The 114,243-nt window shown below is 54.8% G+C and carries 108 protein-coding genes, 4 tRNA genes, 3 rRNA genes, 2 pseudogenes and 1 riboswitch (2 of these 118 only partly in view); of the genes and pseudogenes, 79 read left to right on the top strand and 38 right to left on the bottom strand.

Annotation, left to right across the window (positions count from 1 at the left end; genetic code table 11):
- Positions 1 to 241: the 3' portion of a 6-hydroxyaminopurine reductase gene (gene yiiM, locus H7R56_RS24235; protein WP_106929337.1), read on the top strand. Its footprint begins 503 nt before the window's first position; 241 of the gene's 744 nt are visible here — the last part of the coding sequence; its start codon lies beyond the left edge, outside the window; its stop codon occupies positions 239 to 241.
- Between the two features lie 100 nt (positions 242 to 341).
- Here the strand turns inward: yiiM and cpxA are convergent, their stop codons facing one another.
- Together cpxA and cpxR are read right to left on the bottom strand one after the other, a co-directional pair.
- Positions 342 to 1,715 carry an envelope stress sensor histidine kinase CpxA gene (gene cpxA / locus H7R56_RS24230; RefSeq protein ID WP_106929339.1) on the bottom strand — a complete coding sequence of 458 codons (1,374 nt, stop codon included), beginning with the start codon at positions 1,713 to 1,715 and terminating at the stop codon, positions 342 to 344.
- Entirely contained in the window at positions 1,712 to 2,410 is a 699-nt protein-coding gene (gene cpxR, locus H7R56_RS24225; RefSeq protein ID WP_064540403.1) for an envelope stress response regulator transcription factor CpxR, read from the bottom strand. Before cpxR ends, cpxA begins: the two co-directional genes overlap by 4 nt.
- A 149-nt stretch (positions 2,411 to 2,559) precedes the next feature.
- Between cpxR and cpxP the strand changes: the two genes are divergently transcribed.
- Positions 2,560 to 3,060, top strand: a complete 501-nt coding sequence (gene cpxP, locus H7R56_RS24220; RefSeq protein ID WP_106929342.1) for a cell-envelope stress modulator CpxP — start codon at positions 2,560 to 2,562, stop codon at positions 3,058 to 3,060.
- Positions 3,061 to 3,238: 178 nt separating this feature from the next.
- Here cpxP and H7R56_RS24215 read toward each other — a convergent pair whose 3' ends face one another.
- A complete protein-coding gene (locus H7R56_RS24215; RefSeq protein WP_064106674.1) occupies positions 3,239 to 4,219 on the bottom strand; it encodes a phage integrase in 981 nt (326 codons plus the stop codon).
- 69 nt (positions 4,220 to 4,288) lie between these two features.
- Complete coding sequence (locus H7R56_RS24210; protein ID WP_000229411.1) at positions 4,289 to 4,609, bottom strand: helix-turn-helix domain-containing protein; 321 nt, start codon at positions 4,607 to 4,609, stop codon at positions 4,289 to 4,291.
- A gap of 100 nt (positions 4,610 to 4,709) precedes the next feature.
- Here H7R56_RS24210 and H7R56_RS24205 point away from each other — a divergent pair, with 100 nt between their 5' ends.
- The 10 genes from H7R56_RS24205 to H7R56_RS24160 all read left to right on the top strand — a co-directional run bounded on the left by H7R56_RS24205 (position 4,710) and on the right by H7R56_RS24160 (position 11,287).
- Positions 4,710 to 4,991 carry a Cox family DNA-binding protein gene (locus tag H7R56_RS24205; protein WP_021312625.1) on the top strand — a complete coding sequence of 94 codons (282 nt, stop codon included), beginning with the start codon at positions 4,710 to 4,712 and terminating at the stop codon, positions 4,989 to 4,991.
- A gap of 10 nt (positions 4,992 to 5,001) precedes the next feature.
- Positions 5,002 to 5,205 carry a hypothetical protein gene (locus H7R56_RS24200; protein WP_032259814.1) on the top strand — a complete coding sequence of 68 codons (204 nt, stop codon included), beginning with the start codon at positions 5,002 to 5,004 and terminating at the stop codon, positions 5,203 to 5,205.
- 10 nt (positions 5,206 to 5,215) lie between these two features.
- Positions 5,216 to 5,422: a DUF4761 family protein gene (locus H7R56_RS24195; RefSeq protein ID WP_032259815.1), complete on the top strand. Its 207-nt coding sequence runs from the start codon at positions 5,216 to 5,218 to the stop codon at positions 5,420 to 5,422.
- Positions 5,412 to 5,642 (top strand): phage filamentation protein Fil family protein, encoded by a 231-nt coding sequence (locus H7R56_RS24190; protein WP_032259816.1) that lies wholly within the window; start codon positions 5,412 to 5,414, stop codon positions 5,640 to 5,642. Before H7R56_RS24195 ends, H7R56_RS24190 begins: the two co-directional genes overlap by 11 nt.
- 85 nt (positions 5,643 to 5,727) lie before the next feature.
- Positions 5,728 to 5,940, top strand: coding sequence for a hypothetical protein (locus H7R56_RS24185; protein ID WP_044597450.1), 213 nt, complete (start codon positions 5,728 to 5,730; stop codon positions 5,938 to 5,940).
- A gap of 1 nt (position 5,941) precedes the next feature.
- Entirely contained in the window at positions 5,942 to 6,913 is a 972-nt protein-coding gene (locus H7R56_RS24180) for a DNA adenine methylase (protein WP_071010068.1), read from the top strand.
- The gene (locus H7R56_RS24175; RefSeq protein ID WP_071010070.1) at positions 6,913 to 7,092 is read left to right on the top strand and encodes a hypothetical protein; all 180 of its coding nucleotides are present in this window, start codon (positions 6,913 to 6,915) and stop codon (positions 7,090 to 7,092) included. The genes H7R56_RS24180 and H7R56_RS24175 overlap by 1 nt, the downstream gene beginning before the upstream one ends.
- Positions 7,089 to 9,494 carry a replication endonuclease gene (locus H7R56_RS24170; RefSeq protein WP_071010071.1) on the top strand — a complete coding sequence of 802 codons (2,406 nt, stop codon included), beginning with the start codon at positions 7,089 to 7,091 and terminating at the stop codon, positions 9,492 to 9,494. The genes H7R56_RS24175 and H7R56_RS24170 overlap by 4 nt, the downstream gene beginning before the upstream one ends.
- A gap of 63 nt (positions 9,495 to 9,557) precedes the next feature.
- Complete coding sequence (locus H7R56_RS24165; RefSeq protein ID WP_061357490.1) at positions 9,558 to 10,151, top strand: hypothetical protein; 594 nt, start codon at positions 9,558 to 9,560, stop codon at positions 10,149 to 10,151.
- A gap of 23 nt (positions 10,152 to 10,174) precedes the next feature.
- Positions 10,175 to 11,287, top strand: coding sequence for an XRE family transcriptional regulator (locus H7R56_RS24160; RefSeq protein ID WP_061357491.1), 1,113 nt, complete (start codon positions 10,175 to 10,177; stop codon positions 11,285 to 11,287).
- A 448-nt stretch (positions 11,288 to 11,735) separates the two neighbouring features.
- Here the strand turns inward: H7R56_RS24160 and H7R56_RS24155 are convergent, their stop codons facing one another.
- Entirely contained in the window at positions 11,736 to 12,794 is a 1,059-nt protein-coding gene (locus H7R56_RS24155; RefSeq protein WP_071010073.1) for a phage portal protein, read from the bottom strand.
- A complete protein-coding gene (locus H7R56_RS24150) occupies positions 12,794 to 14,524 on the bottom strand; it encodes a terminase large subunit domain-containing protein (RefSeq protein ID WP_087731401.1) in 1,731 nt (576 codons plus the stop codon). The genes H7R56_RS24155 and H7R56_RS24150 overlap by 1 nt, the downstream gene beginning before the upstream one ends.
- 159 nt (positions 14,525 to 14,683) lie before the next feature.
- On the opposite strand from H7R56_RS24150, the gene H7R56_RS24145 reads away from it, so the two are divergent.
- The 17 genes from H7R56_RS24145 to H7R56_RS24065 all read left to right on the top strand — a co-directional run bounded on the left by H7R56_RS24145 (position 14,684) and on the right by H7R56_RS24065 (position 24,952).
- A complete protein-coding gene (locus H7R56_RS24145; protein WP_071010077.1) occupies positions 14,684 to 15,520 on the top strand; it encodes a GPO family capsid scaffolding protein in 837 nt (278 codons plus the stop codon).
- A 23-nt stretch (positions 15,521 to 15,543) separates the two neighbouring features.
- Positions 15,544 to 16,593, top strand: a complete 1,050-nt coding sequence (locus tag H7R56_RS24140; RefSeq protein ID WP_058651655.1) for a phage major capsid protein, P2 family — start codon at positions 15,544 to 15,546, stop codon at positions 16,591 to 16,593.
- A gap of 45 nt (positions 16,594 to 16,638) precedes the next feature.
- Positions 16,639 to 17,496, top strand: coding sequence for a phage terminase small subunit (gene gpM, locus H7R56_RS24135; protein ID WP_071198711.1), 858 nt, complete (start codon positions 16,639 to 16,641; stop codon positions 17,494 to 17,496).
- Positions 17,497 to 17,594: 98 nt separating this feature from the next.
- Positions 17,595 to 18,119 carry a head completion/stabilization protein gene (locus tag H7R56_RS24130; protein WP_063857865.1) on the top strand — a complete coding sequence of 175 codons (525 nt, stop codon included), beginning with the start codon at positions 17,595 to 17,597 and terminating at the stop codon, positions 18,117 to 18,119.
- Positions 18,119 to 18,319, top strand: a complete 201-nt coding sequence (locus H7R56_RS24125) for a tail protein X (protein ID WP_071010084.1) — start codon at positions 18,119 to 18,121, stop codon at positions 18,317 to 18,319. The genes H7R56_RS24130 and H7R56_RS24125 overlap by 1 nt, the downstream gene beginning before the upstream one ends.
- Complete coding sequence (locus H7R56_RS24120; protein ID WP_045292875.1) at positions 18,310 to 18,612, top strand: hypothetical protein; 303 nt, start codon at positions 18,310 to 18,312, stop codon at positions 18,610 to 18,612. Before H7R56_RS24125 ends, H7R56_RS24120 begins: the two co-directional genes overlap by 10 nt.
- Positions 18,596 to 19,141 carry a lysozyme gene (locus H7R56_RS24115; RefSeq protein WP_071010086.1) on the top strand — a complete coding sequence of 182 codons (546 nt, stop codon included), beginning with the start codon at positions 18,596 to 18,598 and terminating at the stop codon, positions 19,139 to 19,141. Before H7R56_RS24120 ends, H7R56_RS24115 begins: the two co-directional genes overlap by 17 nt.
- Complete coding sequence (locus H7R56_RS24110) at positions 19,138 to 19,575, top strand: DUF2570 domain-containing protein (RefSeq protein ID WP_077271196.1); 438 nt, start codon at positions 19,138 to 19,140, stop codon at positions 19,573 to 19,575. The genes H7R56_RS24115 and H7R56_RS24110 overlap by 4 nt, the downstream gene beginning before the upstream one ends.
- Positions 19,472 to 19,684 (top strand): Rz1-like lysis system protein LysC, encoded by a 213-nt coding sequence (locus H7R56_RS24105; RefSeq protein ID WP_182928438.1) that lies wholly within the window; start codon positions 19,472 to 19,474, stop codon positions 19,682 to 19,684. The genes H7R56_RS24110 and H7R56_RS24105 overlap by 104 nt, the downstream gene beginning before the upstream one ends.
- Before the next feature lie 101 nt (positions 19,685 to 19,785).
- On the top strand, positions 19,786 to 20,256 hold the full coding sequence (locus H7R56_RS24100) for a phage tail protein (protein WP_048249702.1): 471 nt from the start codon (positions 19,786 to 19,788) through the stop codon (positions 20,254 to 20,256).
- Entirely contained in the window at positions 20,249 to 20,887 is a 639-nt protein-coding gene (locus H7R56_RS24095; protein ID WP_071010091.1) for a phage virion morphogenesis protein, read from the top strand. The genes H7R56_RS24100 and H7R56_RS24095 overlap by 8 nt, the downstream gene beginning before the upstream one ends.
- The gene (locus H7R56_RS24090; protein WP_182928437.1) at positions 20,884 to 21,459 is read left to right on the top strand and encodes a phage baseplate assembly protein V; all 576 of its coding nucleotides are present in this window, start codon (positions 20,884 to 20,886) and stop codon (positions 21,457 to 21,459) included. Before H7R56_RS24095 ends, H7R56_RS24090 begins: the two co-directional genes overlap by 4 nt.
- Positions 21,456 to 21,824 carry a GPW/gp25 family protein gene (locus H7R56_RS24085; RefSeq protein WP_021312601.1) on the top strand — a complete coding sequence of 123 codons (369 nt, stop codon included), beginning with the start codon at positions 21,456 to 21,458 and terminating at the stop codon, positions 21,822 to 21,824. Before H7R56_RS24090 ends, H7R56_RS24085 begins: the two co-directional genes overlap by 4 nt.
- Positions 21,811 to 22,707, top strand: a complete 897-nt coding sequence (locus H7R56_RS24080; protein ID WP_071010095.1) for a baseplate assembly protein — start codon at positions 21,811 to 21,813, stop codon at positions 22,705 to 22,707. The genes H7R56_RS24085 and H7R56_RS24080 overlap by 14 nt, the downstream gene beginning before the upstream one ends.
- Complete coding sequence (locus H7R56_RS24075) at positions 22,700 to 23,314, top strand: phage tail protein I (RefSeq protein WP_071010098.1); 615 nt, start codon at positions 22,700 to 22,702, stop codon at positions 23,312 to 23,314. Before H7R56_RS24080 ends, H7R56_RS24075 begins: the two co-directional genes overlap by 8 nt.
- Complete coding sequence (locus H7R56_RS24070; RefSeq protein ID WP_071010100.1) at positions 23,304 to 24,356, top strand: phage tail-collar fiber domain-containing protein; 1,053 nt, start codon at positions 23,304 to 23,306, stop codon at positions 24,354 to 24,356. The genes H7R56_RS24075 and H7R56_RS24070 overlap by 11 nt, the downstream gene beginning before the upstream one ends.
- Entirely contained in the window at positions 24,356 to 24,952 is a 597-nt protein-coding gene (locus tag H7R56_RS24065) for a tail fiber assembly protein (RefSeq protein ID WP_071010102.1), read from the top strand. The genes H7R56_RS24070 and H7R56_RS24065 overlap by 1 nt, the downstream gene beginning before the upstream one ends.
- A 154-nt stretch (positions 24,953 to 25,106) precedes the next feature.
- On the opposite strand, the gene H7R56_RS24060 is transcribed toward H7R56_RS24065, so the two are convergent.
- From H7R56_RS24060 to H7R56_RS24035, 6 genes are read right to left on the bottom strand one after another with little or no spacing between them, the layout of a single operon-like run.
- Positions 25,107 to 25,595, bottom strand: a complete 489-nt coding sequence (locus H7R56_RS24060; RefSeq protein ID WP_071010104.1) for a phage tail protein — start codon at positions 25,593 to 25,595, stop codon at positions 25,107 to 25,109.
- A gap of 14 nt (positions 25,596 to 25,609) precedes the next feature.
- Positions 25,610 to 28,576 (bottom strand): phage tail tape measure protein, encoded by a 2,967-nt coding sequence (locus H7R56_RS24055; protein ID WP_071010111.1) that lies wholly within the window; start codon positions 28,574 to 28,576, stop codon positions 25,610 to 25,612.
- Positions 28,563 to 28,718 carry a GpE family phage tail protein gene (locus H7R56_RS24050; RefSeq protein WP_032424037.1) on the bottom strand — a complete coding sequence of 52 codons (156 nt, stop codon included), beginning with the start codon at positions 28,716 to 28,718 and terminating at the stop codon, positions 28,563 to 28,565. The genes H7R56_RS24055 and H7R56_RS24050 overlap by 14 nt, the downstream gene beginning before the upstream one ends.
- A 5-nt stretch (positions 28,719 to 28,723) precedes the next feature.
- Complete coding sequence (locus H7R56_RS24045) at positions 28,724 to 29,041, bottom strand: phage tail assembly protein (protein ID WP_021312597.1); 318 nt, start codon at positions 29,039 to 29,041, stop codon at positions 28,724 to 28,726.
- 48 nt (positions 29,042 to 29,089) lie between these two features.
- Positions 29,090 to 29,605 (bottom strand): phage major tail tube protein, encoded by a 516-nt coding sequence (locus tag H7R56_RS24040; protein WP_021312596.1) that lies wholly within the window; start codon positions 29,603 to 29,605, stop codon positions 29,090 to 29,092.
- Positions 29,606 to 30,787, bottom strand: a complete 1,182-nt coding sequence (locus tag H7R56_RS24035; protein ID WP_071010106.1) for a phage tail sheath subtilisin-like domain-containing protein — start codon at positions 30,785 to 30,787, stop codon at positions 29,606 to 29,608. It lies immediately after the preceding gene.
- 252 nt (positions 30,788 to 31,039) lie between these two features.
- On the opposite strand from H7R56_RS24035, the gene H7R56_RS24030 reads away from it, so the two are divergent.
- Both H7R56_RS24030 and H7R56_RS24025 read left to right on the top strand, forming a co-directional pair.
- Positions 31,040 to 32,077, top strand: a complete 1,038-nt coding sequence (locus H7R56_RS24030; protein ID WP_369718623.1) for a contractile injection system protein, VgrG/Pvc8 family — start codon at positions 31,040 to 31,042, stop codon at positions 32,075 to 32,077.
- A gap of 39 nt (positions 32,078 to 32,116) precedes the next feature.
- On the top strand, positions 32,117 to 32,365 hold the full coding sequence (locus H7R56_RS24025) for an ogr/Delta-like zinc finger family protein (RefSeq protein WP_024264602.1): 249 nt from the start codon (positions 32,117 to 32,119) through the stop codon (positions 32,363 to 32,365).
- 112 nt (positions 32,366 to 32,477) lie between these two features.
- Here the strand turns inward: H7R56_RS24025 and H7R56_RS24020 are convergent, their stop codons facing one another.
- From H7R56_RS24020 to H7R56_RS24010, 3 genes are all read right to left on the bottom strand, one after another.
- Positions 32,478 to 32,762, bottom strand: a complete 285-nt coding sequence (locus H7R56_RS24020; protein WP_182928436.1) for a metallophosphoesterase family protein — start codon at positions 32,760 to 32,762, stop codon at positions 32,478 to 32,480.
- Positions 32,763 to 32,804: 42 nt separating this feature from the next.
- Positions 32,805 to 33,610, bottom strand: a protein-coding gene (locus H7R56_RS24015; protein ID WP_171763699.1) for an IS5 family transposase whose coding sequence is annotated in 2 segments (ribosomal slippage) — positions 32,805 to 33,257 and positions 33,260 to 33,610 — 804 coding nt in all. Because the reading frame shifts where the segments join, the coding sequence is not laid out codon by codon here.
- Between the two features lie 9 nt (positions 33,611 to 33,619).
- A complete protein-coding gene (locus H7R56_RS24010; protein WP_182928435.1) occupies positions 33,620 to 34,258 on the bottom strand; it encodes a metallophosphoesterase family protein in 639 nt (212 codons plus the stop codon).
- Positions 34,259 to 34,450: 192 nt separating this feature from the next.
- Here H7R56_RS24010 and fieF point away from each other — a divergent pair, with 192 nt between their 5' ends.
- The 5 genes from fieF (at position 34,451) to H7R56_RS23985 (ending at position 39,712) form a co-directional block, all read left to right on the top strand.
- On the top strand, positions 34,451 to 35,341 hold the full coding sequence (fieF, locus tag H7R56_RS24005; protein WP_106929344.1) for a CDF family cation-efflux transporter FieF: 891 nt from the start codon (positions 34,451 to 34,453) through the stop codon (positions 35,339 to 35,341).
- 198 nt (positions 35,342 to 35,539) lie between these two features.
- Complete coding sequence (pfkA, locus tag H7R56_RS24000) at positions 35,540 to 36,502, top strand: 6-phosphofructokinase (RefSeq protein ID WP_106929346.1); 963 nt, start codon at positions 35,540 to 35,542, stop codon at positions 36,500 to 36,502.
- A gap of 65 nt (positions 36,503 to 36,567) precedes the next feature.
- On the top strand, positions 36,568 to 37,425 hold the full coding sequence (locus H7R56_RS23995; protein ID WP_181358029.1) for an AraC family transcriptional regulator: 858 nt from the start codon (positions 36,568 to 36,570) through the stop codon (positions 37,423 to 37,425).
- Positions 37,426 to 37,548: 123 nt separating this feature from the next.
- On the top strand, positions 37,549 to 38,730 hold the full coding sequence (locus H7R56_RS23990; RefSeq protein WP_106929350.1) for an MFS transporter: 1,182 nt from the start codon (positions 37,549 to 37,551) through the stop codon (positions 38,728 to 38,730).
- Positions 38,723 to 39,712, top strand: a complete 990-nt coding sequence (locus H7R56_RS23985) for an alpha/beta hydrolase (protein WP_106929352.1) — start codon at positions 38,723 to 38,725, stop codon at positions 39,710 to 39,712. The genes H7R56_RS23990 and H7R56_RS23985 overlap by 8 nt, the downstream gene beginning before the upstream one ends.
- 45 nt (positions 39,713 to 39,757) lie before the next feature.
- Here H7R56_RS23985 and rraA read toward each other — a convergent pair whose 3' ends face one another.
- The 7 genes from rraA to priA all read right to left on the bottom strand — a co-directional run bounded on the left by rraA (position 39,758) and on the right by priA (position 47,736).
- Complete coding sequence (gene rraA, locus H7R56_RS23980) at positions 39,758 to 40,243, bottom strand: ribonuclease E activity regulator RraA (protein ID WP_035892355.1); 486 nt, start codon at positions 40,241 to 40,243, stop codon at positions 39,758 to 39,760.
- Between the two features lie 92 nt (positions 40,244 to 40,335).
- Entirely contained in the window at positions 40,336 to 41,262 is a 927-nt protein-coding gene (menA, locus tag H7R56_RS23975) for a 1,4-dihydroxy-2-naphthoate polyprenyltransferase (RefSeq protein ID WP_106929353.1), read from the bottom strand.
- A 69-nt stretch (positions 41,263 to 41,331) separates the two neighbouring features.
- On the bottom strand, positions 41,332 to 42,663 hold the full coding sequence (gene hslU, locus H7R56_RS23970; RefSeq protein WP_106929355.1) for an HslU--HslV peptidase ATPase subunit: 1,332 nt from the start codon (positions 42,661 to 42,663) through the stop codon (positions 41,332 to 41,334).
- Between the two features lie 9 nt (positions 42,664 to 42,672).
- Entirely contained in the window at positions 42,673 to 43,203 is a 531-nt protein-coding gene (gene hslV, locus H7R56_RS23965) for an ATP-dependent protease subunit HslV (RefSeq protein ID WP_103779960.1), read from the bottom strand.
- A 91-nt stretch (positions 43,204 to 43,294) separates the two neighbouring features.
- Positions 43,295 to 44,269, bottom strand: a complete 975-nt coding sequence (gene ftsN / locus H7R56_RS23960; RefSeq protein WP_106929357.1) for a cell division protein FtsN — start codon at positions 44,267 to 44,269, stop codon at positions 43,295 to 43,297.
- A gap of 98 nt (positions 44,270 to 44,367) precedes the next feature.
- Positions 44,368 to 45,390 (bottom strand): DNA-binding transcriptional regulator CytR, encoded by a 1,023-nt coding sequence (gene cytR / locus H7R56_RS23955; protein ID WP_106929359.1) that lies wholly within the window; start codon positions 45,388 to 45,390, stop codon positions 44,368 to 44,370.
- A gap of 150 nt (positions 45,391 to 45,540) precedes the next feature.
- On the bottom strand, positions 45,541 to 47,736 hold the full coding sequence (gene priA, locus H7R56_RS23950) for a primosomal protein N' (protein WP_106929360.1): 2,196 nt from the start codon (positions 47,734 to 47,736) through the stop codon (positions 45,541 to 45,543).
- 200 nt (positions 47,737 to 47,936) lie between these two features.
- Here priA and rpmE point away from each other — a divergent pair, with 200 nt between their 5' ends.
- Positions 47,937 to 48,149 carry a 50S ribosomal protein L31 gene (gene rpmE / locus H7R56_RS23945; protein WP_106929362.1) on the top strand — a complete coding sequence of 71 codons (213 nt, stop codon included), beginning with the start codon at positions 47,937 to 47,939 and terminating at the stop codon, positions 48,147 to 48,149.
- Between the two features lie 427 nt (positions 48,150 to 48,576).
- Positions 48,577 to 49,257: an oligogalacturonate-specific porin KdgM family protein gene (locus H7R56_RS23940; RefSeq protein WP_106929364.1), complete on the top strand. Its 681-nt coding sequence runs from the start codon at positions 48,577 to 48,579 to the stop codon at positions 49,255 to 49,257.
- Between the two features lie 266 nt (positions 49,258 to 49,523).
- On the opposite strand, the gene H7R56_RS23935 is transcribed toward H7R56_RS23940, so the two are convergent.
- Positions 49,524 to 50,519, bottom strand: coding sequence for a LacI family DNA-binding transcriptional regulator (locus H7R56_RS23935; protein WP_106929365.1), 996 nt, complete (start codon positions 50,517 to 50,519; stop codon positions 49,524 to 49,526).
- Between the two features lie 107 nt (positions 50,520 to 50,626).
- On the opposite strand from H7R56_RS23935, the pseudogene H7R56_RS27780 reads away from it, so the two are divergent.
- The 4 genes and pseudogenes from H7R56_RS27780 to H7R56_RS23920 form a co-directional block, all read left to right on the top strand.
- Positions 50,627 to 50,704: pseudogene (locus tag H7R56_RS27780) on the top strand (hypothetical protein); the annotation flags it as partial.
- A 60-nt stretch (positions 50,705 to 50,764) separates the two neighbouring features.
- Positions 50,765 to 52,003 (top strand): MFS transporter, encoded by a 1,239-nt coding sequence (locus H7R56_RS23930; RefSeq protein ID WP_106929418.1) that lies wholly within the window; start codon positions 50,765 to 50,767, stop codon positions 52,001 to 52,003.
- A 16-nt stretch (positions 52,004 to 52,019) separates the two neighbouring features.
- Positions 52,020 to 53,456 carry a glycoside hydrolase family 32 protein gene (locus tag H7R56_RS23925; protein WP_106929367.1) on the top strand — a complete coding sequence of 479 codons (1,437 nt, stop codon included), beginning with the start codon at positions 52,020 to 52,022 and terminating at the stop codon, positions 53,454 to 53,456.
- A 17-nt stretch (positions 53,457 to 53,473) separates the two neighbouring features.
- Positions 53,474 to 54,418, top strand: coding sequence for an aminoimidazole riboside kinase (locus H7R56_RS23920; protein WP_106929369.1), 945 nt, complete (start codon positions 53,474 to 53,476; stop codon positions 54,416 to 54,418).
- Positions 54,419 to 54,476: 58 nt separating this feature from the next.
- On the opposite strand, the gene metJ is transcribed toward H7R56_RS23920, so the two are convergent.
- Positions 54,477 to 54,794 (bottom strand): met regulon transcriptional regulator MetJ, encoded by a 318-nt coding sequence (gene metJ / locus H7R56_RS23915; protein WP_012907792.1) that lies wholly within the window; start codon positions 54,792 to 54,794, stop codon positions 54,477 to 54,479.
- Between the two features lie 259 nt (positions 54,795 to 55,053).
- On the opposite strand from metJ, the gene metB reads away from it, so the two are divergent.
- On the top strand, positions 55,054 to 56,214 hold the full coding sequence (gene metB / locus H7R56_RS23910) for a cystathionine gamma-synthase (protein WP_106929371.1): 1,161 nt from the start codon (positions 55,054 to 55,056) through the stop codon (positions 56,212 to 56,214).
- Between the two features lie 2 nt (positions 56,215 to 56,216).
- Complete coding sequence (locus H7R56_RS23905) at positions 56,217 to 58,649, top strand: bifunctional aspartate kinase/homoserine dehydrogenase II (protein ID WP_106929373.1); 2,433 nt, start codon at positions 56,217 to 56,219, stop codon at positions 58,647 to 58,649.
- On the opposite strand, the gene H7R56_RS23900 is transcribed toward H7R56_RS23905, so the two are convergent.
- Complete coding sequence (locus H7R56_RS23900; protein WP_223878957.1) at positions 58,624 to 59,808, bottom strand: cytoplasmic protein; 1,185 nt, start codon at positions 59,806 to 59,808, stop codon at positions 58,624 to 58,626. The two genes, H7R56_RS23905 and H7R56_RS23900, sit on opposite strands and share 26 nt — an antisense overlap.
- Positions 59,809 to 59,941: 133 nt before the next feature.
- Between H7R56_RS23900 and H7R56_RS23895 the strand changes: the two genes are divergently transcribed.
- Positions 59,942 to 61,498: a bifunctional metallophosphatase/5'-nucleotidase gene (locus H7R56_RS23895; RefSeq protein ID WP_106929375.1), complete on the top strand. Its 1,557-nt coding sequence runs from the start codon at positions 59,942 to 59,944 to the stop codon at positions 61,496 to 61,498.
- A gap of 165 nt (positions 61,499 to 61,663) precedes the next feature.
- Here the strand turns inward: H7R56_RS23895 and H7R56_RS23890 are convergent, their stop codons facing one another.
- Positions 61,664 to 62,044 carry a carboxymuconolactone decarboxylase family protein gene (locus H7R56_RS23890; protein ID WP_106929376.1) on the bottom strand — a complete coding sequence of 127 codons (381 nt, stop codon included), beginning with the start codon at positions 62,042 to 62,044 and terminating at the stop codon, positions 61,664 to 61,666.
- An 89-nt stretch (positions 62,045 to 62,133) separates the two neighbouring features.
- Between H7R56_RS23890 and H7R56_RS23885 the strand changes: the two genes are divergently transcribed.
- Positions 62,134 to 63,042, top strand: a complete 909-nt coding sequence (locus H7R56_RS23885) for a LysR family transcriptional regulator (protein ID WP_106929378.1) — start codon at positions 62,134 to 62,136, stop codon at positions 63,040 to 63,042.
- Here H7R56_RS23885 and malI read toward each other — a convergent pair.
- Positions 63,015 to 64,031, bottom strand: coding sequence for a Mal regulon transcriptional regulator MalI (gene malI / locus H7R56_RS23880; RefSeq protein ID WP_106929380.1), 1,017 nt, complete (start codon positions 64,029 to 64,031; stop codon positions 63,015 to 63,017). The genes H7R56_RS23885 and malI overlap by 28 nt on opposite strands.
- Positions 64,032 to 64,120: 89 nt before the next feature.
- The gene (locus H7R56_RS23875) at positions 64,121 to 65,620 is read right to left on the bottom strand and encodes a PTS transporter subunit EIIC (RefSeq protein ID WP_106929381.1); all 1,500 of its coding nucleotides are present in this window, start codon (positions 65,618 to 65,620) and stop codon (positions 64,121 to 64,123) included.
- A 450-nt stretch (positions 65,621 to 66,070) separates the two neighbouring features.
- Here H7R56_RS23875 and metF point away from each other — a divergent pair, with 450 nt between their 5' ends.
- Both metF and katG read left to right on the top strand, forming a co-directional pair.
- On the top strand, positions 66,071 to 66,958 hold the full coding sequence (gene metF / locus H7R56_RS23870) for a methylenetetrahydrofolate reductase (RefSeq protein WP_106929383.1): 888 nt from the start codon (positions 66,071 to 66,073) through the stop codon (positions 66,956 to 66,958).
- A gap of 333 nt (positions 66,959 to 67,291) precedes the next feature.
- Positions 67,292 to 69,466 (top strand): catalase/peroxidase HPI, encoded by a 2,175-nt coding sequence (gene katG, locus H7R56_RS23865; RefSeq protein WP_106929385.1) that lies wholly within the window; start codon positions 67,292 to 67,294, stop codon positions 69,464 to 69,466.
- Between the two features lie 66 nt (positions 69,467 to 69,532).
- Here katG and gldA read toward each other — a convergent pair whose 3' ends face one another.
- The 3 genes from gldA to ptsP are packed head-to-tail and all read right to left on the bottom strand — an operon-like array spanning position 69,533 to position 73,823.
- Positions 69,533 to 70,636 carry a bifunctional L-1,2-propanediol dehydrogenase/glycerol dehydrogenase gene (gene gldA, locus H7R56_RS23860; RefSeq protein ID WP_106929386.1) on the bottom strand — a complete coding sequence of 368 codons (1,104 nt, stop codon included), beginning with the start codon at positions 70,634 to 70,636 and terminating at the stop codon, positions 69,533 to 69,535.
- An 11-nt stretch (positions 70,637 to 70,647) separates the two neighbouring features.
- Positions 70,648 to 71,310 carry a fructose-6-phosphate aldolase gene (fsa, locus tag H7R56_RS23855; RefSeq protein WP_106929388.1) on the bottom strand — a complete coding sequence of 221 codons (663 nt, stop codon included), beginning with the start codon at positions 71,308 to 71,310 and terminating at the stop codon, positions 70,648 to 70,650.
- Between the two features lie 11 nt (positions 71,311 to 71,321).
- Positions 71,322 to 73,823, bottom strand: a complete 2,502-nt coding sequence (ptsP, locus tag H7R56_RS23850) for a phosphoenolpyruvate--protein phosphotransferase (protein WP_106929390.1) — start codon at positions 73,821 to 73,823, stop codon at positions 71,322 to 71,324.
- Between the two features lie 311 nt (positions 73,824 to 74,134).
- On the opposite strand from ptsP, the gene H7R56_RS23845 reads away from it, so the two are divergent.
- The 3 genes from H7R56_RS23845 to H7R56_RS23835 all read left to right on the top strand — a co-directional run bounded on the left by H7R56_RS23845 (position 74,135) and on the right by H7R56_RS23835 (position 75,999).
- Positions 74,135 to 75,214, top strand: a complete 1,080-nt coding sequence (locus tag H7R56_RS23845) for a PTS fructose transporter subunit EIIC (protein WP_106929391.1) — start codon at positions 74,135 to 74,137, stop codon at positions 75,212 to 75,214.
- Between the two features lie 17 nt (positions 75,215 to 75,231).
- Positions 75,232 to 75,552, top strand: coding sequence for a PTS fructose-like transporter subunit IIB (locus H7R56_RS23840; protein ID WP_106929393.1), 321 nt, complete (start codon positions 75,232 to 75,234; stop codon positions 75,550 to 75,552).
- Between the two features lie 90 nt (positions 75,553 to 75,642).
- Positions 75,643 to 75,999 carry a PTS fructose-like transporter subunit IIB gene (locus H7R56_RS23835; RefSeq protein WP_223878958.1) on the top strand — a complete coding sequence of 119 codons (357 nt, stop codon included), beginning with the start codon at positions 75,643 to 75,645 and terminating at the stop codon, positions 75,997 to 75,999.
- On the opposite strand, the gene H7R56_RS23830 is transcribed toward H7R56_RS23835, so the two are convergent.
- From H7R56_RS23830 to argE, 3 genes are all read right to left on the bottom strand, one after another.
- The gene (locus tag H7R56_RS23830) at positions 75,986 to 76,834 is read right to left on the bottom strand and encodes a helix-turn-helix transcriptional regulator (RefSeq protein ID WP_106929395.1); all 849 of its coding nucleotides are present in this window, start codon (positions 76,832 to 76,834) and stop codon (positions 75,986 to 75,988) included. The genes H7R56_RS23835 and H7R56_RS23830 overlap by 14 nt on opposite strands.
- Positions 76,835 to 77,039: 205 nt before the next feature.
- Positions 77,040 to 79,691, bottom strand: a complete 2,652-nt coding sequence (gene ppc, locus H7R56_RS23825) for a phosphoenolpyruvate carboxylase (protein ID WP_106929397.1) — start codon at positions 79,689 to 79,691, stop codon at positions 77,040 to 77,042.
- A 301-nt stretch (positions 79,692 to 79,992) separates the two neighbouring features.
- A complete protein-coding gene (gene argE, locus H7R56_RS23820) occupies positions 79,993 to 81,144 on the bottom strand; it encodes an acetylornithine deacetylase (protein ID WP_106929399.1) in 1,152 nt (383 codons plus the stop codon).
- Between the two features lie 153 nt (positions 81,145 to 81,297).
- Between argE and argC the strand changes: the two genes are divergently transcribed.
- From argC to oxyR, 4 genes are all read left to right on the top strand, one after another.
- The gene (gene argC / locus H7R56_RS23815; RefSeq protein ID WP_106929400.1) at positions 81,298 to 82,302 is read left to right on the top strand and encodes an N-acetyl-gamma-glutamyl-phosphate reductase; all 1,005 of its coding nucleotides are present in this window, start codon (positions 81,298 to 81,300) and stop codon (positions 82,300 to 82,302) included.
- A 9-nt stretch (positions 82,303 to 82,311) separates the two neighbouring features.
- A complete protein-coding gene (gene argB, locus H7R56_RS23810; RefSeq protein ID WP_106929402.1) occupies positions 82,312 to 83,088 on the top strand; it encodes an acetylglutamate kinase in 777 nt (258 codons plus the stop codon).
- Positions 83,089 to 83,207: 119 nt separating this feature from the next.
- Positions 83,208 to 84,581 (top strand): argininosuccinate lyase, encoded by a 1,374-nt coding sequence (gene argH / locus H7R56_RS23805; RefSeq protein WP_106929404.1) that lies wholly within the window; start codon positions 83,208 to 83,210, stop codon positions 84,579 to 84,581.
- A 305-nt stretch (positions 84,582 to 84,886) separates the two neighbouring features.
- Entirely contained in the window at positions 84,887 to 85,804 is a 918-nt protein-coding gene (gene oxyR / locus H7R56_RS23800) for a DNA-binding transcriptional regulator OxyR (RefSeq protein ID WP_106929406.1), read from the top strand.
- On the opposite strand, the gene sthA is transcribed toward oxyR, so the two are convergent.
- Entirely contained in the window at positions 85,787 to 87,187 is a 1,401-nt protein-coding gene (gene sthA, locus H7R56_RS23795) for a Si-specific NAD(P)(+) transhydrogenase (protein ID WP_106929407.1), read from the bottom strand. The two genes, oxyR and sthA, sit on opposite strands and share 18 nt — an antisense overlap.
- 197 nt (positions 87,188 to 87,384) lie before the next feature.
- Here sthA and fabR point away from each other — a divergent pair, with 197 nt between their 5' ends.
- Positions 87,385 to 88,020 carry an HTH-type transcriptional repressor FabR gene (gene fabR / locus H7R56_RS23790; protein WP_106929409.1) on the top strand — a complete coding sequence of 212 codons (636 nt, stop codon included), beginning with the start codon at positions 87,385 to 87,387 and terminating at the stop codon, positions 88,018 to 88,020.
- A gap of 15 nt (positions 88,021 to 88,035) precedes the next feature.
- Positions 88,036 to 88,389, top strand: a complete 354-nt coding sequence (locus H7R56_RS23785; RefSeq protein ID WP_106929411.1) for a YijD family membrane protein — start codon at positions 88,036 to 88,038, stop codon at positions 88,387 to 88,389.
- Positions 88,390 to 88,477: 88 nt separating this feature from the next.
- Here the strand turns inward: H7R56_RS23785 and trmA are convergent, their stop codons facing one another.
- On the bottom strand, positions 88,478 to 89,578 hold the full coding sequence (gene trmA, locus H7R56_RS23780; RefSeq protein ID WP_106929412.1) for a tRNA (uridine(54)-C5)-methyltransferase TrmA: 1,101 nt from the start codon (positions 89,576 to 89,578) through the stop codon (positions 88,478 to 88,480).
- A gap of 114 nt (positions 89,579 to 89,692) precedes the next feature.
- Positions 89,693 to 89,880: riboswitch (cobalamin riboswitch) on the top strand.
- A gap of 64 nt (positions 89,881 to 89,944) precedes the next feature.
- On the opposite strand from trmA, the gene btuB reads away from it, so the two are divergent.
- The 9 genes from btuB to H7R56_RS23735 all read left to right on the top strand — a co-directional run bounded on the left by btuB (position 89,945) and on the right by H7R56_RS23735 (position 98,357).
- A complete protein-coding gene (gene btuB, locus H7R56_RS23775; protein ID WP_106929414.1) occupies positions 89,945 to 91,801 on the top strand; it encodes a TonB-dependent vitamin B12 receptor BtuB in 1,857 nt (618 codons plus the stop codon).
- A complete protein-coding gene (gene murI / locus H7R56_RS23770) occupies positions 91,746 to 92,603 on the top strand; it encodes a glutamate racemase (protein ID WP_106929415.1) in 858 nt (285 codons plus the stop codon). The genes btuB and murI overlap by 56 nt, the downstream gene beginning before the upstream one ends.
- 369 nt (positions 92,604 to 92,972) lie before the next feature.
- Positions 92,973 to 94,512, top strand: a 16S ribosomal RNA gene (locus H7R56_RS23765).
- 70 nt (positions 94,513 to 94,582) lie between these two features.
- Positions 94,583 to 94,659, top strand: a tRNA-Ile gene (locus H7R56_RS23760).
- 38 nt (positions 94,660 to 94,697) lie between these two features.
- Positions 94,698 to 94,773: transfer RNA gene (locus H7R56_RS23755), tRNA-Ala, on the top strand.
- Positions 94,774 to 94,979: 206 nt separating this feature from the next.
- Positions 94,980 to 97,886, top strand: a 23S ribosomal RNA gene (locus tag H7R56_RS23750).
- Between the two features lie 95 nt (positions 97,887 to 97,981).
- Positions 97,982 to 98,097 (top strand): 5S ribosomal RNA (rrf, locus tag H7R56_RS23745).
- Together the 16S, 23S and 5S rRNA genes with 4 tRNA genes alongside form the textbook arrangement of a ribosomal RNA operon.
- Positions 98,098 to 98,152: 55 nt before the next feature.
- Positions 98,153 to 98,229: transfer RNA gene (locus H7R56_RS23740), tRNA-Asp, on the top strand.
- A 52-nt stretch (positions 98,230 to 98,281) separates the two neighbouring features.
- Positions 98,282 to 98,357: transfer RNA gene (locus H7R56_RS23735), tRNA-Trp, on the top strand.
- Positions 98,358 to 98,455: 98 nt separating this feature from the next.
- On the opposite strand, the gene hdfR is transcribed toward H7R56_RS23735, so the two are convergent.
- Positions 98,456 to 99,274, bottom strand: a complete 819-nt coding sequence (hdfR, locus tag H7R56_RS23730) for an HTH-type transcriptional regulator HdfR (RefSeq protein ID WP_106929765.1) — start codon at positions 99,272 to 99,274, stop codon at positions 98,456 to 98,458.
- 118 nt (positions 99,275 to 99,392) lie between these two features.
- Between hdfR and H7R56_RS23725 the strand changes: the two genes are divergently transcribed.
- Positions 99,393 to 99,731, top strand: coding sequence for a MaoP family protein (locus H7R56_RS23725; RefSeq protein WP_064549235.1), 339 nt, complete (start codon positions 99,393 to 99,395; stop codon positions 99,729 to 99,731).
- A gap of 25 nt (positions 99,732 to 99,756) precedes the next feature.
- Here the strand turns inward: H7R56_RS23725 and H7R56_RS23720 are convergent.
- Positions 99,757 to 101,277: pseudogene (locus H7R56_RS23720) on the bottom strand (YifB family Mg chelatase-like AAA ATPase).
- A gap of 354 nt (positions 101,278 to 101,631) precedes the next feature.
- Between H7R56_RS23720 and ilvL the strand changes: the two are divergent.
- The 12 genes from ilvL to H7R56_RS23660 form a co-directional block, all read left to right on the top strand.
- Entirely contained in the window at positions 101,632 to 101,730 is a 99-nt protein-coding gene (ilvL, locus tag H7R56_RS23715; protein WP_015966468.1) for an ilv operon leader peptide, read from the top strand.
- Positions 101,731 to 101,869: 139 nt separating this feature from the next.
- Entirely contained in the window at positions 101,870 to 103,516 is a 1,647-nt protein-coding gene (gene ilvG / locus H7R56_RS23710; protein ID WP_106929767.1) for an acetolactate synthase 2 catalytic subunit, read from the top strand.
- On the top strand, positions 103,513 to 103,779 hold the full coding sequence (gene ilvM / locus H7R56_RS23705) for an acetolactate synthase 2 small subunit (RefSeq protein ID WP_106929769.1): 267 nt from the start codon (positions 103,513 to 103,515) through the stop codon (positions 103,777 to 103,779). Before ilvG ends, ilvM begins: the two co-directional genes overlap by 4 nt.
- 17 nt (positions 103,780 to 103,796) lie before the next feature.
- Entirely contained in the window at positions 103,797 to 104,726 is a 930-nt protein-coding gene (locus H7R56_RS23700; RefSeq protein WP_106929772.1) for a branched-chain amino acid transaminase, read from the top strand.
- A 62-nt stretch (positions 104,727 to 104,788) separates the two neighbouring features.
- Entirely contained in the window at positions 104,789 to 106,639 is a 1,851-nt protein-coding gene (gene ilvD / locus H7R56_RS23695; protein WP_106929773.1) for a dihydroxy-acid dehydratase, read from the top strand.
- A gap of 5 nt (positions 106,640 to 106,644) precedes the next feature.
- Entirely contained in the window at positions 106,645 to 108,189 is a 1,545-nt protein-coding gene (ilvA, locus tag H7R56_RS23690; RefSeq protein WP_106929775.1) for a threonine ammonia-lyase, biosynthetic, read from the top strand.
- A gap of 247 nt (positions 108,190 to 108,436) precedes the next feature.
- Positions 108,437 to 108,952: a PTS sugar transporter subunit IIA gene (locus H7R56_RS23685; RefSeq protein ID WP_106929777.1), complete on the top strand. Its 516-nt coding sequence runs from the start codon at positions 108,437 to 108,439 to the stop codon at positions 108,950 to 108,952.
- Between the two features lies 1 nt (position 108,953).
- A complete protein-coding gene (locus H7R56_RS23680; protein WP_035896401.1) occupies positions 108,954 to 109,232 on the top strand; it encodes a PTS sugar transporter subunit IIB in 279 nt (92 codons plus the stop codon).
- A 170-nt stretch (positions 109,233 to 109,402) separates the two neighbouring features.
- Positions 109,403 to 110,740 carry a PTS galactitol transporter subunit IIC gene (locus H7R56_RS23675; RefSeq protein WP_106929781.1) on the top strand — a complete coding sequence of 446 codons (1,338 nt, stop codon included), beginning with the start codon at positions 109,403 to 109,405 and terminating at the stop codon, positions 110,738 to 110,740.
- Between the two features lie 134 nt (positions 110,741 to 110,874).
- On the top strand, positions 110,875 to 112,938 hold the full coding sequence (locus H7R56_RS23670; protein ID WP_106929783.1) for a BglG family transcription antiterminator: 2,064 nt from the start codon (positions 110,875 to 110,877) through the stop codon (positions 112,936 to 112,938).
- A gap of 103 nt (positions 112,939 to 113,041) precedes the next feature.
- Positions 113,042 to 113,704: a class II aldolase/adducin family protein gene (locus H7R56_RS23665; RefSeq protein WP_182928434.1), complete on the top strand. Its 663-nt coding sequence runs from the start codon at positions 113,042 to 113,044 to the stop codon at positions 113,702 to 113,704.
- Between the two features lie 45 nt (positions 113,705 to 113,749).
- Positions 113,750 to 114,243 carry the start of a dihydroxyacetone kinase subunit DhaK gene (locus tag H7R56_RS23660; RefSeq protein ID WP_106929787.1) on the top strand. It continues 520 nt past the right edge of the window, so only the first 494 of its 1,014 coding nucleotides appear in the window; it begins with the start codon at positions 113,750 to 113,752; the stop codon falls past the right edge of the window.

Genomic DNA, 114,243 nt, shown 5'->3' with positions numbered 1-114,243 from the left:
GGTCATCGCACCAGGCAAAGTCTCCAGCGATGCGCCGCTGGAGCTGGTATCGCGGTTAAGCGATATTTCGGTGTATGAAGCCGCCGCTATTGCCTGGCATATGCCGTTTGATGACGACCAGTATCACCGCCTGCTGAGCGCCGCCGGGCTGTCGGCAAGCTGGAGCAGAACGATGCAAAAACGTCGGCTGAGCGGCAAAATTGAAGATAACCGCAGAAGATTGTGGGGGAAGGCCGAATAAGCCTAGCGCCATCGGGCCGTCAGGTGCACATTGTCCGATGACGGCTTCGCCTCTTTCAGCTTACAAAAAAATCGGCCTGCATAAGCAGGCCGATTGTCTTTTACGTTCGCTTGTAGAGCGGGAGCCACAGCGTCAGGCGTAATCCGCCGAGCGGGCTGTCATCAGCCTTAACCCAGCCTCGGTGCTGCTGCATAGCGCTTTCCACAATCGCCAGCCCCAGTCCCGTGCCGCCGGATTCGCGGTCACGTGCTTCATCGGTACGGTAGAACGGGCGGAAAATCTGCTCACGGTCTTCCGGGCTAACGCCCGGGCCGTCATCGTCCACGTGAACGGTGACGCCGTCTTTATCAACCGAGAAGCTGACGGCAATTTTGGTGTGCGAGTAGCGCAGCGCGTTACGAACGATGTTCTCCAGCGCGCTCTCCAGCGCATTTGGGTTGCCGTACAGCGGCCACGGGCCCGGCGGGTAATCGACGCTAAATGATTTGCCCATTTGCTCGGCTTCAAATGCGGCGTTGTCCAGCACCTCGCCCCACAGCTGATTTGCCTTCAGCGTTTCGCTGACCAGCGCGCTTTTCTGCTGATTGCGCGACATAACTAACATGTCGTTAATCATGCTATCCAGACGCTGTGCTTCCGTTTCGATACGCTCCAGCTCCTTGCTTTCGCCGCTACGGCGACGCAGCAGCGCGGTGCCCAGCTGCAGGCGCGTTAACGGCGTACGCAACTCGTGGGATATATCGGAAAGCAAACGCTGCTGGGACGTCATCATCCGCTCCAGCGCCATTACCATCTGGTTAAAGCTGGCGCCCGCCGCCAGAAACTCTTGCGGCCCCGACTCCAGCTCAGGATGCTGTCGCAGGTTGCCCTGGGCGACTTCATCCGCAGCATTTTTTAGCTTACGCGCCGGTTTTGCCAGGCTCCACGCCAGCCACAGCAGCAGCGGCGCGCTGACCAGCATGGTGACGATAAGCAGCAGCAGCGGCCGGTCGAACAGCAGGTTGATAAAATCAGACTGCGAGCTGCTGGCCGGACGGATCAGGTATAACTGATAGTTATCCTCACCGTCACGAATCGAAAATGGCCCGACTAACTCAACGCGACCGTATTTTTTCTTCTGCGGATGGTCGGCGTTGTCCGACTGCCCGATGAAGTTACGGATAATCTGCATTTCGTTACGTTCTGCGCCAATCACGCGGCCTTCGCTGGTCACCAGCAGCAAACGCTGGCCCGGCGGTGCCCATTTATCAATTGCGCGGAACAGCCGACGCCACCACATCAAATCGTTGGGGGGATCGTTGGCCAGCTCTTCTTCAACGTGCTGCTCAATCATGATGCCCTGGCGCTGCTCGCTGTCGAGCAGCTCCGTCATCTGGCGCGAATCGAGCTTGGGTAACATCAAAACCAACATCAACACCAGCGCCAGGGTTAACCAGAAGATGGCGAAGATGCGGGCGGTTAAACTTCCTATCATGAAGCGGAGACCATCAGATAACCGCGACCACGCAGGGTTTTAAACCACGGATGACCGTCTTTACGCTCCGGCAGCTTCCGGCGCAGGTTGGAAATATGCATGTCGATCGCGCGATCGAACGGCGTTAAGCGTTTCCCCAGCACTTCCTGGCTTAAATGTTCGCGCGAGACAACCTGGCCGAGGTGCTGTGCCAGCAGATAAAGCAGGGTGAACTCAGTGCCGGTCAGCTCCAGGGTTTGGCCATCAAAACTGGCTTCCTGGCGACCCGGGTTGAGGCTCAGCGCATCGACTTCAACGGTCGGCGAACTGGCGTCGCTACTTTGCTGCTGTTCGCTCCAGTGTGAACGGCGCAAAATAGCGCGGATACGAGCGACCAGTTCACGATCGTTAAACGGCTTAGGTAAATAGTCATCTGCGCCCAGTTCGAGGCCCAGAACGCGATCCAGCTCGCTTCCGCGGGCGGTCAGCATAATGACGGGAGTCTGGTGTGTTTGTCGCAATTCTTTCAGCGTGTCGATACCGTTCTTTTTCGGCATCATCACGTCGAGTAAAAGTAGGTCGATGCTGTCATCAAGAAGCGCAAGCGCCTGCTCGCCATCATGGGCAACCAGTACGTTAAAACCTTCCATATCAAGCAGTTCCTTAAGTAAGGAAGTCAGCTCTCGGTCATCATCAACTAATAAAATTTTATTCATATTTTCATCCCTCCGAGGCAGAAATTACGTCATCAGAGCCAGCTAATCCATGACTTTACGTTGTTTTACACCCCCTGACGCATGTTTTCAGCCTGAATCGTAAACTGTCTCTCGTTGAATCGCGACACAAAAGTTTTTGGGAGCATGTGATGCGCAATGTTATCGCTGCCGTCATGGCCTCAACGCTGGCATTCAGTGCACTAAGCCAGGCCGATGAAGTCGTCACCAGCGTTAACTGGCACCCGGCGGAAAATAACCCGCTGAGAAACGGCCAGGGCCATATGTTCGACGGTATTAGTTTAACCGAACATCAACGTCAACAGATGCGCGATCTGATGCAACGGGCACGACACGATCGTCCACCTGTTAATGTTAGCGAAATGGAGACAATGCATCGCCTTGTCACCGCAGAAAAATTTGATGAAGCCGCTGTGCGCGCCCAGGCCGAGAAAATGGCCGAGGAGCAGGTGAATCGCCAGGTTGAAATGGCAAAGGTTCGCAATCAGATGTACCGCCTGCTTACGCCAGAGCAGCAAGCGGCTTTAAATGAGAATCACCAGCAGCGAATGGAGCAGCTGCGTGACGTTGCACGGATGCAACAAGATTCGAATGTGAATCTGTTTAGTAGCAATACCCGTAGCAACCAGTAACAAACCCTGTTTTTCCTTGCCATAGACACCATCCCTGTCTTCCCCCACATGATGTGGGGGTTTTTTTTATCAGGCACTTAGAAAAAATCCCTTATAAATCAATCCTCCTTGCAACAGCCATAAGCAGTTACAAGAAGGATAAAGCGCTAAGGGTGTAGACAAGATGTAGACAACATTGTCACACCATCAGCCCGCCGCCAAGAGGGTTTAAAGTTACTGCGTGTTGCAGGTAATCAGGTGCAAGGTGAGCATAAACCATCGTCTGTTGTATGCTGGCGTGCCCCAGAATTTGCTGTAACGCAATAATGTTCCCCCCGTTCATCATGAACCAGCTTGCAAATGTATGCCGAAGCACATGCGTGGCCTGCCCGCGTGGTAAATCGGGCTTAACCTGTCTGAGCCGTTCGCAGAAGTTTTCATAGTCAACTTTGAACAATGGCCCGGTGTCGCTGGTCTTGATCTCTTTCTCCAGTTCTTCCGATATGGGAACCGTGCGCTTTTTCCCGTTTTTGGTCTTAAGGAACGTCACGCGCCCGTGATTAACCTGCTCACCTCGCAGCGTGCTGCCTTCACCCCAGCGTGCGCCAGTGCTGAGGCATAGCAGTGCTACACGTCGATCGTCGCCGGTCAGAGTATCCAGCAATTTGCTGATCTCTGATTTGGCGAGATAAGTCATAGCTGGCGGCGCTTCTTTCAGTGGTTCCAGACCCTTACAGGGGTTTTCCTTTCTGAACTCTTCCAGCTTTATCAACGTGCTGAACATCCCGGACAAACGGTAAATATCCCGGTTGATCGTTGCTGCGCTGATACCGTCTTCCAGCCGTTGGCTTCGGTGCTGTGCAATCATTCGCTTGTTCAGTCGGTTAACGGCTGGATCACCAAGCGCCCTGATTGTTTTATTCAGGTGCCGCTTTTCAATCTCGCCATTTTCCTGAGTCTGTCCATATAGCAGCCACCAGGTATCTAACAACTCGCTTAAGGTACGGCGGTCAACGCTCGCGCCCAGCCATTCTTTTTTGTCGGCGTTGGCTAATACATAACGCTCAAAAAGAACTGCCTCTTGTTTCTTCTCAAATCGCCTGCGGATACGTTTTCCGTTACGTCCGCGCGGCCATACGTCCACTTCATATTGACCACCTTCGAGCTTCTTAATCGACATAAGAAAGCCCTCCGGCGTTTATTTCCCCATCCTGATAACAGATAGTGAAAATGTAATGTTTATAAACAGTTAACCAGTTTGTTTCTCGGAGCGGTCTGATCCAGTTGACTCTGGCCCAATGTGTGCGAGGGCCGGTGCGATTTGACCAGCTTGAGGGGCGGTCTTATCAGTCATGAGCCAGAGCGTGTATTTTGCGAAACGTGAATGCTGAGTGATCTTAAGCAAGATATCGCTACCAATACTCTCCACTCTTCCTGTCTCGTAATACTTCTGCGTGCCAGCAGGTATTCCAGTTAATTCAAAGAATTGCTGCCTTGTTAACCCCTCCGCATCCCTGATAGCTCTGATTTTTTCACCCACGCCGCTTGACGGGGTAGGGATCTCTACCATAACATTCTCCTTAAGGGTGGTAATCTCTACCATTAGCAACCGCTAATATAAGCAGTTACAAGCCGAAATAAGCGCCTAGCGCCGATGGGGATTATGACACATGACAGAGAAAGAGTTAGAGGGGTTCATTGAAGTGCGTCACGCCGTTGACGCGGTTCCATACCCTAAATTTGCCGAGTTAATCGGTAAGAAGCCCGCCACGGTTAAGAGCATGATTGAAGACGGTAAGTTGCCGATCATTCCGTGGAAGAACCCGGAAAGCCTGGGTGCCCGTGCTGAGAATTGGATCTATATTCCTGAGTTCAATCGTGCAATGCGTGACGCCTACTACAACCGTCCGAGAGAGCAGCGCGACGCTTGGTTGCTGTGGATCGGTCTTTGAGGTTATCGCGATGAGCCAGAAAACAGCCAACCACGAAAACCGGGTGCGTGAATGCAACGACATTCTGGACACCCATTTAAAAGATATGCAAACGGGATTCATGATTCGCACCAATAGCGGCGAGTTTATGATCAGGGATAAAAAGCTGATTAAGAAAATAACCAAAGACGTGGCCCGCCATGTTGATGGTAAATTGCTTAAATTGGGAATGTGAGGGGGCTTTTGTGGCTGTGCAATTAATACAGTTAAGTCGTCATTCATATTTATATCGTGGCTTCACTATTCAGAAATGCCCGCGTAATCCATTTACGTTTAAGCACTCTTATCGTATTTCCAGCAATGGTGATTATTACGGGCGTGACTTTGCTTTAGCGGAAGCCATGCGCACGGTTGACCAGATGTATAAGCAAGGGGGCAGTGATGCACGATGAATGCCCATCACTGGCAAGCCTGCTTAAGCACGGGTGCCAGGTCACACACTTCAAGAACTCACGCGGCTGGCTGGAAACGCCGGACGGAAGATTTTTTAAGCCCGAACCGGCGAAGGTTCAATTTATCAAAGGTAAAAATAAACCGTTTATTTATACCCAAAGAATAAATAAAGGATTCCTGCTTGCACTGGCTGAATTATTTAAAAAGCTAATTAAGTAATTCGGTTTTAAAAAATCAACTCTATTTTCTCCGCCTCTTTATTAAGTGGCGGCGGTTCAACTCATTCTTTTTTGAGGAAGAGATAATGACCAGACGTGATCAATATAGCTTCATTTTGCATGTTCTTTTACCTGCTATCGAAAATGAAGGTTTAACCATTAAAACCCGCCGTGATGGCGAGTTAACCCTTTCTGCCAGTGGGTCAGTAACCACCAATTTTATAAGCAATCTGCGCCAGCACTGCATTGAAGAGTTGCAGCGCCCTTCTATTCCAGCTTCCCATTACGGAGTCCTGTAAAATGATCCGCCCGTTCATCAAATGGGCAGGGGGTAAAACCCGTGTCCTTCCTGACCTGCTGCTGCACCTTCCTAAAGCCGACTGCCTGATCGAACCGTTCGTAGGCGGCGCATCGGTATTTCTGGCGACTGAATACCGCCGCTATGTGCTGGCTGATATCAACCCGGATCTTATTAACCTGTATCGGGAAGTCACCCGTTACCCGGACTTAGTGATCGATGCGGCCCGCGAACTGTTCAACAGTAAGAACAGCCCGCAGGGATACAACGAAGTCCGCGCCGCGTTCAATAAGCAGGTGGGTACGGTTAAAAGCGGTGGGGTGCGTTATGGCGCTGAAATGGCGTGCATCATGCGTGCTGCTCAATTCCTGTATCTGAACCGCCACGGTTATAACGGCTTATGCCGTTACAGCCGTAAGACCGGCTTTAACGTGCCGTTTGGCAAGTATAAGAGCGTCTACTTTCCTGAAAATGAAATCCGCCTGTTTGCCGAAAAGGCCAACGATACAAAGGCAATATTTCTTTGCGCGCCGTTCCAGCGTTCTTTACAGGTCGTCACGGGTGGCGATGTTCTCGTTTACTGCGATCCGCCTTATCTGCCTGAGAGCAAAACAGCGGACTTCACCCAATACCATACCGAACCATTCACGGAAGACAACCACCGCCAGTTAGTCCAGGCACTGCTGGAAGTTAACCGTAAGCATGGCGTGAAGGTCGTCATTTCAAACAGCGACACCGAAGCCACCCGCGCGATTTATCAGCCCTTCAAGATGCACGAAATCAGCGTGCAACGTTCCGTCAGCACCGACAAAGACAACCGCCAGAAGGCCAAAGAAGTGATCGGCGTGCTGCCTGTCTGCGACTGCTGCGGGCGTTACGGCGGCGGTTGCCCTGATTGTGGCGCCGTGATGGGTGATGCGACTTACAACGCGATGGTTGCGGCGGGCACGTTTGACGATCTGGAGGCTTTTTAATGAATCTTACAGACGCCTGGATCGTTGAAATCATAAGCGTGAGTCGTGGCGAGATTGCGCCGTATTGGTTGGTTGAGGCGAAAGTAACAGCTTATGGAAGGGAGTCAATAACCACAATTCTGAAGAAATCAGAAGAGGAAGCCAAAGCCGTTAAAGTAGGGGATGTAGTTCAAATATGACCACGGAAACCCGTGGCCGTCGCGCCCCTTCTCCACCTCCACCGTATCCGGGTAGCACTGACAATGCTATCCCTTACGCTTATGGGGGAAACAAACCATACCATCCTATTGGCGTTGATGTAGCGCCGGGGCTGGATGGTTTCGACTATCTCACGCCGGACGGCACGCGTAAGCATATTGCGTTCAGTGAACTGGTAGCGGAAGACGAAAAGCCGGAGCGCAGCAAGCTGCTGCGTCGCCGTCTGGCTTCACTTCCGCAGTATATCCGCCGCCACTTTGCCGCGAAGCTGGATGCACTGGACGCGAAAGACCGCAAAGCGGCAGATCACTGGCTGGTTAATACCTTTGAGCGCCACGTATTAACGCGAATTGATAGCGTGAACAGTGTTTACCAGCCTGACACTATGATGCCCGGCATTCTGCTGCCAATTCGCGATCAGCTGTTCCGTATGCTCTGGGCAGGGAAGAAAGAGTTAAAAAGACTGGCTTATACGCTTGCCGATATCTTTACGAGCGAGTTTATACGCGAGTCCGATCACCAATTGGCACGCACCGGAGATCCTGAGTTCGCGGCGCTTTCTGGCTATGGCCGTATTGCGTCGCTGGCGGTGCATCTGAAAACGCCGATCCCCGGCTGGACGGCGTATTGCAATGAAGAACTGGAAGCGGAGGACGCGTTACGCGCGGTTCTTCGCCTTGAGTCACCGCAGTGGTGGTTAAACCGCCTGCGCCGTATCCATGCCCGGTGGCGTGAGCATTTGATGATCGCAGCGGGATACGTCCAGAAAAAATCTTCCCCATACAGTAGCGCCCCGTGCCTTACGGAATGGCTGGCCCAGAAAAAGGCTAACCGTGAATACCTCAAGGCTATGGAACTGGAAGATCAGGACACGGGCGAGCGCATTTCACTGATCGATAAAGTCGCTGGCAGTGTTGCCAATCCGGCCAACCGTCGCCGCGAACTCATGACGAGAATGCGCGGCTTTGAAGATCTGGCGAAGCTGGAAGGGCTGGCCGGTGACTTCTACACGCTGACAGCACCTTCCCGTTACCACTCCATGCAGCATAACGGGCGCCGCAATAATAAATACTGTGGCGCGTCGCCGCGCGAGACGCAGCAATATCTTTGCAAAGTCTGGGCGAGAACCCGCGCAGCGTGGAAGAGAAAAGGGATCCGCGTCTTTGGTTTTCGCGTGGTCGAACCGCACCACGATGCAACGCCACACTGGCATTTACTTCTTTTTATGCGCCCGGAATGCGTCGAGCAGGCGCGCGAAATCTTCCGTAAATATGCCCTGAAAGAAGACGGCAACGAACCGGGAGCGCAGGAAAACCGCTTTCAGGTTGTGCCGATCGACGATGCCCACGGCAGCGCAACCGGCTACATAGCGAAATACATTTCGAAGAATATCGACGGCTTCGCGCTGGATGGTGAGAAAGACGACGAAACCGGGGAAGACCTGAAAGAAATGTCACTCCGCGTTAGCGCGTGGGCATCGCGCTGGGCTATTCGTCAGTTTCAGCAGATCGGCGGTGCGCCGGTCACGGTATATCGCGAACTTCGCCGCCTGGGCGATCGCGAACTGGTGTTACACCCTGAACTGGAAACCGCCCGGCAGGCCGCTAACGGTGGCGAATGGGATAACTACGTATTAGTCCAGGGTGGCCCATTGGTTGAGCGCGATAAGCTGCGCATCCGTCTGAATTATGAAACCACTGAAAACGGCAACGCCTACGGCGATAACGTCCAGCGAATCACAGGTATTTACTGCCCTATTACGGGCAATGACTCTTTGATCTTCACCCGCACCACTCAATACAAAATCGTGCCGAAGCGCCAGAGCGCTGACGGTGTGGCCGTTGACGTTGGTTTTTCAGGCGGCAGCGCCGCCCCTCGGAGTTCTGTCAATAACTGTACGCGGGATCCCGCGGCAGGTGCTGACGGTGTTGAACATGCCGCCAGCGAAGCTACAGGGCAGTCAGAAATGACTGTGCCAGCTGAGGGCGTGACGGTGAATTTTGATGCGCTTTCACGGCAGGAAAAGCGAGAACTGGCGCAGCGGCTCAGTGCCGATGTGCGAAGTAAGCGTAAAAAACGGCCACCGGATAGGGAAGACAGGGCCGGGCTGTCCGTGAAAGAGCAGCAGATCAGTGAACTGCTGGCGCTGCGTGGGATTGATGCCAGCGCCGGAATGGTCAGATCGATGATGGCCGGTGCGTCAGTGGCGTGCGGCGATCTTGTTATGACCGTGCAGGACGGGCGGCTGGTGTCGCGCAATCGCGCCGCGTCGGGGATAGGTAAATTAGCAACTGAAAAAATGGCAGTTAAGAAAAAATCTGATGAGCTTCTCAATCGCTGGAAAGTGGCTGTAAAAATTAACAGGGGTAAGTTGACAAATTGAAAAATCTGCACCATCATTCTGGTTGACAAAGTTTGATATTTGCACTCATGGAGATTTGGATTGATGTCTAAGCAGCCTTTACCTTGGGACTTTCACCCACAATTAACTGAAGAGCGTTTAACAATTATTGCTAAAGAATTGTTAAGGGTCTTAAATGACACATATGCTCAACTTTCGACCACCTTGGATAACAACTATACACGTTCTACTTGTACTTTTGGTCGTCAATGGCAGTTACTTATTGATTTATGTTTGAGTGGACAGTACGACTGGCTTCATCTCACCAACGCTGGTTTAGACATCACTTTTACGATCGATACAATTCCTGTTCGTTTCTTCACTGATGATCCGGCCAATCCTAAAAAGGATGGTTTTTATCGTCGAAATCCTGCTGATCAGCTTTTTGCTCCTGAGGTGGACATTCCCGTTTTACATCGCTTTGTTGTTGAGAAACCCGAATTTGAGGGTGAAGGCGCTAAAGTTCATTTCATTGGTTATAACGCTTTGGACGAAGAAGTATCTAAGTGGACGTACAACGATGAACCAACAACAGCATTGTTGCACTCTACGGATGATACACCGCCAGAGTCTGTTAGAATTGAACTTGATGACATTCGCCCTTCTCGTCCCGAAAAGGAAGAAAAAGAGAGCGATTGAGATTAATGAGTAGAAGGTGAAAAGTGTTTAACGGTTCTAATTTAAGATTGGCTCGTCTGTATCACGAGCTATCACTGGAGCAAGTAGCTGAGCGGGTCGATAAGACCCGCCAGTATATTCAGCGGCTGGAATCCGGCACGGCTGTTCCAACACCCGAGCTTGCGAATAAATTAGCTGCCGTCTTGCTGGTGATGCCTCATTTTTTTGAAGAGCAATGGCAGTCTCCTGTAAATGAAGAGATCGTTCACTTCCGCAAGCGTAGTTCTACGAGAGTCGCCACAAAAATGGCGACTCTCGCCAAAGCTGAGCTGTATCGACGACTTATTGAAATTTTTGAAGAGTATCTGGAGTTACCGCAAGTAAGATTTCCTGAACTGAAGGTGGATACTCAAGAGGATATCGAAAAAGCAGCGGAGAAGTGCCGGACTGATTGGGGGCTAGGTTTTGGGCCGATCGATAACATGACTCGTCTTGCTGAAAAGCTGGGAGCGTTTGTCACTTCTTTTGATTCTGTTTCTGACGATGTTGATGCTCTTTCTGTTCCTTTGAGCCGCCCATTTATCGTAAGGAATACAGCTAAAAAGTCACCCTGCCGTCAGCGGTTTGATATCGCTCACGAGGTTGCACATTTAATTTTACATGAGGGGGTCTCTACTGGAGACAGGGCTACTGAGTCGCAGGCTAACCGCTTCGCGTCTGCATTGCTTTTGCCAAGAACAGCTATGGCGAAATATTTTCCACGTCCGATTGGTGGTCGAATCGACTGGCAAGGTCTTAGCCAGTTTAAATTAACGTGGAAAGTGAGTAAGGCCGCGATCATTTATAGAGCACATCAACTTGGGCTTTTGACTGACGCTCAATACAAAACCGCCTTTTTTGGTCTCAAGCGAAAGGGTGAGGCTATTGATGAGAAAGAAGATTATTTGATCCCTTGTGAGAAGCCAGAACTATTCAGTAAAGCAATGAAATGCCTGTTAAATGATTTGTCCGTGGATATCGAAACATTAGCCCAGCGTTTGAGCATAACCCCTACGATGCTCGCAGAACTTGCTAATGATGACACTTTGGTTTCTGCGTCATGTGTGAACTCTGAGAATGTAATTTCAATGTTTGCGTATCGAATGAAAACTGCTTAAAAATCGCTGTGATGAAAAATCCCGCTTCGGCGGGATTTTTTTTAGAAAATGTCTGCACAATAGTGCACAAATTTGCACAATTTTTTTGATGCTGTTTATGCCCTGTCCGCCCTGTGGTGGCGCGGTCTGCCCCCGGATCGGCAAGTGCACAAAAAACGAAGCAAATGTCGCGCGTAGGTGACGGGGGAACAGCCCACGCGACGGAGGGTCGGGAGGTGATGCCTTTAATTGCCATTCTCCGGCCTTTTTCGCCTTCTCCGCGCGTTTTCTCACTTCTGGATATGTGCGGGGTAAAATGCAGATTGCGCCTGCCAGAATGGCGCTCATGCGCTCTGAGTGAGCGGGGGTTAAAGGTTGTGCAGAGTGGTGCTCAGGTGGTGGCCGGTCATACGTGAATTGAAAATAACTGAAGGAGAACCGCCGCAGGATGTGCGGCGGGTGGGTCGGGTCACTCGTCTTTGAGTAGAGCGTAGGGATTAAAGCGGATCACTTCCTGACCGAGCCAGTCATTGACGCCCTTCATTGCTTCCATCACGGGCAACATTTCGTTGATGGCGAAGACACGCGCGGCCTTCTCAACATCACCGAGCGATCCGTTGCCTTCCGGCATTGCGCCCATCAGTTGCGGCGGGATGCGGTGCGCGTCGCGCAAATCGTTGCGCGTTGCTGATTTGATGTTAAGAAACTCATCCTTTGCCGATATCTGGCTGAACGGCAACAGTTGCACGCCGTCTTTGCCGCCACCCGGCGCGTGGATCAGGACGTTTTTGAAGGAGCCTTTCCCTCTGGCCTGTGACAGCGTTTTTTGAACCACCTTTATGCTTTCCTGATCCACCTTCTCCGAACCGACATAGAGAATACATCCGGCATGGGAGCCGTTGTCGTAATAGAGTTTGCGGAATTTATCGGCGGAATGTGACAGGCTGGCGGACAGAAGCGCCCCCATGTATTCCGGCATACCGTAGATTTCCTGATGAATGTCCGGGTTCATAATGTGGCAGACCTCGCCCGCCTTGAACTCATATTCATCTTTCCACTGCCGGATAAACCAGTAGGTATCAAGATCGCTTCCCCGTCGCGTGTTCAGCGCCGGAACATGCTTAAGTTTGAGCGGCTCTCCCAGGCGATTAGAGCGACGCTCAAGATAGGCATTGCCGAAGACAAACCAGTCCAGCGCAAACGCAGAGAAGGCCTGCCGCGAGAGTAACGGATGAGGGATATAGCACCCGGTCAGCACATTGCGTTTGAAGTAAAGCGCCGACTGATGTAGCGGGGATTGCGCGAACGCACGGGTTAACCCCTTCCAGTCTATTGGCGTCTCGTAGTACCGGCCGTTATCGACGCAGCACATGCTGTCCAGCAGATCATAGCCGTCTGTTACCGAATATGGCCCGTCAAACGTGAAGGCGCTGAGCGCAGGATCGCTTCTGAGCGCGTCAGAAATATCAGGCTGTCCGGCACCGCCACTGCTGGCAGTGTGATTGTTTTTGTAGGTGCGCTTCTTCATCAGAACTCCATAGCAAACCCGCCGCTGCCACTCTCCTGGCCCAGCGGTTCGTTAATAATGGCGAGCATATTCGCCCAGGCTAAATCACCGTGGCTGACGCCGCGCGAGCGGTCAGTGTCATAGGTGATGAATCCGCCAGGCGTCTTTACCTTGCGAACAGAGTTAAAGGCGTTGATCAGGGCACGCTCACTGCGATCATATTCCCAGCGACCGGCGCGGATCAGCTGTAGCATTTTCAGCACAAGGGCGCGCTTTGACGTCATTGACATGGTGTAGGGCATTGCCATCGGGAAGAACTTCTTCACTATCTGGTAAACGGCCTCACCGTTACCGCCCGTCACGTCGATGCCGACATGCTGCACGTTGTATTTGAAGGTGAAGTTTTCGATAACTTTCGCCTGCTCTTCAAATTCAAGGCCGCGCACCTGTTCCGTTTCCACCGTGCGGAATTTACCGCCCGGCACCAGTGGCGGCACCACAACGCTAATCGCGCCGCTGTCACCGTTGCCGCTGCTGCCGTTGGCGTCATAGCCTATCCAGACCGGGCGGTTACCCATCGGCCTGGACGCAAAAGGTTTCCAGTCCGGCCATTCGTCGTAACCATCTACCCCGCAGCCAATCAGGGCGTTAAGGTTGAAGGCTGACTCGCCATCGCGCACGAACTCGCACATGTACAGGTTGCGGAATTCATCCTCACTGTTTTCATCCTGAATTTCTTCAAGGTCGGTATATTCCCAGCCGTGGTCTATCACGTCCTTCAAAGTGACAATCTGACGCCAGGTTTTATCCGGGCATAACAGCCCGCTGTTCAGCGTTTTCCAGCCCACATCAAACGCTTTGCGCTGTGCCTTCGGGCGTTTCTCATTCCAGCGATCGCCCGTCCAGAACGGGTAGGCCTCATGGGTCTCGCCTGACGGCGTGGAAAAGTAGGTACGCGTCAGCCCCTTCAGCGTTGCCATCGCGCCTGCAACCTTTCGCAGGTTGGTGAAGTTGCTGACCCAGAAGAATTCGTCAAACTTAAGGTTGCCCGTATATGACTGCGCTGTTGCAGCGGACGTGCCGAGGAAATGCAGCTCTGCGCCGTTACTCAGTACTATTTTGTCACCGCCCTTAAGCTCAACGTCCACCTCTTCCGCCATCTTCTGAATGAATCCCCTGAACTGGTGAGCCTGGCGGCGGGATGCAGACAGAAATATCTGGTTGCGCTGGTACGGGTATTTCACATCATCGCGCAGCGCATCCAACAACGCCTCGCGTGCAAAGTACCAGGTTGCGCCAATCTGGCGGGACTTCAGTATCATGCGGTTTCGGTGGTGGCGTTGCTCATACCACCCGCGTTGATGCCACGAAAGCGAATCAAGTATTTTCTCCCGCAGCGCGACTATCTGTTCTTCGGTGAAGTGATTTTTCAGCTTGCGCTTGCGCGTTTTTTTGCCCGTGCCGGCCCCTGCCGGTTGTCCGTCAGACAGCTTTTTCAGTTGCCGGGTCAGGAGATCAATCTCCTTGAAGTCTCCCCCGGTCTTGTCTTTCTTATCCGTAAGCTGGATGAGGCGCGCATCCATCGACTGGCTGACGCGCTGGACGGGCGGCGTTTCATCCCATTCATCGCGTTTCTTCCAGGCGTAAATTGTGTTCTGATTAATCCCCATCAGACGCGCGATCTCCGCTGGCGGGTAGCCCTGCCAGTAAAGTTGTTTTGCCCTCTGACGTACAAAAGCGTCCTGTATCATCTGCCCTCCACCGTTTATGGAGTGAAGATTACCCCGCGCGCGATCCCGCTATCGCCCCCTTTATGGTCTGGCCTTCCTCCGACAACAAAACCTCGTTGAGACAGCAAGTTACGCTCTGCCATCATGGCCGTACAGAAACCACTCAACAGGATTATCGACATGGCTAGCGCAGCTAAACCAGCCCGTAAGAAATTCCGCGTTGCCGTCTCCGGTGCCACCGTTGACGGGCGTGAAATTCGCCCTGAGCACCTTCGTGATGCAGCAGCAAACTACAGCCCGGACGTGTACGGCGCACGCGTCAACGTGGAGCACTATCTTTCGCCTTTCCCCGGCAGTGATTTCGGCGCGATGGGGGATGTGACGGCGCTGAGTGCTGAAGATATTAGCGAAGGTCCGCTCGCCGGACGCACCGCGCTTTACGCCGAGATTGAACCTTCTGAGCGCATGAAGAAGCTGACGGAGGAAGGTAAGAAAATTTACTCCAGCATAGAACTGCACCCGCAGTTTGCGCTTAACGGCAAGGCGTATGTGATGGGGCTGGCGATGACCGATACCCCGGCAAGCCTCGGCACCGAGCGTCTGAAGTTTGCCGCGCAGCAGCGTCAGCAGGTTATGTCCTTCAACAATCAGCAGGGTGAAGCCCCGCTGTTCACCGATGCCATTGAGGCAGAAATCATCGAACTGGCTGAGCAGCGCAGCGATGAGGGTAAACAGTGGTTCGCGCGCGTCATGGGGATTATCGGCAAAGGCCGTAAATCTGATGGTGAGCAATTCAGCCAGGTGCGTGACGCCGTGGAGAACGTCGCCCAGTCCCATGCCGATCTGCTGGACAGCTTCAACGACCTGAGCCGCGCCCGCGAGCAGGACAGCCAGGCCATTCAGAAGCTGACCTCCGACCTTGCCGCGCTGACCAGCAAGCTGGGCAGCACAGACGCCAATTTCAGCCAGCGGGAACCCGCGAGCGGTGGCGCTAACGCGCAACTGGCTGATTACTGATATTCACAAAGAGAGCAGAGAACATGGATAACAATACCCGCCAGCTATTTGATCAGTACATCGCCCGGCAGGCACAGCTCAACGGCGTATCAACCGCCGCTGTCGCTGCAAAATTTGCCGTAGATCCGACGCGTCAGCAGCGCCTTGAACAGGCCGCACAGCAGGATGATTCTTTCCTGAGCAAAATTAACGTGTTTGGCGTAAACCAGCAGATCGGTCAGAAAGTCCTGATCGGCAGCAAAGGCCCGATGGCTGGCGTAAACAACAGTGTTACCAGTCGTCGCAACCCTGGCTCAAATCATTCAATGGAGCCGTTCGACTACATGTGCCGCAAGGTCAACTATGACTACGGCATCAGTTATGAACAGCTTGATGCGTGGGCCCACATGCCGGAGTTCCAGCCGCTGATCAGTAAGGCTATGGCCCGCCAGATGTCGCTTGACCGCATCATGATTGGCTTTAACGGCGTGAAGTACAGCGACCCGTCTGACCGTGCCGCTAACCCGCTGTTGCAGGACTGTGGCATTGGCTGGCTGGAAAAAATCCGCCAGGAAGCGCCGCACCGCGTCATTTCCAATGTAACGATCACCTCGCGCGATGAAGATAACAAGATTGTCGCAAAAGGCACCTACGGCAACATTGGCGCTGCGGTGTACGACGCCAAAAACAGCCTGATGGATGAATGGCACAAACGTAACCCGGATAACGTGGTGATTCTGGCGGGCGACCTGCTGACGAGCAGCAATTTCTCGGCCATCAACGCCTTAAGCCAGACCAACCCGAATACCGAAATGCTGGCCGGTCAGCTTATTGTCGCGCAGGAGCGCGTAGGCAATATGCCGACCTTTATCGCGCCTTACTTCCCGGTAAATGGCGTGCTGATCACGCCGTTCAAAAACCTGTCGGTGTACTACCAGCGTGGCGGTCTGCGCCGGACGATCAAAGAAGAGCCGGAATACAACCGTGTCGCAACGTATCAGTCGTCAAACGATGACTTCGTCATTGAAGACTACGGCAATGTTGCGTTCATTGACGGCATTCAGTTCGCCCAGGCCGAACCGGCAGGCGAGTGACAGAAGCGGCGGGGCATTGCCCCGCCATGACGGGGAGAAGTGACGATGTTAACACCGGCACAACGACATTTTCAGAAGGTCATGGCAGAACGCCGGGGCCAGGCGGATGAAGAATCCGATATCCAGCGCACCGCGCATGAGCAAATTCTGCATCGCCTGCGTATGGACTTGTCCCGCCTCAGCGGCGTGCAGTCCGAAGAAACCAAAGCCGAAATGAAGAAATCCATGCTGCCTGAATACGAGGGATGGATTGAAGGCACGCTCGACGGCGACAGTGGGCGGCAGGATGAAGTCATTACCAGGCTGATGGTCTGGGCGATTGACTGTCGTGACTATGCGCTTGCGTTGAGGCTGGGGCGCTACGTGGTACGCCACGGGCTGACGCTGCCGGATAACTTCAACCGCACGGCAGCGACCTTCCTGACTGAAGAAATGAGCAAGCCACTGTTGACGCTCGCGGCTGCTGATGCCGACGCTGATTTGTCGTCCGGTATCGCAGTGCTTGACGAAGTGGCGGGAATTGTCGCCGACAGTGATATGCCGGATGTGGTGCGCGCCAAGTTGTGCAAGGCCCGTGGACTTGCCCGCCGTGGCGCGACTGATATCACGGCCAAAGCGGAAGCGCTGGCGCTGTTCCGTGAGGCGCTGACGCGCAACCCCAACGCCGGGGTGAAAAAAGAGATCGCAACGCTTGCCCGTGAAGTTAAGAAGCTGTCTGCGGATAGCGGCACGGGTGAAGGTGACTCGGCCAGCACCGACAAAACTGACGGTACTGCTGATCCCGTCCCTGAAAAAAGCGCCACCGCCAGCGCAGCAGGTAAAGCGACGACGCGTAAAACCACGACTAAGACGGCAACAGGCAAAGCGACAAAACGCAAGCCTGCCAGCCAGAAAAAGAATTAACGACTTCGGCCCCGTCCGACAGGCGGCGCGGGTGGATATCTGCCCGTATACGGTCTTTTAACCACCCGCCCACCGCCTGATTTATGGGAGATAAGCGCATGAGCAGCCTTGTGGCAAATAAGCGCGTTTTGCCTGCCGACAGCGATACGCCCGATGTTGATGATGGTGATACCACCGTCAGTGCCGGGGACTTCTGGCCGGTGATTAAACTGGCCGATCTCCGTCTGGCCGCGCGCATCACTGGCGGCATCACCACGTCCAGGCTGATGCACGTCACCACGGAAGCGGTAGCCCATGTCACCGCGCAGTTGCTTGACTGGCGTGCCGGTCAGGTCAAAGCAGGTTTTCACACGCTGGAAGATGTGCCTTCAGTCCTGCCGTCAGGTGATACGGAAAAGCTGGTTATCAACGGTGAAAACGTGAAGGTGTACCGCTTCCGCCGCGCAGTCTATTCGATTGCCAGGGCACTGGTACTTGAAGGCTATCGCGACGTTGATACCACGGCGAAAGGCGACAAAGACGCCGCCGCACTTGACCTGCAACGGGATGATCTCTGGCGGGATGCCCGCTGGAGTATCGCTGACATTCGCGACACCCCGCGACTCTATGCGGAGCTTTGCTGATGAAAGTGAAGGCATTGCAGGGGGATACGGTGGATTTGCTTTGCTGGCGTCACTACGGCAACACGCAGGGCGTGACCGAAAAAGTGTTATCTGCCAATCCCGGACTGAGCCAGCAGGTTTTTCTTGATGCCGGTCAGGAGATTGAACTGCCGGAAATCGCGCACAAAGCGACACAGGAGATGGTGCAGCTATGGGATTAAGTTTCTTTCAGCGCCTGAATGACTGGCTGACATTCACGATGTCAGCGATGGTCACGAGTATCGGCGTCATGACACTGAGCGAAAAGATTGCGCTGGCCGGTCTTCTTGTCGGGATGGTTTTTGGTGCACGTGGATGGCTCTATCGCGCCCGCATCGAACGTGGGCAGAAGCGTCGAAACGAATTGATTAACCAGATCCTTGAGCAGGCAGAACACAGGCAAATGAGTGAGTCAGAGCGCCGGGCGCTTGACCTTCTGCAACAGAATGAGCCGGAAGATGAAACAGCTTATTAAAAAATGCTCCATTGCGGCCATTGTTGCGCTGGGTATCACGCTGAGTACGGGCGCGTTGCGCACCACGCCTGAAGGCCAGCAGAAGATTGCTGGTTGGGAAGACTGCCGGAATACGCCCTACTACTGCACGGCTGGCGTGCTCACGGTCGGAATTGGTTCGACGGGGCGCGTTGAGAAGCGGGAGTACAGTGACAGCGAGATCGCCGGTCGATGGATTAACGATATGCGGCACGCTGAAAACTGTATTAACCAGAATTTTGAAGGCGGGCATATGCCACAGTCCGCCTTTGAGGCCATGACGGATGCCAGTCTTAATGTGGGGTGTACTGGCCTGATGTGGTTCACGGACAGCCAGAAGCGAAAGCAGCGCACGACCATCTGGAAGAAGGCGCAGGCGCATGAATGGCAGGCGATGTGTAACCGGCTGACGGACTTTGTGAACAGCGGCGGTAAACGCAGCCAGGGGCTGGTTAACCGGAGAACGGATTTTAAGGCGTGGTGCCTGCGTGACGTGGAGGCTGTTAAGTGAAGATTACAGCCATTTTATGTGCGCTACTGGTGCTGACCTCTGGTGGCCTGCTCTGGCAGACACATCAACGCGGTAAAGACTCCGTCCGCAATGAAGCACTTTCCCGCGAGGTGAAGAGTAATGGTGAGGTGCTGGATGAGCTGCGGGCGCTGACTGCTGACGCCCGCGAAGTCCTTGCACAGTTGCGGGCAACCGAACAGCAAAGAAACGCCGAGGGAGATAAGCGACGTGAAAACATGCGCGATGCCATCAAAGACGATACGTGTGCCAGTACTGTTGTGCCTGCTTCTGTCAGTAACAGCCTGCAACACCGTACCGCCGCAGCCGCAAATGAAAATCGTGCACGAACCGGTGCCGGAAAGCCTGACGGCAGCAACGCCAGCGCCGGAACTGACCGCCCTGGTAACGTGGGGCGCAATAGCTATCTGGAGTGATCGCCTGCGCGATGCGCTGGATACCTGCAACGCCGATAAGGCGGCGATAGCCGATCTCGATCTGCGCCGCCTGAAAAGACTGACTGACCACGCGAGGGCTACACCATGACATTATTCGACTACCTGAGCGCTCACCCTTACTGGACGCTTATTTATCTGCTGATCATTGCGGGCGCGATTGAACGTTTCGGGCGTTAAGAAGGTATCACCATGCTGAAAGCTGACTCACTGCGCGAGACCCTGACCCGCGCTAACAAATGGTGCAGGGCCAATCCTGAAGCCTTCACCGTTTTTGTGGAAGAAGGGAATATCGAGACGACCGGCGAAACGCCATCGTTTATGTACCGCTATACCCTGGTGCTGTTTGTAATGAACTTTGCCGGTGATATTGATGATTTCACGCTGCCGTTAATGGCATGGCTCTGGCACAACCAGCCCGATCTGCTGCTGAACCCGGAGAAGAACCGGAACGTTAAATTTACGACCCTTATCAACAACGACGATACCGCCGACATTCTTTTTGAAATGCCGCTGCACGAGCGCGTAAAGGTCACTCTGGACGCAAAAGGCATCCCCAGGGCGGAGCATTTACCGGAACCTAAACCGCGCATACCGTCAGCGGACGGCGACTGGAGCACCATCTTTGAAGATGTAACGTGGGAGGCTGACGCGCATGAGTAACGATCTCTTCCGTGAGCTGGATCAGGTATTCAACGACATACTCGCGGGCACCTCTCAGGCCGGACGTGTTCGCACCGCCCGCGCGGTTGGCCAGGCACTGCGAAAGAGCCAGCAGCAGCGCATCAAAGCACAGCAAAACCCCGAAGGTTCGCCGTATCCTGCCCGACGCCGCAGGGTGCTGCGTTCTCAGCAGGGTATTGTGTTTGTCTGGCAGGGTGAGATCCGCCGCCTGAAAAACTGGCATGGAGGCCGGGGGAAATACGGGCGCACCATTACCGGCTTTGACGAAGAGCGCAACGATATTCGCACGTTTTACCGCAGCGATATTGAGCGTTACATCGAGATCAATACGCGCTCAGTGCGCCGCAGCACTGCGAAGAAGGTGCCGATGTTTCAGCGGTTGCGCAGTTATCGCTTTCTCAAAATGCGCGCTGATGCTGGCGGCACTTCCGTGGGTTATGACGGCGTAGCCGCGCGCATTGCGCGTGTGCACCAGTACGGCCTGCGCGATCAGGTCGGGCCCGGTGCTTTTGCTAAATATCCGGTGCGTGAGCTGCTGGGCTTTACCGCTGGCGATGAGCGGATGATTACGGAACAGATGGTTAACAGCCTGGGGAGTGCCGCACGATGAGCGCTGAACTGATCCGCCTGCTGGAAAATATCCTACGTGTCGGCGTCGTTATTGCCGTTGATGAAGAGAGCTGGCGCGTGCGCGTGCAAAGCGGCGAACTTCAGACCGACTGGCTGCGCTGGAACACCACGCACGCCGGGGCATTCAGTATATGGGTGCCGCCTTCCGTGGGTGAACAGGTCTGGCTGGGCTGTATCGGTGGCAACCCAGAAACGGCGGTCATTATCGGCAGTCTCTACAGCAGTGACAACCCTGCGCCGGGCAGCAGTCTGAAAGAGATTGTGCTGACAGCGCCAGACGGTGCCTCTTTACGCTATGACGCGGAGGCCAGCGCGCTGGAAGCCCAAGGCATGAAAACAGCACATATCAAAGCCTCTGCCAGCGTCACGCTTGAAACGCCGTTGGTGGAATGCACCGACCATCTGAAAACGCGGACGTTCGAATTGACGGAAGGCGGCACGATGAAGGGTGATGTGACTCATTCTGACGGATCGCTTTCGTCAAACGGCAAGGTCCTGCACACGCACAAACACCCTGGCGACAGCGGCGGCACTACAGGGGCACCGCTATGACTGTTCGTTATACCGGCATGAACCCGGACGGCACGGGCCAGCTTACCGATACCGATCAGCTGTGGAATTCAGTACGCGACATACTGACCACGCCGCTGGCAAGCCGGGTGATGCGGCGGGATTACGGCAGCATGATCCCCGATCTGCTGGATGAACCGCAAAACGAAGTGACGCGCCTGCAATGTATGAGTGCGGCGGTGATCGCCCTGACGATGTGGGAGCCGCGTATTGCCCTGAACGGCATCAATATCAGTTATTCAAAGGATGGTGCTGTCACCGCTGAACTGGTCGGCATTATTACCGAAACCATGCAGACGGCAGGCAGTGCGCTGACGCTCAGGAGTGGCAGTAATGGCAACAGTTGATTTATCGCAGCTACCGCAGCCGCAAATTATCGAAGTGCTGGACTTTGAAGTCATTCTCAGCGAGGTCAAAGCCGTCATGCTGGCGGCATTCCCCAAGGAACAGCAGGCATCCGTTGCCGCCGCGCTGGAGCTGGAATCCGAACCGCTGAACGTGATCGCCCAGGTGGTTGCCTACCGTGAAATGATGCTCAGGCAGCGGATTAATGACGGCGCGGCAGCGTGCATGTTGAGTCATGCCGTATCGTCCGATCTTGATAATCTCGCGGGCAACCTGAATACCGAACGTCTGATCATCACCCCGGAGACGGCAACCACTGACGCAGTAACGGAAAGCGATACCGCACTGCGTTTGCGCGCACAGGCTGCGTTTGAAGGGCTGAGCGTGGCGGGGCCAACCGGCGCATATGAATATTTTGCCAAAAGTGCCAGCGGCAAAGTGGCGGACGCTAAAGCGATCAGCCCGTCGCCCGCCGTGGTGGTGGTCTCTGTACTGTCTACCGAAGGTGACGGCACCGCCAGCGCGGAACTGCTGGCGACGGTGGATAAGGCGCTGTCTGCTGATGATAAGCGCCCCGTTGCCGATCGTCTGACCGTTCAGGCGGCAGAGATCGTGAATTATCAGATCAATGCGCTGCTGTATTTCTACCCCGGCCCTGAGTCTGAACCTATCCATATCGCCGCGCAGGACGCGCTTCAGTCCTGGCTGAATCAACAGGGCAAGATTGGGCGTGACGTTGCCCGCTCAGCTATTATGGCGGCGCTGCATGTTCAGGGCGTGCAGAGGGTGGAACTGCTGGAGCCTGCCAGCGATATTGTGATCGCCGATACGCAGGCGGCGCGGTGTGAGTCATTCACGATTGAGGCCGGGGGCACCGATGAATAACAACATGCTGCCGCCTTCGGCCAGCGGCTTTATGCGCAGCACGGAGACGGTGACGGAACGGCTTACCGATATTCCTGTTGATCTGCGTAAGCTGTGGAATCCGGACGAATGCCCCGCTGATCTTCTGCCTTATCTCGCCTGGGCGCTGTCTGTTGACCGCTGGGATAAGAACTGGTCAGAACAGACTAAACGGCAGGTAATTAAAGCCTCCTGGCTGGTTCACCGTCAGAAGGGCACTATTTCCGCTTTGCGCCGCGTCGTTGAACCTTTCGGCTTTCTGCTGCGCGTGATCGAGTGGTGGCAGAGCGGCGAAGAACCGGGAACCTTCAGGCTTGAAATCGGTATTCAGGAACAGGGGATTACGGAGGAAACCTATCTTGAGCTTGAGCGCCTTATTGACGATGCCAAGCCGAGAAGTCGTCACCTGACTGGCCTGTCCCTTTCGCTTCAGTCGCAGGGGTATATCGAAGTCGGGGCGGGATGTTATATCGGCGATACGCTGACCGTTTACCCCTATTTTCCTGAAACCATATCCGTGGGCGGTGGCGACTACACCGGCGCGGCAGTCCATTTAATTGATACCGTGGAGATCGCAAGTGGCGACTAAATATTTTGCCCTGTTAACCAATATCGGGGCGGCAAAACTGGCAAACGCCACGGCATTGGGTGCGCAGGTTGAGATCACCCAGATGGCCGTAGGCGATGGTAACGGCGCGCTGCCGACACCGAACCCGGCACAGACCGCGCTGACGCATGAGCTGCGCCGTGCGCAACTGAATATGCTGACTATTGACCCGGTTAACACCAATCAGATCATTGCGGAACAGGTCATACCGGAAGATGTGGGCGGATGGTGGATCCGTGAGATCGGCCTGTTTGATAAAGACGGCGATATGATTGCGGTTGCCAACTGTGCAGAGACTTATAAACCACAGTTGCAGGAAGGCAGCGGGCGCGTGCAGGTGATTCGCGTGATCCTGATTGTCAGCAGCACCGAAGCTATAACGCTGAAAATCGATCCGTCCGTGGTACTGGCAACCCGTAAATATGTTGATGATGCCGTTATTGAGGTTAAGGCTTATGTAGATCAGAAATTGGCCGCGCATGTAGCTGCCAGTGATCCCCATACGCAGTATTTGCTTGAGACGGATATTGATACATATATCCCAGTTGGATTCCCACTTCCGTGGCCGCAGGCGACGCCTCCGAGCGGCTGGCTTAAATGTAATGGTGCAACGTTTGATACCGCCAAATATCCGAAACTGGCGAAAGTCTATTCCACCGGGAAATTGCCGGATCTGCGAGGTGAGTTTGTTCGTGGCTGGGATGATGGGCGCGGCACTGACAGCGGGCGCATTTTATTGACGGCTCAGAACGATGCTATTCGCAATATCACGGGAGAGCAGTCGCTTGATGTTCCCTATAACGGTAAGTCAACAGGAGCATTCTATAATAATGGCAAAAATGCCAATGAGGGAATTTATGAGGATGGCTCTTTCATATTAGATGCACCGAGTGTTGGCGGAACAGGTGGCTTGAATCCTTCTCAGGGTGAAAAAATATTTTTTGATGCCTCTCGCATTGTTCCTGTGGCGTCTGAAAACAGGCCGCGCAACGTTGCATTTAACTACATCGTGAGGGCTGCATAATGTCAGAGGCAAAATTAAACAGCAATTTTATTGCGATAGTGGCCGGTGATATTACCGTGTTTAATTACGATGGCGAAACGCGCGAGTATCTTTCCTCATCCGTTGAATACCTGGCCGTTGGGGTTGGAATTCCCGCTAACTCATGCACTGATGCGCCGGGTGAAAGTAAAGAAGATTTCACTATTTGCCGGTCAGCGGATTTTACCGCCTGGGAATACGTAGCTGATCACCGTGGAGAAACGGTATATAGCACTGAAACAGGTGAAGCGGTGATTATTTCCGCCCCCGGTGATTACCCAAATGACACCACTACGCTTGCACCGCCAACGCCTTACGACACATGGAACGGCAGCGAGTGGGTGACGGATACGAAAGCGCAGCACGCAGCGGATGTGGAAGCGGCGGAGCAACAGAAGGCTGCGTTACTTGCAGAGGCACAAACAACGATCAGCCTATGGCAGACCGAACTACAGTTAGGCATTATCAGCGATGAAGACAAAGCCAGCTTGATAGCATGGATGAAATACATCAAAGCTGTGCAGGTTGTTGATACGTCGAAAGCGCCAGACATTACCTGGCCGGATAAGCCAGAATAAGTCTGCATTCCGGCACGCACTGCCAGTTTTAACTGTGCTGGCCATGTGTATCGAGTATGATCATTTTTAACGGTGCTGCAGCACGGTCAGTTATGGCGGTGTGTTACGGAAGATGAAGCGGGCAAATGCCCGCTTTAGTTTTATATGGATACCGTCAGAACAGGCCAGACAGCGTACTGCTGGCGGAGTTGTAGGCGGACGTGGCTTTATCCTTCAAACCTGAAAGCAGGTCGCCAATGGACGACGCTTGCAGGCGTTCGCGTAGGTCTTCATCACAACGCTGAAAGCTGATTGAAAACTCAATTTTTTTCGCCTTCCCGTAGCGGTCAAATTCCGTATGCGTGGCCTGTAGCCCGGTCAGCACATACATACCGTAAATCTGCCCCGCACCGCTGATTAAAGGCCAGGGACGCCCGGTGTATGCCTGTGTTGCCAGAACGGTAAGAGATACGTCGCCGCCCGTAATTTCAGGGTAAAGCACCCCGTCAAGGTTGATCTGCGTCTCCCCCGCGCCGATGTACTGCCATTTTGCCGATCGGTTGATGCGATCATTCTTCACATGGCGCCAGTTCAGCGAGTGGCGAAGTTGCTGGTAAGGCAGCGTCTTCAGTTCAAAAACGAACATCCCGTATATCATCATCATAATGTTGCTTCCCCTTAATCTCTGTCTTTGAAGCTGCCGCGATTGAGCCGCGCAAGGCGGGCCATTTCGGCATTCACTGCGTCGGCGGCAATCCGGCCAATTTCGCGCGCGTCCTGCCGGTCAACGCCGTGAAGATGTACGTGGATTTCTCCCGTAAAGCCACCAGTGGCAACCGGTATATTGCTGGAGCTGCGGCTGACTGGCAGAAGTTCAGCCTGTTTAACGGGAAGCGATGCCGCTACCACTGCGGGGCGTGCGCTTAACCCGTTGTTCCTGACTGTGCTGGCCAGCTGCGATTCCTTCCATTCCCCACGAACGGCCAGCGCACGAGGCAGGTTTTTAAACACGATATCGCCGGGGCCGATCTTCTTCGTGTTGTCGGCTGTCGTTTTGGTGTTGCTGTCGATACTCTGCAACCTGCGCATAGTGCCGTTATCGCCGGTTAGCGGTGATGTGGGTTGCGGTGCGCCAGGCGGAACGTTATTCACCTCAACTTTTTTCGGTGCAACCTTCGCGATATCTCCCTGAAGAAGGGCGACTTTGTCCTGAAGAACAGCCATGCGCTGTGCGTCTTCGATCTTCTTTCTGGCTTTTTCGGCCTCATCAGGCAGAACACCGAGCTTTTCAAGGATCCAGGCTAATGTATCCAGCAGCATTTTTGCGGGAGCCAGGACAAGCTGGAGCGCACCGCCCAGGACATTGCCGAACACCTCACCGGCGCTGGCGCATTTATCCAGTGTTTCTTTGCTGGACTCCATCGGGGAAAGCAGAGATTTGAACCAGTTAAAGACCTGGCTAACAGCGCTGCTTATCGCATCAAAGATAGGGCTAAACTGCGCGAAGGTCTCACATAACGGGGCCAGTCTTTCCATGATGCCGGTAAATACACCCGCAAAAAATGCTTTAAGAGGCTCCCAATAACGCCAGATAAGAACCCCGGCAGCAACAAACGCCGCTACTATCAGGCCAATCGGACTCAACAGCAGTGACAGCGCAGTACCCAGCATAGACACAGCAGTTGTGATAATGCTCCATATGGTCGTAAAACCCGTAAGGCGAAGTGCAAGCATTCCGAGGTTTTTGGTCAGTGCGCCCAGCGCGGCACCAGGCGCAAGAAATACCCCCATAAGTGCGCCACGCATAGCGGGTATGATGGTTGAAACTCCCCGCATTTTCCCTGCTAATGAGCCGAGAACTGGCCCCCATCCGCGCACGCTTGCCATTGCCGGGCCGGAAGCCGTGCCGAGTGTTCGCAGAGCGGCAACCGTTCCGGTTATGCCTCTGCCCCCCGTCAGTAGGGTAAAACCTAGCTGAAGTTTAGCCAGCGGCCCCATCAGCAGGCCGACCGCCAGCGATGTGCCACCAATGGCGGCGGTCAGTGCCAGAACACTACCACCGACAACCAGCAGAGATTGGGTGAGCTTCGGATTTTCCTTCGCCCACTGCGTCATATTCCCCACAACGTCACTCAGTCCCTGAGTCAGGGCGCGGAGCTGATTATCGACGAGATCGTTAATCTGGATGCGGAAGCCTTCCCAGGCGCTGTCCAGATTTTTGAGATCGCCATCAAGGTTATCCGCCATTATTTTGGCGGCCTTCTGCGCCTCACCTTTGGCGTTTTTCAGTGCTTCCAGCAACTTCTGGAGTTCCCCACTCCCGGCTGACATAACCAGTGCCTGCAATGACTTTGACGCCTCTTCACCGGCGATATCTTTAAAGAAAGAGAGCTTGTCGGTATCGCCGTACTTGCTGATCTTTTTATAGAGTTCAGTGAGAACCTCTTCAGCAGGGCGCATTTTCCCCGTGGCGTCAGCAACGTCTACGCCCAGTTCCTTGAGGGCGGTTTTTGCCCTGCCGGTTGGCGCGGCAAGGCGTGAAAACGCGGCCTGTAATCCTGTACCGGCGATACTACCGCGCAGGCCTACGTTCGCCATTACGCCGATCATGGCTGTTGTCTGTTCGACGCTGACGCCAAGACTGGAAAGACCTGTCCCGGCGTACTTCATCGCCTCACCGATATTTTGCAGATCGGTGTTGGTGCGGGTGAACGCCCCCGTTAGTACGTCACTGACGCGATCCATTTCTTTGGGATCGAGACGGAACTGAGACAGAATATTTGAGCTGATATCGGCGCTTTCGCCTAAATCCATACCACCGGCCAGCGCCATATTGAGCACGCCGGGCAGTGCGGCCTGAATGGCCTGCGGAGTGAAACCGGCCATAGCGAGAAACGCCTGCCCGCTGGCGGCGTCAGTCGTGGTGAACTGCGTTTCAGCGCCCAGCTTTTTGGCCTGTTCACGAAGTGCGGAAAAGTCAACGGAGCTTTTGTCTATACGGGTCAGCGCCTGCACGCGGGACATTTCCCGGTCAAACCCAACTGCGGGGGATAAGAAGCGTCCCGCTGCGTAACCGGCAGCAGTGGCCCCGGCAACGGCCATCGTGCCACCGCCGCGAAGTTTACCCGCTGTTTGCTGCATCTGGTCATAGCGCGCCCGTGCCTGTGTGACAGCGGCAAGCTGTCGCCGTTCCCGCTCCAGCGTCTGGTTGTACTGTTCGGTTCGACGTATCGCGCTCTGAATGGTGCGATCGCTGCCGACCAGCGAAACGCCGTGGCTGCGCAGCGCCTGTGAGGCAGCACGCAGCTTAACCATTTCCTGCGTGCGTGCAGAGTTAAGGCGCTCCAGCTTTGCGGCCAGCGCTGCCATATGTGCTTTTTGCTTGTCTGTAAGCTGTGTACCTTCCCGCTGCGCCTGATTCAGCCCTTCAAGCGTCCGGCTGGCTTCGTCAATTTTGCGGGAGGTCTTTTGCACGCTGTCGCGCAGACGGTTGAACGTGCGGGACTGGCTGTCCAGATCTTTAATGCTGGATTGCGTTTTTTTGAGGGATTCTGACAAACCGCCCGCGCTCTGGCGGGCGGCATTGACCGGGCGGGTAAGTTTATCGATCGCGCTGAACGCGACGCGGATATTAAGGCTTTTCACTGTCACTGGCTCCACTTCGGACAGCCGCCCGCTCACGCCAGGCTATGACTTCGCCCAGTTCCATCGTGAAGACTTCAGAGGGCGGCCAGTTGAAAACAACCGCGATATCAGCGACCAGATCGTCGATCAGGTCGAACCGCAGGAGTGTTACTGATTCTCCGTCTCCGCCTCGTTCGATGCTCCAGACCCCGCAGGTGTCAAAAAAGGGACGAGCGCTTCTGACAGGCTGACGAAATCGCGGGTATCCATTTCATTGATTTCGGTCTGTTTGAGGCGCGGTGACGTGACGCGGGTCAGCAGTACCGCCACCGAATCCACATCCATATTCATCACGTTAACCAGCTTCAGCCCGCGTAGGGAGCCAGCCTGTTTGATCTCATCCGTGATCGTTACCTGAGTAATTTTCTCATCGCCGCGAACAACGGGTTTTACCAGCGTAATGGCGTTATCGTTTTTTTTGCTCATTGTTTAATACTCCGGGCGGCACGGCTGTACCGCCACTTATCAGATTAATCAGTTACCCATTCCCAGCGCAGATGTAATGCGGTCAGGGTAGATATTCTTGCCGTCTTTCTTGTAGATGAAGTTCAGCAGGTCAAACTCAAACATCGGCTTGTCGTCGATGGTGAGCCTGTAATAGGTGTTCTTCATCGTGTAGCTGACGGAGGTGTCTTCTCCCTGCTTGCTTTCGCCGCCGTCCATTTCGGTGATGCGGCCGCGCAGTTCGACCTCAACCAGCAGGCTTTCTCCATCGGTGTAATATTCACCGGCGAAGCGGAAGCGGGTTTCGTCGATATCGCCGCAGTAATTCAGCAGTAACGACTGAACCAGACCGCCAACTACCATCGTGGTATCCAGTGCGCCACTGTCCAGACCGAGATCCACCGCAGCGGAGCCAATCATCCCGCCGCCCTGAAAGTCTTCAGTCTTGCGGGTCAGTTTTGGCAGCGTCACGGAAGAGACTTTGCCGATGCAGTTGCTGCCGTTCACAAAGCAGGTGAACAGGCGCAGTTTGTGAGGAACCGCCATTTATGCACCTCCCAGGGAAGAAAACGCCGATTCGAAATACTCGTCCGTGAAGGTCTGGTAGAGCGTCAGATCTTCCATAGGCGGAACCGGTGTGTATTTATAGCGAATGCGTACCTGACCCTGACGGAGACCGGTTGTCGGGTTATCCAGGATATCAAACCAGCATTCAGCACCAATTAGCCGCCCCTGCGTCACCAGCGAATTGAGTTTGCCGCTGATGCCGCTGACCACGTCCTTAACGTTGGCAGGGGTCAGCGGTTCGTCCACTGATTCAAATTGCGCCTCAGCGATACTGTCAGCCAGAATCTGTGCCGTTCGGGTATAAACCTCAAAGATATAATCTTTGGTGTCTGTAACGCGGTTGCCCCAGAACCGGAAACCGTTACGCTTGATGAGCGTCGTGATCTCCTTGTTGTTCAGTTCGTTCGCGTCGCTGTCTTCGGCCTGAAGCGACCAGAAAACATCCTGTGAAATACCCAGCACGTTGCTTACCGACACATTGGAAAGCGATTTGTGCCAGCCCTGATTGTTGTCAATCAGAGCGCGAAGGCCGCAGGCATAGGCCGGGGCAGGGAAGGTTTCGTTTTCTCCTGTCTGCGGGTTGTATGCGATGAAATCAGGCCAGATAAGCATTAGCTCGCGATAGGCGAAGGTCGCACGATATGCGGTGGCTTCAGCCATCGTTTTGCATCCATAGCAACTGGCGTAAACAAACGCGCGCAGGTTTTGTGCAATGACGCACAGCGCGTAGGTCACTTCTTCCGTGTCGTAGCCCGGCACAGCCAGAATGCGCGGACGATAGCCGACCTTCTGCTCGGCAGTCAGAAACGCGTACATGCCGGTATAGCTGCCGTCTTCTGCCGTGCCACCCATGATGAGCTGCGACTGCGTTTTACTGCCTTCCTCTTCCGTGGCTGCTGCCACGCGCACAACGATAACCTTCGGACTGGTCTGGTCAGCGATGGCTTTGAGTGTTTTGTACAGGGAGCCGGTTTTACCCGCCTTACCCAGCACGTTGTTAACCCGCGTCAGCAACACGGGGGTATTCAGGGGAAAGGTTTCCGCGTCGGCATCATCCGCCACGGCAACGACCCCAATGACACTAGATTCAATGTCATTGATGGCCGTCACCAGGTCGGTATTCTCCCGGACGCGTACACCGTGGAAACGTGTCTCTGACATGTTAGCCACCATTACGTTATTGAGTTCGCAGTGATAATCCCTCATGTCTGAACGCTACTCACGCTATTGCGGGTCTGGCCGGACGGCGACAACAAAAACCGATTTGGTCTCTCCCGCGCGCGTGGGATCCTTCGCCGGAAGAAGGGGGAAAGCATGGCACTTACAGACCTGACTAAATCACTTAACGACGCCGGCAGCAGTTATAACGATTCACTGACCGAGGCAGTAAAAAGTCCGGGATTCAGCATTACGATGGGTGGCAAGGTACTGACGCAGCTTGATGATCGGATCATGTCGTTGTCACTGACGGACAATCGGGGTTTTGATGCCGATCAGCTGTCAATATCCATTGATGACAGTGATGGCATGGTTGCACTGCCGCCGCGTGGTGCTGAGCTTGCCGTATCATTTGGCTGGCTGGGTGAACCGCTGATTTACAAGGGGCTGTACACGGTTGACGAGGTTTCCCACGAAGGCCCGGCAGATACCATTGGCGTTACTGCCCGCAGCGCTGATTTTCGTGAAGAATTCAACGTAAAGCGCGAAGTCTCATGGCATGACGTGACCGTTGAGCGCGTTGTGTCGGCAATAGCGCACCGATACGGACTGAAGGCGCAGATCAGTGAAATGCTCATGGATATTGAGATTGATCACGCCGACCAGACGCAGGAAAGCGATATGTCTTTCCTTACCCGCATGGCGGAAATGCTGGGTGCAATTGCCACCGTCAAGAACGGCAGTCTGCTGTTTATTCTGCCGGGTGGTGGTTTGACCGCTGACGGAAAGGCGCTACCTTCTGCCAGCATTGACCGCACCAGTGGCGACCGGCACCGCTTTCGTATTGCCGATCGGGATGCGTATACCGGCGTCAGGGCTTACTGGCTGGATCTCAATTTCGGTAAAAAGAAAAAGGTCAGCGTTAAGCGCCGCAAGTCTGTAAAGCCCAAAAAAGAGAAGAGCAGCAGCCGTGAGGGCGATTACATGGAGGGCGCAGACGGTAACGTCTATGTGCTGCGCAAAACCTACCAGAATGAAGAGGCGGCGAAACGTGCGGCGGCGGCAAAGTGGCAGCAGCTTCAGCGTGGCGCGGCAGAGTTTTCGATCACCCTGGCGAGTGGCCGCGCTGAGCTTTACCCGGAAATGCACGTGACGGTTAGCGGTTTTAAGGATGAAATAGATAATCAGGACTGGATCATTGCGCGTGCTGAGCACGTCATAGACGACAGCGGTTTTACCACCCGGCTGGAGCTGGAAGCAAAAATACCTGACTGGATAGCGGAAACTGAATAAAATGAAATGGAGTTCAACTCCCACAGGGGAGCCATCATTATGTTCAGATGTCCATTCTGCGGCGCTATGGCCCGCACCCGTACCAGCCGTAAAATAACCGATATGACAATCCGTCAATATCACCAGTGTCAGAATCTGGAATGTAGCCGGTCATTCACCACGCTTAACAGTGTGGAAAGGGAAGTAACAAAACGCGCAGGTACAGCGCCGTTACCGCCTGACTTTATCCCCCGCGATGCCTTCCCGGCGTCTCACTATGGAAAGGATCAGCTAAATCTAGCCCTCTAACGCTACGCCAAATGACGGGGCCAAGGAGATGGTCGCCCCACCCTGTGAGCGGTACGCTGGCAGGGTGTTTTCTATTAATTCAATGTCTAATCGAAAAATTAGTAAGATATTATTATAAGGATGAGCTTTTGATTTTTTTTGAAGGATCCATCATATATGTGGTTATAGTATTATCCTGATCTACTTCTACTATCCTAAATCCATGATAATCAGTTCCCCAACTTCCACCAAAGTGACCATCAAATACAAATGGGATATCATTTTTTATTAACACTTCGTCATGGTCATGGTCGTGACCATTGAATACAGCTTTAACATTTTTGTATTCTGATAGTAGAGAAAGGAGTTGATCGCATTCAACGGCAAAGTGAGTTTGCGCTACAGGATTAATATGCATAAATATAAATACATTTTCTTTTGCTTTGTGCTCTCTTAGAGCCTATCCCAATAGGGTTTTGTTCCAGACAATGACACCACAGGCAAAATGCAGCATCGCCTCATAATTCTCGACCTTCTTCTCCCAACGAGTCAGGACACGGCGGTAGCGATTCATCCAACTGTGTGTTCTCTCTACAACCCAGCGGTGAGCCTTAAAATCCGTGTATTTGATGGCCTCTGACTCATCCTTTCGTGACTGGATATGAGGTTCATAGCGACGACTTTTCAGATACGATTCCAGCCATTCCGCTTCATACCCTTTGTCCATGCACAACCGGAGCCTCTTGCCCGGTCTGCCCGTCTGGAGGGCATCGAGCGTATCCGTAACCAACTTTATGTCGTGCGTATTTGCTCCGGCAACAACCAGTGCAAGCGGTAGCCCGTTCCCGTCAGTCATCAGACTGCGCTTTACGCCCTGTTTCCCCCGGTCTGTAGGGTTCCTGCCTGTTTTTTTGAGCCTGCCAGCGGTGATTTGGTTATACAACCATCCATCGACAGCCACGACCAGTCAATAGAGTCCAACTGTTCGCAAGCAAGCAACCCATTTTGCCAGAAGCGTTCAAATACTCCAGCATCTCGCCACTCCTGAAATCGGCGATGAGCAGAGCTTGACGAGCATATACCGGTGGCATTCAGCGCATTCCATTGGCAGCCCGTCCTGAGTACGAAGAAAATGGCGTTCATTGCAGCGCGATTATCAACCCGCTTGCGGTGCGTACCCAGCGGGTGTTGAGTTTTATGCTCCGGGATGAGTGGAGCCATTTTCTCCCAGAGTCCATCACTGATCTGCCACTTGTTGCCCGCCACGCTTCGCCCTCAGAAATTATCATATTTTATTATCTGACAATTCCTTTTGGGATAGGTTCTTAGTTTGTTAGTTAGCCAAGAGAGATCGGGACAAAGATACGTGCCAGCTAAATCTGACGTAGACATGATTAAAAAGGCATTTCTATCAATCGTGAAATCAAAGTCCATAGGATAGCCCCATATATTCACCCATTCTTCTGGAGTGGCGGGGTCATGATTTCCTTTACTTACAAAATATTTCATTGAAAGCAAATCTAACTGTTTTTTTGCGGGTTGAAAGTATTTTTTATCATCATGCACAATATCGCCATTAATGACGCAAAAATCGACGTTATTGTTTTTGCTAAATTCATTAACCGCGCTAACAAAAACGCTGTAGTTTTTCTTATAATCAGTGATTTTTTCACCATAATGACCATCTGACGCGATAGCAAATCGAAGTTTTTTATCGCTGTTAGCTTTGTTAGCGCCACCAAAGAAATCGCAACCAGATAAAGCAACTCCTGCTGATAGAATTAAAAAATCACGCCTATTCATATTGTTAGCCACCTCATTAGCAAAAATTGCGGATATTGTAGCAAACATAAGCGTTTTTGTTACGTTTTCAGCCAAAAGCAATGAAGCCAAACCTATGACGTTTGGCTTCATTATGTCGAAGTGTAGTCAAGATGTAGACGAAGATTAGAATAAATCCTTTTATTCCATTGTGTTACTGGCTGGATTCCTTCACCATCCCTGTCTTCCCCCTCATGATGAGGGGGTTTTTTTTGTCCTGAATTTGTCACATCACGGCGCTTAAACATTCCGCTATACTACGCAGATCTGAAGTCAGGAGTGTTTATGAATCAATCTTATGGCCGATTGGTCAGCCGCGCGGCAATTGCGGCAACGGTGATGGCCTCACTGTTACTGGTGATTAAAATTTTTGCATGGTGGCTGACCGGCTCTGTGAGTATTCTGGCTGCGCTGGTGGACTCGCTGGTGGATATCGCCGCTTCGCTGACTAACCTGCTGGTGGTGCGCTATTCGCTGCAGCCGGCCGATGAAGAGCACACATTTGGTCACGGCAAAGCGGAATCGCTGGCAGCGCTGGCGCAAAGTATGTTTATTTCCGGTTCAGCGTTGTTCCTGTTCCTGACCGGTATTGAGCATCTGGCGCGGCCGACACCCATGAGCCAGCCTGGTATTGGCGTGATTGTGACGGTGATTGCGCTCATTAGCACCCTGATTCTGGTCACGTTTCAGCGCTGGGTGGTGCGAAGAACGCAAAGTCAGGCCGTGCGGGCAGATATGCTCCACTATCAGTCTGATGTTATGATGAACGGCGCCATTCTGATTGCGCTTGGCCTTTCCTGGTACGGCTGGCATCGTGCCGATGCGCTGTTTGCATTAGGAATTGGCATCTATATTCTATATAGCGCGTTGCGCATGGGGTATGAAGCGGTTCAGTCGCTGCTGGATCGCGCGTTGCCCGATGAGGAACGTCAGGAAATTATCGACATCGTGACCGCCTGGCCTGGCGTGAGCGGTGCTCACGATCTCCGTACGCGGCAGTCAGGGCCGACCCGCTTTATTCAAATCCATCTGGAAATGGAAGATAACCTGCCGCTGGTTCAGGCGCATTATGTTGCTGACCAGGTGGAGCAGGCGATTTTGCAGCGTTTTCCCGGTTCCGACGTGATTATTCACCAGGACCCATGCTCTGTCGTGCCACAGGGCAGCAGCATTTGAACTTTCGTAGTGGTTGTACAAAGTGTGAGCTAAATCGGCATTATTTGTATAAATAACCGCCGGTTAGCCTGACCTGAATCAATTCAGCAAGAAGCGCTTGATATACTATCTCTAGATAGCGTCGTTCTCTCCCCCCTACATCGGGAGCGCTTCGGGCAGAAGAATTAATTATTAGCATTCCTAAGTTCAGAGGTAGTCATGATTAAGAAAATCGGTGTGTTGACAAGTGGCGGTGATGCGCCAGGCATGAACGCCGCCATTCGCGGCGTTGTGCGCGCAGCGTTGACGGAAGGCCTGGAAGTGATGGGCGTCTACGACGGTTACCTGGGCCTGTATGAAGATCGTATGGTTCCGCTTGACCGTTACAGCGTGTCCGACATGATCAACCGCGGTGGCACCTTCCTGGGCTCCGCACGTTTCCCGGAATTCCGCGACGAAAACGTCCGTAACGTGGCTATTGAAAACCTGAAAAACCGCGGTATTGATGCGCTGGTTGTGATCGGCGGCGACGGCTCCTACATGGGCGCCATGCGTCTGACCGAAATGGGCTTCCCGTGCATCGGTCTGCCGGGCACCATCGATAACGACATCAAAGGCACCGACTACACCATCGGCTTCTTCACCGCGCTGAGCACCGTGGTAGAAGCGATTGACCGCCTGCGCGACACCTCTTCTTCTCACCAGCGTATTTCCGTGGTTGAAGTCATGGGCCGCTACTGCGGCGATCTGACCCTGGCGGCAGCGATTGCTGGCGGCTGTGAGTTTATCGTCGTGCCGGAAATCGAATTTAAGCGTGACGATCTGGTCGCGGAAATCAAAGCGGGCATCGCGAAAGGTAAAAAACACGCGATCGTGGCTATTACCGAGCACATGTGCGACGTTGACGAGCTGGCCCACTTTATCGAAGCGGAAACCGGCCGTGAAACCCGCGCCACCGTACTGGGCCACATTCAGCGCGGCGGTTCCCCGGTGCCTTACGATCGCATCCTGGCGTCCCGTATGGGCGCGTACGCGATTGAACTGCTGCAGCAGGGCTACGGCGGCCGCTGCGTCGGTATTCAGAACGAAAAACTGGTTCACCACGACATCATCGACGCGATTGAAAACATGAAGCGTCCGTTCAAAGGTGACTGGCTGGAATGCGCTAAACAGCTGTACTAAAAGAACGTTAAAGCAAAATGGGCGCTTCCGGCGCCCATTTTGCTATCTGCCGGAGAGGACTTCTTATGCCAGCTCCCTACCGCCATGAGATCATTGCGGCCGATAACGGCACGCTCGCCCGCTTTATCTTTCACGCCGAAAACGCCTCTCACGTTGCGCCTCACTGGCACAAGTCGCTGGAGATCAGCTACACCCTGCGTGGCTCAATCTCCGGATTCACGATTAACGGTAAAACCTATGCCACCGCCCCGGGGCAAATTCTGGTGGTTAATCCCAGTGAGGTTCATGGGGTGGTATCGCGGTCGCCGGAGGTGACTGAAGCGCTGACGGTGATCTTTCCTTATCAACAGTTGCTCAATACGATTCCCGAGCTGGACACGTTGAGCTTCAACGCGCACAGCCCGCTCAATTTTAGCCGCCAACAGCACAAGGCTTACAGAAAGCTACAGCAGCTGCTTAAACAGGCGGCGATGCTGACTCGCCGATGCGCCCCCGATTGTGGCGATACTTTGCTGTTGAACGCGCTGGCGTATCAAATTCTGTACTGGCTGCGGCGGGCCTTTGCGCACAATAAAAATAAGTATCTGTACCAGAACGCGAATCCCAGCGAGAAGATGATTCGAATAACCGAGTGGCTTGATAGCCACTTCCATGAGCGCGTTTCCATGGCCGATGTGGCGAGCCGCTTTTATCTCTCCGAAAGCTGGCTGGCGCACCGCTTTCGGCAAAACGTCGGGCGCACTTTCCATGAATACCTGGTATCACTGCGGCTCAATGCTGCCATGACGCTGCTGTTTGATAGCGATCTACAGGTACAGACCATCGCTGAGCGCTGCGGTTTTCCTAACTTCAAATCCTTTGTCTACTACTTCAAGCAGGCGCACGGCATGACGCCGCTACAGTATCGAAAATCGCGCCGTTGAACGTTTTGTGAACGTGATTCGAAAAATAGGATTTGACCATTTTTTCGTCAAAAAATCACCTGTTGCCGAAAAAATGGTCGTCCTATCCTGCTGCCTGTTCACGTTAAACCGAGGCAAAGGCTTATGGGGCAGGAAAAACGCAGTCTCTTTAAAATATCGCTGCTGTCGATCTCGATTATCAATATGTCTGGCCCGGCGGTTGCGGCGGCAATCCCGCTGATGCTGGCCGCCTTTCCGCAGCAGTCTCTGGCCGATATCGAGCTGACGGTTTCCGTAACCAATTTCGGTATTCTGCTGCTGGTTGTTCTTGCGCCTTTTTTTGTCCGCCTGCTTGGCGATAAGAAAACGGTCATGACGGGGCTGATACTGGCGCTGGTTGCCGGCTGCGTACCGGTATTTAGCGGCAGCTATGAGATGATTTTATTTTCGCGGTTTATGCTGGGCTGCGGTATCGGACTGTTTAACTCGCTCTCTTATAGCCTGATTTGCCAGCATTTTGACGGCGATGAGCGCGCTACGCTGCTCGGCTATCAGAACGCCGTCTCCGCCATCGGCAGCGCGCTGATGACGCTGCTGATAAGCCAGCTAATCGCGCACGGCTGGCACAGCGTGTTCCTGATTTACTTCCTGACTCTGCTGCCCATCATTCTTTTTGGCCTCAATGTTCCGTCGACCCGTCGTGCGGCCACTCACGCGGCCGCACGGGGGCAACACTGGCGTATCGACTGGCGTGTACCGGGCTATGCGCTGTATCTGTTCTACATTTTTGCCGGCTATATGATTCTGATCTTCAAGCTGGCGACGGTGGTGACGGCCGTCGGCTATAGCGATGCCGCCGGAGCGAGCCTGCTGCTCACGCTGTCGACGCTGATCGCTTTCCCCGGCGGCATTCTGTTTGGTCGGGTCAGTAAAATGCTGGGGCACGCTATTTTACCGCTCTCTTTGTTGATCATCGGCGCGTCGCTGGTGCTGCTGGCGTGTTCAACCAGCCTGGCTGCCACGGCGCTGAGCGTGCTGGCGGCAGGCTTTGTTTTCGCCTTTGTGATTCCTTATTTCTTTAGCTGCGCGGCGGCGGTCAGCGCGCCGGATCTGCAAACCGTTACGTCGTCGATTCTGCTGATTGGCATTAACTTTGGCGTTTTTTTACACCCGTGGGTTATCCGCATGATTCAACTGGTGGGCGGACGCAGCGATATCTTTTTCCCGATAACGGCCTACGGCGTGCTGTTTATCGCCAGCGCCGTGGTGCACAGCGGCTATTTGCTGGGACGCCGAATGATAACAGGAGCGAAAAACGATGAATGATTATGTGCAGTATGCGGCGCTGGCCGGGGCGCTCGATCCACAGGCGAGGGACGAACTACAGGCAATGGCGCAGGGGGCAGGCCACGAAGCGCCGGACCTGCTGACGCTACGGGATGCCATGGGCTGGCCTGCGCAGGATATCCATACTCGCCGGATGACCATCCGCAACCAGATTATTGACGGCCACGTTAACGTGCGTATTTATCGCTGCGACGAAGATAACGCGCCAACGCCTGCCGTGTTGTTTCTGCACGGCGGCGGTTTCTTCGGCGGATCGTTGGACAACGTGGAGTTCCCCTGCCGGGCGCTGGCCGATCTCGGTGCGCTGACGGTGGTTTCCGTCGATTACGCGCTGGCCCCGGAGCGGCCTTATCCTGCGGCGCTGCTGGATTGCTACGCCGCGTTGCGCTGGCTTTATCTTCACGCCGACGAGTATGGCGTGGACAAACAGCGCATTGTCGTCGCGGGGGATTCTGCTGGCGGCAACCTGAGCTTGGCCACCGCGCTGCTGGACGTCACGTTAGGCACTCGCTATCTGTCTCGAGTGGTGGGCTACTATCCTGCGACGACGCTTGTCCCCGACGATGATCTGATCGACACCGCTCGTTACCCGGTGACGACGGAAAAAGCGCTGATCGATGGCTATCTCAACGGGTTCTACGATTCGATGGGGCTGGTGGCGCAGTGGTATGCGGGCGAAACAGATTGCCGTAATCCGTTCATCTCTCCGCTTTATACCACGCCGTCGCTGCTGGCGGCGCTGCCGCCGATGTTGCTTTGCTGCGGCGAGTTTGACCCGCTGCGGCTACAGGTGGACGCGTTTGCCGACAAAGCGTGCCGCGCGGGCGTCGAGGTGACATCCGTACGCTACTGCGGAATGGTTCACGCGTTCATGGATAAAGTGGGGGTGCTGGCGCAGACCGAGACGCTGCTGAGGGATACGGTGGCGTTTATACGCGGTGAGCCGTTGGTACTACGCTAGGGCAAAAAAATCGGGGAAGCGTAGGCTTCCCCGATCGTATCGAACTTATTCAATATCCAGCGCATCTTCCGACAGAATAATACCGGTATTGTCAGCATACAGATGATCGCCGGAGAAGAAGGTTACCCCGCCGAAATTAACGCGTACGTCGCTTTCGCCGATGCCTTCACCCGCCGCGCCAACCGGAATGGCTGCAATGGCCTGGATGCCGATGTCCAGCTCTTCCAGATCGTCAACCTGGCGCACCGCGCCGTAGACCACAATGCCTTCCCACTCGTTTTGCGTGGCCAGACGGGCAAGGTCGGCGTCGATCAGCGCGCGACGGACTGAACCGCCGCCGTCGACCAGCAGAATGCGGCCACGGCCGTTCTGTTCGAGCAGATCGTACAGCAACCCGTTATCCTCGAAACATTTTACGGTGATGATTTGCCCACCGAACGACAACCGTCCGCCAAAGTTAGAGAACAGGGGTTCTACTACGTTGACATCTTCCTGGTAGATGTCGCAAAGCTCGGAAGTATCGTATTTCATAGGATTAACGCTCAGTTGCTGCGAGTGATTTTAGTATATCGCGCTCTATGCATTGTTGGCAAAATCATCAATTGTTAATTGATATTTGTCAGTTAAGCCAGCGTCTTGCTGAGCACAATACCGATAACGAACAGCAGGTTAGTCAGCAGCGCGCCTTTGACCGTCCGCTCAAGCATCGGCGGCATTGCCTGCGGTGAGCGTTCGCGCAGCACGTAGCGGGCCTGCTTCACCAGCAGCGGGGTGCTGAGAATAAACAGCCAGCCCCACGGGCTGTGCAGCGACAGCAGGTTAAACAGCGCCAGGCAAACCAGCGTCCCCATCAGCAGACAAACGTGGTAGCGGCGGGCGTTAACCGGCCCTAAGCGCACCGCCAGGGTGTTTTTGCCGTTTTCACGGTCGCTGTCGATATCGCGCAGGTTGTTGATATTGAGCACTGCTGTCGCCAGCAGGCCGCAGGCGGTGGCCGGCAGGATAATCGCGCTGCTCAGGCTATGCGTTTGTAAATACCAGCTGCCAATCACGCTCAGCCAGCCGAAGAAGATCAGCACTGAAACGTCGCCGAGGCCAATGTAGCCGTACGGACGCGTGCCGACGGTGTAGGTGATGGCGGCGATAATCGCCAGCAGACCCAGCACGAGGAAGCCAATGAAATCGCCGGGAGTCTGCGACGCACTAAACAGCAGGGCAAGGCCGGAAACGCAGATCAGGCCGACGGTGACGATCAACGCGCGCTTCATCTGCGCCTGGGTAATCACCCCTTTTTGCATCCCGCGCAGTGGCCCGATGCGGTCCGGCTTGTCGCTGCCTTTGACCGCATCGCCGTAGTCGTTGGCGAGGTTAGAAAGAATTTGCAGCAGGCTGGCGGTAATCAGCGCCAGTACGGCGACGATGGCGTCAAAGTGGCCCTGCCACCAGGCGAGTGCGGTACCGACGATAATCGCCGCGCAGGCCAGCGGTAAGGTTTTAGGGCGCAGGCTTTCCAGCCAGGCCTGGGTGCGGCTCACAGGTGTATTTGTCATTAGTAATCAGCCAATAAAAATGGGGCTTTTCAGCCCCATCAATTAAAGATGAAAATGCAGTGACCGCGATTATAGGATAAAACGGCTCAGATCTTCATCTGCGACTAATGCATCCAGATGTTTGCTCACGTATTCCGCATCAATTGTGATGCTCTGGCCGTTGAGGTCGCTGGCGTCATAGGAGATATCTTCCATCAGACGCTCCAGAACGGTATGCAGACGACGCGCACCGATGTTTTCGGTGGTTTCGTTCACCTGCCACGCCGCTTCGGCAATGCGTTTGATACCGGATTCGGTGAACTCGATATTCACGCCTTCGGTTGCCATCAGCGCTTTGTACTGTACGGTAACCGACGCGTTTGGTTCGGTCAGGATACGTTCGAAGTCGCTGGTGGTCAGCGCCTGCAGCTCAACGCGAATCGGCAGACGGCCCTGCAGCTCCGGAATCAGATCGGACGGCTTCGCCACCTGGAATGCACCGGAAGCAATAAACAGAATGTGGTCGGTTTTGACCATACCGTGTTTGGTGGAGACGGTGCAGCCTTCGACCAGCGGCAGCAGATCGCGCTGTACGCCTTCGCGAGATACGTCCGGGCCGGATGATTCGCCGCGCTTACAGATTTTATCGATCTCATCGATAAACACGATACCGTGCTGCTCAACCGCATCAATCGCGTCTTGCTTCAGCTCTTCTGGATTCACCAGCTTCGCCGCTTCTTCTTCAATCAGGAGCTTCATCGCATCTTTGATTTTCAGCTTACGCGGTTTCTGCTTCTGGCCGCCCAGGTTCTGGAACATAGACTGCAGCTGGCTGGTCATCTCTTCCATGCCCGGAGGCGCCATGATTTCTACGCCCATCGGCGCGGCGGCGAGATCGATTTCAATCTCTTTGTCGTCCAGCTGGCCTTCGCGCAGCTTTTTACGGAACGCCTGGCGTGCGGCAGAAGGTTCAGACGGCTGTTCAGCCTGGCCCCAGTTGTTTTTGGCCGGTGGGATCAGCGCGTCGAGAATGCGCTCTTCGGCCATTTCTTCGGCACGGTAGCGGTTTTTCTCGATGGACTGAACGCGCACCATCTTGATCGCTGAGTCGGTCAGATCGCGGATGATGGAGTCCACTTCTTTACCGACATAGCCCACTTCGGTGAACTTGGTCGCTTCAACTTTGATGAACGGCGCGTTGGCGAGCTTCGCCAGGCGACGGGCAATTTCGGTTTTACCAACGCCGGTCGGGCCGATCATCAGAATGTTTTTCGGCGTAACTTCGTGGCGCAGCTCTTCATCAAGCTGCATACGGCGCCAGCGGTTACGTAAGGCGATAGCCACGGAACGCTTTGCTGCGTCCTGGCCGATGATGTGTTTGTCCAGTTCGCTGACAATTTCGCGTGGGGTCATTTCAGACATGGGAGATCCTTACGCCTTAGACGGTAATTCTTCAATGGTATGGAAATGGTTGGTGTAAATGCAGATATCGCCTGCAATATCCAACGCTTTTTCAGCAATTTCACGGGCGCCAAGCTCGGTATTTTCCAGCAGCGCACGGGCCGCGGCCTGGGCGTACGGGCCGCCAGAGCCGATAGCAATCAGGTCATTTTCTGGCTGCACGACGTCACCGTTGCCGGTGATGATGAGAGAGGCGGTTTCGTCCGCGACCGCCAGCAGGGCTTCCAGCTTGCGCAGCATCCGGTCGGTACGCCAGTCTTTCGCCAGCTCAACGGCGGCTTTGACCAGATGGCCCTGGTGCATTTCCAGTTTACGTTCAAACAGTTCAAACAGCGTGAAGGCGTCCGCAGTGCCGCCTGCAAAGCCAGCGATCACTTTGTCGTTGTACAGACGGCGAACTTTTTTCACGTTGCCTTTCATGACGGTATTGCCCAGCGTGGCCTGGCCATCACCGGCGATTACGACGTGGCCGTTACGGCGAACACTTACTATTGTTGTCACGAGCAGACCCCTTCTTACAAATACGGATGTAGGGGCCCCGTACCGCGTACGGGGCAGAATGTAAGTATAAATGGGGGGGTTTTTAGGGGTTTCAACCCCCGGTAGCGAGCCTAATGCAGTTTCCGTGACCGGCCATCTTCAGACGGGCGATGGTGCTGTCGGCGTTATCCTTACCTTTGACCGGCCCGATGACCACGCGATTCCAGCCGTTGTTGGTGGTGATCTTCGAGTCAAATCCTTCAAACGCTAGCTGGGCACGGACGGTTTCCGCCTGTTCCGCGCCTTTAAACGAACCGCACTGGACCATCCAGCGACGTTCGTCTTTTTTCTCGCTCGCTTTTGGCGGCGTGGTGTCATGCGTCACCGGCGCGGCGGCCTGCGTTTTAGGCTGTGATGTCGTATGCGCTGGCGTTTGCAGCAGATCCTGATACGGCGAGTTGGATGCGACCGCTTTTGGCTGCTGCGTTTGCGTTTGACGCGGCTGCTGCACCGGCTGCGTCGCGCGAGTTTGCGTCTGCGGCGCCTGGACCGGCTGCGTTTGCGTCCACTGTTGCTGTTGTTGCTGCTGAACCTGCTGCTGAGCAAGGCGCTGACGCTGTAGCGTTTGCTGGCGTTGGGCTGGCGTTTGCTCGTTCCACGGTACTTCGGTCAGCTGCGTTGGCTGTTGGCGCATATCCGCCTGCATCTGGGCCAGCAGCTGGCGCTGTTCGTCGGTCAGCTGATTAGGGTTAATCACTTCCCCGCCCGCGGACGGTTCCGTTGGCGCACGCACGCCTGGCTGGCGGCTTTCCAGCTCTTTGATATAGCGCCAGCGCTCTTCCGGCTTCGGCGGCAGGCCGTTACCGGTCATCTGGCGGCTTTGCAGAGATTCCGAGTCTTCTTTTTTATGGTGCGTGATGAAGTACAAACCGCCGATAAAAGCGACCACTACCGCAGCAGCAATCGCCACCATGGCAGGAGAGACTGCCGGAAAGTTACTCTGCTTTTTCCGTGTATTCCGTGAAGCGCTGTTCTTGCGCCGCGAAGGTGCCTGCTGGCCGCGGCGTACATAGTCTCGTTGTGCCACTATCGTTTCGCTGTCTTTTTCCGTTAGTTAGCCCGACATGTTACTTAAGCGGCGGGGCTTTGACCAGACAAGCAAGTCCTAAAGGACCCCGCTTTACATCATATTTTACTTGTACTGCCGCGAACGATCAGTTCACAGTCAAGAAGACGCGAACCGCTATCAACAAACTGCCCGCTCAGCTGGTTTAACAGCAGCAGCATGGCTTCTCGGCCGATATCAAAGCGCGGCTGAGAGACGGTGGTTAACGGCGGATCGCAGAACTCGGCCAGCGAGATGTTATCGAAGCCGATGATGGACAGATCGTCGGGTATTTTAAGGCCCCGGCGTTTAGCAAACGAGAGCGCGCCCAGCGCCATAATGTCGCTGTGGCAGAACACTGCGGTCGGTGGCTGCGGCAGCGCCAGCAGCTGTTCCAGCGCGCTGGCACCCGCTTCATAGGTAAAGTTGCCGCGGGCAATGTAGTGGGGATCGACGGTAATACCGCAGCGGCGCAGCGCCTGAACGTAGCCCTGAAGACGGTAGTGGCACAGCGGCATTTCTTCCGGCCCGGCGATGCAGCCAATGCGCTGATGACCCAGCTCGTGCAGATAGTTAACGGCGTTAAAGGCGGCAGTGAGGTTGTCGATGTGTACGGTCGGCAGGCCCAGTTCTGGCGCAAATTCGTTGGCCATGACCATCGGCGGCAGGTTGCGCTGCTCTTCGATGCTGGCATCGAACGGCAGACGCGAGCCGAGCAGCAGCATGCCGTCAATCTGCTTGGTGATGATTAAATCGATGAAGGTTTTTTCCTGCTGATTCTGATGAGCACAGTCGCCAATCAGCACCAGATACCCCTGCGCCGCTGCGGTGACCTCGATCCCGCGGATCACTTCGCTAAAGAAGGGATCGCAAATATCCGGGACAATCACCAGGATGGTGCGTGACTCGTTGCGCTTCATGTTACGCCCCTGCATTTGCGGGAGATACCCCACCTCCAGCGCCGCCTGCTCGACGCGATTACGCGTTGCCTGCGAGACCTTCTCTGGGTTCATCAATGCACGGGATACGGTTGCCGTAGAGACATTCGCCTGCAGGGCAACATCTTTCATGGTTGCGGCAACAACCGGTTTTTTAGCCTTCACCTGATTCTCTCCTCACTCACTGGCGCAGGCACGTCCTTTGTGACCTGACATCTGACACACTTTTATCAGATAGTTAGGGAGATCTGTTACAGAATTTTCATCAAAAGTGTGATGATTGTTTGATTCCACGATCCCGCTCGCAACTCTGAATTAACCTTCTATCGGGTCAACGTCGAGAACCCACTTCACTTTGCGGGATTCCGGGAGCGTATTGATGAGCGCCAGCGTACCGGTGACGATATGCTGCAAACGCACGCGCGACGGATGCTGAAGCAGGATTTGCCAGCGATAGCGGCCGCCGCGCTTGGGCGCCAGCGACGGAACCGGGCCCAGCACCCATAGCTTGTCGTCCGCCAGCGGGCTGGCCTGAATCAGATTACGCAGCTGCTGTAGGAAAATGGGGGCCTGCTGGTTGTTATGGTCTTCCGCGCGGATCAGGACATGGCTGGTATACGGCGGCAGTTGCATGGTCTGGCGTTCGGCCAGCGCCTGTTCGGCAAAGGCGTTATAGCCTTTATAGAGCAGCGTTTGCAGCAGTGGGTGATCCGGATGGTGGGTTTGCAGCACCACCTCTCCCTGTTTACCCGCGCGTCCGGCGCGGCCGGAGACCTGGGTATACAGCTGAGCAAAGCGTTCCGCAGAGCGGAAGTCGGCAGAGAAAAGCGCGCCGTCGACGTCCAGCAGGGCAACCAGCGTCACGTCCGGGAAATGGTGGCCCTTTGCCAGCATCTGCGTGCCGATCAGAATACGTGCGCCGCCGCGATGCACTTCCGCCAGGTGCTGCTCCAGCGCGCCTTTGCGGCTGGTGGTGTCGCGGTCAATGCGCGACAGCGGGACGCCGGGGAACATAGGCGCCAGAGCCTGTTCAAGCTGTTCCGTTCCCAGCCCCACGGGCACCAGGTGCGTTGAACCACAGGAAGGGCACTGGCGCGGAATGGGCCGCTGGCTGTCGCAGTGGTGGCAGCGCAGGTGATGCTGTGCCTGGTGCAGCGTATAGTAGCTATCGCAGCGCGGGCACTCGGCAATCCAGCCGCAGTCGTGGCACAGCAGCGTCGGGGCAAAGCCTCGGCGGTTAAGAAATAAAATGACCTGATTATCGGCCTGCAAATGCTGGCGCATACGGTTAATCAGCGCGGGCGAAAGCCCGGCCTGAAGGTGCTGGCCTTTCAGATCGAGCACGTGCTGCGTTGCCGGGCGCGCGTTACCCGCGCGGCGGGTTAAGCGCAGCAGGCGATATTTGTGCTGGCGGACGTTGAGCAGCGTTTCTAATGCGGGGGTTGCCGAGCCAAGGATGATAGGAATTTGTTCGCTGTGCGCGCGCCACACGGCCAGATCGCGGGCATGGTATCGCCAGCCTTCCTGTTGTTTGTAGGAACTGTCGTGTTCTTCATCAATGACAATCACGCCGAGGTTTTTAAACGGCGTAAACAGCGATGAGCGAGTGCCAATGACGATAGCCGCTTCGCCGCTTCTGGCCTTCAGCCAGGCGGCGAGACGTTCGCTATCGTTAAGCGCTGAATGCAGCACTTCTACCGGGGCGTTAAAGCGTTCGCGAAAGCGCGCAATGGTCTGCGGCGTCAGGCCGATTTCCGGCACCATCACCAGCGCCTGCTTGCCTTTGGCGAGCACGTTTTCGAGCACGCTGAGATAGACTTCCGTTTTGCCTGAGCCGGTCACCCCTTCCAGCAGCCATGCTGAAAATTCGTCAGACGCGCTGTGGATTGCGCCCACGGCGGTCGCCTGTTCGGTATTCAAACGCAGGCGCTCACCCGGCACCGAGTAGGTTGCGCGCCAGTCGACCGTTTCCGGCGCCAGGCTACCCAGCTCGCACAGGCCTTTGGTGCGCAGCGCCTGCATGGCGCTTTCATTAAATTCCAGCTCCGCTACCTGATGACGCCATATTTTCCCCTGACGTAGTGCGGCCAGCGCCTGCTGCTGTTTCGGCGATCGCTTCAGGCTATTGATGTCGACCGCCTGCCCCTGTTCGGTGGCAAACCAGAACCACTGCGGCGTGGCGCTGGCGGGTTTCCCCTGGCGTAGCATAATCGGCAGGGCGTGGAACAGGACGTCGCCAATCGGATGATGGTAGTACTCCGCTGCCCACAGCAGCAGACGCCAGACGGAGTGGGAGAATACCGGTTCGCCGTCCAGCACGTCGAGCACCGCTTTGAGCTCATCGCGCGGCAGCTCGCTGCTTTCGTTGACGGAGACCACGATGCCGACGCGCTCCTGTTTGCCGAACGGCACGCGTACGCGGCAGCCCGCTTTGGCGCTGAGGGAATCAGGCAGCAGGTAGTCGAACGTACGGGGCAGCGGAACAGGCAGGGCGACGTGGGCAACGGGCATAATTTCTTCCTGACTTGAAATCTGGCGAGACAGTATACACATTGTGGTAAGGGAGCGCGGATCAGTTTGCATCTGCTGGTCAAATTCTGTATGATTCGCCGCCTTTGATGCATTTTGGCATCAGGAAACTTACTATCAACATCGCGTGGTGTCTGGCGTTAGGGCTGGAAGAGCGACGCGGCCTTAACCGAGGTTTTCCCATGAAAAAAGATATTCACCCGAAATACGAAGAAGTTACTGCTACCTGTTCTTGCGGTAACGTGATGAAAATCCGCTCTACCGTCGGTCACGATCTGAACCTAGACGTGTGCGGTAAATGCCACCCGTTCTATACTGGCAAGCAGCGTGATGTTGCTACCGGTGGCCGTGTTGACCGCTTCAACAAGCGTTTCAGCATCCCAGGCAGCAAGTAAGTTGCCAAGCGAAAAAAGCGCCTTAGGGCGCTTTTTTTGTGCCTCGCGATCGCCCGGCGTGACAGTTATTCTTCCTCGATTTTAAATCAAAACCGTGAATAGATATTTTAAAGAATAAGGTAAATCAATACCGCATTCGATATTCATCCCTCGAAAAATATTCGTGGCCTGATGAAATATATTTTTAATATGATAAATCGTATCTAATATAGGTGCGGGTAATTGTTTTTGTTGGTGATCTTCATCTTATTTACTCTGTCTTTTTTGCCATTTTTAAATTTCTGATGGCAATAATAAAAAGGTGTTTCTATCAATTACAAAATAAACTCTCAGCGTAACAGGATGGAATACGAAACAGCCTTTTATACTCCACTTTAATTAGTAGGGATTATGGGACTGATTGCTGATATTTTTAAGAGTAATTATTATGAAAACAAAATACGCCTTCTTACTTCTGCCTTTATTATGTGGCGCGGCCCATGCGGGATATGTCGACTATCGTCATGAATACTACGATGATGGTCGTAACTACGACCGTGTGTACATGTCGAATCGCTTTGCTACCGGCTTTGGTGTCGCGGTAGAAGCGGTGTCGCGCTCTGATGATAAAGAATCAAATCATGCGCTGAACAATATGGAATCGAACAGCGCTGAATATACAGCAAGCTATCAGTTCGAGTGGCAAGGCTTTATCTGGCAGCCGGGTATCGCTGTGGAGATGGGTGATGATATGGCGATTTATAAGCCGTATATTCGCGTACAGTATAATATTAACGATAACTGGTGGACCGCATTCCGCTATCGTACCGAATATGCTCGTCGCAATGGTGATGGCCGTGACGATCGCACCGTTTATCGCCCGGAAGCCTGGCTGGGGTATAATATAAACAACTGGATGTTCGAACTTAACGGGATTTATAAGGTGGCCGACAGCGAGAATCTCTATAATAACGGTAAAGACGATTACGAATACAACTTCCGCGTAGCGTACAATATTAATTCGTGGATCCCATTCTTCGAGGTGGGTAACGTCTCTTCTGGTTATAACACCACCACCACTGACGATCGCCAGACGCGCTATCGTATAGGTCTGGGTTATAACTTCTGACCCTCTGCGGATGACGTAGGGATGATGTTATTTTGTGCTAAAAATTTTGTGATCTAAATCACATAAAAGTTGCGATGTCATCGAAAGACGCTTACTATTTGTCCATCAAATGACCGCAATAACTTTATGGGTAAAGGTGTGATTATGCTGACTGCAATGAAAAACGTGTTTGTATCTTACCTGATCTCTCTGTCTGAGCTTCATCCTGAAGTCACCCGCTTCTAAGACGCAAAAAAATGCTAAAAAACCGCCTTCAAGGCGGTTTTTTATATCGATGCACCGTGGATCCACGGGCTGTCGACGTGCACCGTATTCCGATGTGTATCACCATTAATGATGTGTAGCGCGCTGAGCCGCCCAATCTCATAGTGCGGCAGCTGCACCGTTGACAGCGGCGGCAGGAACAGGTCGCCAATACCGACCATATTGTCATAGCCCAGCACCGCGACATCCTCAGGTATCCGCAGCCCTTGCGCCAGCAGCGTTTGATAAACCATAAAGGCGATACGATCGTTACCGCAGATAACCGAATCAAATCGTGGTTGGCCCGCATCGATATTTTCCAGCACTTTTGCTGGCATATCACGATAGTGTGCGTCGCCATATTCCATGTAGTAATGGGTCAGCGTGGCGGGGTCGATCCCTGCTTCCTGACAGGCGCGTTCCAGGCCGCGTCGGCGGCGAACCGTTGCAAGGTGGTTCTCAGGCAAATGCAGACACAGCGGGCGTCTGTAGCCTGCTGCGAGCAGCCCCTGTACGGCAACGTACTGCCCTTGTTCATCGTCAGGGATAAAGCTGGCCACCGGATGGTGCAGGCTTTCACAGTTTGCCAGCACGCAGGGGAGCGTGAGCAGTTTGGCGGGCACCGGTACCTGGCGTAGACCCATCGTGGTATAGATGATACCGCCAGGGCGATGCGACAGCAGCAGGTCAACAATGGCGTCCGGGCTATCGTCGGAAAACATATTCACCACAAAGCTGTTCCAACCGTGTGCGCGGGCGGTTTCCTCAATCGACAGCGTAATTTCTACCGAAAAGGGCGTGGTCACGGTATCGAGCGCCAGCACGCCGATGGTTTTCGGCGTATCGTGCGCGCCGCGAATTTTTTTCGCTGAGAGATCGGGTACGTAGTTGGTTTGCGCAATGGCCGCCTGAACGCGAGCCAACGTCTCAGGTTTGAGCCGCTCCGGGGAGTTCAGGGCCCGCGAAACGGTCATCAGCGAGACGTTTGCCAGTTTTGCCACATCCTTTAACGATGCCATTTTTTTACTCCACTCATGCGTCGTGCCATACGCTATATCACTAACCTACTGATGTAAAAGGGTTGCGCGCTATTTTAGTGAACGCCGCTCTTTTCCCGCGGCGGTAAATATTTGATCACGATCCTATTTTCATTATGTTAACGTTAACTTTTGTGATTAACATCGAATATCGTCACAAAACGACATGAGGAATGTTTTTTGTTAACGTTACCATCACGGCGTTAATCCACGATGAGATTGCCACGATGAAAGAACATCACTCACGCAGCTACCTGTTACTGAGCGCCTTACTGTTTTTCTTTTTTGTTACCTGGTCCTCTTCTGGCTCATTACTCTCTATCTGGCTCCATCAGGAAGTGGGACTACAAGCCGGAGACACAGGGATTATTTACGCCGTGCTGTCGGTTTCAGCGCTGTTTGCACAAGTTTGTTACGGCTTTATCCAGGATAAGCTGGGTCTGCGAAAGCATCTGCTCTGGTACATCACCGCGCTGCTGATTTTGTCCGGTCCGGCGTATCTGCTGTTTGGTTACTTGCTGAAAATAAATATTTTTGCCGGCAGTATTTTTGGCGGTATCTACATTGGGCTGACTTTTAACGGCGGGATAGGCGTGCTGGAATCCTACACCGAGCGCGTGGCGCGCCAGACGCATTTTGAGTTTGGTAAAGCGCGCATGTGGGGTTCGCTGGGCTGGGCGGTAGCTACGTTTTTCGCCGGGCTGCTGTTTAACATCAACCCGCAGCTGAACTTTGCGGTGGCGAGCTGCTCGGGGCTGATTTTTTTCTTTCTGCTGGTACGTTTGTCGGTTCCTACCGACGCACAATCGACGGCGGCCGAAGGAGCGGAAGGTAAAGTGAAGCTGGAAGATGCGCTGCGCCTGCTTTCACTGCCGCGCTTTTGGGCACTGGTGTTTTTTGTGGTCGGCACCTGCATTTACAGCGTCTATGACCAGCAGTTTCCTGTCTATTTTTCCTCGCAGTTCCCGACGTTGAAGGAAGGCAACGCCATGTATGGCTACCTGAATTCGTTCCAGGTCTTTCTGGAGGCCGCAGGCATGTTCTGCGCGCCGTGGCTGGTAAACCGTATTGGCGCTAAAAATGGGTTAATTTTTGCCGGAATGGTAATGGCGCTGCGTATGGTGGCCTCCGGTCTGGTTGAGGGGCCACTGCTTATCTCTCTCACTAAATTACTGCATGGCGTGGAGCTGCCGGTACTGCTGGTCTCCATCTTCAAATACAACAGCGCCCATTTCGACAAGCGCCTTTCCTCAACGCTTTATCTGGTGGGATTCGCCTGCACCAGCTCGATTATCGCCAGCGTGCTGTCGCCTCTTGCTGGCTATAGCTATGAAAAATATGGCTTTGCCGAATCCTATCTGTTTATGGGAGCCCTGGTGTTCTGCACCACCTTTATCTCCATTTTCCTGTTACGCGCCAGCAAACCGGCTTCCGAACCGCTGCTGACACAATCTTCTGCTGTCTGAATTAAGAGTGAAGAATATGACATTTTCAATTGCCCTTGCTGAACAAGCACTTCAGAAACGCAGCGCGACGCTAAACCCTCGCTGGTATCCGCGCTATCACCTGGCGGCGCGCGCCGGATGGATAAACGACCCTAACGGGCTGGTGTGGTTTGACGGTTGGTATCACGCGTTTTATCAGTACCACCCTTACTCGAACCAGTGGGGACCCATGCACTGGGGCCACGCCCGGAGTAAAGACTTAGTGCACTGGGAACATCTGCCGGTGGCGTTAGCGCCAGAGGGACCTGAAGATAAAGACGGCTGTTTCTCCGGTTCGGCGGTGGTGGATGGCGATACGCTGGCGCTGATTTACACCGGGCATAAATTTCATGGCGACCCGAGCAGCGACGATAATCTCTACCAGGTACAGTGCCTGGCAACCAGTCGCGACGGCATTCATTTCGAGCGCCAGGGGCAGGTGGTTGATACGCCAGAGGGCCTGCATCATTTCCGCGATCCGAAGGTCTGGCGTGAGGGTGAGTACTGGTACATGGTCGTCGGCGCACGTGTGGGTGATGTTGGCCAGGTACGTTTATTCCGTTCGCCCGATCTGCATCAGTGGCAGGAAGAAGGCGTGCTTGCACAGGCCAACGCGGGCATGGGCTATATGTGGGAATGCCCTGACTTCTTCACCCTCAACGGCAAGCGCGTGCTGATGTTTTCACCGCAGGGGCTGGCGGCGGAAGGCTACCGCAACCGTAACGTGTTCCAGAGCGGCTATTTAATCGGCGACTGGCTGCCGGGGCAGACTTTTGCCGCCGACGGGGAATTTATCGAGCTGGATCACGGCCATGACTTTTACGCGCCGCAAAGTTTTCTCACGCCGGATGGTCGCCGTATCGTCATTGGCTGGCTGGATATGTGGGAATCGCCGATGCCAGAGCAACAGGACGGCTGGGCCGGCATGCTCTCGCTACCGCGCGAAATTTATCTCGGTACGGATCATCGTTTGCGGATGGTGCCAGCCGAAGAGGTCGCGGCGCTGCGCGGCAGTTATTATCCACTGCTGGCGCAGCAGCTTAAAAACCAAACGTCGCCGATTGTGGATGATGCGCAGGCCGTTGAGCTGGAACTGTCGTGGGAATTAAACGGTGCGACGGCGGAGCGTTACGGTATTACCCTCGGTGAAGGGCTGCTGCTGTACGTTGATACCCAGGCGCAGCGTCTGGTGCTTGAACGCCGTTATCCGCAGTATGCGTTAGAGGGGGTGCGCAGCGTGGCGTTACCGGTGGCCGCATTATTGAAACTGCGGGTGTTTATCGATCGCTCATCAATTGAAGTCTTCGTCAATGACGGCGAAGCTTGTCTGAGCAGCCGAATTTACCCGCAAGAGGGGGAACGCCAGCTGTCGCTGTTTGCCGGTAACGGTAGCGCCATGCTCAGTAACGGTGGCTATTGGCCGTTGGATCAATAAACAGAGGAGAGCACGCTATGACTATCTGGACGCTGGGCGATGCGGTGGCGGATCTCCTGCCGATCTCAGAGACCCGTTACGAGGTGTGCCCCGGCGGCGCGCCGTTGAACGTCGCGGCAGGCGCGGCTCGTCTGGGCTGCCGCAGCGGTTTTATTGGCCGCGTGGGTGACGATCCGTTCGGGCATCTGATGTACAAGACGCTGCAGCAATACGGCGTGATCACATCGGCAATGGAACAGGACAGCCAGCACCGCACGAGCACGGTGGTGGTTTCCCTGGGGAAGGGCGGTGAACGGGACTTTACGTTTCTGGTGAATCCATCCGCCGATCAGTTTTTATCGACACAAGCGCTGCCCGCGCTGGGGGCCGATATTCTGCATTTCTGTTCACTGGCGCTGGTGGCACCAACGTGTCGGCAGACCTTAAGCGAGGCGGTAGCGCAGATTCAACATCATCAGGGGTTGGTGAGTTTTGACGTTAACCTGCGGGCGCAAATGTGGCCCCATCCCCAACAGATGCTGGAAACGGTGCACGGTTCGGCCTGTCAGGCAGACATCCTTAAGCTTTCCGAGGAAGAGTGGTACTGGTTAACGCAAACGCAGGACTTCAGTCAGGCGATCGCCGCGCTGGCGTCTTACCCCGCCGCGTTAAAGATAGTGACCTACGGTGCACAAGGCGCGATGGTGCTGTGGCAAGGGCAGGTGATTCATTTCTGCGGCTATCGGGTCGAGAGTATCGACACCACCGGGGCGGGGGATGCGTTTATGGCAGGGTTACTCAGCCATATTGCGCGGCACGGGATGCCGGGTGATATCGTACAGCTACAGCAGGCCGTTGCCCAGGCTAGCGCCTGTGGCGCACTGGCGACAACGCAGAAGGGCGCGCTGTCGGCGGTTCCTGACGGCGAAACGGTGGCGCAGTTTATTGCCGCCCGGCCGCTGCCGGAGTTTGAGGTGAAATAGCGCCCGCTGAAAATAAAAAAGCCGGGAAACGTTGGCGTTTCCCGGCTTTTTTATCGAATCAATACTCCCACGTCTCCGGGTCGATCCCCAGCTCACGCATAATTTCTTTCGCCGCTTCCGGAATTTCATCGCTGCGCTCTTTTCGCAGGTCTTCATCGTTAGGTAACGGTTGACCGGTAAAAGCATGCAGGAACGCTTCACACAGCAGTTCGCTGTTGGTGGCGTGACGCAGGTTATTCACCTGACGACGCGTGCGTTCATCGGTGAGGATCTTCAACACCTTCAGAGGAATGGAAACCGTAATTTTTTTTACTTGCTCACTCTTCTTACCGTGCTCAGCGTATGGGCTGATATATTCGCCGCTCCATTCAGCCATGAGATACCTTTAATCCTCTAGTCATTAGTTAACAGGCCGATACACGGCCATGATCGCGCGTAGTGTACCGTAGAGACCTTGCTCTGACACGAACTTAGCCTTCGCAGATGTGCGCTAATGCATATAATTTTAACGGCTATTTGCCGATAGCTCAATCTATACGCAAAGAGGTTTAGATGTCTAGATGTATTGACGGCTATTGCAACAATGTTTACTCTGGGGGCTGACTTTTCACAGACCTTGCCAGGAACGAATCCTCATGACCCGTAAACAGGCCACCATCGCAGTGCGTAGCGGATTAAATGACGACGAGCAGTATGGTTGTGTTGTCCCGCCGATTCATCTTTCCAGTACCTATAACTTTACCGGTTTTAACGAGCCGCGTGCGCATGACTATTCCCGTCGCGGTAATCCAACGCGTGACGTCGTGCAGCGGGCGCTGGCGGAGCTGGAAGGCGGCGCGGGCGCGGTCCTGACCAATACGGGCATGTCGGCGATTCACCTCGTCACGACCGTTTTCCTGAAGCCAGGCGATCTGCTGGTGGCACCTCATGACTGCTACGGCGGCAGCTATCGTTTGTTCGACAGTCTGGCAAAGCGCGGCTGCTATCGCGTGCTGTTTGTCGATCAGGGTAATGATGAGGCGTTAAAAGCGGCGCTGGCAGAAAAACCGAAGCTGGTGCTGGTCGAAAGCCCAAGCAACCCGCTGCTGCGGGTGGTCGATATTGCGAAAATCTGCCAGCTGGCGCGTGAGGCCGGCGCGGTAAGCGTCGTGGATAACACCTTCCTCAGCCCGGCGCTGCAAAACCCGCTGGCGCTGGGTGCGGATCTGGTGCTGCACTCCTGCACCAAGTACCTCAATGGCCACTCTGACGTGGTGGCTGGCGTGGTGATTGCGAAAGATCCTGACACCGTCACAGAACTGGCATGGTGGGCAAATAATATCGGCGTCACCGGCGGCGCGTTCGACAGCTATCTGCTGCTGCGCGGCTTACGCACCCTTTCTCCACGTATGGAAGTGGCACAGCGTAACGCCAATGCGATTGTTGATTTCCTCAAACGCCAACCGCTGGTCAAAAAGCTGTATCATCCTTCTCTGCCGGAAAACCAGGGCCATGAGATTGCCGCGCGCCAGCAGAAAGGCTTTGGCGCGATGCTGAGCTTTGAGCTCGACGGCGACGAACAAACGCTGCGCCGCTTCCTGAGCGGGCTGTCGCTGTTCACTCTGGCGGAATCGCTGGGCGGGGTAGAGAGCCTGATCTCTCATGCGGCCACCATGACCCACGCGGGCATGGCGCCAGAAGCGCGTGCCGCCGCGGGCATTTCTGAGACGCTATTGCGTATCTCAACCGGTATTGAAGATAGCGAAGACTTAATTGCCGATCTGGAAAATGGATTCCGGGTCGCAGCCGAGGGGTAAACATGAGTGTGATTGCGCAGGCAGGGGCGAACGAACGTCAGCTGCATAAATTTGGTGGGAGTAGTCTGGCGGATGTGAAGTGTTACCTGCGCGTGGCCGGCATTATGGCGGAGTACTCTCAGCCTGGCGATATGATGGTGGTGTCGGCCGCCGGTAGCACCACCAACCAGTTGATTAGCTGGCTGAAACTCAGTCAGACCGATCGCCTCTCTGCGCATCAGGTTCAGCAGACGCTGCGCCGCTATCAGTCGGATCTGATTAGCGGCCTGCTGCCTGCCGAGATTGCCGATGGCATGATTGCCGACTTTATCCACGACCTGGAGCGTCTGGCCGGGCTACTGGATAACGGCGTGAATGACGCTGTCTATGCGGAAGTGGTCGGTCACGGTGAAGTGTGGTCGGCACGCCTGATGGCGGAAGTGCTCAAGCTGCAAGGTCTGGATGCCGCATGGCTGGACGCCCGCGCCTTTCTGCGTGCGGAGCGCAGCGCGCAGCCGCAGGTGGATGAGGGTCTATCGTACCCGTTGCTGCAACAGCTGATGGCGCAGCATCCGGGTAAACGTCTGGTGGTGACCGGCTTTATCAGCCGCAACAATGCCGGTGAAACCGTGCTGCTGGGGCGTAACGGCTCCGACTATTCCGCAACCCAGATTGGCGCGCTGGCGGGAGTTTCCCGCGTGACCATCTGGAGCGACGTGGCGGGCGTGTATAGCGCCGACCCGCGCAAAGTTAAAGATGCCTGTCTGCTGCCGTTGCTGCGTCTGGATGAAGCCAGCGAACTGGCGCGCCTGGCGGCCCCGGTACTGCACGCGCGTACCTTACAGCCGGTTTCAGGCAGCGATATCGACCTGCAGCTTCGCTGTAGCTACACGCCAGATAAAGGCTCAACGCGCATCGAACGCGTGCTTGCCTCCGGTACCGGCGCGCGAATCGTGACCAGCCATGATGACGTCTGCCTGATTGAATTCCGCGTCCCGGCTGGCCAGGATTTCAAACTGGTACATAAAGAGATCGACCAAATCCTCAAACGTGCGCAGATTCGTCCGCTGGCGGTGGGCGTACACGCGGATCACCGTCTGCTCCAGTTCTGCTACACCTCAGAAGTTGTTGATAGCGCGCTAAAAATTCTTGATGAAGCCGGTTTACCTGGCGAGCTGCGGCTGCGTCAGGGGCTGGCGCTGGTGGCGATGGTAGGCGCGGGCGTCACCCGTAACCCGCTGCATTGCCACCGTTTCTGGCAGCAGCTGAAAGGCCAGCCGGTTGAGTTTACCTGGCAGTCGGAAGAGGGCATTAGCCTGGTAGCCGTGCTGCGCGCGGGCCCAACTGAAAGCCTGATTCAGGGCCTGCACCAATCGATTTTCCGCGCCGAGAAGCGTATCGGCCTGGTGCTGTTTGGTAAAGGCAACATCGGCTCTCGCTGGCTGGAGCTGTTTGCGCGTGAGCAAAGCACGCTTTCTGCCCGTACCGGTTTTGAATTTGTGCTGGCCGGGGTGGTGGATAGCCGCCGCAGCCTGCTGAGCTACGAAGGGCTGGACGCCAGTCGCGCGCTGGCTTTCTTTGAAGACGAAGCGGTTGAACAGGATGAAGAATCGTTGTTCCTGTGGATGCGTGCGCACCCGTATGACGATCTGGTGGTGCTTGACGTGACCGCAAGCGAGCAGCTGGCCGATCAGTATCTGGATTTTGCCAGCCACGGTTTCCACGTGATCAGCGCCAACAAACTGGCCGGGGCCAGCAGCAGTGACAAATACCGCCAGATTCACGACGCGTTTGAAAAAACCGGCCGCCACTGGCTGTATAACGCCACCGTCGGCGCGGGGCTACCGGTTAACCATACCGTGCGCGACCTGATTGAAAGCGGCGACAGCATCCTGGCCATCAGCGGTATTTTCTCCGGCACGCTGTCCTGGTTGTTCCTGCAGTTCGACGGCAGCGTACCGTTTACCGACCTGGTGGATCAGGCCTGGCAGCAGGGGCTGACTGAACCCGATCCCCGTGTCGACCTTTCCGGTAAAGACGTGATGCGTAAGCTGGTTATCCTGGCGCGCGAAGCGGGCTATGACATCGAGCCGGATCAGGTTCGCGTGGAGTCGCTGGTTCCGGCGCACTGTGAAGAAGGCTCCATCGATCACTTCTTTGAAAATGGCGATGAGCTGAACGAGCAGATGCTCCAGCGCCTGGAAGCCGCTCAGGAAATGGGGCTGGTGTTGCGCTACGTGGCGCGTTTTGACGCCAATGGCAAAGCGCGCGTCGGCGTCGAAGCGGTGCGTCAGGAGCATCCGCTGGCGTCGCTGCTACCGTGCGATAACGTCTTCGCGATTGAGAGCCGTTGGTACCGCGATAACCCGCTGGTGATCCGTGGGCCAGGCGCCGGTCGCGATGTGACCGCCGGGGCGATTCAGTCGGATATCAACCGACTGGCGCAACTGCTGTAGTTGTGTTGCCGGATGGCATGTTGCCATCCGGCCATTGATTGCGGCTAATGAGGGTGTTGTATCTCACCGTCAGCGCCTTTATCGTCTGAAATACGGAGTGGGCAGAGTAGCGCCCGCTTTGCTGAAATTCCGTTTGCCGCTGGAGCCAGGCGATAAAAGTATGGCTTGCTGCCAGCGTGATTGCCGCCCCTTGTTCGGCCTGCCCCTCTGTTAACAGGCATACCATTTTACGCGTGCTGCCCTGCTGCCAAATCTGCCACTGATTTTGCCACCATCCCTGATTGGTTTTACCGAGTAACTGCCAGGGCATGATGCATTCACTATCACGCATACTTTCATCAATGAACCAAAGCGAGGCTTGATGCGCGCGGAACTGCTCTGCCCATGCGGTAATCACCGCGCCTCGCAGAAAACATTCATGGGCGACAACGTGCGTTTTGACCCCCGGCCAGAGATGGCTCAGTACCCGGAAATGCCCATGTGCGGCAATGACCGGGCGCAGAATAGCGCCGCTGGCGTTACGTTTGAGCCGCGCGCTGCCGTACTGAATTTCGTCAAATTGACTGCGGCGTAAAAACTGACTTTCTCGCTGACTCACACGCTGAACAATATCGTCATGAACCACCGCTGCTTCATCGACGCCACGCCAGCGATAAAGTAATGATGCGCCAGCCGCATGCGGCGTGAAATTGCTGGAAATATGCAGAACATTGCCGCGAAATGTATCAACGCTGAGCAGCAGATAAAGTTTTTGCGTCGCGCTGGCTCCCTGAAAAGGAACGATGAGGGGGACAGTGGCGATGTGTTCTGGTGAAGGGATTGCAGCGATCGGCGGCTGCCTGGGCGTCCAGACTTTTTTGCAGCTTCGACACTGCACGCGCTGAGAACCCTGGGGATTATGTCCATAACGGATCGTGTCACGATGGTAACAATTCGGGCAAAAAAGACCGTTGTCGGCAGCGAAATCCGTTAAATATGCTGATAACCAACGGTGGACGTGTTCATCGTTAAACAACGGCGGGTAACTCCCACACGCCCGGCAGTGCAGCGCGGCATAGCCCAACCGATAGTCTGGCCAGCTGTAGTCTGGCGAGTTTGCTAACCCCAGATTTTTGCAGCCAAAAGATTTGCAGCAATTGATGATGAACAGCGGCGTCATCGTGTTACCAACGATTTTTAAAGGTCGTTGATTTTGCCCTACACACCTTAACGATAGATGTGAGTTTTCTCACATATAAAAACCTTTCAGAACGTAAGGTAGCAATTCTTTATATGACTGAAAGGGGTTGATTATGAAGTTAAAAATGCTGGCAGTTGGCGTTTTGATATCGCTGCCATTATGGGCATCGGCAAAGGATGTCACTATTATCTATACCAACGATCTCCATGCCCACGTTGAACCCTATAAAGTCCCATGGATTGCGAATGGTACCCGTGATATTGGCGGCTGGGCCAATATCACGACGATGGTGAAGCAGGAAAAAGCCAACAATAAGGCAACGTGGTTTTTGGATGCCGGGGACTATTTTACCGGGCCGTATATCAGCAGCCTGACCAAGGGCAAAGCGATTATCGATATCATGAACACCATGAATTTCGATGCCGTTACCATGGGCAACCATGAGTTCGATCATGGCTGGGACAACACGCTGCTGCAGCTGAGCCAGGCAACATTCCCGATTGTGCAGGGCAATATCTTCTATCAAAACAGCAGCAAAATGTTCTGGGATAAGCCGTACACCATTATTGAAAAAGAGGGTGTAAAAATCGGCGTGATTGGCCTGCACGGCGTGTTTGCCTTTGATGATACGGTTTCTGCTGCGACGCGTGTTGGCATCGAAGCGCGCGATGAAGTGAAGTGGCTGCAGCGCTACATTGACGAGCTAAAGGGTAAGGTCGATCTCACCGTGGCGCTGATCCATGAAGGCACGCCAGCGCGTCAGTCCAGCCTGGGGGGAACCGATGTACGTCGTGCGCTGGATAAAGACATCCAGACGGCAAGCCAGGTGAAGGGGTTAGATATCCTGATCACCGGTCATGCGCATGTCGGTACGCCGGAACCGATTAAAGTCGGTAATACCCTGATTCTTTCTACCGACAGCGGCGGCATTGATGTGGGTAAACTGGTGCTGGATTATCAGCAGAAACCGCATCAATTTACGGTGAAGAACTTCGAACTGAAAACCATTTATGCCGATGAGTGGCAGCCCGACCCGCAGACGAAACAGGTTATTGATGGCTGGAACAAAAAGCTGGATGAAGTTGTGCAGCAGGTGGTGGCTAACTCGCCGGTTGAGTTAACGCGCGCTTATGGCGAATCTTCCTCACTGGGGAACCTGGCGGCAGATGCGCTGCTGGCGGCTGCGGGGAAAGAGACGCAATTGGCGCTGACGAACTCCGGCGGCATCCGCAATGAAATCCCGGCAGGCTCCATCACCATGGGGGCGGTCATTAGTACTTTCCCGTTCCCGAATGAGCTTGCAACAATGGACCTCAGCGGTAAGCAACTGCGCAGTTTGATGGAGCACGGTGCTGGTTTAAGCAACGGCGTTCTGCAAACGTCCAAAGGCCTGGCGATGCAGTACGACAGCAGCAAACCAGTGGGCCAGCGGGTCACAGCATTGACGCTGAACGGTAAGCCAATTGAAGACGCTGCGGTTTATCACATCGCGACCAATAGCTTCCTGGCCGATGGCGGTGATGGTTTTAGCGCATTTACCGAAGGGAAAGCGCGTAATACATCCGGCGGGTATTACGTGTCTAATGCTGTGGTGGATTATTTCAAAGCGGGAAACACGCTGACGGATGAGCAGTTGAAAGGCATGCGTGTGCAAGATGTGAAGAAATAAACGAGAGCAGGCCAGCGGAACATCGCTGGCCTCAGATTGCTGACAAACCCGCTCGCTGTGCCGGATGGCGTCGCAAGCGACATCCTGGGATGTCGATATCAATCAGTCACGCAATCCACGTAGGCCCGATAAGCGTAGCGCCATCGGGGATTTCGGACTTCGTCATTATTTGTCCTGGTGAGAGGTAAACACCTCTTTCGCCGCAAAAAGCCCGTTCAGCGCCGCCGGGAAACCGGCATAAACTGCCATCTGCATAATCACCTCAACAATTTCTTCCTGCGTTAAGCCAACGTGCAGCGCGGCGGCGATGTGTACTTTGAGCTGTGGCGCGGCGTTACCCATGGCGGTCAGTGCGGCGACGGTGGCAATTTCCCGGCTGCGTAGGTCCAGACCCGGACGCGCGTAAATATCACCGAACGGGAATTCAAGCAGATAGCGGGCGAAGTCCGGGGCGATATCCTTCAGGCTCTCGACAACGGCGTTGCCCCCTTTCCCATCAACCTGTTGCAGCATTTTCTGGCCGGTAATAAAACGTTCTGATTGCATGACTCTTCCCTCATAGGTGCGGTGTATGTCGAGAGAATAGGCGGCGTAGAGTGATGTGGATAATACCGATTTCGTGATACCTTTTGGGTATGACTACATCGCCGCTCCACTCTCTGGATATTCGCCTGCTGCGCTACTTTGCCGTGGTGGCGGAAGAGAACAACATGCGCCGTGCGGCGGACAGGCTGTATATGTCGCAGCCGCCGCTGAGCCGCCACATTCGCCAGCTTGAAGAACGGCTGGGGGTGGTGCTTTTTGTGCGTCATACCAAAGGGTTGACGCTCACGGATGAAGGATTGCGGGTGCTGGAGATTATTCGCCCGCTGTTGGCGCAGCAGGACAGGACTTACGCCGCCCTGAGCGGGCTGGTTCAAACGGCAACATCATCGTTGCGGCTCGGGCTGACAACTGCGTTTGAGCCGGATTTTTTTACGTCGCTGGAAGTGCTGCTTGCGACGCGGGTCGAGACGCTGAATATTGTGCGCCACGGTTCGCCGGAGCTGGTGCGCCAGCTCCGGCGGGGGAAAATAGATGCCGCGCTGGTGGCGCTGCCGCTGGAAACGTCAGAGCTAAGCACGATCCCACTTGCCCGCGAGGAGCCGCTGATTGCGGCCCTGCCTGCGCAGTGGCCGGAGTCGGCGCAGGCATCATTGACGCTGCCTGCGATCGCTCATCGGCCGCTGTTCTGGTTTAAGCGTGAACGTAACCCTGCCTTCTTTGACTTTACGCGCGCTATTTTTCGTCGTGCAGGCTATGCGCCAACCTGTATTGAAGAACCGCTGGAGCACGATGTACTGCTGGCGCGCATTGCCCGCGGCGAAGGGCTGAGTCTGTTTCCCGCCTCGTTTGCCGCTATTCAGCGCCAGGGCGTGGTGTTCAGGCCCCTCGAAGAAGCGGCGCTCTGTTTACAGTGCGGGCTGGTCATGCTGCCGGAAAACGCCGCGCGGCTCGGTTGGTTGATCGACGTGATTCAGGCTGATTCGCGAGTGACCAACTGACCCGACAGCGTAATGACCTGGTTTTGTAAGGCGGGCTCTTTCAGCTTGCGGATCATCAGCGTCGCCGCCTGGCGACCGGTCTCTTCGCTGGCGGAAGAGACGTAGGTAAACGCCGGTGACGTGAGGTTGATGTGCAGCATATCTTCAAAGCCAATGAGCGCAACCTGCTGGGTTAAGAAGACATCTTTCCCCACGGTGCGCCCCACTTTATGAATCCCATCAATACAGCCAATCATCGCGTCCGGAGAATGGCACAGCAGCGCGGTGATGGCGTTGTTATTTTCCAGCAGTTGGCGGGTTGCAACGCTTGCCGCGTGCGTGTCGTCGCCGCAGGCGGGGGTAAACTCATCGCGATTGGCAATGCCCAGGCGGGTGAGGGTGCTGCGAAAGCCCACCAGGCGCTGCTGGCGAATCAGGTCATGTTCCTGGCCGCCAAGGTAGGCAATGTAGCGGTGGCCGCGCTCCAGCAGATAGCGGGTGGCCAGGCTGGCTGCCTGCTGGTTATCGCGCAGCACGCGGTTGCATTCGGCGTTGATCGGCGACTGCGACACCACGACCAGCGGCAGCGGACACTGGCGGATTTGCGCGGGTAGCGTATCGCGGCGCACGTCGGACGCCAGATAGATGACCCCGGCGACGCCCTGCTGCTTAAACGACAACAGGCAGCGTTCCAGGTGCTCGTGTTCGTTCAGCGGCTGGCCGAGAAACACCATATAGCCCTGTGCTTCCAGCTCTTGCACAATGCTGGCCATCACTTTGATGGAGAAGCTGTCGCTGAAGTCACGAAGAATAAGACCAATCAGATTAGAGGTGTTAGAGCGGAGATTAGCGGCGGCCACGTTGTGAACGTAGCCCAGCTCATGAATAGCAGCCTGCACTTTTTCGATGGTCGCATCGGAGATTTTTCCTTTCTGACGAAGCACCAGCGACACGGTAGAAACCGAGACGCCCGCGCGTTTCGCGACATCAATTATGCTGACCTTCTTCAAAAAACGCTCCCTGAACCGTGGTGAATATCCGCAGAAAACAAGGAGGTGCCCATCAGGGATGGGAACCTCCAACCGGCGACATCTTATGATTATTTGCCAATCATCGTCGACATGGTTTGCGCGATAAATTGCGCTCTGGCGCCAAAAATCACCTGAATGCCGTTATCGCCGACGAAAACAACGCCACGTGCGCCGATATTGTTCAGGCCATCTTTATCAACCGGCGCTTTATCCGACACTTCCAGACGCAGGCGCGTGATACAGGAGCCTACGGAAGCGATGTTTTGTTCGCCGCCCAGCAGGCCGATAATCTCCGTGGCCAGATCTTCATCGCTTTTATCGCTGGCGCTGACCGTGGTTTCGGTACGGCCCGGCGTTTTGACATCAAAACGGCGGATGACGAAGCGGAAGGTGAAGTAATAGATCAGCCCCATCGGCACGCCGACAATAATGGCGTTGAGGAAGTTGGTCTGATAGCCGTTAAATGACGGCAGGATGCCAAACGAGATGTAGTCGATAAGCCCGGCTGAGAAGGACTTAGCGATGTGTGCGTGCAGCAGGTACATCACCATATAGGAGAGACCGGCCATGATGGCGTTGAAGACGTAGAGAATCGGCGCCACGAAGATAAAGGTGAACTCAACCGGTTCGGTGATCCCGGTCAGGAAGCAGGTCAGCGCGGCCGAGAACAGGATACCGGCGGCGATTTTTTTATTCTTCGTGTGGGCTTCATGGTACATCGCCAGACAAGCCGCCGGCAGTGCGAACAGCATCAGCGGGAACTCGCCCTGCATAAACTTACCGGCATTCTGGTAGGTGTCGCTGCTGAAGGATTTCACGCCTTCTTCCAGCATTTTGAACCAGATAGTTTGATCGCCGTGAATCACCTGGCCTGCGTGGGTGGTGTAATCGCCGAAGGAGTACCAGAACGACGGATACCAGATATGGTGCAGGCCCAGCGGAATCAGCGCGCGTTCAACCAGACCGAAGATAAAGGTCGATACCGCCTGGTTATCGCCATTGATGATCACCGACAGTGCGTCGATACCCGCCTGAATGTGCTGCCAGATGTATGGCAGAACCAGCCCGAGCACAAACGACAGCAGCGCGGTAGCGATGGCGACGAAGCGTTTACCGGAGAAGAAGCCGAGGAATTCCGGCAACTGCATCTTGTGGAAACGGTTATAGCACCAGGCCGCGAGGATGCCGCAAATCAGGCCGCCAAAGACGCCCATTTGCAGAGTCGGAATACCGACCACCATCGCATATTTCCCGCCTTGCCCCGCCATCTCCGGCGTGATACCCAGCACGGTGCTGATGGTGATATTGGTGACGAAGACAGAAACGGCGGCAGACAGCGCCGCGATGCCGGACTCGGATGCCAGACCGACGGCGGAGCCGATGGCGAACAGCATCGGCAGGTTGTCGAAAATAATCCCGCCTGCGTTCATCATCAGCGGCAGGTGGAATTTATCCCCGAACGCCAGCAGCAGACCGGCCGCAGGCAGCAGCGAGATGGGCAGCATCAGCGCGCGGCCAATCATCGACAGTTTAGAAAGCGATTTAACGACACTCGATATCAGACTCATACTGATTTCCCCCGGATAGACGCCTCTTCGTGCGTGCTTTTAATAACCCTGTTTATGTTAGGTATAACGTTATAGTAGAACGTTCTACTTATCGTGAAACAAGCCATTAACGTCTGCAATAGAATTTTTGTTCAGGATGATGATGTGTGGAAAATATGCGAAGTGGCTCGCAATTTTAATTCTGTATAAAAAGTGTGGTTATCGTGATTGAAGCGATACGACGGGCGACGCGTCGCGATGGTTTCCACCTGGAAATGCGGTATTGCTAGTGCTTTATCTTCCCCGGATTCGGAAGATGAACTTTTTTCATCTTTACTGAGTATTACTCACTTTTTACGCCGATCTTTCTATTGACGCCCGTCGTCTTTTGCGGCATTTTTACATCCAGACGTCTAAACGGATAGATGTTTACAGTACAACAATAATGACATGCGATTGATGAGGTAAGGTATGAGCTTTTTTCACGCCAACCAGCGGGAAGCGCTGAACCAGAGTCTGGCTGAAGTAGCCGGTCAGATTAACGTTTCTTTTGAGTTTTTCCCGCCGCGCACCAGTGAAATGGAGCAAACCCTGTGGAACTCTATCGATCGTCTTAGCAGCCTGAAGCCGAAATTTGTGTCGGTGACCTACGGCGCGAACTCTGGTGAGCGTGACCGTACGCACAGCATCATCAAAGGCATTAAGGATCGCACGGGTCTTGAAGCCGTACCGCATCTGACCTGTATCGACGCCAGCCGCGATGAACTGCGGGCGATTGCCCAGGATTACTGGAACAACGGTATTCGCCATATCGTCGCCCTGCGCGGCGATCTGCCGCCGGGCAGCGGCAAGCCGGACATGTACGCCGCCGATCTCGTGACGCTGCTGAAGGACGTTGCGGATTTTGATATCTCTGTCGCCGCCTACCCGGAAGTACACCCGGAAGCAAAAAGCGCGCAGGCCGATCTGCTGAACCTGAAACGCAAAGTGGACGCCGGTGCTAATCGCGCGATTACGCAGTTTTTCTTTGACGTCGAAAGCTACCTGCGCTTCCGCGACCGCTGCGTATCCGCCGGTATTGATGTCGAAATTATCCCGGGCATCCTGCCGGTCTCTAACTTCAAGCAGGCGAAGAAATTTGCCGATATGACCAACGTGCGTATTCCGGCCTGGATGTCGACGATGTTTGAAGGTCTGGACGACGATGCGGAAACCCGCAAACTGGTCGGCGCCAGTATCGCGATGGACATGGTGAAAATCCTTAGCCGCGAAGGGGTGAAAGACTTCCATTTCTACACCCTGAACCGTGCGGAAATGAGCTATGCCATTTGCCACACGCTGGGTGTGCGTCCGGCATAACATTTTGCCGGATGGTGTTAGCTTATCCGGCCTACGACATGGGTATTTTGTAGGCCCGGTAAGCGAAGCGCCACCGGGCAATGGCTCGCGTTCAAATTCCCTGCCTGGACATAAGAAAATCCTCACATTTTTAGTGGTTTATTATCATTTCTCCCGATCGATCACAGCCAACTTACCCCAAATTGTGCAAGCATAGACTCGACCTGCGCAAAAATTCCTCTCTGGCAAGGGAAAAATAAGAGGAATTAACTATCAAATCCGTGGGTCATTTCAGCTATAACTTATCAGCAGGGGTGTATATCTTAACGATAAATACTGTAAGGGAGCATAGTGATGAGCACGCCAGACGATATCCAGAACGCAGGTAAATGTCCTTTCCACCACGGTGGTGGCCACGATCAAAGTGCGGGCGCGGGCACCAGTAGTAAAGACTGGTGGCCGAAGCAGCTTCGCGTTGACCTACTTAATCAGCATTCCAATCGATCCAACCCGCTGGGCGAGGACTTCGATTATCGTAAAGAATTCAGCAAATTAGATTACTCTGCGTTGAAGGGTGATATTCGTGCACTGTTAACAGACTCGCAGTCCTGGTGGCCAGCCGACTGGGGCAGCTATGTGGGGCTGTTTATCCGCATGGCGTGGCACGGGGCGGGTACCTATCGTTCAACCGATGGACGCGGCGGCGCAGGGCGCGGCCAGCAGCGTTTCGCACCGCTCAACTCCTGGCCTGATAACGTCAGCCTGGATAAAGCGCGCCGCCTGCTTTGGCCAATCAAGCAAAAGTATGGGCAAAAAATCTCCTGGGCCGATCTGTATATTCTTGCCGGTAACGTGGCGCTGGAAAACTCCGGCTTCCGCACCTTTGGTTTTGGCGCCGGGCGTGAAGACGTCTGGGAACCGGATCAGGACGTAAACTGGGGCGACGAAAAAGCCTGGCTGGCGCACCGTGATCCTGAAGAGCTGGCTAAACGCCCGCTGGCGGCCACAGAAATGGGCCTGATTTACGTGAACCCGGAAGGGCCGAACGCCAGCGGTGAACCGCTGTCTGCGGCATCTGCCATTCGCGCGACCTTTGGCAACATGGGGATGGACGACGAAGAAACCGTCGCACTGATCGCTGGCGGTCATACGCTGGGTAAAACCCACGGCGCGGCGTCCGCCACCCATGTTGGTCCGGATCCGGAAGCGGCGCCGATTGAATCTCAGGGCCTGGGCTGGGCAAACAGCTTTGGCAGCGGTGCGGGCAAAGATGCCATCACCTCCGGGCTGGAAGTCGTCTGGACTCAGACCCCGACCCAGTGGAGCAACTACTTCTTCGAGAACCTGTTCAAATATGAGTGGGTCCAGACCCGCAGCCCGGCTGGTGCTATCCAGTTTGAAGCGGTCGACGCACCGGAAATTATTCCAGACCCGTTCGATCCGTCGAAAAAACGTAAGCCAACCATGCTGGTTACCGACCTGACGCTGCGCTTTGATCCGGACTTTGAGAAAATTTCTCGCCGTTTCCTCAACGACCCGCAGGCCTTTAACGAAGCCTTCGCGCGCGCGTGGTTCAAGCTGACCCACCGTGATATGGGGCCAAAAGCGCGTTACATCGGACCGGAAGTGCCGAAAGAAGATCTGATTTGGCAGGATCCGCTGCCGCATGCGTTCTTCAACCCAACCGCAGAAGATATCGAAAGTCTGAAAGCAGACATTGCGGCTTCTGGCCTGTCCGTGAGCGAACTGGTCTCGGTGGCGTGGGCGTCAGCCTCGACCTTCCGCGGCGGTGACAAACGCGGTGGCGCTAACGGTGCCCGTCTGGCGCTGGCACCACAGCGCGGCTGGGAAGTGAACGCCACGGCCGCACGCGTGCTGCCGGTACTGGAAGGCATCTATAAATCAGCGCATAAAGCATCACTGGCCGATATTATCGTACTGGCAGGCGTAGTGGGCGTTGAGCAGGCGGCGAAAGCGGCTGGCGTTAGCATCAAGGTACCGTTCACTCCGGGTCGCGTTGACGCGCGCCAGGATCAGACGGATATCGAGATGTTTGAGCTGCTCAAACCGGTTGCCGATGGCTTCCGCAACTACCGCGCCGCGCCGGGTGAAGCGACGACGGAGTCTCTGTTAATCGACAAAGCGCAGCTGCTGACGCTGACCGCACCGGAAATGACGGTGCTGGTAGGCGGTATGCGCGTACTGGGCGCTAACTTTGACGGTAGCCAGCACGGCGTGCTGACCGACAACGTCGGCGCGTTGACGACCGATTTCTTCGTCAATCTGCTGGATATGCGCACCGAGTGGAAAGCGACTGACGAAACGTCCGAGCTGTTCGAAGGCCGCGACCGCGTCAGCGGCGAAGTGAAATACACCGGCACCCGTGCGGATCTGGTGTTTGGTTCTAATGCCGTACTGCGTGCGCTGGCAGAGGTGTATGCCTCTAGCGATGCCAAAGAGAAGTTTGTGAAAGACTTCGTGGCGGCGTGGGTGAAAGTGATGAACCTGGACCGTTTTGACCTGCTGTAAGGTGGCTTTGACGGTATAAAAAAATCCCCGCGAAAGCGGGGATTTTTTGTTTGTGTGGTGAGGGGGTTACTCCCACTCGTGCAGAAAACGCTGCCCATACTGGTCAGCGACCAGCAGCGCCGCGTATACGCGGTCAGGTTCCGCGCCGCCAGGCATGTTGTGAATTGTTTCCCCCTCGGCACAGGCTGCTTCCGCCACCAGGCGCATTTTTGCCGGAATATCATCTTTAATGTCCAGCTGTGCCAGGGTAATTGGCAGACCCACGCTGTGGCACAGTGCGGCCACGGTTTCAATTTCTTCAACCGGCGCGTTTTCCAGCACCAGTTGGGTCAGGGTGCCAAACGCGACTTTCTCGCCGTGGTAATAATGGTGTGCGTCCGGAATCGCCGTCAGCCCGTTGTGCACGGCGTGCGCGGCGGCCAGGCCTCCGCTTTCAAAGCCAACGCCGCTGAGGTAGGTATTGGCTTCGATCACGCGCTCCAGCGCCGGGGTGACCACGTGCTGCTCGGCGGCCAGCATCGCTTTTTCACCTTCTTCAATCAGCGTGTTGTAACACAGTTCAGCCAGCGCCAGCGCGGCCTGGGTGCACTTGCCGCCTGCCATCGTGGTGGCACCGCTACGTGAACAGGCGCGGGCCTCAAACCAGGTGGCCAGTGCATCGCCAATCCCGGCAGCCAGCAGACGGGCCGGGGCGCCGGCAACGATTTTGGTGTCGACAATCACCATATTCGGGTTGTGCGGCAGCATCAGGTAGCGGTCAAATTCACCGTCGTCGGTGTACAGCACGGAGAGCGCGCTGCACGGTGCATCGGTGGAGGCGATGGTGGGGACGATCGCGACCGGCAGATTCATAAAGTGGGCCAGCGCTTTGGCGGTATCCAGCGTTTTGCCGCCGCCAATGCCTAAAATGGCGCTGCATTTGGCGCTGTTTGCCACATCCTGCAGACGGTTAACTTCATTTTGTGAGCACTCGCCGCCGAAGGGGGCAATCTCAACGGCCAGCCCGGCCTCGGTCAGGCTTTTGCGCAACGTCTCTTCGGCAAATCCCAGCACGAATTTGTCGCCCACAACCAGCCAGCTGTTGGCCATCGGTTTTAAGTAATCACCCAGGCGAGTGATAACGTCAGCGCCCTGAATATACTTACCTGGTGATTGAATAATGCGATCCATACATTTCTCCCTTACAGGTTCAGATTACCAAATGCGTTCTTCCAGTCTTGCTCGAACTTCTCTATTGCTGACTCTACCGCGGGTGTGCCGAGCATTTGTTGCGCTACATCTAAAGGAAGGGTGATGGCTTCGCAGCCTGCCAGTAAACAGTCCAGCGCCTGACGCGGTGTTTTAAAGCTGGCGGCCAGTACCTTACTTTCCGGTACGTGGAGTTCCAGCAATGACTGTAATTTCTGCACCATGCGAATGCCGTCGCCGCCCTGGGCGTCAACGCGGTTCACATACGGGGCGACGTATTTAGCGCCCGCCAGCGCGGCCAGCAGCCCCTGTGAGGCGCTGTAAACCGCCGTGCCAAGAGTCGGAATGCCTTCTTTTTTCAGCAGTTTAATCGCCGCCAGCCCTTCAGCGGTAACCGGGACTTTGACCACAATCCCCGGAATGGCGTCATTTAGCTTGCGTGCTTCCGCCACCATGCCGTCAGCGTCGCGGCTCATGGTTTGGGCAAACAGCGTGCCGCTTTCGCCAACCGCTTTTTTCAGGCGCGGCAGCACATCCCAGAGAGATTCTTTGCTGGCAGCGACAATGCTGGGGTTGGTGGTCACGCCAGCAATGGGGAAAATGCGCGCCAGGCGTTCAACTTCCTGCACATTGGCGGTATCCAGATACAGTTCCATGCTCGTTCCTCTTAAAGTTCCAGTTCATGTTGCAGCAGACTGGCGATAGCGTCGGCAGAGGCGGCGTTAACCAGAGAGTTGCGGAATTCTTCGTGCATAATGCGGCGTGCCAGGCGCGAGAAGATGCGCATGTGCTGGTCGCCAGCGGCATGTTTGTTAAGCGTCAGCATAATGATGAACTGCGCTTCTTCATCGCCCCAGGTCACCGGTGCGGGCAGCCGCGCGACGCTGATGGTCGATTGTTCGATATGTTCAGATTTGCTGTGCGGAATGGCGAAGCTGAAGCCCAGCCCGGTGGAGAACACCGCCTCTCGCGCCCACAGGTCAGCCTCCAGCTTGCGTGGGTAGCGGCAGCGCCCGGCGAGCAGCAGATTGTCGGTCATCCCTTTGAGCACCTCTTCTTTGCTGCGCCAGTCGTTATCCAGCGAAATGCAGCGTGGGGTAATCAGCGGCGCGTCCTGCTGGCTCATGCGGAACTGCGCCAGCAGATGTTCGACTTCCAGCGAAGTGCGGCAGGCCATCGCCTGGTTAAGCAACTGACGGCAGGCGCGGCTGTCGAGCTGTGCCAGGCGGGCTTTGGTGGCCGGAATTGACGGTGCGCTCATGCTGATTTCATCCAGACCGAGGCCGACCAGTAGCGGCAGCACCGAGCCTTTCGCGCCCAGCTCGCCGCAAAGACCAATCCATTTGCCCTGGCGATGTACCGCCTGCACGGCGTAGTCGAGGGCGCGCAGGAAGGCCGGATTCAGACTGTTGTAGTGGCGAGTCACTTTGGCGTTATCGCGGTCGACCGCCAGCAGGTATTGCGTCAGGTCGTTACTGCCAATGCTGAAGAAATCGATCTCTTCACAGCATTGATCGATAATAAACATGACCGACGGTACTTCCAGCATGATGCCTAGCGGAATGCGTTCATCAAACGGTACGTGCTCGCTGCGCAGCTGTTGTTTGGCTTCGGCGACCTTTTCTTTTACCCACAGAATCTCTTCCATCGAGGAGATCATTGGGATCATAATTTTCAGGCTACCGTGTGCCGACGCGCGCAGAATGGCGCGTAGCTGAGTGGTGAACAGCGCCGAGTATTCTTCGTAGATACGCACCGCGCGATAGCCGAGGAACGGGTTGTTCTCCGCCGGAATATTAAGGTAATCCACCGGTTTATCGCCGCCAATGTCCATCGTGCGAATAATAATGCTCCGTCCGTTGGCGGACTCCAGTGCCTGGCAGAAAATATTGTACAGCTCGCTTTCACTCGGCTCGCTGGCCCTGTCCATATACAGCATTTCGGTGCGGAACAGACCGACCGCTTCTGCACCGTTGCCAAAAGCCGCCAGTGCTTCGACGGAGTGCGCGATGTTGGCGGCCACTTCCAGACGGATGCCGTCAGCGCTGCGCGCTTCTTTATGCAGCCACTCGCTTTGCTGTTCGCGAATAGCGGCCTGCATGCGGGCCTCCTGCTGATAGTAGCGGGCGATCGCTTCCGTTGGCGCGACGACGACCGCACCGGCGTTACCGTCGAGGTACACCGTCTGGTTTTGCCATGGTGTCATGGCGTCGATATCTACACCGACGAGCGTCGGAATGTTGAACGAACGGGCAAGAATAACCGTGTGTGACGTGGTACCACCGCTTTGCAGCAGCAGCCCTTTCAGTCGCGTTTTATCCAGCTCCAGGAACTGGCTTGGGGTCAGTTCTTCTGCGATGCAAATAGCCGGTTGGGTCAACTGCCCTGGTGCAGGGAAACGCTGTTCGCCGTAGATATGCTGGAGCAGCTGGAAGCCAACATCGCGCACATCCAGCGCGCGTTCCTGTAGATAACTGCTGCTAGAGCGGGTGAATTCGGCGCAGAAGTGGTTGGTGCTCTCGACAATGGCCTGTGCGCAGCTTAGGCCGCCGTTAACGCCCGCCAACAGGTGTTGGCGCAGCGAGGCGTCGGTCGCCAGCGAACGGTGTGCTTCAAGAATGGCGCTGGCGGTGCTGTCGCTGTCCAACAGGCGCAGTTCCAGCGTTCTGACCAGCCGGGTCAGCCCGGCGTCCAGCGCAGATTGCTCCTGTTCCGGACTTTGAGCCGATGGCAGATCGCTGAGGTTATTGAGATCCAGCGCGGCCAGGCGGGTTAAGGTACCGCCCGCGCTGCCGCTGCAAACGGGCTGAGCGCGGAACAGCGTTGGGTTCAGCCGGGTTAACGATTCTGGCAGGGGGGCCTGCTCAATGCTGTCAGCCTGCGCCAGCGGTGCGTCGCACAGCGGGAACTCGTCTTTTAGCCAGACGGAAAGGCGCTGGTGGGCGGCCTGTTCATCGCTGCCGTGAATGATGAGCTGGCAGCTATCGCCCGCCAGGGTATCGGTGCCAATCAGCGCCAGTGCGCTTTTGGCGTTGCCTTTACGGTCGGTGCGCAGGTTATGCCATTCAATATCACAGCGAAACGTGTTGCACAGCGTCTCAACATGGCTGGCCGGACGGGCGTGAACGCCGTTCGGTAATTCACAGACAAATTCAATAACCAACGCCATAGCCTTCTCTCCCAATCATTCGTTATAGGCAACAGAATAGGGGGCTTGCCATCGGCATCGCTATCTGACAATTATGCCAAAAACTGGACAAATGTATGGTCTGCTGGAAAATGAGAGCAACCTCACAGGTTGCTCTCTTCCCCTATAAAGAAGGGAAGCGGGTGAACTTTTGAGGTCGCTCGCATTTTTCTTCTGACATTACAAAAATCCAGTAAATGCACTTTTTATCCACTGTCTGCCCCGTCGCCAATTGCCTATTGTTTGTCACAACACCTTAATGGACATGGGCCAAAGAAGCCCAGGAGCGACTGATGAAAGAATTGGTGCACATACTCAAAAACACCCGTCAGCACTTAATGACTGGCGTGTCGCATATGATCCCGTTTGTGGTTGCGGGCGGCATTTTGCTGGCGGTCTCCGTCATGCTGTACGGCAAGGGGGCCGTACCGGATGCTGCTACCGATCCTAACCTGAAAAAGTTGTTTGATATTGGCGTCGCGGGCCTGACGCTGATGGTGCCATTCCTCGCGGCCTATATCGGTTACTCCATCGCCGAGCGCTCCGCGCTGGCACCGTGCGCCATCGGCGCATGGGTGGGCAACAGCTTTGGTGCGGGCTTCTTTGGCGCGCTGATCGCCGGGATTATCGGCGGTATCGTCGTCTATTACCTGAAGAAAATTCCGGTGCACAAAGTGTTGCGCTCGGTGATGCCTATCTTCGTGATTCCTATCGCCGGCACCTTCATTACCGCAGGGGTCATGATGTGGGGGCTGGGTGAACCGGTTGGTCTGCTGACCACCAGTCTGACCCACTGGCTGCAAGGGATGCAGCAGGGCAGTATCGTCGTGCTGGCGGTGATCATGGGCCTGATGCTGGCGTTCGATATGGGCGGCCCGGTGAATAAAGTCGCCTACGCCTTCATGCTGATCTGCGTGTCGCAGGGGGTGTATACCGTGGTGGCGATTGCCGCGGTGGGGATCTGCGTGCCGCCGCTGGGTCTGGGGCTGGCGACGCTGATTAACCGTAAGAATTTCAATAATGAAGAACGTGAAGCCGGTAAAGCGGCGCTGGTGATGGGCTGCGTGGGCGTGACCGAAGGGGCGATTCCGTTCGCCGCCGCCGACCCGCTGCGCGTTATCCCGTCAATCATGCTGGGCTCCGTTTGTGGTGCGGTAACTGCGGCGTTAATGGGCGCGCAGTGCTACGCCGGCTGGGGCGGTTTGATTGTCCTGCCGGTGGTGGAGGGCAAGCTGGGTTATCTGCTGGCAATTGTGGTAGGGGCGGTCGTCACCGCCGTCAGCGTCAACCTGCTGAAGAGTCTGGCACGTAAGAACAAAAAAGCGACGGTCGAAAAAGAAGACGACCTGGATTTAGATTTCGAAATTAACTGATTGAGAAGGTAGAGATTATGACCAATATTATTGCGGTAACGGCCTGTCCTTCCGGCGTAGCACACACGTACATGGCCGCAGAAGCGCTGGAAAGCGCGGCGAAATCAAAGGGCTGGAACGTGAAGGTCGAAACACAGGGGTCGATTGGTCAGGAAAATGAGCTGACGCAGAGCGATGTGGCGGCAGCAGATATGGTGATTCTGACCAAGGATATCGGCATTAAGTTTGAAGAGCGCTTTGCCGGTAAAACCATTGTGCGGGTGAATATTAGCGACGCAGTGAAGCGTGCTGACGCTATTATGAATAAAATTGAGGCACACTTAGCGCAGAGCGCCTAAGCATAACCTCGATACCATAGGTACCGACAGACTGGCGGGCGCGAAAGATTTTTGCGCCCGCCAGCGTTTATTTTCTGCAAGGAGGGGACGATGGCGGCAACGAGCGGACGAATGTTAGTGGCGGTAACCGCTTGCGTAAGCGGCGTGGCCCATACCTATATGGCGGCTGAACGTCTGGAAAAGCTCTGTCAGCAGGAAAAGTGGACGATAAAAATTGAAACCCAGGGCGCGCTGGGGATTGAAAATGCGCTTACGGAAGAGGATATCCGCCGCGCCGATGCCGTGCTGTTGATTACCGATATTGAACTGAACGGCAGCGATCGTTTTACGCAAAGCCGCTATGTACAATCAGGCATCAGCGCCTTTTTACGCGAGCCGCAGAAGGTCATGAGCGCGGTGCGTAAGCTGCTTTCCGCGCCGCAGCAGACGCATATTATTCTGACATAGTCAGTTGGCTGTGGTACTGGCGGCGGTACTCCGACGGCGAGCGCGCGGTGTTTTTGCGAAACAGTCGGCAGAAGTAATTGCTGTCTATAAATCCGCAGGCGTGGGCAATCTCTTTGACCTTTAAATCATACCCCTTCAATAGCCGCCTGGCGTGCTCCAGGCGGGTATGATTGAGGTATTCATTAAACCCCATAATGCCGCTTTTCTGGAACAGGTGTGACAGATAGTTTGGCGAAATATAGAACGCTTGCGCTACCGATTCACGGGTGAGCGGCTCGGCAAAATGGGTATCAATATACTCGCGAATCGCATCGAATAGCGCCTGGCTGCGTGAGGCAGTTTGGATCTGGCTGCTGAGCAGGTCGGCACAGTGGCTGACCAGGCTGGTGGCAATCAGCCGGGCGGTTTGCTGTTCCTGCGGCTGCATCTGGATTTCGCTCATGGTTTGCAGCAGGAAAGAGCCAATGCGTGGCCCGCGACGGGCGACGTGCTGTTTTGCGAGGTTTTGCAACCGCATGCCGTCCCACTGCTGAACGCTAAAGCCCAGCTGTTGCTTGCCAAACAGGATGCTGAGGGTGGTGGCGGAGGACTGCCACTGGGGAAAGTTCCAGCCGCCCGCAGGTACGTAAAGCGCCTCGAGCGCGTTCATGCAGGGGGCGTCATCACCCAGCCCTGCGTCGGCGAGCTGCCCCTCCAGCAGGATCTCCAGACGCGGAAAATCGACCTTAAACGCCATTTCTGGCAAAGGCGTGTGGTTAACCGCGAAATGAATTTTTTGCAGTGGCGTAATGCCGGAAGCAATCTGGGAAAGCAGCGGATTGATGTCGTAAAACATGAGGCTCCCTGTCGTGATGAACAACGAAGAAACCTTAACCGAGGGGATAAAAAAAGGCCACAAAGAATGTGGCCTTTTCAGATTGCTGACAAACCTGTTGGCGCGGTGCCGGATGGCGTCGCAAGCGACTTATCCGGCCTACAAAGGATGTCGGCAATCCACGTAGGCCCGATAAGCGCAGCGCCTTCCGGCAACGTACGCGGAATTAACCGGTGTTACGCATACCCGCCGCGACGCCGGCGATGGTGACCATCAGCGCCTGTTCGACGTTATGGTCTGGTTCCAGACCTGCTTCTTCCGCTTTACGCGAGCGATGCAGCAGTTCGGCCTGCAGGACGTTCAGCGGGTCGGTATAGATGTTACGTAGCTGGATAGATTCGGCGATCCATGGCAGATCGGCCATCAGGTGTGCATCGTTAGCGATATCCAGTACCACTTTGATATCGGCTTCCAGCTGCTCGCGCAGCTCGGCGCCCAGCGCCCACAGCTCAGGTTTCACCAGACGCTGATCGTAGTATTCCGCCAGCCACAGGTCCGCCTTCGAGTAGACCATTTCCAGCATACCCAGACGGGTAGAGAAGAACGGCCAGTCGCGGCACATCGTTTCCAGCGCGTTTTGCTTACCGTCTTCCACCACTTTTTGCAGCGCGGCACCGGCACCCAGCCAGGCGGGCAGCATCAGGCGGTTTTGCGTCCAGGCAAAGATCCACGGAATGGCTCGCAGAGATTCAACGCCGCCGGTCGGACGTCGTTTGGCCGGACGAGAACCCAGCGGCAGTTTACCCAGCTCTTGCTCCGGCGTAGCGGAACGGAAGTAAGGCACGAAATCTTTGTTTTCACGCACGTAGCCGCGGTACATCTCGCACGAGATGTCGGACAGCTCGTCCATAATGCCGCGCCATTCTTCTTTTGGCTCCGGCGGCGGCAGCAGGTTTGCTTCCAGAATAGCGCTGGTATACAGCGACAGGCTGCTGACGGTGACTTCCGGCAGACCGTATTTGAAACGGATCATTTCGCCCTGTTCCGTCACGCGCAGGCCGCCTTTCAGGCTCCCCGGCGGCTGTGACAGCAGCGCGGCATGGGCCGGCGCGCCGCCGCGCCCGATAGAACCGCCGCGGCCGTGGAACAGCGTCAGCTCAATGCCTGCTTTTTCGCAGGTTTTGATCAATGCGTCCTGTGCCTGATATTGCGCCCAGGAGGCTGCCATTACGCCCGCATCTTTTGCGGAGTCGGAATAGCCAATCATCACCATCTGTTTGCCCTGAATGAAGCCGCGATACCAGTCGATGTTGAGCAACTGGGTCATCACGTCATCGGCGTTGTTCAGGTCGTCCAGCGTTTCGAACAGCGGAGCGACCGGCAGTGCGAAGGTGATCCCGGCTTCTTTCAGCAGCAGATGAACCGCCAGCACGTCGGACGGCGTTTTGGCCATTGAGATCACGTAAGCGGCGACGGAACCCTGCGGCGCGTCGACGATCGCTTTACAGGTTTTGAGCACTTCGAGGGTATCGTTGCTCGGCTCCCAGCTGCGTGGCAGCAGCGGACGCTTAGAATTCAGTTCACGGATCAGGAATGCCTGTTTGTCGGCTTCAGACCAGCTTTCATAGTCGCCAATGCCGAGGTAGCGGGTGAGCTCGCCCAGCGCTTCGGTATGACGGGTGCTTTCCTGGCGGACGTCAATACGTACCAGCGGGACGCCAAAACACTTCACACGACGCAGGGTGTCGAGCAGTTCGCCGTTGGCGATAATGCCCATACCGCAGGCCTGTAGTGATTTATAACAGGCGTACAGCGGGTCCCACAGCTGTTCGTTCTGGCTGATCAGGCCCGCCGGTTTTGGCAGACGCTGGCCTTTGAGACGCGCTTCCAGCCAGGCCTGGGTGGCCATCAACTGACTGCGCAGGGTTTTCATCAGGTAGCGGTACGGTTCGGTTGCGCCTTCTTCGCCAACCAGCTCGCGCAGCTCGTCGGTGCATTCCACCATCGACAGCTCGGAGATCAGCACCTGAATATCTTTCAGGAACAGGTCGGTGGCTTTCCAGCGACTTAACAGCAGGACGTGACGGGTAATTTCTGCGGTGACGTTCGGGTTGCCGTCGCGGTCGCCGCCCATCCAGGAGGTAAAGCGTACCGGAACGAAGTCGACCGGCAGGCGATAGCCAAGGTTCTCTTCGAGCTGTTCGTTAAGTTCGCGCAGATAGTTAGGCACGCCTTCCCATAGGCTGTTTTCAACCACCGCAAAGCCCCATTTTGCTTCATCAACCGGGCTTGGACGATGCTTACGAATTTCATCCGTATGCCATGACTGGGCAATCAGCTGGCGCAGGCGGCGCATAATCTGGTTGCGTTCGTAGTCGGCAATATCGTTATTATCGAGCTGTTTCAAGCAGTTGTTGATTTCACCCATCTTGTGAATCAGCGTACGACGCGTGATTTCGGTTGGGTGGGCAGTCAGCACCAGCTCCAGTGACAGGGATTCAACCGCCTGTTTAATGGTGGTTTCGTTGAGATCGGGTTGGTCTTTGAGTTTGCGTAGAGTGCGGGCAATCACTTCCGGGTTGCTTGCCGCTTCGCCTTTCGGCGAAATGCTGTGGTACTGTTCGGCGGTGTTGGCCAGGTTAAGGAACTGGCTGAACGCGCGGGCGACCGGCAGCAGTTCATCGTTAGACAGGTTCTGCAGCGTGCTGAGCAGCTCCTGGCGATTGGCTTCGTTGCCCGCACGAGAAGATTTGGACAACTTACGGATCGTTTCTACACGGTCAAGAATGTTCTCACCAAGCGCATCCTTGATGGTATCGCCTAGCACTTTACCGAGCATACTGACATTACTACGCAACGCGGAATATTGTTCGTTCATTAACCCAGACACCCCATCTCATTTTATTTTGTTATATCCCGCCCTTTGGAACGAAAGGCCGGAATAAAGACACCTCTTTTATAAAGCCACGTAAAAACCCTTACGTCAATTGCTGCGAAATCGCTTCAGCAAACGAATAAATCGCGGCAATTTACGAAAGTTAATTCGCTTCGTGCCAGATAAGGAATGCTTATGAAAATGTGAGGGAGATCGCGGCTTAGAGATGCCGGATGGCGCTGCGCTTATCCGGCCTACGGGCGGGGGTAGGCCCGGTTGGCGTAGCGCCACCGGGCAAGATTCATTAGTGCCAGCAGAAGTGATGCACCACCTGGGTAATTAACTCGCGCGTCGGCTTAATAAAGCGGGTTTCCAGGTATTCGTCCGGTTGGTGTGCCTGGTTGATCGAGCCCGGGCCGAGGACGATTGTCGGGCACAGGGTCTGGATAAACGGCGCTTCGGTGCAGTAGTTCACGACGTCGGTTTTGGTACCGAGCAGTTTTTCCAGCACTTCAACCAGCTGGTGATCCGGCGGGCATTCGTAGCCAGGGATAGGCGCGTGCAGTTCGCTGACCGTCAGGCGCCCAGGCCACTGCGCGCTGACCGGCTCGAGCGCTTCATCCAGCAGACCGTTGAGATCGCCCAGCGTCATGCCCGGCAGCGGACGGATATCCATGTGCAGCTCACAGCAGGCGCAGATGCGGTTGGAGGCATCGCCACCATGAATGCTGCCGAGGTTTAGCGTTGGGTATGGCACGGTGAAGGCATCATAGTGATAGCGTTCTTTTAGCGAATCGCGCAGCTGCATCACGCGGCCAATGGCGTCATGCATGATTTCAATCGCGTTGACGCCGCGCGCCGGATCGCTGGAGTGGCCAGACTGGCCCATCACGCGAATGGCGTTCGACATATGGCCTTTGTGTGCGCGCACCGGCTGTAAGGACGTCGGCTCGCCGATGATGGCGCAGTCAGGACGGAGCTCGGTGGACTCGGAGAAGTAACGCGCCCCCGCCATGCTGGTCTCTTCATCTGCCGTTGCCAGAATGTACAGCGGTTTTTTCAGCGTCGTCACATCCACATCACGCAGCGCATCGAGAATAAAAGCGAAGAAACCTTTCATGTCGGCGGTGCCGAGGCCGTAGAGCTTGTTGTCGTGTTCGGTCAGGGTGAACGGATCGCGAGTCCAGCGCCCGTCATCAAACGGTACCGTGTCGGTATGACCGGCGAGCAGCAGCCCACCCGCGCCGTGGCCGGTGCTGGCCAGCAGGTTGAATTTATTGCGCGTGCCGGGGACCGGCTGCACCTCAACATTGAAGCCTAAAGAGGAGAACCAGTCTGCCAGCAGAGTGATTAAAGACGCATTACTCTGATCGAGCGCTTCTTCGGTTGCGCTGATGGACGGGGTGGCGATCAACGCACGGTAAATCTCGATAAATGGTGGTAAATTGTTTTTCATTGTTGACACACCTCGGGTCGTGATAGTATCAATATTCATGCAGTATTTGTGAATAAAAATACATTATCATTAGGCGTAAGAAAACCCACCAACGGTAGGGTGAAGTGACGACGCTTAATCAGGCAAACAGACATAAGAAGGTAAACGGCCCCGATGTTGAATACGCTGATTGTGGGCGCGAGCGGCTACGCTGGCGCAGAGCTTGTGACCTATGTGAATCGCCATCCTCATATGAACATAACCGCTTTGACGGTCTCAGCGCAAAGCAATGATGCAGGAAAGTTAATCTCAGATTTGCATCCACAGTTAAAAGGGATTGTCGATCTGCCGCTGCAGCCGATGTCCGATATCAGCGAATTTAGCGCGGGCGTAGACGTGGTGTTTCTCGCCACCGCGCATGAAGTCAGCCACGATCTGGCGCCGCAGTTCCTCGCGGCGGGCTGCGTGGTGTTCGACCTCTCCGGGGCGTTCCGCGTCAATGACGGTGCCTTCTACGAAAAATATTACGGTTTTACCCATCAGTACCCCGAACTGCTGGAGCAGGCGGTGTACGGTCTGGCGGAGTGGAACGCGGATAAACTGAAAGAGGCAACGCTTATCGCGGTGCCGGGCTGCTACCCCACGGCGGCGCAGCTTTCCCTGAAACCGTTGATTGATGCCGATCTGCTGGATCTCTCTCAGTGGCCGGTGATCAATGCGACCAGCGGCGTGAGCGGTGCTGGGCGTAAAGCAGCGATCTCCAACAGCTTCTGCGAAGTTAGCCTGCAGCCGTACGGCGTATTTACCCACCGCCATCAGCCGGAAATTGCCAGCCATTTAGGCGCCGAGGTGATTTTTACCCCGCATCTGGGCAACTTCCCGCGTGGGATTCTGGAAACCATTACCTGCCGTCTGAAACCGGGCGTAAGCCAGGCGCAGGTGGCGGACGCTTTACAACAGGCCTACGGCGACAAGCCGATGGTGCGTTTATACGAGAAGGGCGTTCCGGCGCTGAAAAACGTGGTGGGCCTGCCGTTCTGCGACATCGGTTTTGCCGTTCAGGGCGAACACCTGATCGTGGTAGCAACCGAAGATAACTTATTGAAAGGCGCCGCCGCACAGGCCGTGCAGTGTGCCAATATCCGTTTCGGCTTTGCTGAGACGCAGTCTCTTATTTAAGGTGTGACGATGATGAATCCATTAATTATCAAACTGGGCGGCGTGTTACTGGATAGCGAAGAGGCGCTGGAGCGTCTGTTTACCGCGCTGGTTAACTACCGCGAGTCGCATCAACGCCCGCTGGTGATTGTTCACGGCGGCGGCTGCGTGGTGGACGAACTGATGAAACAGCTCAACCTGCCGGTAAAAAAGAAAAATGGCCTGCGCGTCACGCCAGCCGACCAGATTGACATCATCACCGGCGCACTGGCGGGTACCGCCAACAAAACGCTGCTGGCATGGGCGAAGAAACATGATATCGCCTCCGTTGGCCTGTTCCTCGGCGACGGCGACAGCGTGAAGGTCAGCAAACTGGATGAAGAGCTGGGCCACGTGGGCCTGGCGCAGCCGGGTTCGCCGAAGCTGATTAATCTGCTGCTGGAAGGCGGTTTCCTGCCGGTGGTGAGCTCAATTGGCGTGACCGACGAAGGGCAACTAATGAACGTCAACGCTGACCAGGCGGCAACCGCGCTGGCGGCAACGCTGGGCGCAGACTTGATTCTGCTCTCCGATGTGAGCGGTATTCTCGACGGTAAAGGCCAGCGTATTGCCGAAATGACGGCGGCGAAGGCTGAACAGCTGATCGACCAGGGCATTATTACCGATGGAATGATTGTGAAGGTGAACGCGGCGCTTGATGCGGCGCGTACGCTGGGTCGCCCGGTGGATATCGCTTCATGGCGTCACGCGGAGCAATTGCCGGCGCTGTTTAACGGCACGCCGATTGGTACGCGTATTCTGGCTTAAACATTTGTGTGCCGGATGGCGGCGTAAACGCCTTATCCGGCCTGCGTGAACAGAACCTGTAGGCCGGATAAGCGTAGCGCCATCCGGCAGTGAAATCGAAGAAATTAAGGAAGCATGTTATGGCACTTTGGGGTGGGCGTTTTACTCAGGCAGCGGATCAGCGGTTCAAACAGTTCAATGACTCTTTACGCTTTGATTATCGCCTGGCGGAGCAGGATATCGTTGGCTCTGTTGCCTGGTCCAAAGCGCTGGTGACGGTTGGCGTGCTGACCGCTGACGAACAGTCTCAGCTGGAAAGCGCGCTGGGCGTGCTGCTGGAAGAGGTTCGCGCCAATCCGCAGCAGATTCTGGAAAGCGATGCTGAAGATATCCATAGCTGGGTAGAAGGCAAGCTGATCGACAAAGTGGGTCAGCTGGGTAAAAAGCTGCACACCGGCCGTAGCCGTAACGATCAGGTGGCGACTGACCTGAAGCTGTGGTGCAAAGATACCGTTGCAGAGCTGCTGGTGGCTAACCGTCAGCTGCAAAGTGCGCTGGTTGAGACGGCGCAGGCGAATCAGGACGCAGTGATGCCGGGCTATACTCACCTGCAGCGCGCGCAGCCGGTGACGTTTGCCCACTGGTGCCTGGCCTACGTTGAGATGTTGGCCCGTGACGAAAGCCGTCTTCAGGATACCCTGAAGCGTCTGGACGTTAGCCCGCTGGGCTGCGGCGCGCTGGCGGGGACCGCGTATGAAATCGACCGTGAACAGCTGGCCGGCTGGCTGGGCTTTGCTTCTGCAACCCGCAACAGCCTGGACAGCGTTTCCGACCGTGACCACGTGCTGGAGCTGCTTTCCAACGCCTCTATCGGCATGGTGCACCTGTCACGCTTCGCCGAAGATCTGATCTTCTTTAATACCGGGGAAGCCGGTTTTGTTGAGCTGTCCGATCGCGTGACCTCAGGCTCTTCTCTGATGCCGCAGAAGAAAAACCCGGACGCGCTGGAGCTGATCCGCGGTAAATGCGGACGCGTGCAGGGTGCGCTGACCGGCATGATGATGACCCTTAAAGGGCTGCCGCTGGCCTATAACAAAGACATGCAGGAAGACAAAGAAGGCGTGTTCGATGCGCTGGATACCTGGATGGACTGTCTGCACATGGCGGCGCTGGTGCTGGACGGCATTCAGGTGAAACGCCCGCGCTGCCAGGAAGCCGCGCAGCAGGGTTATGCTAACGCGACTGAACTGGCGGATTATCTGGTTGCCAAGGGCGTCCCGTTCCGTGAAGCACACCATATTGTGGGTGAAGCCGTCGTCGAAGCCATTGCACAGGGTAAACCGCTGGAAGATCTGGCGCTGGCTGATTTGCAAAAATTCAGCGCGGTGATTGGCGAAGATGTCTATCCGATTCTGTCGCTGCAATCCTGCCTCGATAAACGTGCGGCGAAAGGCGGCGTATCACCGAAACAGGTGGCGCAGGCGATTAGCGACGCAAAGGCTCGCCTTGCGTAGCCATGTTTTGTAGGCCTGATAAGCGTAGCGCCATCAGGCACTAATATCAGTAGCCCGGCCAAGCGTAAGCAACGCCGGGTATTTTATGCGTAAAAAAAGCGGGCCACGGGGCCCGCAAACGTTCATGTTGGCTTTAGTTAGTCGAGTTTTGAGAGAAACTCAGAAATCGGCGCGATGACTTCAAGGGTTAAACAAGGACCGCGCGGTTTCTGTGGTTTATTATTAAACAGAATCCTTGATAGGGATAATCATTCATTGCTATTCTATCTATCGCCATGAACTATCGTGGCGATGGAGGATGAATAATGAATATTCGCGATCTTGAATACCTGGTGGCGTTAGCTGAACACCGGCATTTCCGCCGGGCGGCAGATTCCTGCCACGTCAGCCAGCCAACTCTGAGCGGGCAGATTCGAAAACTGGAAGATGAACTGGGCGTGATGCTGCTGGAGCGTACCAGCCGCAAGGTGCTGTTTACCCAGGCCGGACTGCTGCTGGTGGACCAGGCGCGTACGGTGTTACGCGAGGTCAAAGTGCTGAAGGAGATGGCTAGCCAACAGGGGGAGACGATGTCCGGCCCGCTGCATATCGGCCTGATCCCGACCGTTGGCCCGTACCTGCTGCCCCACATAATCCCGATGCTGCACCAGACGTTCCCGAAGCTCGAAATGTATCTGCATGAAGCGCAAACCCATCAGCTGCTGGCGCAACTCGATAGCGGTAAGCTGGATTGCGCCATTCTGGCGCTGGTCAAAGAGAGCGAAGCCTTTATTGAGGTGCCGCTGTTTGATGAGCCGATGCTGCTGGCGATCTATGAAGATCACCCGTGGGCCGAGCGCGATCGCGTGCCGATGTCGGATCTGGCCGGTGAGAAACTGCTGATGCTGGAAGATGGCCACTGCCTGCGCGATCAGGCCATGGGCTTCTGTTTTGAAGCCGGTGCGGATGAAGATACTCACTTCCGCGCGACCAGTCTGGAAACCCTGCGCAATATGGTGGCGGCGGGCAGCGGGATTACCCTACTGCCGGCGTTGGCCGTGCCGCCGGAGCGGAAACGCGATGGTGTGGTCTACCTGCCGTGCATTAAGCCGGAACCGCGCCGCACCGTGGGGCTGGTGTATCGACCGGGGTCGCCGCTGCGCAGCCGCTATGAGCAGCTGGCAGAGGCCGTCCGTGAGACGATGGACGGCCATTTCGAAAAGACGTTAAAAAAGGCGATTTAAGCCGTTTAGCGCAGCGACCCGATAGGCTTCTGCCATGGTCGGGTAGTTAAAGGTGGTGTTAACGAAGTACTCAATGGTGTTACCGCCACCTTTCTGCTCCATAATCGCCTGGCCGATGTGAATAATTTCGGCCGCGCGTTCCCCAAAGCAATGAATGCCGAGGATTTCTTTCGTCTCCCGATGGAACAGGATCTTCAGGCTTCCTACGCTCATGCCCACGATTTGCGCTCGCGCCAGATGTTTAAACTGGGCGCGGCCCACTTCATACGGCACCTTCATCGCGGTCAGCTGCTGTTCGGTTTTGCCGACGGAGCTGATTTCAGGAATGGTATAGATCCCGGTCGGGATATCTTCAATCAGGTGAGCGGTCGCTTCGCCTTTCATCAGCGCCTGTGCAGCAATACGTCCCTGATCGTAGGCGGCGGAGGCCAGGCTTGGATAGCCGATGACGTCGCCGACGGCGTAAACGTGCGGCAGCGCGGTCTGGTACAGGCTATTGACCTTCAACTGACCGCGGCCATCGGCCTGCAGGCCGATGTTTTCCAGCGACAGCGAGTCGGTGTTGCCGGTACGGCCGTTGGCGAACAGCAGACAATCGGCTTTTAGCTTTTTGCCGGACTTCAGGTGCATGATCACGCCGTCGTCCACGCCTTCAATTTTCTCGTACTCTTCGTTGTGGCGAATGACCACACCGCTATTCCAGAAGTGGTAAGACAACGAGTCTGACATCTCCTGGTCGAGAAACGCCAGCAGGCGGTCGCGGGTGTTGATCAGGTCAACCTTCACGTCCATACCGCGGAAGATAGACGCGTATTCGCAGCCGATAACCCCGGCGCCGTAAATAATGACGTGGCGAGGTTCATGGTGCAGGCTCAGGATAGAGTCGCTGTCATAAATGCGCGGGTGAGTGAAATCGACATCGGCCGGACGATACGGGCGCGAGCCGCAGGCGATCACGAACTTGTCAGCGGTTAATGTTTCAACCGACCCATCCGGGCATTCCAGCGCGATGGTATGTTCGTCGACGAAACGGGCGTCGCCCTGCAGCATTTCGCAGTGATTGCGCTCATAAAAACCCTGACGCATACGAGTCTGCTGATTGATTACGCTATCAGCATGATTCAGGATGTCGGCAAAGGAAGAGCGGAGAAGTCGGCTGTGGTCGCTGTAGAGAGGGTTCTGGTTGAATTCGATAATACGGCTGACGGCGTGGCGAAGGGCTTTGGAAGGAATGGTACCCCAGTGGGTACAGCCGCCGCCGACATTATGATAACGCTCAATAACGGCGACACGGGCTCCCTGCTTCACCAGACCCATAGCAGCACCTTCGCCGCCGGGGCCGGAACCAATTACTATTGCATCATAATCGTAGGAATGTGGCATGGTAAGGCTTACCTGTTCTTATACATAAAAGCAACAGAATCATAACATCATCGAAGTAATAACCCAATTATCGTTGGGCTTTTTTCATACGAAATAGCATAAATAGCATGTAAACAATCATTAACAAAGCTGCGTAAGTCGATTCGTTTTAATCTCTGGTATAGTGCCAGCAGGTCATGTGGAAGGATTCAGTCATCGTGATGGGTGTTAGAGCGCAACAAAAAGAAAAAACCCGGCGGTCGCTGGTAGAAGCGGCATTCAGTCAACTTAGTGCCGAACGTAGTTTTGCCAGCCTGAGCCTGCGCGAAGTCGCGCGTGAGGCAGGAATTGCGCCAACCTCTTTTTATCGCCACTTCCGCGATGTGGATGAGCTGGGGCTGACGATGGTCGATGAAAGCGGCCTGATGCTGCGTCAGCTGATGCGTCAGGCGCGCCAGCGGATTGCCAAAGGCGGTAGCGTTATTCGTACCTCCGTTTCGACCTTTATGGAATTTATCGGCAATAATCCAAACGCCTTCCGCCTGCTTCTGCGCGAACGTTCAGGAACGTCCGCCGCATTTCGCGCGGCGGTAGCGCGTGAAATTCAGCATTTCATTGCGGAACTTGCTGACTATCTGGAAATCGAAAACCATATGCCGCGTGCCTTCACGGAAGCGCAGGCCGAGGCGATGGTAACCATTGTATTTAGCGCAGGGGCCGAGGCGCTGGACGTGAGCCCTGAACAGCGCCGGCAGTTGGAAGAACGGCTGGTGCTGCAATTACGGATGATCTCAAAAGGCGCGTACTACTGGTATCGCCGTGAACAAGAGAAGACGACACATCAGTCCGAATAAGGTGGTAAACGAGCAATGAAACTGTCAGGTCAAGAAAAGGGTACGCTGCTGCTGGCGCTGTTGGCTGGCTTATCGATTAACGGCACGTTTGCAGCCCTGTTTAGCTCCATCGTACCTTTCTCCGTTTTTCCCATTATCTCGCTGGTGCTGACGGTTTACTGTCTGCATCAACGCTATCAGAACCGTACGATGCCGGTGGGGTTGCCAGGCCTTGCTGCTGCCTGCTTTATTCTGGGCGTGCTGCTGTATAGCACAGTGGTGCGTGCCGAGTATCCGGACATCGGGTCTAACTTCTTCCCGGCGGTACTGTCGGTAGCGATGGTCTTCTGGATCGGTTACCGGATGCGTAACCGCAAACACGAGTCCTAATCAGTAGGCCGGATAAGCGCAGCGTCATCCGGCGCTGACGGAGCAGATTGCCGGATGGCGGCTTCGCTTATCCGGCCTACGTTAAGTCTTACTTCTTCGTGAGCAGTACGCCGCATTCCATATGGTGGGTGTATGGGAACTGGTCGAACAGCGCCAGGCGGCTAACGTTATGCGTCTGGCTCAAGGTTTCCAGGTTCTGGCATAGCGTCTGCGGGTTACAGGAGATGTACAGAATATTCGGGTACCCCTGCACCATTTTCTCGGTTTCACTATCCAGCCCGCTGCGCGGTGGGTCGACGAAAATCGTTTCGCACTGATAGCTTTTCAGATCGATGCCCTGCAGGCGGTTAAACTCACGCACGCCGTTCATCGCTTGCGTAAACTCCTCTGCCGCCATGCGGATAATCTGCACGTTGTCGATCTGGTTGGCGGCGATATTGTACTGCGCGGCCGCGACCGATGGCTTGGCGATTTCAGTGGCCAGCACGCGGTTGAAGTTGCGCGCCAGCGCCAGCGAGAAGTTACCGTTACCGCAGTACAGTTCCAGCAGGTCGCCGCGTGAATTTTGCGTGGCGTTGAGTGCCCACTCCAGCATGTGAATGTTCATCGCAGCATTCGGCTGCGTGAAGCTATTCTCCACCTGACGGTAGATCATTTCTTTGCCTGCCACCGGCAGGCGTTCATCGATATAGTCCTGATCCAGTTCGATTTTTGTTTTCGTCGCGCGGCCAATCAGATGCACGTTAAGCCCTTTGGCCCGCAGCGCGTCACGTAGCGCTTCAGCCTCTTCACGCCACTCGTCATCCAGCTTTTTATGGTACAGCAGCGAGACTACCGCCTGATGGCTTAGGGTGGTGAGGTAGTCAATCTGGAACAGCTTATGGCGAAGCGCGTGGTTGCCGCGCACGCCCTCGAGCATGGCGGTCATCAGCGTGTTAATCAGCTCGCTGGCCGCCGGGAACGTGTCGACGCGAATACGGCTTTTGCTCTGCTGGTCGAACATGATGTGATACAGGTCATCACCATCGTGCCAGATGCGGAATTCGGCGCGCATGCGGTAGTGGCTGACCGGCGAGCGGAACACCTCCGGCGCGGGCGCGCTAAACGGCGCCATCATCGTTTGCAGGCGAGTGACTTTCTCGGCGAGCTGAGCGTCGTACTGTTCGGTAGGGAGGTGTTCGGGGGTCATGATGCATCCTGAATAATAAAAGTACGCGGGGATTGTAGGGCCTGCTCAGGGGATGTCCAGTACCGAGACAGGTGAAAATCATAAATAGCAGTCTGGACATCTATATGTAACTAAATGTAGCATCCCCGTACCGGTCCTGTGAGTTAAAAGGGAATCCAGTGTGAATCTGGGGCTGACGCGCAGCGGTAAGGAAGGTGGGAAACGAATGCACCCGATGCAGACACTGCGGCTTGCCGTGGGAAGTCCTCGTTTTCCGATGTCGCCTCCAAGCCCGAAGACCTGCCGGATGACGTCGCATGGGGTTTTATCGTCGCGAACAACGTATAAAGCCTGCGGCATCCTTTTTATGTTTCGGATGCTTTAAAAATGATTAAAAAAGCTTCGCTGCTGACGGCGTTATCCGTCACGGCATTTTCTGGCTGGGCGCAAGACAGCAATTCAGACACGCTGGTGGTGACCGCCAACCGCTTCCAACAACCTGTTAATACCGTTCTGGCTCCTACGGATATTGTTACGCGTGATGATATTCAGCGCTGGCAATCTAAAGATCTGAACGACGTTATGCGCCGCCTGCCGGGCGTTGATATCGCTCAGAATGGCGGTATCGGGCAGAGCGCTTCTCTTTATGTCCGCGGTACCGAAGGACGCCACGTGCTGGTGCTGATTGACGGCGTGCCTATGGCGCGTGCGGGCATTTCCAATGGCATTGATATTGGGCAGATTCCGGTATCGCTGGTGCAGCGCATTGAGTATATCCGTGGGCCGCGTTCAGCGGTGTACGGGTCTGGCGCGATCGGCGGTGTCGTCAACATTATTACCTTGACCGACGATGAGCACGCTCAGATTAATGCCGGTGCGGGTACTAACGGCTATCAGACTTATGATGGCGCGGTGAACAAACGCTTTGGCGACACGCTGGTGACGGCGGCTGGGGCTTACCAGACGACTCACGGCTTCAACGTTCAGCCGGATTCCCCTTACAGCGGTGATAGCGACCGTGACGGCTATCGCAATAAACTGTTCTGGGGCGGCGTACAGCATAAGTTCGACGATAACTTCTCCGGCTTTTTCCGTGGCTATGGCTATACCGCTAACAGCGATTACGATCAGGGTTCTTATGGGTATGCGGGCGGTAACGACGAGGCGCAGAACTATACGCAGTCCTGGGATACGGGCCTGCGCTACAGCTCGGGTATTTACTCTTCCCAGCTGATTGCGAACTACCAACACCTGAAAAATTACAACTACAGCAACGATCTCGGCCGCTATGCCGGGGATGCGACGCTGGACAATATGGAACAGCGTTATATCCAGTGGGGGAATAACGTTGAAGTTGGGCACGGGGCGATTAGCGGCGGCGTCGACTGGAAACAGGAAAAACTGACGTCCAGCAGCACCACGTTATCGGATGTCTATAAGCGCGATACGACCGGGCTATACCTGACCGGGCAGCAGCAGCTTGGCGACGTCACCTTAGAAGCTTCCGGACGTGAAGATCATGATGAGCAGTTCGGCTGGCACGGCACCTGGCAAACGGCCGCAGGCTGGCAGTTTGTCGATGGCTATCGGGCCACGCTCTCTTATGGTACTGGCTTCCTGGCACCTTCTCTGGGGCAACAGTTTGGGGCGACGCGCTTTGCTTCATCCTATGGGCCGGGCATTGCCGCTAACCCTGACCTGAAACCGGAAGAGTCTAAGCAATGGGAAGCGGGTCTTGAAGGGTTAACCGGTCCGCTGGACTGGCGTCTGTCGGCTTATCATTACGAAATCCAGAACCTGATTGACTACAAAAACAATCAGTACATCAACGTGAAGTCGGCCACCATTAAGGGGCTTGAATGGACGGGGAATATCGCCACCGGTCCAGTGGAGCATCATCTGACGCTGCAATACGTCGATCCACGTGATGACCAAACTGACAAGGTGCTTTATCGCCGCGCTAAGCAGCAGGTGAAGTATGAGCTGACCGGACAGGTTTACGATCTTGGCTGGAATGTCATGTATCAGTACCTGGGTGAGCGCTACGATAATGATTATGACAATAATCGTGATGTAAAAATGGGCGGCGTGAGCTTATGGGACATCGGATTATCGTATCCGGTCACCTCACACCTGACAGTTCGTGGTAAAATAGCCAACCTGTTCGATAAAGATTACGAGACAGTTTATGGCTACCAAACTGCAGGACGGGAATACACCTTGTCTGGCAGCTACACCTTCTGAACCACGTCCCACCGTGCTGGTATTTGATTCCGGCGTAGGTGGGCTGTCGGTCTACGATGAGATCCGGCATCTCTTGCCGGATCTTCATTACATCTATGCGTTCGATAACGTCGCTTTCCCGTATGGCGAGAAGAGTGAAGAGTTTATCGTTGAGCGCGTTGTTGAAATCGTCACTGCGGTACAGCAGCGTTATCCATTAGCGCTGGCCGTCATCGCCTGTAACACGGCGAGCACGGTATCGCTGCCCGCGCTGCGTGAGCACTTCGGCTTCCCCGTTGTGGGCGTAGTCCCGGCCATTAAACCGGCGGCGCGTCTTTCGGCGAACCGTATCGTCGGGCTGCTGGCAACGCGAGGGACGGTGAAGCGTCCTTATACGCATGAGCTGATCGCCCGCTTTGCTAACGAATGCCGTATAGAGATGCTCGGTTCTGCAGAGCTGGTGGAGCTGGCTGAAGCGAAGCTGCACGGCGAACCGGTGCCACTCGACGAGTTGAAGCGCATTCTTCGCCCATGGCTTCGTATGCCGGAGCCGCCGGATACCGTCGTGCTCGGCTGCACCCACTTCCCGCTATTACAAGAGGAACTGCTGCAGGTGTTGCCGGAGGGTACCCGACTGGTGGATTCCGGTGCGGCGATTGCGCGTCGAACGGCCTGGTTGCTTGAGCATGAGGCACCGGATGCGAAATCCAGTGAACCGAATCTGGCCTACTGCATGGCGCTCACGGCGGAAACTGAGCAACTTTTACCCGTTTTACGCCGTTATGGCTTTGAAACGCTCGAAAAACTGCCTGTTTCATCCTGATTTGTTCAAAAAAGAGACGCTTGAAAAGTTTTTTTAAAACAGGGCTTGTCAACGTCTCAGAACTCCCTATAATGCGCCTCCACTGACACGGAACAACGGATTACAAGCCGCCGGGTCAGCGAGGTTCTCCTGAGAATCTCAACAGAGAAAAGCGAAATTAAATGCTTGACTCTGAAGCGGGAAAGCGTAATATGCACATCCCGCGCCGCTGAGAAAAGCGAAGCGGCACTGCTCTTTAACAATTTATCAGACAATCTGTGTGGGCACTCGAAGATACGGATTCTTAACGTCGCAAGACGAAAAATGAATACCAAGTCTCTGAGTGAACACGTAATTCATTACGAAGTTTAATTCACGAGCATCAAACTTAAATTGAAGAGTTTGATCATGGCTCAGATTGAACGCTGGCGGCAGGCCTAACACATGCAAGTCGAACGGTAGCACAGAGAGCTTGCTCTTGGGTGACGAGTGGCGGACGGGTGAGTAATGTCTGGGAAACTGCCCGATGGAGGGGGATAACTACTGGAAACGGTAGCTAATACCGCATAACGTCGCAAGACCAAAGTGGGGGACCTTCGGGCCTCACACCATCGGATGTGCCCAGATGGGATTAGCTAGTAGGTGGGGTAACGGCTCACCTAGGCGACGATCCCTAGCTGGTCTGAGAGGATGACCAGCCACACTGGAACTGAGACACGGTCCAGACTCCTACGGGAGGCAGCAGTGGGGAATATTGCACAATGGGCGCAAGCCTGATGCAGCCATGCCGCGTGTATGAAGAAGGCCTTCGGGTTGTAAAGTACTTTCAGCGAGGAGGAAGGCGTTGTGGTTAATAACCGCAACGATTGACGTTACTCGCAGAAGAAGCACCGGCTAACTCCGTGCCAGCAGCCGCGGTAATACGGAGGGTGCAAGCGTTAATCGGAATTACTGGGCGTAAAGCGCACGCAGGCGGTTTGTTAAGTCAGATGTGAAATCCCCGGGCTCAACCTGGGAACTGCATTTGAAACTGGCAAGCTTGAGTCTCGTAGAGGGGGGTAGAATTCCAGGTGTAGCGGTGAAATGCGTAGAGATCTGGAGGAATACCGGTGGCGAAGGCGGCCCCCTGGACGAAGACTGACGCTCAGGTGCGAAAGCGTGGGGAGCAAACAGGATTAGATACCCTGGTAGTCCACGCCGTAAACGATGTCTATTTGGAGGTTGTTCCCTTGAGGAGTGGCTTCCGGAGCTAACGCGTTAAATAGACCGCCTGGGGAGTACGGCCGCAAGGTTAAAACTCAAATGAATTGACGGGGGCCCGCACAAGCGGTGGAGCATGTGGTTTAATTCGATGCAACGCGAAGAACCTTACCTACTCTTGACATCCACGGAACTTAGCAGAGATGCTTTGGTGCCTTCGGGAACCGTGAGACAGGTGCTGCATGGCTGTCGTCAGCTCGTGTTGTGAAATGTTGGGTTAAGTCCCGCAACGAGCGCAACCCTTATCCTTTGTTGCCAGCGGTTCGGCCGGGAACTCAAAGGAGACTGCCAGTGATAAACTGGAGGAAGGTGGGGATGACGTCAAGTCATCATGGCCCTTACGAGTAGGGCTACACACGTGCTACAATGGCATATACAAAGAGAAGCGACCTCGCGAGAGCAAGCGGACCTCATAAAGTATGTCGTAGTCCGGATTGGAGTCTGCAACTCGACTCCATGAAGTCGGAATCGCTAGTAATCGTAGATCAGAATGCTACGGTGAATACGTTCCCGGGCCTTGTACACACCGCCCGTCACACCATGGGAGTGGGTTGCAAAAGAAGTAGGTAGCTTAACCTTCGGGAGGGCGCTTACCACTTTGTGATTCATGACTGGGGTGAAGTCGTAACAAGGTAACCGTAGGGGAACCTGCGGTTGGATCACCTCCTTACCTTAAAGAAACGTTCTTTGAAGTGCTCACACAGATTGTCTGATGAAAAATAGCAGTAAAGAATCTCTGCAGGCTTGTAGCTCAGGTGGTTAGAGCGCACCCCTGATAAGGGTGAGGTCGGTGGTTCAAGTCCACTCAGGCCTACCAAATTCGTCCCGCGAATTTGAGGGAGATTCATAAACGATGGGGCTATAGCTCAGCTGGGAGAGCGCCTGCTTTGCACGCAGGAGGTCTGCGGTTCGATCCCGCATAGCTCCACCATCTTTACTGCAACAATACAAGAAAACTTCAGAGTGTACCTGAAAAGGTTCACTGCGAAGTTTTGCTCTTTAAAAATCTGGATCAAGCTGAAAATTGAAACGACACACTGTGTCTGTTCTCCGTAATAAGAACAGATAAGCGGTGTGTTCGAGTCTCTCAAATTTTCGCAACACGATGGTGTTTTACGAAACATCTTCGGGTTGTGAGGTTAAGCGACTAAGCGTACACGGTGGATGCCCTGGCAGTCAGAGGCGATGAAGGACGTGCTAATCTGCGATAAGCGTCGGTAAGGTGATATGAACCGTTATAACCGGCGATTTCCGAATGGGGAAACCCAGTGTGTTTCGACACACTATCGTTAACTCAATACATAGGTTAACGAAGCGAACCGGGGGAACTGAAACATCTAAGTACCCCGAGGAAAAGAAATCAACCGAGATTCCCCCAGTAGCGGCGAGCGAACGGGGAGCAGCCCAGAGTCTGAATCAGCTTGTGTGTTAGTGGAACGGTCTGGAAAGTCCGACGGTACAGGGTGATAGTCCCGTACACCAAAATGCACAGGTTGTGAACTCGAAGAGTAGGGCGGGACACGTGGTATCCTGTCTGAATATGGGGGGACCATCCTCCAAGGCTAAATACTCCTGACTGACCGATAGTGAACCAGTACCGTGAGGGAAAGGCGAAAAGAACCCCGGCGAGGGGAGTGAAAAAGAACCTGAAACCGTGTACGTACAAGCAGTGGGAGCCTCTTTATGGGGTGACTGCGTACCTTTTGTATAATGGGTCAGCGACTTATATTCTGTAGCAAGGTTAACCGAATAGGGGAGCCGAAGGGAAACCGAGTCTTAACTGGGCGTTAAGTTGCAGGGTATAGACCCGAAACCCGGTGATCTAGCCATGGGCAGGTTGAAGGTTGGGTAACACTAACTGGAGGACCGAACCGACTAATGTTGAAAAATTAGCGGATGACTTGTGGCTGGGGGTGAAAGGCCAATCAAACCGGGAGATAGCTGGTTCTCCCCGAAAGCTATTTAGGTAGCGCCTCGTGAATTCATCTTCGGGGGTAGAGCACTGTTTCGGCTAGGGGGTCATCCCGACTTACCAACCCGATGCAAACTGCGAATACCGAAGAATGTTATCACGGGAGACACACGGCGGGTGCTAACGTCCGTCGTGAAGAGGGAAACAACCCAGACCGCCAGCTAAGGTCCCAAAGTCACAGTTAAGTGGGAAACGATGTGGGAAGGCTCAGACAGCCAGGATGTTGGCTTAGAAGCAGCCATCATTTAAAGAAAGCGTAATAGCTCACTGGTCGAGTCGGCCTGCGCGGAAGATGTAACGGGGCTAAACTGTGCACCGAAGCTGCGGCAGCGACACTATGTGTTGTTGGGTAGGGGAGCGTTCTGTAAGCCGTTGAAGGTGTCCTGTGAGGGGTGCTGGAGGTATCAGAAGTGCGAATGCTGACATAAGTAACGATAATGCGGGTGAAAAACCCGCACGCCGGAAGACCAAGGGTTCCTGTCCAACGTTAATCGGGGCAGGGTGAGTCGACCCCTAAGGCGAGGCCGAAAGGCGTAGTCGATGGGAAACAGGTTAATATTCCTGTACTTGGTGTTACTGCGAAGGGGGGACGGAGAAGGCTATGTTAGCCGGGCGACGGTTGTCCCGGTTTAAGCATGTAGGCGGGAAGTTTAGGTAAATCCGGACTTCTTTTAACGCTGAGGTGTGATGACGAGGCACTACGGTGCTGAAGTAACAAATGCCCTGCTTCCAGGAAAAGCCTCTAAGCATCAGGTAACATCAAATCGTACCCCAAACCGACACAGGTGGTCAGGTAGAGAATACCAAGGCGCTTGAGAGAACTCGGGTGAAGGAACTAGGCAAAATGGTGCCGTAACTTCGGGAGAAGGCACGCTGATATGTAGGTGAAGTGGTTTACCCATGGAGCTGAAATCAGTCGAAGATACCAGCTGGCTGCAACTGTTTATTAAAAACACAGCACTGTGCAAACACGAAAGTGGACGTATACGGTGTGACGCCTGCCCGGTGCCGGAAGGTTAATTGATGGGGTTAGCGGCAACGCGAAGCTCTTGATCGAAGCCCCGGTAAACGGCGGCCGTAACTATAACGGTCCTAAGGTAGCGAAATTCCTTGTCGGGTAAGTTCCGACCTGCACGAATGGCGTAATGATGGCCAGGCTGTCTCCACCCGAGACTCAGTGAAATTGAACTCGCTGTGAAGATGCAGTGTACCCGCGGCAAGACGGAAAGACCCCGTGAACCTTTACTATAGCTTGACACTGAACACTGGTCCTTGATGTGTAGGATAGGTGGGAGGCTTTGAAGCGCGGACGCCAGTTCGTGTGGAGCCAACCTTGAAATACCACCCTTTAATGGCTGGTGTTCTAACGTAGACCCGTGATCCGGGTTGCGGACAGTGTCTGGTGGGTAGTTTGACTGGGGCGGTCTCCTCCTAAAGAGTAACGGAGGAGCACGAAGGTTAGCTAATCCTGGTCGGACATCAGGAGGTTAGTGCAAAGGCATAAGCTAGCTTGACTGCGAGAGTGACGGCTCGAGCAGGTGCGAAAGCAGGTCTTAGTGATCCGGTGGTTCTGAATGGAAGGGCCATCGCTCAACGGATAAAAGGTACTCCGGGGATAACAGGCTGATACCGCCCAAGAGTTCATATCGACGGCGGTGTTTGGCACCTCGATGTCGGCTCATCACATCCTGGGGCTGAAGTAGGTCCCAAGGGTATGGCTGTTCGCCATTTAAAGTGGTACGCGAGCTGGGTTTAGAACGTCGTGAGACAGTTCGGTCCCTATCTGCCGTGGGCGCTGGAGAATTGAGGGGGGCTGCTCCTAGTACGAGAGGACCGGAGTGGACGCATCACTGGTGTTCGGGTTGTCATGCCAATGGCATTGCCCGGTAGCTAAATGCGGAAGAGATAAGTGCTGAAAGCATCTAAGCACGAAACTTGCCCCGAGATGAGTTCTCCCTGACTCCTTGAGAGTCCTGAAGGAACGTTGAAGACGACGACGTTGATAGGTCGGGTGTGTAAGTGTAGCGATACATTGAGCTAACCGATACTAATGAACCGTGAGGCTTAACCTTACAACGCCGAAGCTGTTTTGGCGAAATTGAGACGATTTTCAGCATTGATTACAGATTAGATTAACCGGCGAAAAGCGGGTTAATAACAGAATTTGCCTGGCGGCCGTAGCGCGGTGGTCCCACCTGACCCCATGCCGAACTCAGAAGTGAAACGCCGTAGCGCCGATGGTAGTGTGGGGTCTCCCCATGCGAGAGTAGGGAACTGCCAGGCATCAAATTGCAGTAAACCGGGATGAATAATCCGGGTAGTGACAAAGAAATTCGGTGGAGCGGTAGTTCAGTCGGTTAGAATACCTGCCTGTCACGCAGGGGGTCGCGGGTTCGAGTCCCGTCCGTTCCGCCACTTATTCAACATTAAGCCTGCTAAATTAGCAGGCTTAATGATAAGAAAATTTAGGGGCGTAGCTCAGTTGGTAGAGCACCGGTCTCCAAAACCGGGTGTCGCGAGTTCGAGTCTCTCCGCCCCTGCCATATATAATCCTTTGCTTAGGCAAAGGATTTTTTTTGCCAAAAATTCACCTTCCTGACGGGCCCATCGTTCTCCCCCGGGCCACCTATTCAGTCTTTACTTAAAATACATTGGTTTTCAATATGTCGCGAATTTGCGCCTGTTTGTCGCTATTTTGCAGCCATATCGCATATAAAGGTCGTAGAATGGCCGTACCATCGGTAACGGGATAGAGATCGTTCTGCTCCTGTGCCCACGACACGGGCAACCAGGTGCAACCTTTTAACGGTAATAGCTGGAGTCGGGCCAGGCTTGCCGAACTGGTGGTCAGCAGCGGGATATCGTCACTGCTAATTAGCCCTGCTTCGTGCTGCTGGAAATCTGCGCCCCACTCCAGACGCAGGTAGTTCAGATCTGCCCTGGTTGTCTCCGGCGTTGCACAGTACAGCTCAAGTGCAAAATGTCCCAGCAGCTGGCTGCTGAATTCATCCATTTTTGGCGCTTCGGTGGTCAGTAACAGATCGAGCTGGCGCTCGTGTAGCTGTTTAACCAGCGACTGGCGTTGGGCGATCCGCGCTTCAAACTGTAGCGTACCGTCGGCCTGATAAAGCCGGGATAGCCAAGCGTTAAGCATACACTCCCATAGCGAAGCGCTAGCACCAATGGAAAACTCATTGTGCCGCGAGGTGTTAGCCACTTCCTTACGCGCGGCCTGCCACGTGCTCATCAGCGTTTCTGCGTAGGGAAGGAGTTTTTCTCCCGCCGCGGTCAAACGAATATTATTGCGATGGCGGGTAAACAGATTGACCCCAAGCTGATTTTCTAACTGACGGATTCGAAAGCTCACCGCAGATTGTGTCAGATAGAGCGCTTCTGCGGCTCGCCCGAAGTGGCGAGTTCTGCTCACTTCGAGGAAAGTTTTCAGCAATTCGGTATCCACAGCTTTCTCCGCAAAATTTTTTGTCGTAATGATTTAAATCTTTTGTTTTACACTCTGTCAAGCGTATCTAATACTCCGCGCCATAAATAGCTCGGCCAAAGAATTAGGAGCGTGTAGGATGGCGGAAAGCTTTACGACGACTAATCGTTTTTTCGATAATAAAAATTATCCGCGCGGGTTCTCTCGTCATGGTGATTTCACCATCAAAGAGGCGCAGCTGCTTGAGCGTTATGGCTTTGCCTTTAACGAACTCGATCTTGGCAAACGCGAGCCGGCAACCGAAGAAGAGCAGCAGTTTGTCTCGGTCTGCCGTGGTGAACGTGAGCCGGCAACGGATGCTGAACGCGTATGGACCAAGTATGTCACGCGCATCAAGCGTCCGAAGCGTTTCCACACCCTGTCCGGCGGTAAGCCGCAGGTGGAAGGCGCTGAAGACTACACTGACAGCGACGATTAATAAAAAAGGGGCCTGGGCCCCTTTTTTATTGTAGTAAAGTTTGAAGATGGGCGAGCATTCTGTCGATGCCGCGATAGCTCAACGCTTCCTGCAAATGATGTCTGGCAATATCCTCTGCCCCCTCCATATCCGCCAGCGTGCGCGAAACCTTTAACAGACGCTGCTAGGCGCGGATCGACAGCCCAAGCTGTGTCAACGTCTGCTCTAGCCACAGAGCGTCCGCTTCTACCAGCGCACAGTATTGCCGGATCTCGCTGCCGCTGAGCTGCGCATTTAGCTTCCCTTGTCGCGCATTCTGACGCTGCTGCGCTGTGATGACCCGCTGTTGTACCGTCAGGCTGCTTTCCCCTACGCGGGCCGATTGGCTCAGTAAGCCCGGCGGCGGTAGCGGAATTTCCAGGGAGAGATCGAACCGGTCGAGAAACGGACCAGACAGCCGATTGAGGTAGCGCAGCGTCTGTTCTGGCGTGCAGCGGTTATGCTGCCCCTCATAGTGACCGGTAGGGCTAGGATTCATCGCAGCAATCAGTTGAAAGCGAGCAGGATAGGTAATTTTGGCCCGCGTACGTGAAATGTGGATTTTGCCAGACTCAATCGGCTCGCGCAGCGCATCCAGCACCCGGCGCTCAAATTCCGGTAGCTCATCGAGGAACAGAATCCCGTTGTGGGCCAGCGAAATCTCTCCCGGGGCGGGAATCGACCCGCCGCCAACCATAGCCGTCAGCGATGCGCTATGGTGAGGTGCACGAAAGGGGCGATGGCGCCATTCACGCTGAATGCGATAGGTATTTTCCAGACTGATAATTGCCGCGCTCTCAAGCGCCTCGCTGTCGCTAAGCGGCGGGAGTAGCCCGCGCAGACGGGTGGCAAGCATGGTTTTACCCGTACCAGGTGGGCCAACGAGCAGCAAATTGTGACCGCCCGACGCGGTGATCTCCAGCGCCCGTTTCCCCTGCAGCTGGCCGATCACATCGCTTAAATCTTCGCAGCTGGCGGGGGCCATCATGCCCTCTGGTGGAGGCTGCCTGAGCGTTTGTTTTCCTTCAAGAAATGCGCAGACTTCAAGAAGGTGGCTGGCAATCAGGCAATCGCTGCCGCCAAGCAGGCCGACCAACGGCGCGTTATCCTCGGCAAGCACAATCTGGCGACCTGAATGTATGGCTTCCATCGCCGCCGATAGCGCCCCAGGAATACCGCGTAGCGCGCCCGTGAGCGCCAGTTCACCCACAAACTCATACTGCCCTAGTTTCTGGCTATTAAGCTGCTCAGAGGCCGCCAGAAGCGCAATAGCGATAGGTAAATCATATCGCCCTCCTTCTTTAGGAAGATCGGCCGGCGCGAGGTTAATGGTGATCTTCTTCGCCGGAAAGGTATAACCGCTGTTGATGATGGCGCTGCGAACCCGGTCGCGCGCCTCTTTGACGGTGGTTTCCGGCAGCCCGACCATGACCAGGCCCGGCAGACCCTGGCTGATATGCACTTCGATAGTAATCAGCGGTGCGCTGACGCCCAGCGCGGCGCGCGTATAGACAACGGATAGCGACATAATTCCTCCCTGAAGATCGCTATTATGTGCGATGCAGTCGTTCCATTAATCTGCTTAATTTGATTATTACGTGGCGTATTCCATAATTTTCACCGACATTCAGCGCATTTCATTAATTTTGGAATCGAGTCCGAATGTTGCTCATATGACGTCAACTTCGCCTCTGCTCAGTCGTTGCGTAGGGAGCAAAAGGTGAAATATTTTCATTTCATAAATTCTCTATATAAAACAAATTGTTTTCATTAAATCCTTAGCGCGGTAAGCAATGCCGTCATAAAAAAAACTTGTGCTTTTTGTGATGTCTGTGGTAACTCTGTAGGTATTCCTTCGAACAAGATGCAAGAACAGACAAAAATGAAAGCCCTTCTACGAGTGATTAGCCTGGTCGTGATTAGCGTGGTGGTGATTATTATCCCACCGTGCGGGGCTGCACTTGGACGAGGAAAGGCTTAGAAATCAAGCCTTAACGAACTAAGACCCCCGCACCGAAAGGTCCGGGGGTTTTTTTATGACCTAAAAACAATAACGGGAGGCAGAACGTGACGCGTAGCATAAAATTCTGTTTCTCACGATCTACGGCGGGGAACTAACTATGAATGGCGCACAGTGGGTGGTACATGCGTTGCGAGCGCAGGGTGTTGAAACGGTATTTGGTTATCCTGGTGGAGCCATCATGCCGGTTTACGACGCACTGTATGACGGCGGCGTAGAGCACCTGCTGTGTCGACACGAACAGGGCGCGGCAATGGCGGCCATCGGCTATGCGCGTGCTACCGGTAAAACCGGCGTTTGCATCGCCACTTCCGGCCCGGGCGCAACCAACCTGATCACCGGTCTGGCCGATGCGTTACTCGATTCCGTGCCCGTTGTGGCCATCACCGGTCAGGTCGCCGCACCGTTAATCGGTACGGATGCTTTTCAGGAAGTGGACGTTCTCGGTTTGTCGCTGGCCTGCACCAAACACAGTTTCCTGGTGCAATCCCTGGAAGAGCTGCCGCGCGTAATGGCAGAGGCGTTCCAGGTGGCAAACTCAGGCCGTCCTGGCCCGGTTCTGGTCGACATTCCGAAGGACGTGCAGGTGGCACAGGGCGATCTGGAACCGTTCTTCTCCACCGTAGAAAGCGACGATGCTTTCCCTCACGCCGAAATGGCGCAGGCCCAGCAGATGCTGGCGCAGGCGCATAAACCGATGCTGTATGTCGGCGGCGGCGTGGGAATGGCGCAGGCGGTACCGGCGCTGCGCGAATTTATGGCCGTCACACAAATGCCAGCGACCTGTACCCTGAAGGGATTGGGCGCAGTGCCAGCCGATTACCCGTTCTACCTCGGTATGTTGGGTATGCACGGTACCAAGGCGGCAAACCTGGCGGTGCAGGAATGCGACCTGCTGATCGCCGTTGGTGCCCGCTTTGACGATCGCGTGACCGGCAAGCTGAATACCTTCGCGCCGCACGCCAGGGTTATCCATATGGATATCGACCCGGCGGAAATGAACAAGCTGCGCCAGACGCATGTGGCATTACAGGGCGACCTGAATGCGCTGCTGCCTGCGCTGCAACAGCCGCTGGCTATCGACGCATGGCGCCAGCACAACGCGGCGATGCGCGCCGAGCACGCCTGGCGTTACGACCATCCTGGTGAGGCAATCTATGCGCCGCTGCTGCTCAAGCAGCTGTCGGACCGTAAACCGGCCGATAGCGTGGTGACCACCGACGTTGGGCAGCACCAGATGTGGTCGGCTCAACATATGACCTATACCCGCCCGGAGAATTTCATCACTTCAAGCGGTTTAGGCACCATGGGCTTCGGTCTGCCGGCCGCCGTTGGCGCACAGGTGGCGCGACCTGACGACACGGTTATCTGTATCTCCGGTGACGGCTCCTTCATGATGAACGTGCAAGAGCTGGGCACCGTGAAACGTAAGCAGTTACCGCTGAAGATAGTCTTACTCGACAACCAGCGTTTAGGGATGGTTCGACAATGGCAGCAGCTGTTCTTCCAGGAACGTTACAGTGAAACCACCCTGACCGATAACCCCGATTTCCTCATGCTGGCCAGCGCCTTCGGCATCCCTGGTCAACACATCACCCGTAAAGACCAGGTTGAAGCGGCACTCGACACCATGCTGGCAAGCGAAGGCCCGTACCTGCTTCATGTCTCAATCGACGAACTTGAGAACGTCTGGCCTCTGGTGCCGCCTGGCGCCAGTAACTCACAAATGCTGGAGAAATTATCATGATGCAACATCAGGTCAACGTGCAGGCCCGCTTCAACCCGGAAACCTTAGAACGCGTGTTACGTGTGGTCCGTCATCGCGGTTTTCAGATTTGCTCGATGAATATGGAGGCGGCCAGCGATGCGCAGAATATAAATATCGAATTGACCGTTGCCAGCCCGCGGTCAGTCGACTTACTGTTTAGTCAATTAAATAAACTGGTGGACGTGGCTTCGGTTGCCGTTCAGCAGTGTACAAGCACATCACAACAACAGATTCGCGCCTGAGCGCAATAGGAAGAGAAATGACGACGAAAAAAGCGGATTACATCTGGTTCAACGGTGAGATGGTTCGTTGGGAAGACGCGAAGGTTCACGTGATGTCCCACGCGCTGCACTACGGTACCTCTGTATTCGAAGGCATCCGTTGCTACGACTCCCACAAAGGCCCGGTTGTTTTCCGCCACCGTGAGCACATGCAGCGCCTGCGTGATTCCGCCAAAATCTATCGCTTCCCGGTCTCTCAGAGCGTGGATGAACTGATGGAAGCCTGCCGCGCCGTACTGCGCAAAAATAATCTGACCAGCGCCTATATCCGTCCGCTGGTGTTTGTCGGCGATGTCGGTATGGGCGTTAACCCGCCGGACGGCTACAGCACCGACGTGATCATCGCGGCGTTCCCGTGGGGCGCCTATCTGGGCGCTGAAGCGCTGGATCAAGGGATCGATGCGATGGTTTCTTCCTGGAACCGCGCTGCGCCGAACACCATTCCAACTGCCGCGAAAGCAGGCGGCAACTACCTTTCCTCACTGTTGGTCGGTAGCGAAGCGCGCCGCCACGGCTATCAGGAAGGGATCGCGCTGGATGTGAACGGCTATCTGTCTGAAGGCGCGGGTGAAAACCTGTTTGAAGTGAAAGACGGCATTCTGTTTACGCCACCGTTTACCTCTTCGGCGCTGCCGGGTATTACCCGCGATGCGATCATCAAGCTGGCGAAGGATATCGGAATTGAAGTTCGCGAGCAGGTGCTGTCTCGTGAATCGCTGTACCTGGCGGATGAAGTCTTTATGTCCGGCACCGCCGCTGAAATCACCCCGGTGCGCAGCGTTGACGGTATCCAGGTCGGCGAAGGCCGCTGTGGCCCGGTCACTAAACGTATTCAGCAAGCATTCTTTGGCCTCTTTACCGGTGAAACCGAAGATAAATGGGGCTGGTTGGATCAGGTTAATCAATAAGATAAATAATGGGGCGGCACGCACCGCCTCATTAACGAGACAGAGACTGGGAGTACAAAAGCATGCCTAAATATCGTTCCGCCACTACCACTCACGGCCGCAATATGGCGGGCGCCCGCGCGCTGTGGCGCGCCACCGGGATGACGGATGCCGACTTCGGTAAGCCGATTATCGCCGTCGTGAACTCGTTTACCCAGTTCGTGCCGGGCCACGTTCACCTGCGCGACCTTGGTAAACTGGTTGCCGAGCAGATCGAAGCTGCCGGCGGCGTGGCTAAAGAATTCAATACCATTGCGGTGGATGACGGTATCGCCATGGGCCACGGGGGTATGCTTTATTCACTGCCGTCCCGCGAGCTGATTGCCGACTCCGTTGAGTACATGGTTAACGCCCACTGTGCCGATGCAATGGTCTGCATCTCGAACTGCGACAAAATCACCCCGGGGATGCTGATGGCCTCCCTGCGCCTGAATATTCCGGTGATCTTCGTTTCCGGCGGCCCGATGGAGGCCGGTAAAACCAAATTATCCGACAAAATCATCAAGCTCGACCTGGTCGATGCGATGATTCAGGGCGCGGATCCGAAAGTTTCCGACTCGCAGAGCGAGCAGGTTGAACGTTCCGCCTGCCCAACCTGCGGCTCCTGCTCCGGGATGTTTACCGCCAACTCGATGAACTGCCTGACCGAAGCGCTGGGACTGTCTCAGCCGGGCAACGGTTCGCTGCTGGCCACCCACGCTGACCGTAAAGAACTGTTCCTCACTGCAGGCCAGCGCATCGTTGAGCTGACCAAACGCTACTACGAACAGGATGATGCCTCCGCGCTGCCGCGCAACATCGCATGCAAAGCGGCATTCGAAAATGCCATGACGCTGGATATCGCCATGGGCGGTTCCACCAACACCGTTCTGCACCTGCTGGCAGCGGCGCAGGAAGCCGAAATCGACTTCACCATGAGCGATATCGACAAGCTGTCCCGCAAGGTTCCGCAGCTGTGTAAAGTGGCGCCAAGCACTCAGAAATACCATATGGAAGATGTGCACCGCGCCGGTGGCGTGCTGGGGATCCTCGGCGAACTGGACCGCGCCGGCCTGTTGAACCGTGACGTGAAAAACGTGCTCGGTCTGACCCTGCCGCAGACGCTGGAACAGTACGACATCACCGTTACCCAGAATGAAGCGGTGAAAAAAATGTTCCGTGCTGGCCCGGCGGGCATCCGTACCACCCAGGCGTTCTCGCAGGACTGCCGTTGGGACACGCTGGATGACGATCGCGCCGAAGGCTGCATCCGCTCGCTGGAACATGCCTACAGCAAAGACGGCGGTCTGGCGGTACTCTACGGTAATTTCGCGGAAAACGGCTGCATCGTGAAAACGGCGGGCGTGGATGACAGCATCCTCAAATTCACCGGCCCGGCAAAAGTGTACGAAAGCCAGGACGACGCGGTTGAGGCCATCCTCGGCGGCAAAGTGGTTGAAGGCGACGTTGTTGTCATTCGTTACGAAGGGCCGAAAGGTGGGCCGGGCATGCAGGAAATGCTCTACCCGACCACCTTCTTGAAATCCATGGGTCTCGGCAAAGCCTGTGCGTTGATCACCGACGGGCGTTTCTCCGGCGGCACATCCGGCCTGTCTATCGGCCACGTTTCCCCGGAAGCGGCCAGCGGCGGCAACATCGCGATCATTGAAGATGGCGACATGATTGCTATCGATATCCCGAACCGTGGCATTCAGCTGCAGCTGAGCGATGCGGAAATTGCCGCGCGTCGTGAAGCGCAGGAAGCTCGCGGTGACCAGGCGTGGACGCCGAAAAATCGTGAACGTCAGGTCTCCTTTGCCCTTCGCGCTTATGCCAGCCTGGCAACCAGCGCCGACAAAGGTGCGGTACGCGATAAATCGAAACTGGGGGGGTAATCACCATGGCGGAATCTCAGCCCCTATCCGGCACCCCTGAGGGTGCCGAGTATCTCAGAGCGGTGCTGCGCGCACCGGTCTACGAAGCCGTGCAGGTCACGCCGCTGGAGAAAATGGACAAACTCTCTTCGCGGCTTGATAACGTAATTCTGGTCAAGCGTGAAGACCGTCAGCCTGTGCACAGCTTTAAGCTGCGCGGTGCTTACGCGATGATGGCAGGACTGACGGCGGAACAGAAGGCGCACGGCGTGATTACCGCGTCTGCGGGTAACCATGCGCAGGGCGTAGCGTTTTCTTCCGCTCGTCTGGGCCTGAAGTCGCTGATCGTTATGCCGGTGGCCACTGCCGATATCAAAGTCGATGCCGTGCGCGGTTTCGGCGGTGAGGTGCTGCTGCACGGTGCCAACTTTGATGAAGCCAAAGCGAAAGCGATTGAACTGGCGCAGCAGCAGGGCTTCACCTGGGTGCCGCCTTTCGATCACCCGATGGTGATTGCCGGGCAGGGCACGCTGGCGCTTGAACTGCTGCAGCAGGATGCCCACCTCGATCGCGTGTTTGTCCCGGTGGGCGGCGGCGGGCTGGCGGCGGGCGTTGCGGTGCTGATCAAACAGCTGATGCCGCAGATCAAAGTGATCGCCGTGGAAGCAGAAGATTCGGCCTGCCTGAAGGCGGCGCTGGACGCGGGGCATCCGGTGGATCTGCCGCGCGTGGGTCTGTTTGCGGAAGGCGTGGCGGTGAAGCGTATTGGCGATGAAACCTTCCGCCTGTGTCAGGAATACCTCGACGACATCATTACCGTTGATAGCGATGCTATCTGCGCGGCGATGAAAGACCTCTTCGAAGATGTCCGTGCGGTAGCCGAGCCTTCCGGGGCGCTGGCGCTGGCGGGGATGAAGAAATACATCGCCCAGCACAATATTCGCGGTGAACGTCTGGCGCACGTGTTGTCCGGTGCGAACGTTAACTTCCACGGTCTGCGCTATGTCTCCGAACGTTGCGAGCTGGGGGAACAACGTGAAGCCTTGCTGGCGGTGACCATCCCGGAAGAGAAGGGAAGTTTCCTTAAATTCTGCCAGCTGTTGGGTGGCCGTTCGGTAACGGAGTTTAACTACCGCTTTGCCGATGCCAAAGACGCCTGCATTTTTGTCGGCGTACGCCTGAGCCGTGGTCTGGAAGAGCGCAAGGAAATCCTTAGCTTGCTGCACGATGGTGGCTACAGCGTGGTGGACCTGTCCGACGACGAAATGGCGAAGCTGCACGTGCGGTATATGGTTGGCGGTCGTCCCTCCAAACCACTGAAGGAGAGATTGTTCAGCTTCGAGTTTCCGGAATCGCCGGGGGCACTGCTGAAGTTCCTCTACACGCTGGGCACGCACTGGAATATCTCACTGTTCCACTATCGTAGCCATGGTACCGACTACGGACGCGTGCTGGCCGCCTTTGAGCTGGGCGACAATGAGCCGGACTTTGAAACCCGACTCAATGAACTGGGCTATGAGTGTCACGACGAGACAAATAACCCGGCATTCCGCTTCTTCCTGGCGGGCTAATAGCTGCTTAACAGGAGATAACCTGCCAGGGTTATCTCCTTTTTTCTGCTTTATTTATCGTGACCTGCCGAATTATTTTTCTGTCAACGCATCCTATCCATAAAAATGTGACCTAATTCATAATAAAAAGCTCACCGCGTTGCGCCAGCCTGCGCACATCTTTTGGGAGCAATATTTGTCGCTCGCTGACTACACCTGAATTAACATTGGCTGTAGTTAATTCTTAGTGGTTGGAGAGGATATTCGGATGAGAACGGATATAATTGATGCCCCGAATGAAAGTGCGCAAGGATGTGAATATTTTACGTCTCAGCTCACATTTCTGGATAAACACTATAATAATTCCACAGACTTTTTTTCTTCGATATTTTTGCTGCTGAAAGAGCAAGGCTACGTCCGGGACTCTTTTCTTGACGCCATCATCGCCCGTGAAAAGGCGTACCCTACCGCGCTGCCCACGCTGCCGGTGGCTCTTGCGCTTCCTCATACCGATCCTCAGCACGTTATTCACCCCTTCATCTCCGTAACACGGTTGTCTACGCCTATTGCATGGCAGGAGATGGGCAATGATGACAACACGCTTTATGTTCATTTTATTGTTTTACTAGGTTTTGTTGACCACAGCAGCCACCTGACAGCGCTGCAAAAGCTTATGGACTGCCTTGCGGATGAAGAGGTCGTTCAGGCCCTACGCGAAATAGACGATGTAGAAACCTTTCTCTGTACCCTCACATCAAGACTGCAATTAGATAAGGATTTATAAGATGAAAAAAGTCATTGTTGCATGTGGAAGCGGCGTTGCTACCTCACAAACGGTTGCCAGTAAAGTAACCCGCTTATTGAATGAACGTCAGCAGTCGCATATCAAAGTTGAAGTCATCGACCTGAAATCGCTTGATAGTCATATAAAAGATAGTGCGGCTTATATCGCTATCACCAAAGTTGATAAGCAATATCCTATCCCGGTAATTAACGGAATTGCCTTTCTGACCGGCATGGGGATGGAGCAGGAATTACAAAAGGTCATTGATGCCTGTAAATAAGGTGTAGCTCTTTAATCCGTATACTCGTCGTCTTTCAAGCCGCGGGGGCGTTGGCTGCGTTCTTTCACCCGAATCACTTACTAAAGTAAGCTCATCGGGATTCTCTCACTTGCCGCCTTCCCGCAACTCGAAAGCCATAGAGTATATAATTATTTTAGTGGAGAAGTGCTATGGACTTTCTTGGTGTAGTCATAAATTATATTCTGAATTTAGGCGCGCCGGTTTTTGTGCCCTTTATTATGTTATTAGCCGGGCTGGTGGTGCGGATGAAATTCCGCGATGCGGCCTCGGCGGCTATCACACTGGGCGTCGCCTTCGTTGGGATGAGCATGCTGATTGGCTTTATGGTCGACGCCATCGGTGTTGCCGCACAGACCATGATGAACCGTACCGGCCTTGAGTTAAGCATCGTCGATGGCGGCTGGACGACGATGGCGAATATCTCCTGGGCCTGGCCTTATGCGTTCGCCATGTTCCCGCTTCAGGTTGGCGTCAACATCGTGATGTTGATGCTGAACAAGACCAATACCTTCAACGCCGACCTCTGGAACGTGTGGGGGAAAATCTTTACCGCGTTTATCGTGGTGAGCGTCACCACCCCATTGTTTGGCCCGGTCTGGAGTCTGGTACTGGCGTTCCTCGTTGCCGCCTTCCAGATCATTATGGAATTGAACGCGGGGGATATTCACCAGCATCGTATCGAGAAACTCACGGGGATCCCGGGAGTGACCTGTACGCACCGTATGGTCTTCTTTGGTGCCATCTATTACCCGTTCGATCTGCTGCTGCGCAAAATACCGGTCTGCAATAAACCAATGGATGCCAGCGCGCTGCGCGCCAAAGTCGGGGTCTTTGCCGAAAACCACATCATTGGTTTTATTCTGGGGATCCTGTTTGGCGTGATTGCGGGCTACAGTGTTGCCAAAACGCTGATGCTGGGCGTACAGGCTTCGACGGCGCTGGTGCTGTTCCCGATGATTTCCAAGCTCTTTATGCAGGCCCTGTCGCCGATCTCTGAGGCCATCAGCGACTATATGAACAAGAAATTCTCCGGGCGTAAGCTGTTCGTGGGTATTGACTGGCCGTTTATGGGCGGTGCGAGCGAAATCTGGTTTGCTATTATCGTCGCCATCCCGTTCACCCTGCTGTGGGCGCTGATTCTGCCGGGAAATAAGATCCTGCCGTTTGCTGGCATCATCAATATTGCGCTGATTGTTCCGGCCTATCTGGTGACACGCGGTAACACGCTGCGCATGGTTATCCTGAGCATTATTGGCGTGCCGTTCTTCCTGTTTGTTGGCACGCAGTTCGCACCAATGATTACCGACCTTGGGCTGGCCACTAAAGCTATCACCATCCCGGCAGGGCAGCTGATTTCGAACAGCTCGATTGATGCCCCGGTCTTCACCTATGCCTTCTCCTTCCTGTTCAAATTCCTGGAAGGCAACTTCATCCCGCTGGTGTTCGCGCTGTGGTGGGGCTGCGGCTACTTCTTTTACTCCCGCTAATTGCGTCGTGAAAGCAATCTTGCGCAGCAGGAAGCCGAACAGCAGGCGAAGGTTCAGCAGGCGTAACTCTGGGTTTCATGTTCACGTCTGGCGGCAGGTGCCGCCGCCAGGCTTTTCATTGCAGGAGAGTTAGCATGGCTATGGATAAACGCGTGGTTGCAGTGCTGGATGCCATTGTGAACGATCCCGGTATCACAGGGACGAAGCTTGAAGCGCAGTTTTGCCTGACGCGCAAACAGTTGAGCTATACGTTGAAAAAGGTGAATGACTATCTGGAGTCGAACCACTTCGACCGGATCAACCGCCTGAAAACCGGGAAGCTGAATATCCCACGCCATGTGATTGAGCATTTTCGTCAGAATCAGACCTCGGAAACCGAGCATCGCTACCTCTACTCGGAAGAAGAACGTGGGCAGATGATTATCTTTATGCTGCTGACCCGCAACGAACGGCTGTCATTGTTGCATCTCTCTTCTTCACTGAGCGTTAGCCAGAATACGATTATCAACGATCTGAAAAAAGTGCGTACCGAGGTTATTGAGCACGGGCTGGAGATAAGCTACGACCGAGGCAACGGCTACCATATTCTGGGTGAGGAGCTGGAAAAACGCTATCTGCTGCTGAATTGTTTACGCCGGGTTCTGGAAATTCCGGTTGCCAAAAATATCCTCGCTCAATACAACAACGTTATGAGCGATTATCTGGAAAAGGTCGGCAACGTTTTCAGTGAAATTGAAAAGCGTTTTAAAATTCAGTTTACCGACCGCCAGCTTCAGGAGCTTATTTATTTTATCTGCTTTGTCCTGCATCGTATTGATTCAGGGAAAAGCCTGGTCAATATTCCGATCAGCTACGCTGATATTATTGGCAGCAGAGAATTTACCCTGATGCAGAGCGTTATCAGTAAAATCAATATCAATAGCGAAAATGAACTGGTTTTCCTGACGGCACTGATCCAAAGCTCAAATATTCAAAGTATTGCCGATAAATATTTTCACCTCGATACGCTACTGCTTGAAAGCGTAGTCGCGGTGGTCGACAGCTTTGAAAAAATAAGCTGCGTCACGATCAAAGAGAAAAATGAGCTGATTGAGAAAATCTATCAGCATTGGAAACCGGCCTATTACCGTATTCGCTATCATCTGAGCAACACCAGCAGCGTTTACGATCTGGTGGTGAAAGAGTTCAGCCATCTGCATGAGATGGTTCGCCGCGCGGCGGTGCCGTTTGAGACGGTACTGCACTGCGAAATTCCTGATGAAGAGATGGCGTTTTTAACGGTGCTCTTTGGCGGTTGGTTGACCCGCGAGGGGGTTATCCATCAGATTAAAATCCAGAAAACCGCGGTCGTGGTGTGTGAAAATAGCGCGACCATTTCCACTTATCTCTTCCTGACGCTGCAGGTACTTTTCCCGGAGCTGCACTTTACCGAAGTGATGTCACGACGCGAGTTTGAGCGCTATACCGGGCACTACGATGTGGTTTTCTCGACCACGCACCTGAACACCAGCAAGATGGTGTTTGTGGTGAATCCGTCCATCAGCAGCATTCATAAAAGTGCGTTCCGCAATCATGTGATCGGCGCGCTACAGGGTGTGGACCCGAATATCATTCAGATAGAGCAACTGCTGCTTATCTTCGAACGCTTCGGCAATATTATCGATCATAAAGGGCTACAGCGTGCGCTCGCTAGCTATATCTATGATGAGAACAGCGCCGTGAGTGCGGCAGGCAGCATTGAGCCGCCGACGCCATCGCTGACGGACCTACTGCAGCGCGAGCACGTTCAGTTCGTCACCTCGCTGCCGGACAGCTGGCAGCAGGCTATTACTCAGGCGTCGTCATCGCTGCTGGTGTGTGGCGTGATTGAACCACGCTATCTGCAAATCATGCTCAATAAAATCGCCAATGAACAGCCCTATATCATGCTGGCCGATGGCGTGATTATTGCTCACGCTGGTGTTGATGATGGCGCGCTGGATACAGGTATGGCGTTATTACGCTTACCTTCTAAGATTGATTTTGCGGGTTATATGCAGGCCGATATTATTATTGTTCTGGCGACCAACAACCCACAAAAACATCTTAAGGCATTGGCGCAATTAAATGAATTTCTCGAGTTTTATGACGGCGGCAATGTTATTCGCCGCGCGCAGGATGAATATGCGCTGATAAACAAACTTTTCCATCATCAGTAATTATTAATTAAAAATCGTTGCAGTCAGAAAACGGCAACGTTATTTCCCGGCAATGATTGTCGCGACATCGCTCGCCCCTATAATCGTATACAGGATAAATATTATGTTAGACATTCAGAAAAAACACGTCGTTGAAATGGCCAGAACCGCTCAGCAATGGGGACTGTGTAAACATAAAGCAGGTAATTCCTGCGTACGGGATAAAGAGACGGGATTTATTCTGGTGACCCCAACTACGATCGACAAAATGGATTTAACGCCGCGCGATATTGTGGTGATGGACGTTGAAGCTAATGTCATTGAAAGTGAAGCTGGATTGCGTCCTACCAGCGAATGCCTGATGCATATCGAAATTTATAAGGCGCGTCCTGACGTTTTCGCCATCTCCCACACGCACTCTCTCTACGCCACCTCGTTTGCCGTGTTGAATAAACCGATCCCGGCGGTGGTGTACGAATGCGCGATCCTCAACCTGAAAGACGGGGTGATTCCGGTTGCGCCTTATGGCCGCCCAGGTACGCCCGCGCTGTCGAACAGCGTCATCGAACCTATCCAGCGCGCCGACGCCATTCTGATGGAAAAACATGGCGCAATCGGCGTGGATAAAGATCCGTACGAAGCGGTGCTGAAGTCTGCCTATCTGGAAGAGATGGCGCAGATTTACTACCACGCGCTGGTCGTTAACGGCGGTAAGGAGCCCGAATCTTTCGCGCCGGAAGAGCTGCAGCGCTGGGCCTACCCGTCACAAATCAAATTTGCCCGCTAATTGAGACGCCCGCCCGTGCGGGCGGGACATTCATGGAGAGAACGCATGAAAAAATTTTTGAATCAGGCGGAGGACTTTATCCCGGAGATGCTGGAAGGCATCTATCTGGCGCACCCCGATGCTTTTCGTTTGGTGAACGATGATCCGCACTGCCTGGTGGCCGCACGCCCGGTACCTGGCAAGGTCGGAATTGTCACCGGCGGTGGCTCGGGGCATCTGCCGCTGTTTCTGGGCTATGTGGGGCAGGGCATGCTGGACGGCTGCGCGATTGGCGATGTGTTTCAGTCGCCCTCGCCGGCGCAAATTTTGGCCGTCACCCAAGCGGTGGACCGCGGGGCTGGCGTGCTCTATCTGTACGGCAACTACAACGGCGATATTTTTAATTTTGATATGGCCGCGGAAATGGCCGATATGGAGTGCGATATTCGCACCGCGACGGTAGTCGCTGCCGATGATTCGGCGGGCGCCGTGCCTGGGGGTGGAGAGGCGGCAACCCGACGTGGCGTCGCGGGTATTTTCTTTGTCTACAAATGCGCGGG

Source organism: Klebsiella sp. WP3-W18-ESBL-02 (assembly GCF_014168815.1).
Classification (GTDB): Bacteria; Pseudomonadota; Gammaproteobacteria; order Enterobacterales; family Enterobacteriaceae; genus Kluyvera; species Kluyvera ascorbata_B.
Note: the sequence above shows the minus strand (reverse complement) of the source record. Positions and strands in the feature narration are given on the sequence as shown.

Coding starts and splice junctions, on each gene's coding strand:
- H7R56_RS23890 (WP_106929376.1), bottom strand. CDS start 62,044: ATGCAATCAGAACGTTTTATTACCGGCCAGAAAATGCTGCAACAGGTT.
- H7R56_RS24105 (WP_182928438.1), top strand. CDS start 19,472: ATGAAAATCGTGCACGAACCGGTGCCGGAAAGCCTGACGGCAGCAACG.
- btuB (WP_106929414.1), top strand. CDS start 89,945: ATGATTAAAAAAGCTTCGCTGCTGACGGCGTTATCCGTCACGGCATTT.
- rraA (WP_035892355.1), bottom strand. CDS start 40,243: ATGAAATACGATACTTCCGAGCTTTGCGACATCTACCAGGAAGATGTC.
- metB (WP_106929371.1), top strand. CDS start 55,054: ATGACCCGTAAACAGGCCACCATCGCAGTGCGTAGCGGATTAAATGAC.
- hslU (WP_106929355.1), bottom strand. CDS start 42,663: ATGTCTGAAATGACCCCACGCGAAATTGTCAGCGAACTGGACAAACAC.
- H7R56_RS24090 (WP_182928437.1), top strand. CDS start 20,884: ATGAGCGCTGAACTGATCCGCCTGCTGGAAAATATCCTACGTGTCGGC.
- H7R56_RS24010 (WP_182928435.1), bottom strand. CDS start 34,258: ATGAAGCCAAACGTCATAGGTTTGGCTTCATTGCTTTTGGCTGAAAAC.
- H7R56_RS24215 (WP_064106674.1), bottom strand. CDS start 4,219: ATGTCGATTAAGAAGCTCGAAGGTGGTCAATATGAAGTGGACGTATGG.
- H7R56_RS23930 (WP_106929418.1), top strand. CDS start 50,765: ATGAAAGAACATCACTCACGCAGCTACCTGTTACTGAGCGCCTTACTG.
- H7R56_RS23935 (WP_106929365.1), bottom strand. CDS start 50,519: ATGGCATCGTTAAAGGATGTGGCAAAACTGGCAAACGTCTCGCTGATG.
- H7R56_RS23835 (WP_223878958.1), top strand. CDS start 75,643: ATGGCGGCAACGAGCGGACGAATGTTAGTGGCGGTAACCGCTTGCGTA.
- H7R56_RS23875 (WP_106929381.1), bottom strand. CDS start 65,620: ATGAGTCTGATATCGAGTGTCGTTAAATCGCTTTCTAAACTGTCGATG.
- H7R56_RS23990 (WP_106929350.1), top strand. CDS start 37,549: ATGGGGCAGGAAAAACGCAGTCTCTTTAAAATATCGCTGCTGTCGATC.
- H7R56_RS24205 (WP_021312625.1), top strand. CDS start 4,710: ATGACAGAGAAAGAGTTAGAGGGGTTCATTGAAGTGCGTCACGCCGTT.
- H7R56_RS24120 (WP_045292875.1), top strand. CDS start 18,310: ATGGGATTAAGTTTCTTTCAGCGCCTGAATGACTGGCTGACATTCACG.
- H7R56_RS24040 (WP_021312596.1), bottom strand. CDS start 29,605: ATGGCGGTTCCTCACAAACTGCGCCTGTTCACCTGCTTTGTGAACGGC.
- argH (WP_106929404.1), top strand. CDS start 83,208: ATGGCACTTTGGGGTGGGCGTTTTACTCAGGCAGCGGATCAGCGGTTC.
- sthA (WP_106929407.1), bottom strand. CDS start 87,187: ATGCCACATTCCTACGATTATGATGCAATAGTAATTGGTTCCGGCCCC.
- pfkA (WP_106929346.1), top strand. CDS start 35,540: ATGATTAAGAAAATCGGTGTGTTGACAAGTGGCGGTGATGCGCCAGGC.
- H7R56_RS23685 (WP_106929777.1), top strand. CDS start 108,437: ATGAGAACGGATATAATTGATGCCCCGAATGAAAGTGCGCAAGGATGT.
- H7R56_RS24185 (WP_044597450.1), top strand. CDS start 5,728: ATGACCAGACGTGATCAATATAGCTTCATTTTGCATGTTCTTTTACCT.
- H7R56_RS24025 (WP_024264602.1), top strand. CDS start 32,117: ATGTTCAGATGTCCATTCTGCGGCGCTATGGCCCGCACCCGTACCAGC.
- H7R56_RS24020 (WP_182928436.1), bottom strand. CDS start 32,762: ATGCATATTAATCCTGTAGCGCAAACTCACTTTGCCGTTGAATGCGAT.
- murI (WP_106929415.1), top strand. CDS start 91,746: ATGGCTACCAAACTGCAGGACGGGAATACACCTTGTCTGGCAGCTACA.
- H7R56_RS23845 (WP_106929391.1), top strand. CDS start 74,135: ATGAAAGAATTGGTGCACATACTCAAAAACACCCGTCAGCACTTAATG.
- H7R56_RS24125 (WP_071010084.1), top strand. CDS start 18,119: ATGAAAGTGAAGGCATTGCAGGGGGATACGGTGGATTTGCTTTGCTGG.
- ptsP (WP_106929390.1), bottom strand. CDS start 73,823: ATGGCGTTGGTTATTGAATTTGTCTGTGAATTACCGAACGGCGTTCAC.
- H7R56_RS23785 (WP_106929411.1), top strand. CDS start 88,036: ATGAAACTGTCAGGTCAAGAAAAGGGTACGCTGCTGCTGGCGCTGTTG.
- H7R56_RS24210 (WP_000229411.1), bottom strand. CDS start 4,609: ATGGTAGAGATCCCTACCCCGTCAAGCGGCGTGGGTGAAAAAATCAGA.
- H7R56_RS23675 (WP_106929781.1), top strand. CDS start 109,403: ATGGACTTTCTTGGTGTAGTCATAAATTATATTCTGAATTTAGGCGCG.
- gpM (WP_071198711.1), top strand. CDS start 16,639: ATGTTAACACCGGCACAACGACATTTTCAGAAGGTCATGGCAGAACGC.
- H7R56_RS23665 (WP_182928434.1), top strand. CDS start 113,042: ATGTTAGACATTCAGAAAAAACACGTCGTTGAAATGGCCAGAACCGCT.
- H7R56_RS24100 (WP_048249702.1), top strand. CDS start 19,786: ATGCTGAAAGCTGACTCACTGCGCGAGACCCTGACCCGCGCTAACAAA.
- H7R56_RS23885 (WP_106929378.1), top strand. CDS start 62,134: ATGACTACATCGCCGCTCCACTCTCTGGATATTCGCCTGCTGCGCTAC.
- H7R56_RS24080 (WP_071010095.1), top strand. CDS start 21,811: ATGGCAACAGTTGATTTATCGCAGCTACCGCAGCCGCAAATTATCGAA.
- fsa (WP_106929388.1), bottom strand. CDS start 71,310: ATGGAACTGTATCTGGATACCGCCAATGTGCAGGAAGTTGAACGCCTG.
- H7R56_RS23725 (WP_064549235.1), top strand. CDS start 99,393: ATGGCGGAAAGCTTTACGACGACTAATCGTTTTTTCGATAATAAAAAT.
- H7R56_RS24065 (WP_071010102.1), top strand. CDS start 24,356: ATGTCAGAGGCAAAATTAAACAGCAATTTTATTGCGATAGTGGCCGGT.
- cpxP (WP_106929342.1), top strand. CDS start 2,560: ATGCGCAATGTTATCGCTGCCGTCATGGCCTCAACGCTGGCATTCAGT.
- ilvA (WP_106929775.1), top strand. CDS start 106,645: ATGGCGGAATCTCAGCCCCTATCCGGCACCCCTGAGGGTGCCGAGTAT.
- H7R56_RS23985 (WP_106929352.1), top strand. CDS start 38,723: ATGAATGATTATGTGCAGTATGCGGCGCTGGCCGGGGCGCTCGATCCA.
- ilvG (WP_106929767.1), top strand. CDS start 101,870: ATGAATGGCGCACAGTGGGTGGTACATGCGTTGCGAGCGCAGGGTGTT.
- metJ (WP_012907792.1), bottom strand. CDS start 54,794: ATGGCTGAATGGAGCGGCGAATATATCAGCCCATACGCTGAGCACGGT.
- H7R56_RS24150 (WP_087731401.1), bottom strand. CDS start 14,524: ATGATACAGGACGCTTTTGTACGTCAGAGGGCAAAACAACTTTACTGG.
- cpxR (WP_064540403.1), bottom strand. CDS start 2,410: ATGAATAAAATTTTATTAGTTGATGATGACCGAGAGCTGACTTCCTTA.
- H7R56_RS23840 (WP_106929393.1), top strand. CDS start 75,232: ATGACCAATATTATTGCGGTAACGGCCTGTCCTTCCGGCGTAGCACAC.
- H7R56_RS24075 (WP_071010098.1), top strand. CDS start 22,700: ATGAATAACAACATGCTGCCGCCTTCGGCCAGCGGCTTTATGCGCAGC.
- H7R56_RS24085 (WP_021312601.1), top strand. CDS start 21,456: ATGACTGTTCGTTATACCGGCATGAACCCGGACGGCACGGGCCAGCTT.
- rpmE (WP_106929362.1), top strand. CDS start 47,937: ATGAAAAAAGATATTCACCCGAAATACGAAGAAGTTACTGCTACCTGT.
- H7R56_RS24175 (WP_071010070.1), top strand. CDS start 6,913: ATGAATCTTACAGACGCCTGGATCGTTGAAATCATAAGCGTGAGTCGT.
- H7R56_RS24190 (WP_032259816.1), top strand. CDS start 5,412: ATGCACGATGAATGCCCATCACTGGCAAGCCTGCTTAAGCACGGGTGC.
- argC (WP_106929400.1), top strand. CDS start 81,298: ATGTTGAATACGCTGATTGTGGGCGCGAGCGGCTACGCTGGCGCAGAG.
- H7R56_RS24165 (WP_061357490.1), top strand. CDS start 9,558: ATGTCTAAGCAGCCTTTACCTTGGGACTTTCACCCACAATTAACTGAA.
- H7R56_RS24045 (WP_021312597.1), bottom strand. CDS start 29,041: ATGAGCAAAAAAAACGATAACGCCATTACGCTGGTAAAACCCGTTGTT.
- H7R56_RS23900 (WP_223878957.1), bottom strand. CDS start 59,808: ATGACGCCGCTGTTCATCATCAATTGCTGCAAATCTTTTGGCTGCAAA.
- H7R56_RS24180 (WP_071010068.1), top strand. CDS start 5,942: ATGATCCGCCCGTTCATCAAATGGGCAGGGGGTAAAACCCGTGTCCTT.
- H7R56_RS24060 (WP_071010104.1), bottom strand. CDS start 25,595: ATGATGATGATATACGGGATGTTCGTTTTTGAACTGAAGACGCTGCCT.
- H7R56_RS23920 (WP_106929369.1), top strand. CDS start 53,474: ATGACTATCTGGACGCTGGGCGATGCGGTGGCGGATCTCCTGCCGATC.
- H7R56_RS23925 (WP_106929367.1), top strand. CDS start 52,020: ATGACATTTTCAATTGCCCTTGCTGAACAAGCACTTCAGAAACGCAGC.
- H7R56_RS24170 (WP_071010071.1), top strand. CDS start 7,089: ATGACCACGGAAACCCGTGGCCGTCGCGCCCCTTCTCCACCTCCACCG.
- argE (WP_106929399.1), bottom strand. CDS start 81,144: ATGAAAAACAATTTACCACCATTTATCGAGATTTACCGTGCGTTGATC.
- H7R56_RS24155 (WP_071010073.1), bottom strand. CDS start 12,794: ATGAAGAAGCGCACCTACAAAAACAATCACACTGCCAGCAGTGGCGGT.
- H7R56_RS23895 (WP_106929375.1), top strand. CDS start 59,942: ATGAAGTTAAAAATGCTGGCAGTTGGCGTTTTGATATCGCTGCCATTA.
- H7R56_RS23830 (WP_106929395.1), bottom strand. CDS start 76,834: ATGTTTTACGACATCAATCCGCTGCTTTCCCAGATTGCTTCCGGCATT.
- H7R56_RS23680 (WP_035896401.1), top strand. CDS start 108,954: ATGAAAAAAGTCATTGTTGCATGTGGAAGCGGCGTTGCTACCTCACAA.
- H7R56_RS24030 (WP_369718623.1), top strand. CDS start 31,040: ATGGGTGGCAAGGTACTGACGCAGCTTGATGATCGGATCATGTCGTTG.
- H7R56_RS24115 (WP_071010086.1), top strand. CDS start 18,596: ATGAAACAGCTTATTAAAAAATGCTCCATTGCGGCCATTGTTGCGCTG.
- H7R56_RS23905 (WP_106929373.1), top strand. CDS start 56,217: ATGAGTGTGATTGCGCAGGCAGGGGCGAACGAACGTCAGCTGCATAAA.
- H7R56_RS24145 (WP_071010077.1), top strand. CDS start 14,684: ATGGCTAGCGCAGCTAAACCAGCCCGTAAGAAATTCCGCGTTGCCGTC.
- H7R56_RS23940 (WP_106929364.1), top strand. CDS start 48,577: ATGAAAACAAAATACGCCTTCTTACTTCTGCCTTTATTATGTGGCGCG.
- cpxA (WP_106929339.1), bottom strand. CDS start 1,715: ATGATAGGAAGTTTAACCGCCCGCATCTTCGCCATCTTCTGGTTAACC.
- H7R56_RS24095 (WP_071010091.1), top strand. CDS start 20,249: ATGAGTAACGATCTCTTCCGTGAGCTGGATCAGGTATTCAACGACATA.
- menA (WP_106929353.1), bottom strand. CDS start 41,262: ATGACAAATACACCTGTGAGCCGCACCCAGGCCTGGCTGGAAAGCCTG.
- ilvM (WP_106929769.1), top strand. CDS start 103,513: ATGATGCAACATCAGGTCAACGTGCAGGCCCGCTTCAACCCGGAAACC.
- ilvD (WP_106929773.1), top strand. CDS start 104,789: ATGCCTAAATATCGTTCCGCCACTACCACTCACGGCCGCAATATGGCG.
- katG (WP_106929385.1), top strand. CDS start 67,292: ATGAGCACGCCAGACGATATCCAGAACGCAGGTAAATGTCCTTTCCAC.
- H7R56_RS23995 (WP_181358029.1), top strand. CDS start 36,568: ATGCCAGCTCCCTACCGCCATGAGATCATTGCGGCCGATAACGGCACG.
- fieF (WP_106929344.1), top strand. CDS start 34,451: ATGAATCAATCTTATGGCCGATTGGTCAGCCGCGCGGCAATTGCGGCA.
- argB (WP_106929402.1), top strand. CDS start 82,312: ATGATGAATCCATTAATTATCAAACTGGGCGGCGTGTTACTGGATAGC.
- H7R56_RS24035 (WP_071010106.1), bottom strand. CDS start 30,787: ATGTCAGAGACACGTTTCCACGGTGTACGCGTCCGGGAGAATACCGAC.
- trmA (WP_106929412.1), bottom strand. CDS start 89,578: ATGACCCCCGAACACCTCCCTACCGAACAGTACGACGCTCAGCTCGCC.
- priA (WP_106929360.1), bottom strand. CDS start 47,736: ATGCCCGTTGCCCACGTCGCCCTGCCTGTTCCGCTGCCCCGTACGTTC.
- ilvL (WP_015966468.1), top strand. CDS start 101,632: ATGAAAGCCCTTCTACGAGTGATTAGCCTGGTCGTGATTAGCGTGGTG.
- H7R56_RS24140 (WP_058651655.1), top strand. CDS start 15,544: ATGGATAACAATACCCGCCAGCTATTTGATCAGTACATCGCCCGGCAG.
- H7R56_RS24200 (WP_032259814.1), top strand. CDS start 5,002: ATGAGCCAGAAAACAGCCAACCACGAAAACCGGGTGCGTGAATGCAAC.
- H7R56_RS23700 (WP_106929772.1), top strand. CDS start 103,797: ATGACGACGAAAAAAGCGGATTACATCTGGTTCAACGGTGAGATGGTT.
- ppc (WP_106929397.1), bottom strand. CDS start 79,691: ATGAACGAACAATATTCCGCGTTGCGTAGTAATGTCAGTATGCTCGGT.
- H7R56_RS24130 (WP_063857865.1), top strand. CDS start 17,595: ATGAGCAGCCTTGTGGCAAATAAGCGCGTTTTGCCTGCCGACAGCGAT.
- oxyR (WP_106929406.1), top strand. CDS start 84,887: ATGAATATTCGCGATCTTGAATACCTGGTGGCGTTAGCTGAACACCGG.
- metF (WP_106929383.1), top strand. CDS start 66,071: ATGAGCTTTTTTCACGCCAACCAGCGGGAAGCGCTGAACCAGAGTCTG.
- gldA (WP_106929386.1), bottom strand. CDS start 70,636: ATGGATCGCATTATTCAATCACCAGGTAAGTATATTCAGGGCGCTGAC.
- H7R56_RS23670 (WP_106929783.1), top strand. CDS start 110,875: ATGGCTATGGATAAACGCGTGGTTGCAGTGCTGGATGCCATTGTGAAC.